Genomic DNA, 115,343 nt, shown 5'->3' with positions numbered 1-115,343 from the left:
CGCTTCCGATATACTAAAAAGAAGCTCGATGGGAGTATCGCCTATGATACGCTTGCTAAGAGGTATGATAGTGATATTCAATCCAAAAGATTAGAGACTGCGATATTCACTAAACTCGATAGAGGCAGTTGGGAGGCGAGGGCTTATGCTTATCAGTCCAACCGAGGGCTTCCCGCGCCGATTGTGAATGGCGGTTTTAAGGAAAGAGGGCAAAGGTTGAGGGACGAGAATTATTTTCTGCAAACCACATTGCGTAAAAAGCTGTTCCCCAGCATTGAAACACAGCTTAAAACCAAACTTGCTTACGACTATACCCATTATGCAGACACGGCGACCACCACCAAGCTCCACAAGATTCAAAATACTTATATTCAGAGGGAAGCCTACCTCTCCTCATCCAATATTTACTCCATCAATCCAAGTTGGGACATCAGCTTAAGCGCAGATTTCCAATTCAATAATCTTAGTGCCGACCTGCCACTCTTCTCTTTCCCCACCCGATACACAGAGCTCGTAGCCTTTGCTACAACTTACCAAAAGGGAGGCGTTAAGGTACTGGGCAGCCTCCTTGGCACCTTCGTTCAAGAGGAAGTGAAGCGCAATGCAGCCTCTCCCGACAAATCCGAATGGTCGCCCTCCCTCTTCCTAAGCTATCAATTGAAGAATCAAGGCGTTAGTTTCCGAGCATTTTATAAAAAGAGCTTCAGAATGCCTACATTTAACGACCTCTATTACACCATAATCGGCACCTCAAACCTTCAGCCCGAATACACTCATCAATATAACCTTGGGCTAAGCTTTCAGAAGGAGAATGAAGCTAAAATAGTGAGACAGCTTCAGCTAAAGGCAGATGTGTATTTCAACAAAGTAGAAAATAAAATCATCGCTGCACCTAACGGCAGTATGTTTAGATGGATGATGAAGAACCTTGGATATGTGGAAATTATCGGTACGGATATTCAACTGCAAACTACGCTTCAGATGGGGAATTTTAACCTTCGTCCGCTCTTAAATTATACTTATCAGTCAGCAAAAAATCTCACCGATAAGTCAGATTCATATTACAACCATCAAATTCCATATACCCCCCTACATAGCGGTAGTTTTTCGTTAATTTCAGACTATAAAGGCTGGGGGCTACATTACAGTTTCATTTATGCAGGCAAGCGGTATAATGCACTTCAAAACAACATCCGTTATTATGAAATCCAGCCTTGGTATACTCACGATATTGCATTGCAAAAAGAATTTAAAGTTGGAACTAATAAATTTAAAGTATCTTTGGAGGCGAATAATCTCCTCAATCAGTACTACGAAGTTGTAACAAACTATCCAATGCCTGGTAGAAACTTCAAACTGGTACTCAACTGGAACTTATAGGTTTTAAAACAATGAATAAGAACTCCTTTTTATTATTAGCTACCTCTTGGATTCTCCTCCTTTTTAGCTGCAGAGGAAATGAATACATTCCTCAGATAGAGGAAACCCCTCTTCCACCAGAGGCTTCTGGAAAGATACAGGGTTTTTATCTCTTGAATGAGGGAGCAATGGGAACCAACCAGGCTACACTGGATTATCTGGACTATACAAAGGGAATTTACCACAAAAACATCTACGCTACTGCCAACCCAAGTGTAGTGAAAGAACTCGGAGATGTGGGGAATGACCTTCAAGTCTATGGTTCTAAGCTCTATGCCGTAATTAATGTATCAGGAAAGATAGAAGTACTTGATACAAAAACAGCAAAGCGCATCAAATCCATCCCTTTGCAAAACTGCCGATATATTTGCTTTAGTAGTGGCAAAGCCTACGCCAGCAGTTATAATGGAAAGATCTCTCCAGACCCAAAAGCTCCACTTGGAAAGGTGGTGGAGATAGACACTGCCAGTCTTAGTATCCAGAGAGAAGTAATTGTAGGCTACCAACCTGAAGAACTCGTCGTGGGAGAAAATAGCAAGCTCTTCGTTGTTAATTCAGGTGGCTACCGTTTCCCAAATTATGATAAAACTCTTTCTATTATCGACCTTAAAACCTTTACTGAAGAGAAGAAGATAGATATAGATATTAATCTCCATAGAATTAAAAAAGACAGATTTGGAGATTTGTATATCAGTTCACGGGGAGACTATTATAACCACAAATCCAACCTCTTTGTAGTAGATGCCAGCACAGGTGAAGTCAAAAAATCCTTTGATATTCCTGTGAGCAATATGACAATAGTTAATGACAAACTCTACTATTATGCTAATGACTTTAACTATAATACTCACACAACTAAGAAGTCATTTGGAGTGATAGATGTAGAATCAGAGACCATTCTCAGTACGGATTTAATCCCTACCGAATATCAAAAAAAGATTCAGAACCCATACGGTATCGCTGTAAATCCAATAAGTGGAGATATTTATATCACCGATGCGAGGGACTATACCTCTATTGGTTATATCTATGCCTTTGACAAAAATGGTAACTTCAAATGGGAGCAATCAGCAGGCAATATTCCTGCTCATTTTGCATTTGTTTATAAAGATTAATCAATACTTTTATATTAATTTTCAATGATTTAATCTCTATTATTAACATTTTCAATTTCCTCAAAAATCTATTCTAAATAGACTAATAAGGTATTTTTTATTATTTTTCTACCTTTGTGGGACAATGAAACCGAAACACTTAATCTTTTTATTGGCTCTTGGAGCATGTACTGCGGATGACTTTCTGCAACCCGATATCCCTATTGGAATTTTAGAACCCTCCTATACGGTCAACAGGTTTAAAGTCCTGGAGATAAAGCCCAACATCCCGCTTTCTGCATCTTTCATTTGGAAAGTAGATGGTAAAGAATACTCTAAAGCTCCTGTCTTTGAATTTATTTCCACAGAAATAGCTCCTCATACCCTTAACCTTGAGGTTTCTTATAATGGCAAATCACTTACCTATACTTCAACCATTAATGTAACCGAGGAAGACAAGAAATTTAGCGAGTATATTGCCGATGTATTAGAGTATCGCCCTGCTGTGGGGCAGTTCATCAACAAACTCCCAGCCTACGAAGACCAAAATACCGAACAACATCTCCTCGCTAAGGCAAAAAAAGCTCTTGTGGGTGATACAAAAGACCTTATTAGTCTTGGGGGATATGGTGGTTTTGTTATCTTTTCGTTTGACCACACCATTCCTAACCTTACGGGGAGAGATTTTAAAGTTTTAGGCAATGCCTTTGCGGGCAGTAGTGAACCTGGAATCATAATGGTAGCCTATGACAGAAATAAAAACGGAAAGCCAGATGATAATGAATGGTACGAAATTGCAGGGAGTGAACACTCTTCTTCGGAGACGGTGAAGAATTACCAAATCACCTATTTTAAACCTGAAAATGAACCTTCTGGTGAAGAAAAAAACTATATAAAATGGGAAGATAATCAAGGAAATTCAGGTTTTAAATCAAAAAACAGATTTCATTCTCAGAGCTATTACCCTCTTTGGCTCCATCAGTCCACACTATCATTCTCTGGAACAAAGCTAAAGGATAATTACACCCAAAATGGCGGAGCGAATGCCCATTGGACAGGCAAGGCTTATGATTTTGGCTATGCTGATAACGCTCCCAACGAATCTGAGGCCTCTAATATAGACATATCTTGGGCAGTAGATAAAAATGGAAAACCTGTACATCTCATCGGGATTGATTTTATAAAAGTCTATACCGCTATTAACCAGGAGGCTGGCTGGCTGGGTGAGATATCAACCGAAATCAGAGGTGCTTATGACCTTTGGATAAAAAACTCAACCAAAAATAACAAATAAACTTATTATATACAGATGACTACAAGAATTTTCAAGAACCTTTACATTAGGATCTTTTTACTGACAATCAGTACTGTGGCACTTACATCCTGCCAAATGGACAATGAGCCTATCCAACTCGTAGAGCAGGGCATTACGACCTTAGACCTTTCCAAATTTGACCTCTCCGATGGTACTGCAGTTACAGGTGGAAAAATATGGAAAGACACCTATACCGAAGACAAAGCTTTAGAAATCGGTATTTTCAAGTTCAACCATACCGCTGTTCAAAGCTGGAACTACTGGAGTGGCTTCACAGTTTCTAACAGTAATGATAATACAAATCATCTCAACTCCCAAGGTGGTTGGGTAAAAAACCAATGGGGTACAATGCCCAAAGGAGGGGTAAATGGTGAAGGTACTCCTTTTCTTATCTCCTATGCTGATCATAAGCCTGCACAAGGTGTATTAAAAGCAGGAGAAGTAATAGATTTAAGCAAATTTTCCAGCAGTGTAGAGATTGCCGATAATTCCAAAACCTATACAGCAAAGTCTGTAAGTCTTGCAATAAGCCCTTGGTCATATTACGGTATCTTAAATGGTGATTCCTTTGCAAGAAAATTTGAAAAAGGTGACTATTTTGCAATTCATATCTATGGTTTAGATAAAGATAAAAAACTCACAAACAATGCAGAACCGATTATTCACTATTTTGTAGATTTTAGAAATAAAGTAAATAGTATAGACACCACTTGGAAAAAGGTAGATTTATCTCCTCTCGGACAGGTGAAGTATCTTCTCTTCTTCTTAGAGACTACCGATGTAGGACAATATGGTGCCAATACCGCTCTTTATTTCTCTATGGATAAACTTTCTGTAAAAGAGTAACTCAAACACACAAAAAACAAAAGAGGGAGTAGATACTATTCTATTCCCTCTTTTGTATATGAAATATTAGGTCTTTTATAATAAATTTCGTCTTGTTCAATATAAAATTAGATTGAGAAAAATTACAACAAGTTTCATATTTTCCCTCTTTCCTATGCATAATTTCTATATTTGCCGAGATAAATCCTAAAAATAAAGCGTAAATAAATGAAAATTTTAATAGTAGAAGACGAACAAGGGCTTCGAGAAACGATAACGACATTTTTAGAAAAGGAAAACCTCCGTGTAGAGGGAGCAAAAAACGCAAAAGAAGGACTGTATAAGGTTATAGACTATGAGTATGACTGTATTTTGCTAGACATTACCCTCCCAGACGGCAACGGTCTCGATATCCTCCGCTCATTAAAGGAAAATAAGAAGACAACACCCGTTATTATCCTCTCTGCAAAGGATTCTATCGACGACAAAGTCAGTGGTTTGGAGCTCGGAGCCGATGATTACCTCGCGAAACCCTTCCATCTCGCCGAGCTTTTCGCTCGGATAAAATCGGTTACCCGAAGAAAGCTACAGCACGGGAATTCTTGGATTAGCTATAAGAATATAAGGCTTAACTATGAGGATAGGCAGGTTACGGTGGGTGATGAACCCCTCCAGCTCAATAGAAAAGAGTTTGATATGCTTTACCGATTCATCAGTCGCCCCTCAAAAACCTTTGAGAAGACTTCTTTGGCAGAAATGGTCTGGGGAGATTATATTGACCAGTCCGAAAGTCTGGATTTTATCTATTCTCAAGTAAAAAACCTCCGCAAAAAACTGAAAACACACCGCTCCGAAGCAGACATTATTGCCGTCTATGGCATAGGATATAAATTTGAGTAGATGATTTCCCTAAAAAACTACACCCAGAAGCATCTTTCGCTCTTCATTTTCCTGCTTATCGCCTTGTGGGCGGCACTTTTCTATGCCTTTATCCTCGATGAGGTCTATGATAATGTAGATGACGGCTTGAAGGACAGGAAAATCGCTATCATTCGCGAGGCTTACGACAACCCAGAGATCTTAAAAACAGATGAATACGGCATTGGACAGTTTAAGATAACTCCAGTGCCAGACGAGGAGTTTAGCCAATGGAATAGACTCCGCAATGAGATGTTTTATATGCCTTATGACCAAGAAATGGAGCCTTACCGAGTGCTAACGACCCATTTTTTGGACAAAGAAGGGCGCTCTTACCAACTGGAGATCCGTACTTCTACTGTAGAAGAGGATGATTTGCTCATCAACCTCGCTGTAGCCCTCGCTGTACTCTATGCTGTGCTGGTGATATGCGTTTATTGGGTCAATAGAATCGTTCTGAACCGAGCTTTTAAGCCTTTTAGGGAGATTATTTCCCAGCTTTCCGCCTACCGATTCGGAAGTAAAAATACCTTTGTAGAACCTGAGACCTCCATCTCCGAATTTAAGGACTTATCTAAGGGAATTTTGACAATGCTTAACGATAATCAAGAGGTGTTTATGCAACAAAAGGCATTCATAGAAAATGCTTCCCACGAGCTAAAAACCCCGATCAGTATCATTCAAAATAAAATAGACCTCCTTATAGAACAAGGCAGTAAGGAAGAGGAAATTCAGCAACTCATCCAGATAAAAAGCACGGCTAAACGGATGTCTGACCTCATCTCATCGCTCCTTACCCTCTCCAAGATTGAAAATAACCAGTTTCAAGAAGAGGAAAGCATCAACGCTAATGAAATAATTGATGAAATGGCAGAAAATGCCGAATCCTTAGTCCAATATAAAGAAATTCAGCTCGATATTAAGGAAAAAGGAGTCTTTCAAGTAGAGTTTAATCGTAATCTTTTCCACATTATTTTGACGAATCTCTTCCAAAATGCCGTGAAATACAGCCCTCCAAATGGAGAAATCTGCATTGAAATCTCTCCTAATGAGATTGTTTTCTCAAATACCGCTACAGGAACCGCTTTGGACGGAGATAAAATCTTTAATAGGTTCTATAAACAGTCAAACGACAGCCTCTCTACAGGTCTGGGGCTTGCCATTCTCCAAACGATCATCAATAATGACCCTAGACTTAAAATAGACTACTCTTTTTCTAATAATAAGCACTTTTTTAGGCTTTTAAAAGCTAATATTGAGTATCATTTTCCCTTTTAAAGGATATAAAATCCTTCACTTACCACTTAAAGCCTACTACTTACCGCCTTAAGCCTGCTGCTTATTATAATTTTTATAGACTTAAGTATAAGAGAGATTAGATTTGATGATTTAACTTTGCAACTTAGAAAATCATTAAACCAAATAAGAGATGACAACTAAATACAAAGTCTTAGGAATGAGCTGTGGAAGCTGTATGCAGAAGATTTCTGGCGTGCTGAATGGCATTGAAGGGCTTTCAGCTAAGATTGACCTCGCAAAGTCCAGTGCAGAACTCATTTCTGAGCGAGAAATTGATATTAATTACCTTAATTCTGAGCTTCAGAAGGTGGGCGATTATGCTCTGCAAGCGTTTGAAGATGAACAGCCAGCGGAATATACGCCTCCACAAGAGAGAGTTTCGCCAAGCTCGGTATATTATTGCCCAATGGAGTGCGAAGGAGAGCGCGTCTATTTCCAAAAAGGGCTTAGATGCCCGATCTGTAATATGTACCTCGTGCCAATAGAGGAACAGGAGGCGAATAGAGCGAAAGGCGTGCATCTTCAGCATCATACGATGGGCAAAGAAGGGCATCATCATCAAAATATCAGCACAGAAAGGGAAAATGAGGGCAAATATTACTGCCCGATGTTCTGCGAAGGCGATAAAGTCTATAACGATAATGTAGGATGCCCAGTCTGTGGAATGGATCTCGTAATGATACCCTATAAAGACGGCAGAAAAACCGATACTACCTATCAGAAACTCAAAAAGAAGTTCCTCATCAGCTTAGGATTCACCTTGCCTGTTTTTATCCTCTCAATGGGAGGGATGTGGATAAGCTGGGGACTCCCAAAAGAGGTCATCGGATATGTAGAGCTCCTCTTCTCTCTCCCCGTTATCTTCTACTCAGGCTGGTTTCTCATCAAGAGAGGCTTTAATTCCTTCCAAACTTGGAACCTGAATATGTTCTCACTCATATTTTTGGGAACGGCAGCCGCATTTTTATTTAGCATTGTGGCATTATTCGCCCCTCAGCTCCTCCCCCACGAGCTAATGCACGATGGTGAGCTCTCGCTCTACTTTGAGTCCGTCTGCGTAATCCTTACCCTCGTAATTATGGGGCAAATGCTCGAGGCAAAAGCCCATCAGAAGACAGGGAAAGCCATTGAAGAATTAATGAACCTCTCGCCAGAGACTGCTAACCTCATCAGAGAAGGTAAGGAGGAGAAAATCCCCCTCTCGGAAGTGAAAACAGGAGATATCCTTAGGGTAAAAGTAGGAGAAAAGATTCCCGTAGATGGTAAGATTCTGGAAGGAAGCTCTTCGGTGGATGAATCGATGATTACAGGCGAGCCTATACCCGCTGAAAAAGGTCTAAACGATAAAGTAAGCTCTGGAACGCTCAACGGAAACGGTAGTTTTCTGATGCTTGCCGAAAAAGTAGGAAGCGATACCCTCCTGGCGCAGATCATAAACCTCGTAAATGAAGCCAGCAGAAGCAAAGCTCCCATACAAAAGCTCGCCGACCGAGTTTCAAAAATCTTTGTACCAACTGTAATCGGTATTTCAGTACTTACCTTCGCTTTATGGTACCTCTTCGGGGGAGAAAACAGGCTCATTTATGCCCTTGTAAATGCCGTAGCGGTTCTTATTGTGGCTTGTCCCTGTGCATTAGGGCTCGCTACCCCAATGAGCCTGACCGTAGGCATTGGAAAAGGCGCTAAAAACGGTATCTTAATAAAAAATGCCGAAGCATTAGAACAAATGAATAAAATAAATGTGCTCATCACCGATAAAACAGGAACCCTCACCGAAGGTAAGCCGAGTATAGATGGAATTTTTGCCATCAACTCCTCCCAAGAAGAGCTCCTAAGCATTGCTGGAGCACTTAGCCAAAACTCCGAGCACCCCCTTTCTCAAGCAATACTAAAAGCTACAAGAGAGAAAGGGCTAATGAACTTCAAACTTTCCTCTTTTGAGAATATTTCTGGGAAAGGTGTTTCGGGAATATCGGGAGACCATCGGCTTTTATTGGGTAATGAAGCCTTGTTAAAACATTTTTCTATCCCTGTTTCGGATGAGTTTTCTCAAAAAGCGTCTGAACTCCAGTCTCAAGCAAAAACAGTCTCCTTCGTAGCGAGAGGGAATGAGGTTTTAGGGCTTATCAGCTTCTCGGATAAGATAAAGGAGAGTTCTAAAAAGGCAGTTAAATTCCTTCAAAGCCACAATATAGAGGTTGTAATGCTCACAGGAGACCATCAGCAGACCGCAAGAGCCGTAGCGGAGGAGCTCGGTATTAAAAATTACAAAGCAAGCTGCCTCCCTGCCGATAAGATGAATGAAATTAAAAGGCTACAAGCTGAAGGGAAGGTGGTAGCAATGGCAGGGGACGGCATCAATGATGCACCAGCACTGGCACAGTCGGACATAGGGATTGCGATGGGCACAGGAAGCGGTGCCGCAATAGAATCAGCAGAAATCACCCTCTTGAAAGGAGATATTTGGGGCATAGCAAAAACAAAAATCCTCAGCGAAAAACTCCTGAGGAATATCAAAGAAAACCTGTTCTTTGCTTTTGTGTATAATACGCTGGGGATACCCATTGCAGCGGGTATTTTGTATCCTTTCTTTGGAATATTGCTCAGTCCGATGATTGCTGCTGCAGCGATGAGCTTTAGCTCGGTATCGGTTATACTCAATTCACTAAGGCTTAACAGCACGAAACTCTAAGAAGCCTATACTATACCTCTTCGGAGGTATATTTTTTTGGCAAAAAGTATTTCATTACGCCTTCAAATTGGAAATAAAATCTACCATAGACTTAATGCAGTAAAAGGAATTTTACTTTTTCTTTCGGCTCTTCCTAAAATCCCAAGGTGCTACCGGTGAAGGCTCTACCCAAAGCCCCACTTTATTCTTTCGGGCTTCATTTTCAAGATGGGCATAGCTCTTATCATTGGAATATCTCTTAAAATGCCACGCCAGCCCCAAGCGCACCAGCTCTTTATTCACACATAAATCATCTACATAGACTTCTGCCAATAGTCTTTTGTATCTGTCGGTCTTGCTACGCGCTACCAGCTTCACTTCCTTACCAAAGCACAGGTCAGATACCTTCTGCTTAGCCCTCTTCCCAAATGCTTGCTTCTTTTCTGGGCAATCAATATGCAACAAACGCACACTTACCTCCTTGCCTTTTATCAATACCTTAAAGGTATCTCCATCTTTCACCCCTACCACTTTTCCTGTGGCTACCACTGAGGTTTTGGAAGCCTGAGAACTCCCCAAAACCGCAAAAAGCATCAATAAAACAATGAAAACTCTCTTAAACATTTCTAAAAAATTAAAATAATTGCGGGCAAAGATACCTATCTCCTCAAAATTAGCCGTACTGATGAACTAGCTCCCCATATAAAAACCATAAGAAAACCCTATCTTTGCGCCCTTAAAAAGAAAAGATTTTGAAAGATATTCGTACGCTCAGCCTTGAAGACTTAAAGGAGTATTTTACACAAATTGGTGATAAGCCCTTCCGTGCAAAGCAGGTTTATGACTGGCTGTGGAGCAAGAATCTCCACTCATTTGAGGAGATGACGAATCTCTCAAAAAATCTCAGAGAAAACCTATCAAAAGACTTTGTGATTAATCCCATTGCCGTAGATACCCTACAAAAATCCAGCGATGGAACGATTAAAAACGGCGTAAAGCTACACGATGGGCTCCTTGTAGAATCAGTACTCATCCCTACCGAAACGCGAACTACAGCCTGCGTATCTTCTCAGGTAGGTTGCTCATTAAACTGTGAATTCTGTGCAACAGCAAAACTCAAAAGAATGCGAAATCTGGAAGTTGCCGAAATCATAGACCAAGTAGCATTGATAGACAAACAAAGCAGACTTTACTTTGGGCGACCGCTCTCTAACATTGTCTTTATGGGAATGGGCGAGCCGATGATGAACTACAAAAATGTAGTAGAATCCATACGAAAGATAACCTCACCTGAAGGCTTGGGTATGTCTCCAAGGAGGATTACAGTCTCCACATCGGGGATTCCTAAAATGATGAAAATGCTCGCCGATGAAAACCTAAAAGTAAAACTCGCACTCTCTCTACACTCCGCTATTGAGCACAAGAGAAATGATATTATGCCTTTCTCCTCAAAATTCCCGCTCACCGAGATTATGGATGCGCTTCAATATTGGTATAGACAGACAAGCTCTCCCATTACCTTTGAATATTGCGTTTGGGGAGGGATTAATGATACCGATGAAGACATCAAGGCATTGATTAAATACTGCCGACAAGTACCATCTAAAGTAAATCTTATTCAGTACAACCCCATTGGTGAAGGTAAGTATGACCACCGTAATATAGAAGCTGAGGAGCGGTATGTACACGAACTCGAAAAGGCAGGGATTACCATCGTTGTAAGGCGTAGCCGAGGTGGAGATATAGATGCTGCCTGCGGACAGCTCGCAAACACCCACTCGCGCAAAGAAGCCACTGGCGTGGCAGGCACTTAATACAAGCTAACAGCCAAAAGCTAGAAGCTAAAAACCAGCTACCGCCCGTAGCCTCCTAATCACGCTCACAAAACCATAAACCAATCCCCCACCTGCTAGCCCTGCTCCTGTTTCTATCAAGATTTCGGGGATGCGCCGGTATTCTTCTGTTATATGATGTATTTGTGGGATATAATGTGCAAAAATCCCCCCTGCTACTAATATTAGCGCTACTGTTCCTATGACTGCAAATGCTCGAATAATAATAGGTAAAGCACTTATCAATAAGCGCCCTATCTTCGCCAGCAGTCCTTTATTCTCAGATTTTTTTATAAGGCTAAAACCCAAATCATCCATCCTTACAATAAGGGCAACGAAGCCATAAACTCCAACTGTTGCCAGCACAGAAACCACACAAACCGTTATAATTTGCCTTATCAATGGCTCTCCGAGCACTGTTCCTAAGGCAATAATCACAATCTCCACCGAGAGTATAAAGTCGGTAGATATAGCTTCCTTTACCTTTATTTTTTCTGCGACCATAAGGTCGTTTTCTTCTGCTTTCGGGGCGTTTTTTTCACTTGCTGAGCCCTCTTTTTTATGGAAGAGATAATGGACAATCTTCTCCACTCCCTCAAATGCGAGATAGAGCCCTCCAAATACCAAAATCCACTTGATAGCAACGGGATAGATGATGTTTAACAGCAAGGCAATAGGCACTATAATCGCTTTATTTACAAGGGAGCCTTGGGTTATTTTCCAAAGTACGGGCAGCTCTCTGGAAGAGACAAATCCCGTCGCCTTATTTGCATTTACGGCTAAGTCATCGCCCAATATTCCCGCTGTTTTTTTGGTTGCGACTACCACATCGTCCATCAGGCTCGCTATATCGTCCAATACTGCAAAAATTCCTGTTGCCATCTCTTATTTTTTAAATTTTTCGGGCGCTAAAATAAACCTTATTCCTCAATTTTTCTCTATACAATGAGCTAATGTTTTTTTTCATTGAGAAAAATTCAATAAAACGAACGAAAAAATGCTAATACAGTAGGTAAAAACACCAATGTAACGAGTAAAAATACGAATGCAACACTCAAAAATGCGAATGCAATGGGTAAAAACGCTTCTGCAACTATCTAAATCAACAAATCAACGCTAAGATTAGTGTTACAACTAGTAAAAATGAAAAATACGCTACAAAAAATCAATTATCAACTATAAAAATTACAAAATCATCAATTTGTTTAATATCAATGATTTAAATTCCCACCCCTTTTTAATAAAAAAAGGGTCTCTAACCCAAGCCAACTCTTCCCTCCCCTACCCCTCCATTCTCCTAAAAAGTCTAAACAAAGAGGCTTGCAGCTGTTAAAAAAATATAAAGTTTTTGTACGCACTAATAAATTATTTAGTTTTGATGACGAAATAGAGCAAAAAACGCTCAAAATTCAAGTATCATTAACAAAAAACACAGATTATGGCAAAAATACTTTGGATAGATGACGAAGTAGATCTACTCAAACCCCACATCGTCTTCCTCGAAGGCAAAGGCTACTCCATCACCCCGATTAATAATGTAAATGAAGCCCTCGAGCTCATAGAAAAAGAAAAATTCCAGCTCACCCTCCTCGATGAGAATATGCCAGGAATCTCTGGGCTCGAAGCCATTCCCCTGCTCAAAAGCAAAGACTCTGCAATGAAGATCGTAATGGTTACCAAAAGCGAAGAAGAGCACATTATGGAGCAGGCAATAGGCTCACAAATCGCCGACTATATCCTAAAACCCGTCAACCCCAATCAAATTCTCCTCTCCTTAAAGAAAAATTTGCAGGAAGACAACCTCGTAGAGCAAAAAACCATCCTTGAATACCAGCAAGAATTCCGAAATCTCTCTATGGAACTCGCTTATCTGAAAACCTATCAAGACTGGGCAGATTATTACAAGAAAATAATGAATTGGGAGATCAAGTTTGATAAAGTGATGGATACCGAATTTGCCGAGCTCCTCCAATCTCAGAAAGAAGATGCCAATATTCAGTTCTCAAAGTTCATAGAACGCAACTACGAAGGCTGGCTGCACTCCTCCGATAAACCAATGATGAGCCACACCCTTTTTAAAGACCGCGTAAAACCCGAAATAGAGAAAGGAAAAGTCCTCCTCCTGATGATCGACAACCTGCGCTACGACCAATGGAAAGTCATAGAGCCCCTCTTTGCCAAATATTATAATAAGGTACAGGAGGACTACTACTACAGCATCCTGCCCACCGCTACACAATACGCGAGAAACGCCTTCTTTGCCGGGCTCCTCCCATCGGAGATAGAAAAACGCTTCCCTGATAAATGGTTTAATGACAATGAAGATGGAGGAAAAAACGAATACGAAAAAGATTTCCTCAACGATCAGATGAAAAGGCTCGGGCTGAGCGGAAAGACCTCAAAATACATCAAAATCCTCAATGCCGACTTTGAAAGAAAAATCTACGAGGACTTTAATCAATACAAAAACTACGAACTCCTCACCATCGTCTATAATTTCATCGATATCCTCTCCCACGCGAAGACCGATAATCATATTGTAGACCAGCTCATCCGAGATGATAAAACCTTCAGATCCCTTACCCTCAACTGGTTTGAAAACTCCTCCCTCATCAAAATAATTCGCCTCGCCGCCGAAGTGGGCTTTAGATTAGTCATTACCACCGATCACGGGACTATCTATGTTAAAAAGCCAAGCCAAGTCATCGGCGACCGAGAGACTTCTACCAACATCCGATACAAAACGGGGCGTAGCCTCACCTATGATGAGAAAGAAGTCTGGGCAATCACCCAACCCGAGAAGTTTTTCCTCCCAAAAGGCAACCTAAGCTCTAAATACATCTTCGCGAAGAATAATACCTTCCTCGCCTATCCGAAGAACTACAACCATTTCGTGAATTACTATCGCGATACTTATCAGCACGGAGGCATTTCATTGGAAGAGTGCATCATCCCCGTCAGTATAATGGAGCCAAAATAATTTTTTATATTTGTAGCTCATAATAAATATATTTTTAATGATAGGCTGGAAATTTGTCCAGTCTATTGCTTTTTAATACGCAAAACAAGCATCAGATGAAGATAATTTCCTATAATGTAAACGGTATAAGGGCTGCTTTCTCCAAAAATTTAGATGAGTGGCTGAAAATAACCAATCCAGACCTCGTCAGTTTTCAGGAATTAAAGGCTATGCAGGAACAGATTGATATTAAAACTTTTGAGAGTCTCGGCTATCAGAGTTTTTGGTTTCCTGCGGAACGAAAAGGCTATAGTGGCGTGGGCATAGCCTCAAAAGCCAAGCCCAAAGCCGTAGTCTACGGAATGGGAATCGATAAATACGACTCCGAAGGACGAGTAATCCGCACCGATTTCGCAGATTTCTCCACCATTTCCGTTTATGTGCCCAGCGCTTCCAATATTGAGAGGCTGGATTTCAAAATGGAGTTCTGCTACGACTTTATGAACCACATCAAAGAGCTTAGAAAGGAAATCCCCCGCCTAATTATCAGTGGAGACTTCAATATTTGCCACGAAGCGATAGATATTCACGACCCTATCCGTCTAAAGAATGTCTCAGGCTTTCTTCCGATAGAACGAGAGTGGATGAGCCTCTTTATGAGCGAGTGTAAGCTGCTCGATAGCTTCAGAATCTTCAATGACCAGCCGGAGAACTACACTTGGTGGAGCTACAGGCAAAATGCCCGCGCGAGGAACAAAGGCTGGCGCCTCGATTACCACTTCGTAGCCGATATACTCGAGGAGCGGCTCCAAAATTCCCTCATCTTAAAGGATGCCGTGCACTCCGATCATTGTCCTATCCTCTTAGAAATCTAATATTGCGAAAACCTTCTCTTTCTAAATATAAGAGAAGGTCTTTTTTAGTAAAATTATCTCCCTTTTTTCTTATCCGAAGGCGTTCCGAACGGGTCCGAAGGCGTTCTAAACGGGTTAAAACTTGTTTTTTAACAGAAAATTCTCATAAAAAACGATATTTCTTTACCGATTTATTAATTTCAATGGGTTAAGTTCGCCATAGAATTTGAAAAAATAGAGGAAATTCAGCGTTATTATATCATCTATTAAGTATTAAAAAAAGAAGTATTGCCATTTATTCTTAATATCATACAAAAAAAATGGCTTCTAGCCCAAAACTTAAGACTAAAAACCCGTTAATGATAATAAGTTTATAGATGAATTAATGAGACCAGGAGCGGTTATCGGTATTGGCATCTCTTTTTACACCATTGCTCAGGTTGTAGGCGAAACCTACGCCGAGGGTTTGTTTTAGCTGCGTCTTCTTAATCTGGTTGTGGTCGTAGAGAAGGTCAAGCGTGATGACGGAAGAGATGTATTTATTGATTTTCATATTAAGCACCCCACCATAGGAGAGAACCAATCGGTCGGGATGGTCTAGGTAGTTGGAAAATACGGATGCGGTATTGGCAAGGGTGATATTCTCCATCAATTTTAGCTTATACTGGGCGGTAGCGAGGAAACCGAGCTGGAAGAGAGAAGAATCTCCATCGTTTTTCAAGCCATACAGCCCCTCTTTTTGGAGCTCTTTATCCAATACGAAAGTCCACCGTGCGTTGGCAGGTCTTAGGGTAAGGGTAAAGTCGGCAGCGGGCTTGTAAGTAAAACCAGCCCCTACGCTAAGGTAGCCTGGCGCCATAAAATTAGAGGTCTTCACATCGTCTGCTGGCGGAGTGCCGTAGGTATAGCCCGGTGCGAACTGGGTAATAAGCCCTGCACCAGCGGATGCATACCAGCTTTTGGAGACTTTACGGCCATAATTGGTGGATAGATTAAGAACATCTTGGGTCTTTCGGGTTCCTATGCCCTTAGTATCGTTTTGACCGTAGCCAAGAACGATGATATTCTCCCAAAGGTCTTTATCCTTCTGGTAAGTAAGGTTATAATTAATGCCAGCTATCCAGCCGACATTGTTGGTACCGCCACCTACCCAGTTAGAGAACGCCGCTTGGTTGAGCATTAAGGAGTGTTGCCCCTCGATAGACCAGTTTTTAGTAGCAAGGGAATCGGTTTTAGCCTCTACAATCTGCTCCTCCTGTGCAAAAAACAGGGAGGAAGACATTGCTAAGAGGGCAAATGCAATTTTTTTCATTATTTGATTCTTAAAAATTAGGAGGCAAATGTAGGAAAATATTTTTCACGACCTGAGCAATGCGCTCCTTGTCCTCATTGGTGAGATTAGAGCCAGAAGGAAGGCAAAGTCCGTTATTAAATAGGTTTTCGGATATGCTTCCACCGTAATACGGACTGGTTTTAAACACTGGCTGAAGGTGCATAGGCTTCCACAATGGGCGAGATTCTATATTCTCTTCCAAGAAAGCAAGCCTGAGGTCTTCCCTCATCCTTCCTGTTTTCTCTGGATTGATAACGATTGCCGAAAGCCAATGGTTGGAATAATAATCTGCACTCGGCTCGGTAAAAACATCTACTCCATCAATGTCTTTAAATAAATCTTGATAGAAAGTGTGCATCTCCCTACGGGCTTTTATCCTCTCGGGAAGGACTTCCATCTGCCCCCTGCCGATACCTGCCGAGATGTTGCTCATTCTGTAATTATAACCAATCTCCGAATGCTGATAGTGGGGCGCATTATCCCGAGCCTGAGTGGAAAGGAAGACGGTTTTATCCTTCTCCTGCTGAGTGTGGCAAACCAATGCCCCCCCGCCAGAAGTGGTGATAATCTTATTTCCATTAAAAGAAAGCACACCAAACCTCCCGAAAGTACCGCAAGCCTTGCCCTTATAAGTGGAGCCCAAAGCCTCTGCAGCATCTTCTACAAGTGGGATATCGTACTTCTGCGCGATGGACAAAACTTCATCTACCTTGAAAGGCATACCGTAAAGCGATACCGCAACAATCGCTTTTGGCATCTTGCCCTTAGCAATGCGGTCGGTAATAGCTTCTTCTAAGGCTTTTGGGCAGATATTCCAAGTCTCTGGCTCGGAATCTACAAACACAGGAGTTGCCCCTAAATAGGCAATAGGATTTGCCGATGCAGAAAAAGTCATTGACTGGCAGATGACCTCATCACCCGCCTGCACACCACACTGAATAAGCGCCAAGTGAAGCGCCGCCGTACCCGCCGAAAGTGCAGAGACCTTTACCCCACTCCCAAGGAAGCGCTCCAAGTCTGCCTCGAAGCCATCTACATTTGCCCCGAGCGGTGCTACCCAGTTGTTTTCAAATGCCTCGTGAATATATTTGAGCTCATTGCCGCCCATATGCGGAGATGAAAGCCAGATTTTTGTGTTGCTCATTGTTTAATTAATTTTTATTACTGTACACTATATCCTCCATCCACTGGTAGCTCTACACCAGTAATCCATTTGGAATTATCTGATAATAGAAATGAAATAGCTTCTGCTACATCATTAGGTTCTCCTAAACCAAGAGGGTGCATAGATTCTATTTTAGAAACATTATCTTCACTGATGCTCTCCAATATTTTTATAGACATATCTGTCTTTACCATACCAGGAGAAACACAATTTACACGAATATTTTTAGGGGCTAATTCTAATGCTAAAGCTCTCATTATACCTACTATTGCATGCTTAGACATACAATAGGCGGTTTTAGCAGTTTGCCCTAAATGCCCCATTACAGAACTTATAAAAACCAAGCTACCTCCTACTGGGTCAAAATTGCCTTTCTTCAATAAAAACTTAGTAATTAGGACAGCAGGATAGGCATTTACATCCATTACTTTTTCAAGAGTTGCTTTTTTCAGCAATTTAGATGGGATTGTAGCTTCTATACCTGCAGAATACACAAAACCATTATAAGGAACCCCATCTGCTACGCTATCTGATAGTGCCTTATTTAGTACTTCTTCATTTGTAACATCAGCAGGGAAAATTTGATATTTTCCTACTTCAAGTTGAGAAGCAAGAGCATTTAATTTCTCTGTATCACGAGATATTAAAACCAAATCTGCCCCCTGCTTAGCAAGATTAAGAGCAGTCTCTCTTCCCAAACCAGAAGAAGCACCTACTATAAGGATTTTTTTACCTTTCATCTGTACTATTTTTGAAGCATTTCTATGATTTTGTCCAGAGTAATCATTTCTGATATTTCTTCTGGTTCAAAAGATTTATCAAAAGAGTCTTCTAACTCTACAATAAGGTTTAAGTGCCTTAGTGAATCCCAGTTCTCGATAGTTTTCTGGGAAATCTCTGCTGGGAAATCTGCAATAGGTAATTCAAATACCTCAGACATAATTGCAACTATTTGCTCTTTCATTGTTCTTTATTAATTATTTAAAATTTATGGTATAATAATCTTTAATTTCTATCTCTAAATCTGGGTTGAAGGAGTATTTCTTAATGCCTTCTGGGTCTTCGCTATCTATTGTAAAGCCTACTTTTTCCAAGAAATCTTTAGTCATTGCATTTTTCTTAGATGGGATGTATTCTGCTTTTACTTCTTTACCTGTTTGGGATTGCAGGTGTTTTATAATACTTAGTAGGGTGATTTTTTCTATCTCACGACCTAATATCCTACAACTTAAAAGGTAAGAATCGAGGAATAAAGTATTGTTTTGCTCTTCAACAATGCAGGCAATGGTAATACCATTATCGCCAAACTTATCCTTTACATTGGCACAGTAAATATGGCTTCCATTTTTGAGTTTAAGTTTGAGGTCTTCCTCTGTATAGCGCTGAGTTCTTAGATTAAATTGATTGGTTTTCTGAGTCATTTGAGCAATACGGGAGATATTAGCATCATTTGCAGAGATAATATCTACTACGATATCTAAACTTGCGAGATAATCATCCATATTATTAAAGACTTTTTTGCTCTCGTTTCGGAAGAAGTTTTCTTTATACTGCTCGGTTTTATTTAAGTCCTCCTGCGAGAGCTCAAAAGCAGTGAAGTACTCATTATAGACTTTCCAAAAGAAATCTACCAAATCATAAGGCTTGTCTGGAAAATCTGGAACTTCTACCTCTGGAAGAAATTCTTTTACAATGCCCCTCTCAATAGGGTTATCGTCTATAAAGACAAAGCTATCGGTACCGATATTAAGCTCTTCTGCTATTGATTTTATATTCTCTGCTTTATTCTGCCAATTGATTCGATAAGCGGAGAGTACTTGGTCATTAATGAGATGATTAGGGTTTTCTCTCCACAGCTCTTGTACATCTGCAAGGTTGTTTTTGCTACATACAGCCAAAATAACCCCTTTTTTGGAGAGCATTAAAAGTAATTCTTGAAAACTCTTAAAGGCATTACCTGGATAATCTTGTCCGAGTTTTACACCGTGAACACCATCTTCACCTACAACGCCTCCCCAGAGTGTATTATCACAATCTAAAACAATGCACTTCTTTCTTTTAAGACTGATGAAATCCAGTTGGCTATTGAACCAATTCTTAAAAGGTTTAGCCAGTTTTGGGTTAATAATCATTTGAGATGTAAAGAAAAATCGCCAGTCTACTTTATCGATTGTTTGGTTTTCAAAAAACTGATTAAGCTCTACTACCTTTATATTATTCTGCTCAAAGGAAAGGGATTTAAGGTATTGATTAAATCTGAGGATGGCTGAACTCAGCTCAGAATGTTTTATTTGCCAGTTCTGCTGATACTCCACAGGAAGGGTAAGGGCAATAATCCTCTTATCTGAAATCAGATGGGTAATAAGGGAGATTTTAGATTGTATTTCCTCTATTTCTTCTATCTGCTTTTCTGGAGTTTTGCTCGGGTCTAGCTGATAGAAAAGGATGATGTTATCATAATCTTCCTGAGGGAGGGATACATCTCCATAACCACTGAAATGAGTAGTATTATCAAAGAGATACTCAACCGTATAGTTTCTATAAACGATGTTTTTCATTATTTTTCTAATAGTTCTATTAATCCTACAGATGGGTTATACAAAAAGCATATCTTTCTATTGCTAAATGCAACGGCAGGTGTGGGAGGAAGGACTACAGCAAATCGTTGCTTTTTAAGTTCTTCTATTTTCTCATTAAAATTTGATATTTCATAACAGATATGGTATAATGAAGTGCCTGATTTAGCTAAAATTTTTGATACGGGATTCTCCTCTTGGGCAGGTTCTACAAGTTCTATCAGATGGTTGTTTTCATTTTTGAGAAACAATAAATTAACTCCTTGTATAGGGTCAAAAATGATATCGGAAGCTGTTTGATAGCCTAAATTAAGAAATGATTTAATGCTTTTCTCAATAGATTTGGTCGCTAAACCATAATGATGGACTTTCATATTATATTTCAATTAAATCACTGATATAAGTATCTGCTAAATCCAAAGATGCGGCAGCCCAAGAAAGCCCTGCTCCAAATCCACTCATAATAATCTTATTATTAATAGATTGCTTATCTTTCAATTCACTCACTATTGTTAAAGGGATAGTTGCTGAACTTGTATTTCCAAATTTATCTAAACTAATAGGCACTTTTTCCATATCATATTTTAGCTTTTTGCTAAAAAACTCAATCATAAATTTATTTGCCTGGTGAAATATGATAGAATCATAATCAGAAATATTAGTCTGAGTAGCTTCTAACAGTTCTTTTATACTTTTAGGAACTACTTTCAAAGTAAAATTAAATACATCTATTCCATTCATATAGATTTGTAACTCATTTCCTATGCTTCCATCTTCACGAATTTTCTCTTCTAAACTATTTTTTGTAAATGGATTTCTACAAGCTCCCCCAGGTACATTAACAGATGCCCATCCTTCTCCATCTGTATGTAAAATAGCATTAAAATTATTTCCTTCTTTTTTCTCCAAAAGAGTTGCTGTTCCTGCATCTCCATAGAGTAAAGCATTAGTTTTATCTTTTGAATTTACAATTTTAGAGAATGTTTCTCCATCAAGTAATAAAACTCTATTTATACTAGGCAGATTAAGGTATGTAAATGCTGTAGTTAATGCATAAATATATCCACTGCAAGCTAAAGAGACATCAAAGCAGATAGTATTTTTGCTAAGTCCTAAACGATTCTGAAGTATAGGAGCTGTAGCTGGTATCTTATAATCTGTAGTCTGAGACATAAATATGAGTACATCAATAGAATCTTTATCTATATTTAAATCGGAAAGTAATTTTTCTGCAGCATTATAGCATAAATCGGATGCACAAATATTTTCATTAGAAATTCTGCGCTCTTTAATTCCAACTGATTCTATTGTTTTTTTCAATTCCTCTTCTGGAAAAATATGATTAAGACTTTCGTTTTTAATCACTTGTTTAGGTACACAAGCAGAAATACCTTTAATTGTAACATTGGGAATGTGAATATAAGCCATTTACTTTTGATTTTGAACAATATTGTATATATCTTCCACAGTTACTGCATTTTTAATATCATTATGAGTTAGAGCTACATCATATTCCTCTTCTATTACAGCTAAAAGTCCTAATGCGGCTAAGGAACTCCATTCTTCAAAGTTCTTAAACTCTGTAGCCATTGTTACTTCTGATACTTCTACTTCATCAAATATTGATGTAAAGTCTTCTATAAATTTATTCTTGTCCATTATATTTTTTTTAGAATTTAACTTTTATTGCAGGGTTTCCTATATAGAGCCCTTCATCTTTTATACTTCTCAGCAGAATACTGCCTGCTCCTAATGTATTTTCATTACCCATTTTTTTATTCTGAATAATCCCACTATTAAAACCCAAAAGATTAAGGTTACCAATATGTACATTACCAGAAATTTGAACATTTGGGCTAAATACATTATAGTCTCCAACAAGATTATCATGACCAAGTGTAACTCGAGTATTAAAGACATTAAAATCACCTATTTTAGTATTACAACTGATTATAGTATTTAATGCAAAAATATTTCCATGCCCGATATTTATACTATCTTTCCCTAAAAACTGTACAGTAGGGTGAATAATATTAGGAAAAATAAGATAATTATTATTTATCAGCTGTTTTACAGTGAAAATATGCTTTGGAGTACCAATAGCAATAGCTACTTCCAATGGATAATCAATAATATTCAACTGCTCTACTGTACCTACAATCTTTCCAAAATTATTTTTGAGAAGCCCTGGTGCATCATCAAAAAAACCTATAAACTCATATTTTGTATTTTGAGCCCGTAACATATCTCTCCATATACAAAAGACCTCTTGTCCAAACCCTCCCGCACCTACGATTGCTATTTTTTTCATATATTAATTTATTAGTTTTTTCCATTAAAATTTTCTACAGTGGCGTGCCCTTCTTGGGAGATACCCTCGCGGATGAAAACCTTTTTTATCGTTAGCAATATGATTTTTAGATCTAATAAAAAGCTGATATGATCTACATACCAAACATCGAGTTCAAATTTTTTAGTCCAAGATATCGCATTTCTCCCATTAACCTGTGCCCAACCCGTAATACCAGGTTTTATTTCGTGGCGACGGCGCTGCGTTTCGCTATACAAAGATAAATATTCTGGCAGTAAAGGTCTTGGCCCTACGAGAGACATATCTCCTTTGATCACATTAAGGAGTTGAGGGATTTCATCAAGAGAGGTTTTTCTTACAAATGACCCAATTTTGGTGAGCCGTTTAGCATCTGGGAGGAGATTTCCATTGGAATCTCTCTTATCATTCATCGTTTTAAACTTGATAATCTTAAAAATCTTCCCATCTTTCCCTGGTCTTAGCTGATAAAAGAAAGGCTTGCCATCATTAACAAAAAATAGCCCCACCATTACCAAAAAAAATAGAGGGAATAAACAGATAAAACCTATGAATGACAGGCTAAAATCTAAAAATCTCTTGATAAAAAGGCGGTACATTCTTACTTAAACCTAAATAAATTTAGTAACAAAAATAAATAAAATTTCTTGGTATCTCTCATTAATTGGGTGTTATATTTCAATATCATCTTATTTCGTTGGAAGTAAGAGCCGAGAAAGGCTCGGTATATCTTATAATAATCTGAACCTGGTTCTATATACTTTATATAGTTCTCAATGTGTTTTTTATGATAACCTCTGAGGACTTTACCTATTTTATACTTAATCGTACTAAAAGATAATTGATTAAGATGCCCATGTACATTATTATTATGCAAACGATAATGAATATAAGAATTTCCATCTATACAGACCTTAAACCCTCTACTTCTGGCGAAGAAATATACCAACCAGTCATGCGAAAACTCTTCCCAACAAGAGGAATCTACCGTAGGTATAAAGGCTTTGAGTTGCTGAGCAAGATTTTTAGTAAAAACATAGGTGCAACCAGCACTCCCCCCCTCGAAGAGGAAATCATATTTCTTTTGTGGGTAATCTTTTTTTAGCAGAAAGAAACTATTGTTCTGCATATCCCACTTGGTAAGATTAGAGCAATAAAGCGCTGCATTCTCTGCTTCTAATTTTTCTACTGCAGCACTCAGTTTTTGAGGTAACCAAATATCATCTTGGTCTGCAAAGGCTACAAAATGAAAGTCTTCATTAAAATCTATCTCTGTTATCATTTTAAGGAAGTTATTTGCTGCAGAACCTGTAGCAGGAGTATTTATCTTAACCTTTAATTCTGGAAATTTTTCTTTAACGAGGGCTACAGTTCTATCTTTACTTGAATCATCATTAATAATAAGATCTACAAGAACCCCTTCCTGATTTAATATTGACTGAATCTGCTCCTCTATATACTTTTCTCCGTTGTAAGATGCGAGCAGGGTTTTTATTGTTTTCATAATGCTTAGCTTATTTCGTGCGTATCATAGAAAGTATAGATAAAATGGAAAAGAATCACTATAGAAGCATAATCCATTAAATTATTAAAGCGTTTGTATTTAGTATCATCTACCCTAATAAAAATAAGCCCCGTAAGTAAATAAGGTGAATACCTAAATGCTGCGATAGGACTAATAAAAAATACCAGTATATAAAGCGCAAGTGTAGTAATAATTACTGGATGGAAGAATCGCTTCCTTAGAAAAAGATAAGCAACAAAAGTAGCAGACATAAAGACAGCAAAAAATATATAATGTATAATACTAAATATCTGTTTCTCGCTATATGCATTAAACTTACTATTTATCAACTCAAGCTCTGGTCGGTTTAAAAGAGTACCTACAAATATTACTGATACTAAAAGGGAAAAAACAATAGTAAAATAATAAAAATACTTCTTACTCTTATGAAAAATAAGCACTATTGGAACAGTAGAACTAAAGTGCATAAACGGAGTAAGATATACTAATTTTGTAGTTTTCTTATCATTATAAATCTGATGGATAAAGTATGCAAATATAACATATGGAATCCCATTCCTAAGCAAAACATAGGAGAACAACAAGTAGTAGAGGGAGAAAAATATCATTTTTTTCCAAGTACGGACATTTTCTGCCCAAATAAGCCATATAAAAAAGCTATTAACAATGATGAAATTAAAGTAAAACATCAGTTGGAAAACTTCTTTTCTGGTATCTAAAAGGTTTGAACAGAAAGTATGAAGCAAATAGAGATAAGGCTCTTTGGTAAAATAATCAAGTAATTTCTCTGGTTTCTCCATTCTATACAGATGATAGTATGCCATATAATCTTTGCCCCAACTTACATCTATAGAGAAACGTAAAATAAAACTGAAAACGATAAAAGCAAATGTAAAAAATGCTTTATGAACAGGATTCTTGTGCAGACATCCTAAATAAAAAAAAAGGAAAGTAATTCCCAAATATAAATGTAACTCATTCATTTTATCTAATAAATAAAAGAATTAATATTAATACAAAATGAGCACATATTCTACTTGTGGTAATGATGTTAAGCTCTTTTAATCCTTTACCATTATCAATAGAAGCCATCATCCTTGGATCTATAAACAGGAGGAGACTCATAGCTCCTACTGAATTCAGTACCTGGCTATAAGAACTTAGCATAAGAACTTTCTGCGGAAAATAAAATGCAATGTAGTAAAGAAAAGTCATACTAAAACCATATACAGATGAAGCTAGAAAAGAAAAACCAAAAAACAAACTGTCTTTCTTAAAATTAATAGCCTCCTTTCTAAAAGTAGGATTCAAAATAATCGTGAAATCTTTTTTATACTCTACTTTTCCAAGGAAGAAATTAAGTTTTGATATAATAAATCTTGATATAGCTAAGGAATACCTTCTACTATAAAGCATTATAAGGAGAAGAATGACGAATATGTGTGCAAGGAGGGTCATTAGCCAGATTAAGTCCTTATCTTTTACAGACTCGGTATAGTAGGCCATAATAGGTGCGAAGATAAGAATAAACCCCCGAGCAGAATACTGAAAAACATTGATAAGGGAAAAAAGATATCTGAAATTTTTATTATCGTGAAGATTAAATTTTAAATGATAGGTAAATACATCTATATAAATAGATACAGCATACATTAGTGGAGCTATAAGAAATTTAATATCCATCTTTTTTTCCTTTCTTCAATTATTATAGTTTTTCTTTAGGCTTTTCAAGTATAATATTACTCTCTTCCTATATTCTATTCTAAGCAATTTTGTGATGGCTTACTAAATTATCCTTCCATCTTGCAGATTTTTTTAGAAAAATCTCTTATTAGTTTTTAAAAATTTATTACTGATGCCAAAGGTAATGATTATCAATAAATGTACATTGTCTTCATATAACTTTTTCAGCCTAAAGATCTCTTATTCTATAAGTTTATTAATTTAATAAAATAGCAGATAATTTTGGAATTAAAGTCTCTTATCCACATTCTCAAAAACACCTTTTACATCATAGACTACAGTACTTGAGGTCTTTAAAGTTTCTATATCTAAATTTTTAAAATCTTTATGAGCTACCCCAAAGATAATTGCATCATACTTCCCATTAGGGAGTTGCTGAGTACTCGTGATACCGTACTCATGCTGAACCTCAGAAGGATTTGCCCAAGGGTCAAAAGTACTTACCTTCACACCGAAATCCTCCAAAGCAGAAATGACATCTACGATTTTTGTATTTCGGACATCTGGGCAATTTTCTTTAAAAGTTACCCCAAGCATTAGGACTTTAGCACCATTGATTTGAATATTCTTCTTAATCATCGCCTTTATCACTTGCTCTGCAACATATTTGCCCATAGAATCGTTCATTCTTCTCCCCGCAAGGATAATCTCTGGATGATAGCCGTATTCTTGAGCCTTCTGTGCTAAATAATATGGATCTACACCGATGCAATGTCCCCCAACGAGACCTGGCTTAAATGGAAGAAAATTCCACTTAGTGCCTGCTGCCTTTAGTACATCGTGAGTATTGATATCCATTAGATTAAATATTTTAGCCAATTCATTTACGAAAGCAATATTAATATCTCTTTGAGAATTTTCAATCACTTTTGCTGCTTCAGCAACTTTAATAGTTGGCGCAAGGTGAGTTCCTGCCGTAATTACTGATGAATAAAGGTTATCCACCACTTTTCCGATTTCTGGTGTGGAGCCAGAAGTTACTTTTAGAATTTTCTCTACAGTATGCTCTTTATCACCTGGATTAATCCTTTCAGGGGAATATCCAGCAAAGAAATCTTGATTAAATTTCAATCCTGAAGCCTTCTCCACCACAGGGATACAATCTTCCTCCGTTGCCCCAGGATAAACAGTAGATTCGTAAATAACAATATCTCCTTTTTTGATGACTTTTCCTACGGTCTCACTTGCTTTTATAAGAGGTGTAAGGTCTGGGCGATTATTCCTATCCACAGGTGTAGGAACAGTGATAATGTAGATATTGGCATCTTTTATATCTTCCAGATTTGATGAGCAGAAAAGTCCGTTAGAACTTGTATTGAATGGGTTTTCTCCAACCAAAACTGACTTCAAAAGTTCATCAGAAACCTCCAAAGTTTCATCGTGTCCTGCATTGAGTTCTGTAATTCTTTTCTGGTTAATGTCAAATCCTACCACAGGGTATTTCATTGCGAATAATCTTGCCAATGGAAGACCGACATATCCTAAACCTATAACTGCTATTTTATGATCCATTTTTTATATTCTTACTTTTTACTTTAAATTTTTCCAATACCAATCTACAGCTTCTTTTAGTCCCTCTTCAAACTTATGAGTAGGATGGTATCCTAAATTCTTCTGAGCCTTTTCTATACTTGCCAATGAATGAGGAACATCCCCCTGACGATTAGGCCCGTGGAGGATTTCTACATTAGCGATTTCAGTATCGTATGCAGAGAGATATTCTTTTAATAATTCTGCCATTTGCTTGATAGTTGTTCTGTCTCCCACCGCTGTGTTATACACTTGATTAATAGCTCCCTCATCTTCTGAAATGAGTGCAAGGAGATTCATCTGAACGACATTATCTATATAGGTAAAATCTCTGGAATAAGTACCATCTCCATTGATTGTAGGAGACTGATGATTCATCAATTGAATAACAAACTTAGGAATAACCGCAGCATAAGCTCCATTAGGATCTTGCCTTCTCCCAAATACATTGAAATATCTTAATCCAACAGTATCAAAATTGTAAGTTCGTTTAAATACATCTGCATAAAGCTCATTTACATATTTTGTAATTGCATAAGGAGAAAGTGGTTTTCCAATAACATCCTCTACCTTTGGTAATGACTGGGAGTCTCCATAAGTAGACGAACTCGCGGCATAGACTAACCTTTTTACCGCTGCATCTCTCGCTGCAACGAGCATATTGAGAAAGCCTGATACATTCACATCATTGCTTGTAACAGGGTCATTGATGGAACGAGGAACAGAGCCCAAAGCAGCCTCATGAAGCACATAATCCTGACCTTTGCAAGCTTTTTGGCAAGTTTCTAAATCACGAATATCACCTTCTATAAGGGAAAATTTAGGATTAGAGAAAAATGGTTCAATATTATGCCTGTGTCCAGTAGCAAAATTATCTAAAACCGTAACTACAGCTCCGATTTCTAATAATTTTTCACAAAGATTAGAGCCGATAAAGCCTGCTCCACCCGTAACCAATACCTTTTTATCTTGTAATTTTGAGAAGTCCATATTAAACCTTATCCTAATAATCTTCTGAAAAATCCTTTTTTCTCTTTGCTATGGTAGCCGTAGCCGTATTTATTACCATAACCGAGATTCGTCTTACTTACATCATTAATAACAAAAGCAACATTGTTGAGCTTATGACTGTTGATATTATCATTTGCAAAATTGATAAGCTCTCGCTCAGTGTACTTAGAACGGGTAACATAAAGCGTGGCATCTGCAAGCTCCGCGAACAATAATGTATCCGTAACAAGAAGTAAAGGTGCTGTATCTACAATGATATAATCATACTGAGTGCTCAATGTATTGAGGAGCTGCTCAAATCTACCATTAGAGAGGAGCTCTGTAGGGTTTGGAGGTATCATTCCAGAATAAACTACATCACAATTTGGATTAAATAGCGACTGATGAATGATATCCTCTACCTGTATATCGTCAGAATGGAGATATTCGGTAAGACCTGCATAGGCACGGCTTTTAGGATCGTATCTCTGCAACTGAGGATTTCGGATATCAGAACCTATAATGAGCACTTTGGTTCTAGGATTAGCAAGAGTAAGCGCCAGATTGATAGAAGTAAAGGTTTTACCCTCGCCTTTTACAGAAGAGGTAACGAAAACCACTTTACCTTTGTGCTTTTTAGGAAGCATAAAGTTCAGATTCGTAATCAGTATTCTAAATGCCTCAGCAACTGGTGAAACATCATTTACTTTAATAATATCATCCTCTCCTTTCTTAATGCTTGGCAATTCTGCTATGACAGGAGTGGTGGATAGCTTTTGAATATCATGCTTAGACTTGATTTTATTATCTACAAGCTCATAAATATAAATGATAGCTAAAGGAATGAGGAGACCGATAACCAAACCTACAAGCAGGATAATCATATTCTTTGGAGCGACGGGCTTATCAGAGGGGTATGCGGTGTCTACCACCCTTGCTTTATCGGCAATAATGGATTGAGTAATGGCAGACTCTTCCCTCTTCTGCAAAAGCAATAGATAGAGGCTTTCTTTTATCTGCTGCTGTCTTTCTATCCCTCTGAAAAGTTTCTCCATAGAGGGAAGTTGAGAGATTCTGCCAGAGATTTTATTCTGCTCGCTAAGGAATTCATTCCTTGTGATTTCTAAAGCGATTTTATTCTTTTGTAAAGACTGCAATACAGAGGAACGCATCGCATTAATCTGCTTTGTGAGGTCTATTACGGTAGGATTTTCCTCAGTAGCGGATTCCAAGAGACGATTTCTCTCAAGGACGAGCTTATTATAGGTAGAAATTACAGTAGAAGCATCTGCATTTTGAAGCCCGACATTAGTTGGGAGGACTTGGTAAGCTCCTTGTTTGGAGACATAGGATATCAGCGAGTTGGTAAGCTCAAGCTGGGCATCTGCTTCGAGTTGTTTTGCTCTGTTTTCAACGGTAGTTTCGAGACTGAGCTTAGCTTCGGTAGGGATATCAGTAATTTTATAATCTACTTTGAACTGCTCTTTTTTATTTTCTACATCACCGAGTTCTATGGAGAGTTTTTTTATTCTTTCATCGATGAAATCGAGGGTTTTTTTAGACTCCGAACTCTTGTCGTCTATCGCATCAATATTATAAGCAATAATGAGGTCATTGATAAGATCCTCTGCTTTTTTGATATTAGGGTAATTCATAGAGAGCGCGATAACCGTAGCATCTTTATTGACCAAATCTACTTTTAGAATCTCTTGATAATAATTCACTGCCTTTTCAAGCGAAGAAATATGAAGCTCTAATGCAGATACATCTATGTCTTTATTGAGTTTTGGATTGTAGGTCTCGTTTTTAGTGATAATCATTTTGGCATAAGGCAGGGAGATGGTCTTCCCAAGCTCAGAGGTGATTTCTTTTTTGAGTTCATCAGAATTGAGGCTCAGTTTATTGCCTTTAACGATAAGCTCTAAAGGTTTTTTAGGGAAGTCTACATTAGGAGTTTCACTGATAATCTTCACACTAACAGGAGAAGTCTCTTTGTAAAGCTCTACCTTTCTAAAACCTTTCTTAGCAAAGAGGCTTGCTTGAAAATTATTATTCTGTACAACTTCACGCATTAGTTTTTTGGAGCTGAAAATCTGGATTTCATTATCTATGCTATTGGTTTTTAATCCACCAAAACCAGACAAATCAGCAAGGAGCCCGAGTTCTGGACTACCAGAGGAATTATCTGCATCTTTTATAAGAACGGTAGACTCCACTTTATAAACAGGAGTCATAAACTTCAATGCAAAATAAGTAAGAAATAAAGTAAGGAATATACTTATGATAAACCATTTCCAGCGCTGTAAGTAAGGCTTTATGATTTCCGCTAAATTAAATTCTTCTGAAGTGTTTGTATCTATCGTTTTTTCTGATGACATTCTTTTTTATATTAATCGTTGATGATTTTATCTAATGAAAAGGAAACAGGCTAAACCCGTGTAATGGCAAGGGATTATTTCCTGATAAACAATGCTAAAAGACCAATAATCACACTGGCTACTGAGATGTATATACCTGCATTAGGGTCAAGGCGAGAGGCTTTCTGTCTTGTTTTATTTGCAGGCACATAGATGACATCTCCTTGTTTTAAGATATAGTAGGGAGAATTAATAAAATCTGCTTTTGAGAGGTCTATCTTAGTTTGCTCTACTCTACCTTCGGTAGTTCGTATGAGGAGGACTTCATCTCTAAGTCCGTAAATGGTAAGGTCTCCTGCTAAGCTCAGTGCCTGCATTAGGGTACCTTTCCCATCTGATAATATATACTCACCAGGGCGAGTAACCTCTCCCATTACGGAGACTTTAAAATTATTAAGCCGAACACTTACGGAAGGCTCTTTTATGTATCTTCTGAGTTTATTATAGAGAGTAGATTTTAATCCATCTATCGTCAGTCCCTTTACATTGATTTTACCTAAGATCGGCATATCAATAGCTCCCTCATCATCTACTATATAAGTAGGTCCAGAAGCTGTTTGAGAGATGTTCTGAACATTACCTGTAATATTTAAATTCTGTAATGCTTTACCCGAAGAATAGCTTTGATTAAAGGGAGCAGCTACATCAGCATCTTTTGCCATCACCATAATAACAAGCTCATCACCTGGTTGCAGAGTAGTCTGCTGTAATTTATGTGCATTTTCAAGAACTATTTTCTCTATATCTTGCATATAGTTGAGGTTTTTCCTCGGCTCACAAGAGAATAAAAATATTAACCCAAATAAAGGTAAAATCTGCTTAATAATGTTCATTTATATTATTATAAAAAGTGGTGCAAATATACAATTAAAAAACCGAAGACTCATTGTGTTTATCAAGTCTCTCGTATATGGAGTTATTGCTTTTAAATTCTCTTACTATTTTCTTTATTAGCCTTACTACTTCCATTTTATCATTTTCTTTTGCTAATAATATAAGTTCATCTGTAAGACTATCTATATCAGCAAACGGCATAGATGGGTCTTTGGAAATCATTATCTTCTCGTGAGTAGTAGGCAGGTTTTTGGTATCATCGCTCAGGAGTTCTTCATAGAGTTTTTCCCCTGGTCTAAGCCCTGTAAATATAATTTTAATATCTATATCAGGTTCAAAACCTGAGAGCTTTATCATTCTTTTTGCGAGGTCTACAATTTTTACGGGTTCTCCCATATCAAAAACATAGATTTCACCACCATTACCCATAACCCCTGCGGTAAGAACAAGCTCACACGCCTCTGGAATAGTCATAAAATATCGTACAATATCAGGGTGGGTTATGGTTACGGGGCCGCCAGCTTCTATTTGCTTCTTAAAGTAAGGGATTACCGAGCCATTAGAACCTAAAACATTACCAAATCGAGTGGTAATAAACTTGGTTTTATTCCCCTCCATACCCTGCAATGCCTGCACAAAGAGCTCTGCCGTTCGTTTGGTTGCCCCCATTACATTGGTAGGGTTCACCGCTTTATCTGTGGAGACCATTACAAAGCGATTGACATTATATTCACTTGATAACAGTGCCAGATTCTTAGTTCCCAATACATTTGCAAGGGTGCCTTCATTAGGATTATTCTCCACAAGAGGCACATGCTTATATGCTGCAGCGTGATAGACCATAGAGAATCTATACTCTTGGAAAAGCGCCTCTACCCTATCCTTATGGGTAATATCTGCAAGGATAAATTTAATATCCACCTCTGGGAAATTCTGCCTCATTTCGAGTTCTATATCGTATAGAGGAGTCTCTGCTTGATCAAGTACGACCAATACACTCGGTTTGTACTGTGCTACCTGCCTCACAATTTCACTACCGATAGAGCCTGCACCTCCCGTTACCAGCACTGCTTTCCCAAGATGTCTCTGCTCTACTTCTTTATTCTCAATTTTTATCTGCTTTCTGTTGAGCAAATCTTCTATCTGTAATTTTTGTATACCGAGCTTATTCTCCTTACTACCGAACTTTTCTATATCTCCAGCCTTCAATACTTGGAGTTTTTTTTCCAAGAAAAGAGCTACCCATTCATCAAGTTCCTTTTTGGAAATAATTTCTTTCAGTACAATGATTCCATCTATATCAAGGCTCTCTTTTGTACTTTTTTCAAGATCAGTCTTATGGTAAATTCTCTTTCCGAGTAATTTTGCACTTTTAGAATCTTTTCTATTGGTAATAAAACCTGTAACTACATATGGTGATTGTGAATTATCTTTTATTGCCTTTGCTATAGCTACAGACTTCTCTCCCACTCCAAGAACCAACACTTTCTTACCAAAAGTAAGATGCCCATAATCTTTTACTATATAAAACATCTCCTTTACTACCAAACGAAGAGAGAAAAGGAGCATACAGGCTATAATACTAAATATAAATAAAAATACTACTGAATGCTGTATAAGCCGAACACCCGTAAACTGTATAATACCATAATTAATAAAACCTACACTAATGGTAGAACATAAAATAACAAGTATAAGTTTTAATAAGTCAATGAAGGTAGAATGTCGAATAATCCCCGCAAAAGTTTTGAAGATATACATAAAGAAGATATTTACCATCAGAATAAAACCACCAACCCCAACACGATGAGAAAAAACTTCTATATTTCCAAAACGTTTAAAAAACCAACAAGCAGTGATTATAGCAATAAAAATCAGGAAAATATCTATCAACAAAATAGCCCACCTCGGCAGATATCTCATATCTGAAAGGCTTACAACATTATCTCCACTATAAATTCTCTTCTTTAATTCTTCAATAGCATTCATCTTATACAATCTATTTCCTGTATAGGATTTACAAAAATATAAAAAAGCACTTCTAAAATACAATATCGCTCTAGATTAATTATCTTTTGCCTAATATTTCTCTTTTTCATAATACTCAAAAGAAAGTTTTACAAAACATACAGACAATTTGTCAGCTCCCAAGCATTGGCAAAAAATTTGACTAATGGGAGCAAAAAATATTCATTATGTCTGAAAATAACGATATTCAAAACGAAGAACTCAACAAAAACGAGGAAATACAACCAGAAGAAGCCGTAGAAAAAACGGAAAATCTGGCAGAAGAAAAATCCATAGAGGAAATTTTGGCAGAGGAAAAGGACAAATACATCCGCCTCTATGCCGAGTTTGAAAACTTCAAACGAAGAACCATAAAAGAAAAGCAAGATTTCTTCCTCTATGCCAACCAAGATATTATGACCTCCCTTTTAGGGGTGTTAGACGACTTCCAAAGAGCACTAAAAGACATCTCCCAAAACGGAAACGAGGCCGACCTGAAAGGCGTAGAGCTCATCTATCAGAAGTTTAAAAGCAAATTAGTAGAAAAAGGTCTTAAACCTATCGAAGTAAAGGCTGGAGATGATTTCAATGTAGATTTCCACGAGGCTATTACCCAAATCCCTGCTCCTTCCGACGAGCTAAAAGGCAAAATCATTGATGTAATAGAGGAAGGCTATATACTCCACGACAAGGTCATTCGCTTTGCAAAAGTAGTTACAGGGCAGGTCTAAGAGCGTATAACAAACAATAGAATTAAACGATGTCTAAAAGAGATTATTATGAAGTACTGGGCGTATCAAAATCCGCCTCAGCAGATGAAATAAAGAAAGCATACAGAAAATTAGCGATAAAATATCACCCAGATAAAAACCCAGGTGATAAAGAAGCCGAAGAAAAATTTAAAGAAGCCGCAGAGGCCTATGAAGTTCTCAGCGACCCAGATAAAAAAGCCAGATACGATCAGTTCGGGCACGCAGGTATGGGCGGCAATGGTGGCTTTGGAGGCGGTGGCTTCGGTGGTGGGATGAGTATGGAAGACATCTTCGAGCAGTTCGGGGATATCTTCGGTGGAGGTGCTTTCGGTGGCTTTGGAGGCTTCGGTGGTGGAGGCAGCAGAACCCAACAAGTGAGAGGTTCAAACCTTAGGGTGAGAATAAAAGTCAACCTCGAAGAAATGCTCAATGGCACCACAAAGACCATCAAAGTAAAAAAAATGAAAGCCGCTGCTGGTGCTACATCTAAGACCTGCCCTACTTGCCACGGTACAGGAGCTCAAATAAAGGTGATGAACACAATGTTCGGGCAAATGCAAACCCAAACCACCTGTAGCACTTGCCAAGGACTAGGAAAGGTGGCCGACCACATCCCTGCAGGAGCCAATGCACAAGGGCTTATAAAGGACGAGGAAGAAGTATCCATCAATATTCCCGCAGGAGCGAGAGAGGGCATACAGTTTAGCGTAAGAGGCAAGGGTAATGATGCCCCTTTTGGTGGTGCAGCAGGAGACCTCATCGTCGTTATAGAAGAGGAGCAGGACGCTACTATCAAACGAGAAGGAGATAATCTCCACCAAGAGCTCTACATTTCCTTCGCGGAAGCAGCCCTCGGAACCAAAAAAGAAGTGCCTACCGTAGGAGGTAAGGTAAAAATCACGATAGATGCAGGTACTCAGTCGGGCAAAATCCTCAGGCTCTCAGGTAAGGGGCTCCCAAGTATAGACCACTACGGCAAAGGAGATATGTTTATCCATATCAATGTTTGGACGCCACAAAAACTCACCCCCGAGCAGAAATCCTTCTTTGAAAAACAGCTCGAATCAGGAGAAATGAAAGCTGAACCTTCAGGAAAGGAGAAATCTTTCTTTGATAAGGTTCGGGACTTGTTTTCTTAGTCTGTTATCGTATCTACAGCATACTTGGGTATGCTTTTACTGTATAACGAAACGCATAAAAATCTCTCTTTTTTAAAAAAGGGAGATTTTTTTTAATAGCCCACTATTTATTATGGCTTAAAAAGTTTATATTCATAGCTAATAAGTTGGAATTATAGAAAGAGATAAAGTATTTTTACGCGATTTATTGAGATAACCGATGGAGAAGAAATCTTATACCTTTGAGGAAATCAAACAAAAAATGGCAAATTACTGTACTTACCAGGACAGATGTCATTACGAAGTAGAACAGAAAATGCGCGAATTTATCCTTATTCCTGAAGCAAAAGATGAGATTCTGCTGTACCTCATTAAGGAAAATTACTTAAATGAAGAACGATTTGTAAGAAGCTATATACGAGGAAAATTCTACATCAAAGACTGGGGGAAAAATAAGATTCGTATTCATCTAAAACAAAAACAAATCAATGATAAACTTATTAGTTCGTGCTTTGATGAGATAGATGATGACGATTATAGAAATACAATACAGAAACTCTATACCGCCTATTTCTCTAAACAGAAAGGTATGAAAGACTATCAGAAGAGGATGAAGTGCATTCGCCATCTACTCTCCAAAGGCTTTGAATATAATGAAATTCAAAACAGTATAACCGAGCAATAGTCTTGGACTATTTCAAAGTAAAAACGGTAATCTCAGGATTTACGCCTACCCTGCCTGGGAAGCCTAAGACCCCAAAACCACGATTGACATAAAGATACTTTCCAAGACTCTCGTAGAGGTCTATCCACTTAGGGTATTTATACTGCACGGGAGACCATTTTATGTTTTTCAGGTCTAAGCCAAACTGCATCCCGTGGGTATGACCAGAAAGGGTAAGCGCAATATCCGAAGGGTGGGTTTTCACAACTTCATCAAAGTGGGTAGGGTCGTGGCTCATCAGTATTTTAGCAGCATTCTGAGGTATTCCCTCTGTGGCTTTATCCAAATCTCCATATTGAGGGAAAGGGGGAAGTCCCCAGTTTTCAACACCGATAATATAGAGCCTCTCCCCTGCTTTTTCTATGACTGTATGCTCATTTCTCAGCATTTGGAACCCTGCTTTTTCTTCCAATTCTATAAGTTTGGCAACATTGGCTTTCTGCTCCTTATCGGTTGTATAGTAATAGTAGCCGTAATCGTGATTGCCAAGTACAGCGAGCTTTGCATCTTTTGCCTTTATCTCTGAGAAAAGGGGAACAAAAGGCTCAAACTCCTCCGCTACCATATTGACCATATCCCCAGTAAAGAGCACGAGGTCTGCCTGCTGCTCATTGATAAGATTAATTGCATTTCTAAGCTTTTCGGGATGAGAAAAACTCCCACTATGCACATCGGAAATCTGAACTATTGTATAGCCCTTAAATGCTTTTGGCAGGTTTTTGATTTTAAGCTTTACGAGCCTTGCCCTATGCCTGTATTTCCCAAAAATAATCCCATCTACTACGATTCCAGAGAATAGCCCAGCCAACCCCAACCCGAGCAAACTAAGAAAATTTCTACGATGAGGATAATGCTTCTCTTCACTCCTGTTCAAATGCTGAATACCATAGTCTAAGAGTCTAAAAACATCATCTATAAGGAGGAAAAAGGCAATAAACACCTTCGGAAGAAGGAAAATGAGTGCAATCGAAATAATATACGACATCTTATGGGCATCATACTTATTAATACCAATAGAAAAGATGAAATACAGCTCTACAATATAGATAAGCGCAGTAACTGAAATATAAATTATCCTGAATTGAGGGCTTTTTAGAAGGACTCCTACTGCTTTATAAACATAAAATTCTAATAAAAAGAACAGCCCAAGGACGATAAGAATATTCTTAACCATAAAAGAATGTAGTGATTTTAAAAATTAATTGATTTGAATGAGAAATTAAGCACTGCCCACCCTCTCCTGCTTGGCAAAAACAAAGAGGCTAAGCCTTGCAAAGAACCACCCGATAAGGCTCCCCACTACGGCACCCGTAAGGACATCCAAAGGGAAATGTACCCCAAGATAAATCCTGCTATAAGACACAAAAGCTGCCCAAAAGAACAAAATATACGGGAGAGATTTTAGTTTATTTTTGAATAAAATACTGAGAAATGTCGCTATAAAAAAAGTATTAGAAGCGTGAGCCGAATAAAACCCAAACTGCCCACCGCATTTCACCTTTCTTATAATATCGGAGATAGATGGGTCGTGGCAAGGGCGAAGGCGCTCTACTCCATATTTAAAGACATTTGCCAACTGGTCCGATACCGTAACACCCAAAGCGATAAAGACCAAAGCGAAAAGGAAACTATTGAGTCTGTAATTCTTAAAAAGGAAGTAGCAGAGAATAAAATAAAACGGAAGCCAAACCCAGACCTCCGAAACGGTAAGCCAAAAAGCATCAAAGGACTCTGTACCGAGCCCATTTAGATATACTAATAATTCTTTATCTTCTGCTATAATCTCTTGCATTATGATCTGCTTACTGGTCCTTCATAGGTTTCATCTTCCAGCGGATTTACTTTTGGAGTGTCTGGCTCAGGAGTTTCTGCTACAGCGTTTTCTATATCTTTCATCGGATTGAAATCCTTAGCAGCATCTTTTACCTTTTCTATCTCCTTTTTAATTTCTGCAACGGGATTATCTGCTTCTTTCATTATTTCAGTTTTAATATCCTCTACAGCACCACGCATCTTGCGCACCCCCTGCCCTAAATCCCGAGCGATAGAAGGCAACTTGTCTGGACCAAACAGAACGATAATAACCAGTGCTATCATTAGCATTTCACCTATACTCAATTCCATTGCGCAAATTTATAATTTTTTATTAGAAGTTAGTCAAATCTTATCTCCACTAGGAAAGCCGAGCAGCACACCTTCTATTTCCAGAAGTTTCTGTTTCCTCAGTAAGCCACCACCATAGCCCGTAAGAGTTCCGTTAGAACCAATAACCCTGTGACAAGGAATAAGGATGGAGATTTTATTCTGTCCATTGGCATTGGCTACGGCTCGTACAGCTTTTGGTCGCCCCAAGAGATTTGCCTGCTTCTGATAGCTGGTTGTAGTGCCATAAGGGATTTTAAGCAAAGACTCCCATACCTGCTTTTGAAAGTCTGTGCCCACCGTATTTAGTGGAACGCTGAAGCTCTTCCTCTTCCCTTGAAAATACTCATTTAATTCTCTTTCTAAAAGTTTTAAATGCTCATTCTCCCCTTTTACAATCTCCCCTTGAAGTACCTTTGAAATCTCTTTAAGCTCCTTATCCAAACCTTTACTGTCTGGGAATTCCAAAAGGCAAACTCCCTTGTTATCGGCACAAGCGAAGAGCTCACCAAGAGGCGTTTTAATCTCTTTTAAATAAATCGTATTCATATTATATACTAAATATCTTGCTTTCGTTATTGATTTTTTTCACTACGCTTTCTGTGCGATCCCTGTGGGTATCGGTAATAAAAATTTGCCCAAAAGATTCGCTATTCACAAGCTCTATAAGTTGAGAAACGCGGCTATCATCAAGTTTATCAAATATATCATCAAGGAGGAGGATGGGCGACTTACCCGTAAGCTCCTTTATCCGATTAATCTGTGCCAGTTTCAAGGCGATAAGAAATGATTTCTGCTGCCCCTGAGAGCCTGTCTTCTTTATCAAATTGCTGTTCATTTCAAAGATAAGGTCATCTTTATGCACTCCTTTGGAAGTGTAGGTAAGTACTCTATCCTTTTCCAGATTTTTCCTGAGCAAGTCTTCAAAATTTCCTTCCGAAAGATGGGACTCATACGATACATTAATCTCTTCCTTAGCTCCCGAAATTACTTCATAGAAATACTGAATAACGGGCTTAAGGCTTTGTACAAAAGACTTTCTCTTTTCAAAAATCTCACTGCCATACTGAGTGATAGGCTCATTATAAATCTCCAAAGAATCAGCATCAAAGGTTCGGTTTTTTGCAAAGAACTTCAGCAGGGCATTCCTCTGTTGAACCGCTTTCTGGTATTGTATCAAGTCAAAGAGGTACTGAGAATCGGTTTGAGAAATCATCGCATCGAGGAACTTCCTCCTGCTCTCCCCAGAGTCTGAAATGAGATTGGAATCATACGGAGAGATGATAACACTCGGCAGATAACCAATATGGTCAGCAATACGGTTATAGGTTTTATCATTCTTTTTAATCACTTTCTTAGCTTCTTTGTGGAGCATTATTTTTATAGTCTCATCTCGGTCTTCATTCTGTACTTCTGCGGTAATGGAAAAGAAATCTTCCCCGTCCTTAATATTATTTAAGTCCGAATTCCCAAGAAAGCTCTTACCTACGGAGAGGTAGTGTAGGGCATCGAGAATATTGGTTTTTCCCACACCATTATTCCCCACAAAACAGTTGATTTGTGGCGATAGCTGAAAGGTTCTTTCGGGGTGATTTTTAAAATTCGCCAAGAAAAGTGTTCGTAAAATCATCGCAACAAAAGTAAAAAAAAGAAGTTGCCCATAAAAACAACTCCTTTATAATATAGTCTAAGATTTATACTCAGATTTTTATTTTGCCTCGGCAGGTTGCTCTGTTTCCTCCGGCTTTGCAAAACTTTCAGCCGTAATATACCCTGCTTTTTGAAGGATGTTATACCACTGAGCAAGTTTCTTAATATCGGATACATAGACTCTCTCTGTATCATAATCAGGAAGAGCAGAGAGCATAAAGTCTTTCAGCTCTGCATCTGTAGCCTTATGAGAAATCGTTTCTTTGTAATCATTTCCCTTTGCAATATTTTCAAATACTTGAAAAAGTGGAACTTCCTTATCAAAAGTATACATAGAAATATTATCTAACAAACTTACCTGAGAAGAATTACCAATACTTACTTTCTTTTTTGTGATAACATCTTCAATGATAAATCCGTTTCTAAGTTGAGAAACTAATTTGTAAAGTCCCGGTTTTCCAGAGATGGAAATTATTTTTTCTAACAACATCTTAAATTTATTTTATTTAATACTTAACTAATTCAATTATTTAGGAAATCTCATTTTATAGCCTACACTAATATCTCCCTGAGATATTTTATTGAGCTTCCCTTTCACTAATTTCTTTTTTAATGCACTGAGATGGTCGGTAAAGAGTATGCCCTCAATATGGTCATACTCGTGCTGAATGATTCTCGCCCTGATATCAGAATAGCTCTCCGTATGCTTCACGAAGTTCTCATCATAATATTCTATCAATATGGTTTCCTTTCGCTTTACATCTTCCCGCACATCGGGTATAGAGAGACAACCTTCATTAAACTTCCACTCCTCACCGCTTTCTTCAAGGATTTTAGCATTGATGAAGACTTTCTTAAAGGTTTTAAGCTCATCAGCAATCTCTGCATAATCCTCATCCTCTGCAAGAGGCGAAGCATCTACTATAAACAGGCGGATGTCCAGACCTATCTGCGGTGCTGCCAAACCAATACCATTAGCTTCATTCATTGTTTCAAACATATTCACAATGAGTGTCTGAAGCTCTGGATAGTCTTTATCTATATCTCTCCCCGTCTTTCTCAGTACAGGGTCGCCAAAGGCTCTGATGGGTAATATCATTTCTTTTCTAAATAATTTTGTAAAATAATTGTGGCACTTACCTTATCAATCAATTCTTTCTGCTCCCGTTGCTTCTTATTTTTACCGCTTTGGCTGATGAAATAAGAAGCTATTTTGGAAGTAAACCGCTCATCAAATCGCTCTACTTTTATCCGTGGAAACTCCCTCTCAAAAACCTCAATAAATCTGAGGATATCGATTTCTACTTCAGACATATTCCCCTTTAAATCCACTGGCAGACCTATAACTACAGTCTCAACAGCATTAGAGCTAAAATAACCTCTGAGGTAATCTACCAGCTTGGCTGTGGGCACGGCATCCAAAGTACTTGCGATAATCTGCATATCATCGGTTACCGCCAGTCCGCAACGGGCTCTTCCATAATCTATCGCTAAGATTTGCGCCATAAGGCTGCAAATTTAAAAAATTTTCTCAACTCCTTAACATAAGACAAAAGGGGCATTGTCCCTTTTTTTAGGGATAATGTGCTTTTTAGAGTTAAAATTCATTTTTTTATTTAATTAATATTTAGCTAATTAAAATTTTCTACTGTGGAAAATATTTTTCATCACTATGAAATTATAATTTTATAACTACGAAATTTCTATTTCATCATTACAAAATGAAATTTTCATCACTATGAAATATTTTTTCATCACTACGAAATAAAAATCGCCTGCTTTTGTATTTTTAATTCTGTAGGGCATCATTATTTTTTTCAATCAATATAATATATTAAGGTGTATTTGTTATATAAATAAAAGTTTTATATTTGCCGCCTAATAATTAACAGCGTTCTTTTAATGAATTTATTTACGGAATCCAACCTCAGCCCTGAAATCATCAAGGCGGTTGGCGAACTCGGCTACGAACAGCCGACAGAAATCCAGAAACTGACTATTCCTTTTATTCTCTCTGATATTCGCGATTTAATCGCTCTTGCGGCTACGGGAACAGGCAAAACAGCAGCATTTTCGCTTCCGATTCTGGATATGATAGACGACGCGAGTCGTAAAATCCAGCTTTTGGTGCTCTGCCCTACTCGTGAGCTTTGCCTCCAGATTACCAAAGACATTAAAAACTATACGAAATACCTCCCAAATCTAAAAACTGTTGCAGTTTATGGGGGGAGCAGTATTGTAGATCAGATGCGCTCCTTAAAGGAGAAACCTCAGATTATCGTAGGTACCCCTGGGCGAGTTATAGACCTTATTAAGAGAAAATCTCTTGATTTCTCTGCGATACATTGGCTCGTTCTCGACGAAGCCGATGAGATGCTCTCTATGGGCTTTAAGGATGACCTTGAAACCATACTCAGCGAAACACCAGACGAGAAACAAACCCTGCTCTTCTCTGCTACGATGAATAAGGAAGTAGAAAAAATCTCTAAAAACTACCTTACAAATCCGCACAAGATTTCCGTAGGTTCTATTAATGCAGTGAAGAAGAATATCTCCCACGAGTATTATGTAGTAACCTACCGACAGAAGAAAGAAGCCCTCAAAAGGCTGATAGATGCTAACCCCAACCAGTACTCTATTATCTTCTGCCGAACGAGAGCAGAAACTCAGGATGTGGCTGACTTCCTTATGCAAAACGGCTATGCTGCCGATGCATTGCACGGAGACCTCTCCCAAGCACAAAGGGATATTGTGATGAAGAAATTCAGGCTTAAAAACCTTGAAATCCTTGTAGCTACTGATGTTGCTGCCAGAGGGCTGGATGTAGATTCCCTCACTCATGTAATCCACTACTCTCTACCCGATGACCCAGAAGTATTCGTACACCGAAGTGGTAGAACGGGGCGTGCAGGTAAAGACGGTATCTCTATGGCACTCATAAAACCAGACGAGACTCGAAAACTGAAACAAATAAAATCTCAAACCAAGATAGAAATCGTAGAGAAGCAAATCCCGAAAGGAGATATCATCATCAAAGCACAAGTGGCAGGCGTATTTGATAAACTCCTCACCAAACACGAGGATTATTTTGACTTTGATAACAGCCTCATTCCCGACCTCTCTCAGTTCACAAAAGAGGAATTGGTTCATCAGCTCCTTCAATTCCAACTGAAAGATATGGCACTCTACTATCAGAATAGAAACGACCTTTCTTCTCAGCAACTCTCTGATGAAGCCGAACCATCTGGCAGAAGAGACAGAAAACGCGGACGAGACCAAAAGAAAAGAAACAGCGCAGATATGGTACGCTTCTTCTTCAATCTCGGGAAAAGAGACAGACTGAGAAAAGTAGATATGCTGGACATCATCAATAAAGCAACGGCTAAGTCTAAAAAACGGGCAGACATTGGCGATATTGAAATCCTTGATAAATTTACCTTCTTTGAAGTAGAAAAAGATTTCAAAAACGAAGTTCTAAGCAATATCTCCTTTATGAAATTCAAAGGAAAAGAAATGCGCGCCGAAGTGGCAAATTAAAATTCTCTTGTAGAAATCAGAAATAATTAAGACAAAACCCAAAGCAGCCCCATTAGAGGTTGCTTTTTCTTTAATAAAAGTAGCTATTGAACACCTCTTTGTCTTGTTTTATCGGCAAATTATCTCTCTAAAAAATATATATAAACAATTAAAATAACGGCTCAGCTAACAAATCAAAAATTATGTTTCATCAATTCATTGGGAATTATTAACTTTGCTGGCATTAAAATAAAAAAACAATAATGAGCACTTTTGATAACACAGAGATTGCTTTTGCTGATAAAACCACAAAACAGCTGGAAAAAGCAAAATGGATGTTCACAATGATTCAGCACCCTACACTTACGAATATAGGGATTGATTTACTCAACTTCACCATCCGAAACAACTTCCCTCTCGTAGAAGGAATCGTAAGAGATACACTCTTTGAGCAGTTCTGCGGTGGAGAAACCCGTGAGGTAAGTATGAAAGTGGTAAATAAAATGCACACCCACCATATCGGAAGCATTTTTGACTATGCCATTGAGGGGAAGGAAGAAGAAGCTGCTTTTGACCAAACTCTAAAAGAAACAAAGGAGAACATTACTTTTGCAAAAGGTAATCCAGCTATCCCTTTCGTAGTATTTAAGCCAACAGGCTTCGGTAGATTAAACCTCTACGCAGATGTACAAAGCGGAAAAACCCTTAGCGATGCCGAGCAAGAAGAATGGCAAAAAGTAAGAAACAGATACGAAGAAATCTGCAAATTCGCCTACGAAAATGATGTAATCCTAATGGTAGATGCTGAGGAATCTTGGGCTCAAACAGCGGTAGATGATATTGTAAATGAAATGATGGCAAAATACAATAAAGAAAAAGCAATTGTATGGAATACCATCCAAATGTACAGAACAGGGAGAATAGAATACCTTGAAGAAGACCTCAAACGCGCCAATGAAGGCAACTACTTCCTCGGTTACAAATTCGTTCGTGGGGCATATATGGAGAAAGAGAGAGAAAGAGCTGCAAAAATGGGCTACCCATCTCCTATCCAGCCCAATAAAGAGGCATCTGATAAAAACTATGATGATGCTATCCACTTCGTAATGGAACACCTTGATAAAATCTCTGCCTTCTTCGGCTCTCATAACGAAGTTTCTATGAAGCTCCTTATGGACAAAATGAAAGAAAAAGGACTTGAAAACAACGACCCAAGAATCCACTTCGGACAGTTATACGGTATGAGTGATAACATCACCTATATGCTCGGGCACCTGAAATACAACGCCAGCAAATACCTCCCTTACGGTCCAGTAAAAGATGTGGTTCCTTACCTTACACGAAGAGCACAGGAAAATACTTCCGTAGCAGGGCAAACGGGACGCGAACTCTCCCTCCTGAGAAAGGAAATCCAAAGAAGAAAGAATTAAATTATCTCAACCATTCTTAAATAGGAAATCGTAAAGCCAATTGGCTTTACGATTTTTTTTGCCATAGCGCCCCCTAGCACGGCAGCCACACCGTAGCAGGGGAGGCACCCACTAGCGTGGGGAGCACCCCTTAGCAGGGGAGGCACTTAGTACAAACTAACCGCACACCGCCAACTGCCAGAAGCTAGAAGCCATCAGCCAGTTGCCATTAGCCAAAAAAGAGTACGGCACCCCGAGTGGGGTGCCGTACAAATAACAAAATACTAACAACCATAAAAACGCATTATGCACACAAGTGATAAAGTGCAAGGTTTCTATTTCTTTTTTATCATTTGAAGAACTTTATCCATCATTGATTTTTTTTGTCTATTCTTGAGCTTACTCGTTATTTAGGTTTAATAGGCTGGCTTAGCTAATGGCTATCGCCCGAGAGAGCGAGACACCCTCGCCCGAGAGGGCGAGTCACCTTCGCCCGAGAGGGCGAGGTCATCTCGCTTTTCTAATTGCCCAAGAAGGATAGCAATATATAACTTTAACAACTCTATCATAGCGAGTTAGGCAATTATCACAGGAACATTAAACACTTCTGTTCTTGGTGACTTTAGAAATACTTTGGATGTATTGCTAAACTGCGTTGTGATGCTCAGTTCATAATTGCCTGCGGGGAGCGAGGCGGGGATAAGCACCAAAAGACGAGATGGCTCATTCAGAACAGCCACAGCGTGGCAGGCACTTACTACATACCATAGCCAGTGAGGCAATTGAATAAGTGCTCCCCACGCCAGTGGGCGCCGAGGAATTCTACTTTGGTTTGAGAGATGGCTTTTCTTAGCTCTGCACCTTGATTTACATTTACATAGACGCTGTGCTTGTCCTTATCCCAAGTCTTATCGCGGAAGGCTCCCTTGATGGCTGGGCGCATTATCACGAGGCCTGTATTCACTACATAGCCTTGGAGCACGAGCTCTGTGCTCTTGCGATTAAAGCGGAAGATGATGTCTATTGCCGTCTCCTCTTTTATCTCCATACCTTCTTTTTTGAGCTCTGCTACAATCTCTGCGATGCTTACGCTCCCTACGCTTGCGGGAACGCCTACAAAATCTGATGGGTCGCTGGTAAGAGGATTGTCTCTTAGCCACGCTTTTAAAGTATTTTTCATTGTAATATGGTTTTTTGTTTATTGATTATTTAGTGTTTAGTTATTGAGCTGTTTCCAGCCAGAAGGGGTACAGCCGTGGAAATTCGTTCCGTCAAACTTTATAGTACCTCTAGTATTAGCGTTGCAGTCACCTAAGGCATTGGCTTTCATTTTTAGATCCTTCTCTAAATAAAGAAGATTACCAATAGCTACTTTACTATAAGAAGGTCCTGTTCCGGCATATATATTAGCTCCTCCTATAGCTATTATATGGGGTTCTGTTACAAAAGCACCTATAGCTATGGAGCCAGTTGCTGTAGAGGCGGTATAAGCATTAAATACAGCATAAGAACTCGACCCCTCAGCTGTACCAGATATAGCCATAGAGTTTTTCCCTTTTGCTATACCACCAAACAAAGCTTTGGAGAAGGGCCCAACTGCATAAGTATTTCTACCTATAGCTTCTGAAGATTTATCCTGTGCCTGTGCATTATCCCCTATGGCAATAGATTGCTTCCCAGTAGCCTTTGCATCAGTACCAAAAGCAAAAGACTTTTCTCCCGTAGCACCATTTTCATTACTAGGAGAAGTACTATGGCTAAAATCTATTGCGTCTTCTCCTATATCTCCATAGTTGTTTGGGTTGCGTCCTATAAGCCTCCAGCCTGAGTTGCCATTCTCGGTTAGCCTCTCTAAGCCTGTAGGTGCAATAGAAGAGCTCACAAGATCATTAAGTTTTATCCATTTGCTCTTTGAGCTATCATAGTAATAAAAACCCGGAGAAATAATTCCACTTACCCTTGGATCTGTGCCTGTGTAGATTAAATTCTCTACATAGACCATAGTAGCATTTTCTGGAGTGGTTATATTCGCTACTCTGGCTTTGGAGAGTTTAGGGATTAATAGCCCCTCATTCGTCGTAGCCGTTGCTAAGGCATTGTCTGGGTTTGGTCGGAGATCCAGAGTAGCCTTCGGCGTATCTGTGTTTATCCCTACTCTACCATCATACTGCGCACTTGCGAGAGCACTTATACTTATCAGCCCAAGTGCTTTCAATCTAAATAATAAATTCTGATGTGTCATAATTTATGTTCTACTTTATTTAATTATATCTTCTAAAAATTAGCGGTGCGTTTGGGGCATTTTGCCCGAATGGGCAAAATGCCCCAAACGCAAAAAAGCACTGAGAGGTGCGCGGGCTTTGCCCGCGCACCTCTCAGTGCTTAATAAAGATAAAGTATTTTATCTATACCTATTTAAAGAAAGATAAAAATTTACCGCATATACGCAAGTCTATGCAGCTAATTCTTATCATATTTTGTGTTTCTCTTTCCATCTTTTTCATCTAATTGCTTCGCAAAGATGAGAGTATTTATTTATTATGCAAGAGATAGATTATAAATTTTAGCCTCCAGCCAAAATCTATTGGTGAGCAATGGAAAAAGAATTCATCAGCTAGTAATAGTACTCATTACTCCAGTAAGAAATTATTTGTACATTTGGGGGCTATTTGAAAATAACCTTTATGGAAAAGAATGCAAACGATAAAATTGAGCATATAGATCTCATCTTAAAGCAGACTTGGCTTGCGGTTTCTAAAATGTATTCAGATTTGGCACAGGAGCATCATTCTACCCCTGTGCAGGCACTCACGCTCTTGAAAATAGACCCCAAATCTGGTACAAGGAGTACAAACTTGGGCCCAAAGATGGCGATAGGCCCTACATCACTTACAAGAATTATAAAATATTTAGAAGATAACGGCTATATATATAAGGAAAAGACTTCGTTTGATAAGCGGGAAGTCATCATCAAACTCACAAAAAAAGGACTCATATACAGAGATATGGCAAAGGAAATGGTAATTTCATTTAACAAAATCCTGTTAGAGAGAGTAAGCCCACACAAATTAGAAATCTTTAAAGAAGTAATGGATGAAATCTTTCACACCGCAGTAGAGCTCAACGCAAAACACGCCCAAATGAAATGAAAACCCTCAAGCGATTATTGATTGCTTCAGCCGTTATTATAGGGCTATTAGCTGCTCTTATTGTTTTCTGTAATTGGAAAATAGAAGCAGATGCTCGGGATTTTATCTCTGATGATGTCAATACGCTTCCAAAGGAGAAAGTTGCATTGGTTCTCGGGACTTCTAAAATCTTACAGAATGGATATCAAAATGCCTACTTCTACCACAGGATAGATGCAGCAGAACAGCTTTACAAAAGCGGTAAGGCAAGCTACATCATCGTAAGTGGAGATAATTCTGTAAAAGGCTACAATGAACCCGAAGATATGAAACTGGAACTCATAGCACGAGGTATCCCAGAGGAGAAAATCTATGAAGATTTCGCAGGCTTCCGCACTTTGGATTCGATTATTCGGGCAAAAGAGATATTCGGGCAGGAAGGCTTCATCATTATTTCTCAGAAATTTCATAATGAAAGAGCCGTATTTCTCGCTCGCCACTATGGAATAAACGCCTACGGATATAATGCCACCGATGTAGCTCGCTATTCAGGGCTCAAAATACAAATCCGAGAACGATTTGCCAGAGTAAAAGTCTTCATTGACCTTATCTTCGGTGTAAAACCTAAATTCGGAGGAGAGAAAATTAATATAGAACAAGAAATAAATTAAATATAATTATACGAAAGTTAAAACTATGAAAAAACTAATTTTAGCATTAGGGCTAATCTTTGCGGGGCATCAATTTAACGCTCAGGAAAAGCCAGCGGTAGATTCTACCTTCTTAAAAAACTGGATGCACTCGGATTTTGAGGCTACAGGAGTCTATGGTGTGAATACATTAAAGGCGAAGGAATTCCTGAAACAGAATAATAGAAAGCCTGTAGATATCGTGGTTGGTGTGCTAGACAGCGGCGTGGAGTATTTCCACGAGGATTTAAAGAATAATATCTGGACGAATCCGAAAGAAAAGGAGGGCAACCAAAAAGATGATGATAAAAATGGTTTCGTAGATGATATCCACGGCTGGAACTTCGTAACTGATAAAAACGGAAACAGCTATGATGACGACTCCTACGAACTCACCCGCCAGTATGCAAAACTTGAGAAACTATTCAGAGAGCAGGGGCTTCACATTAAAAATCAGAAGCTCTATAATGAATATTTAAGGCTGAAAAAAGATTATTATACCTCTATATACAGGTTTGAGCAGGTGAAGCATTTGGCACAGTCAAGGCTTGATTTCTACCAGCCGAGGTTGAAAGCATTAGCAGAGGCTCTCGGTGAGCAACCGCTCTCCAAATCTGTGGTGGATAATTTCTCCTCAGAGAATAACCTCGCTCTTGAGGGGCTGTTTATCTTCAAAGAAGTGCCACAAAAGGACTGGGAAGGCAAGACTATCTCCAATGTTATCTCCTCTTATCTCAAAAGATATCAAAGCCAGCTGGACTATGCAGAGAAGCAACTCACAAAGAGCTATGGCTTAGATTTTAATCCCAAAGCAGGCGTCATGGGCAATCACTATGGAAATAACGATGTAAAAGGGCTCTCTGATGATCACGGAACCCATGTAGCAGGGATTATCGCTGCTGAGTGGGATAATGGCAAGGGTATGCACGGAACTGGCGGTGGCAACTATGTAAAGATTATGGGCGTTCGTGTAGTTCCCGATGGTGATGAGCGAGATGAAGATATCGCTAATGGAATTAGATATGCCGTAGATAACGGAGCAAAAATCCTCAATATGTCTTTCGGAAAAAGCTATGACGATAACCATAAACTCGTAGTAGATGCCTTTAAATATGCCGAGAAAAAGAATGTACTCATCGTAAAAGCAGCAGGGAACAGTAACGAAGATATAGATGTACGAATCCACTATCCAATGACGCTGATTAATGATAAGCAGTTCAGCCCTACAACCATTACAGTAGGTGCCAGCACTCGCCACGCAGATAAATTAAAGGCAAGATTCTCCAACTATGGTAAAAAATCGGTAGATGTCTTTGCTCCCGGTATGGAAATCTACTCCTCCGTACCTGGCGTGAGCAAGTATGCTTTCTTCAATGGTACTTCTATGGCATCTCCTGCTGTGGCTGGTGTAGCAGCTTTGGTGTGGTCTCACTATCCTAAGCTATCGGCAGCAGAGATTAAGACCATTCTCGTCTCTTCTGTTAATAAAAACGACCAGCTAAAAGACCTCTCCGTCTATGGCGGTGTAGTAGATGCGTACAAAGCGGTACAAAAAGCTGAAGAACTCTACAAGAAAAAGAAACTTAAATAAGTTTTTTTGATAGAAATACAAAGCACGCTTACCTCAGATAGAGAAAGCGTGCTTTTTTTATTGGAGGAGAGACTAAAAAACAGCCTTAGCATAAGAATACTATCCTATTAATATAAACTATATTCAATCTATGGCTCTATGCCCCACCTCAAGAGGCTTGCTCCCCACGAGAAGCCAGCACCAAACGCTGTAAGAAGTATAATCTCTCCTTTCTTCATATCAGAGGCATTTTCCCACAGGCAAAGGGGAATGGTAGCAGCTATGGTATTCCCGTATTTCTCAATATTGACTACCGTTTTTTCTTCATCTATACCGATTTCCCTACCTACGGCATCTATAATCCTTTTATTTGCCTGATGAGGTACTAACCAATGTACATTTTCTACCAATAGATTATTCTTCTCTAAAACTTCAAGGCAGGCTTTGCTCATCGCTTCTATTGCGTGTTTGAAGACCACCTTACCGTCCTGTTTTATATAAGATTTCTCAGCTTCATACCCATCCGCACTGTAAGGGTATTGCGTACCTCCACCTTCTATATTCAGGTATTCTCGTCCTGTACCATTGCTGTAAAGAAGTGAGTCTATTAGTCCGAGTTCAGGCGAAGGCTCCAGCCATACTACGCCTGCACCATCACCAAAGAGAATATTGGTACTCCTGTCGTATAGATTTACATAGGTGCTGATATTGTCCGCTCCTATAACGACTACATTTTTGAACCTCCCACTCTCCACAAGGCTACTCCCCGTACTAAGTGCATAGAGAAAGCCCGAACAAGCGGCATTCATATCAAATGCAAGATGGGTTTGTATCCCAAGTTTTTCACAGATAATATTCGCTGTGGAGGGCATTGGCATATCTGGGGTAGAAGTTGCTACGATAAGGGCATCAATGCTGTGAATATCCTTTTTATACTTCTCTACAAGGGCTTCTATCGCCTTTATCGCCATATCTGATGTTGCAGAATTTTCGCTGAGTATTCTGCGTTCTTTTATCCCCGTTCTCTTAGTTATCCATTCATCGGAGGTTTCAGTTACCTGCTCCAAATCTTGGTTTGTCCTTTTATTAGGTGGCAGATAACCGCCTACCGCCGTGATTACTGCATACATTTTTTCAAGTTCTTTCGGCATGTTTAAATAAAAAAAGTCTGCAAATTTAATAGCTTTAAATGAAAAATAACAATCTATCGTAAAAATTAAGATGTTATAAATAGCTATAGGCTTTAGGCAGTAGGCTTGCCTATTAAAACTATTGGCTAACTGCCATTAGCAAAAAGCTAGCTGCCGCTTACTGCTCATAGAGTTTATTATAGAGGGCAATATATTTTTCTTTTATGTTCTTTCGTTTGAGTTTGAGGGTTGGGGTAAGCTCGCCCCCCTCTATTGACCAGATTTCTGGGGAGAGTTCTATTTTCTTTATCTGTTCCCAGTTGCCAAGGCTTGTATTTATTTTGGCTATTTCTTTTTCTATTCGGGCTTTGAGCTTAGGGTCTTGGGACATCTGCTCTGGTGTTTCACCAATGTTATAGTGCTTTATTATCGCCCAGTTTTTTGCAAAGCTAAAGTCGGGCTGTACAATGGCACAAGGCATTTTCTCGCCATCGCCCACTACCATTATTCGCTCGATAAATTTGGAAGATTTCGCAAGGTTTTCAATAATCTGAGGAGCGATGTACTTACCTCCTGAGGTTTTAAACATTTCTTTTTTACGGTCGGTAATTTTCAGGAAACCCTCTTCATCTATAAAGCCGATATCCCCTGTTTTGAAGTAACCGTCTTCTGTAAAGGCTTCTTGGGTAAGCTCTTCATTATTATAATAGCTCTTGAATATGGACTCTCCTTTTACACTGATTTCTCCATCGGGTTGAATCTTTACATCAAGGTTTTTTACTATGGGACCAACGGTACCTATTTTCATCCTGTCAAATGAATTTACGGCAACTACGGGAGAGGTTTCCGTGAGCCCATAGCCCTCCAAGATAGGTATCCCTGCATTCTGATAGATTTTATTAAGCCTTTCGGAAAGAGATGCCGAGCCAGATACGAGGGTAATAATTTCTCCGCCCAAGCCTTCTCTCCATTTTTTGAAGACTAATTTATCTGCCAATTTCTCTTTTATTCCTTTTGGTTTTCCTATGCCTTTTTTATTTTCAGCAACACGGATTGCCCAGTGGAATATTTTAGATTTCAGCCCACCATTTGCCGTTCCTTTTTGGTAGATTTTGTCATACACTTTCTCCAAAACTCGTGGTACAACGGTCATATAATGCGGTTTTACTTCCTTGATATTCTCTCCGAGTTTATCAAAGCTCTCAGCAAAGTAAAAGGAGAAGCCCCTGCACTGGAAGAAGTAGAAGAGCATTCGCTCGAAGATATGGCATATAGGCAGGAAGCTGAGCACTCTTGTGTTTTTGTAGGAGAGCCCTTTTCGTATCGGGGTGATGTTATAGCAGCCCTCTATATTGGCAATAATATTTCTGTGGGTGAGCATTACCCCTTTTGGGCGCCCCGTAGTTCCTGAGGTATAGATGAGCGTTGCCAAATCCTCAGCTCTGATAGCATTAGAGAGGTCCTCCACTTCATTCTGGGTAGCCTCGCTTTCGCCGAGGTCTATTATCTCTATCCAGTTGGCCGCACCTTCTACCTCCTCAAAAGTAAAAATTCCCTGCAAGCTGGGTACTTTTGCTTTAATTTCTTCTACTTTTTGGAGGAGTTTTTTATCGGATACGAAGCAGTATTTTATCTCTGCATCGTTGAAAATAAATTCGTAATCTGCTGGTGAAATGGTAGGATACACGGGCACTGTGATTACACCGATTTGCAATGCTCCGAAATCTACCGCCGCCCATTCTGTACAGGTTGCAGAGGTAATGAGGGAGATTTTATCCCCAGGGCTAATGCCCAGTTTCAGCAGACCTCTTGAGAACTTATTGCCAAGGCTTATAAACTCTGCTGTGGAGGTTTTCTCCCATTTGCCGTTTCTTTTTGTGGCAAACATATCCGCTTTCGGGAAGTTTTCAGCGTAGTTTCTGGCGATGTCAAACAGTCTTTCTATCTTCATTATACAGTTATCTTGATTTTAAGCGCCCAAAAGTACTGAAATATTTTTTTCCACTGGCGTGGGGAGCATCCACTGCGTGGAGAGCACTTAGAAATAATTGCCTCACCGGCTACGGTGCCGGTGAGGCAATTATTAAAAGAAAAAAGCAATTAGCCATTAACCCAATATGATAAAAATCTTGTTTTATCTATAAAATAAAAATATTTACATTTGACGCCTGAAAAAAGAAGCTAAACTCACTTGAAAACGAAACATAGAATTAACAGGTATGATTAAGAGATATAAGGCGTCTACCCCCCCCCCATTAATTCATTAATAAACAGCGCAAAAACCGGCCATCACCAACATAATGGACGAATTTCATCTATGGATGAAGTTCGTCCATTTTTGCGTGGTTTCTGTTCGTTTAATATTCATACCCTATTTGAAAATAACATTAAAATTATATAAATGAAAAAAGCAATTTTATTGGGGCTATTAGCCCTATCGGTAAGTGCAGGAGCGTATGTAGTATCCTCACGCATAGAAACAGAAGGAAGAAGGTGCAACCCAAATGGCATTTGCAAAGCCTGCAAAAATTGTAGTGCTTGTAAGCATTGCCACGAAAGAGGGGGAAAATGTAGCGTATGTAGATAAATTAAATAACTAAATAAATAGTATATGGATTTAAAATTAAAAAATCATTTAGTGAATTTGTATTTCCTTGCATTAAGCGATGGGAACTTTGCTCCTGAGGAAATGAATGTAATTTTAGAAATAGCCAATGAAAAAGGCATTTCTAAAGAAGAATTTGAGAGTATTATTACCAATCCAATGATGGAGATTACTTTTCCTGAAAATTTTATAGAAAAGGTAAAACTCCTCTATGATTTTGTAAGAGTAGTCTTAGCCGATGGTATTATTGAGGCTGATGAAAAGCAATCTTTCCTTAAATTCTGTGAGAGATTCCAAATAGAGCAAGATGCGGGGGAAGAGCTCTTTGAATGGTTAGTAGAATTAGCCAAACAGAACCTCCCATCTACAAAAATAAATGAAGAAATAGAAAAATTAATACAATAATTATGGCACTAGAAAAATTAAAGGATTTATTGAAGAAAAATGTACCACAAACAGAAGCTCCCAAAGTAGTTTCTGAACGGGCACCTGAAATAAAAAGAGAGGAAGAAGACACCTCTTTTGGTAAAACAGAGACGCAAAGCTATGAAGACTGGGGCTTTGAATCTGCAAAAAAGCAAAACGGAAATAAACTGGCTTTTACAGGATTTTGGAGCTTAGTAAAAGAATACTACCGTAAAATTGAAATCTTAAAACAGTATGGAGATAACAAAGATGCCCAAAAAGCGGAAGTAGAGCTAAGCAAAAAAGAAAGAGAAATAGAGCAAAAGCAATCTATAATATCAGGAATTAAAGATAAAATACAAGTACTGAAAGAGAAGATTGATAATCTTAAAAAAGATATTATAAGAATTAAGGAAAACCCAGAGACCATACTCCCTGACAAAGCCAGCAAATTAGGATTTATTATTGGCTGTACCATCTTGGCTTTCCTTACAATATATCTGTTTGTGTTCTATAGTTCTGCTGCTTACTCAGCAATGTTTAAGGAATTTACTATTGATGAGTTAGGAGTGGCAAGTTCTATTTTTGACCCTAAAGCTGTAGAGATGGCTTTCAAAGAGGGAGCTGAAGCACCAGTTTATATCCTTACTCTTCCATTTGTATTTTTAGGTTTAGGATATCTTATCCATAAATTCCAAGAAGCAGAAGGCAATGCAAAATATTTTAAGATTGCTTTCCTTATTGCTATTACCTTTGCTTTTGATGCTCTCCTTGCATACCATATTACCAAAAAAATATATGATATACTTAAGGAAAATAAATTCCAAGATATGCCAGAATATAGTATACCAATGGCTATTAGTGATGGCAATTTTTGGCTTATCATTTTTGCAGGGTTTGTGGTATATATTATCTGGGGATTTGTGTTTGACCTTACTATGGAAGCTTATGATAAACTTAATATAGTAGCATTAGCTATAAAAGCAAAAGAAAGTGAAATAAGAATAATAGAAGATGATGTAGATAAACACAATAAAGAAATAGATACTATTAATGAACATATACATAAAGTAGAACTGGAAGTTATAGACCTCAAAAAGATTGTAAATGGAGAAGTCTTCAAAATCAATTGGAATAGATTCTACCAGTGCGTTGGCGAATTTACAACGGGATGGACGCACTGGATGACTGCCAATAAAAAAGAAACTGCTCTTATAGATGATATCCACAAACAAAATGAAAATCTAGTAGAAGAACATAAAAAATCAATATTAGCTATAGAACAAGAAAAAAAATAAAGACAAATGAAAAGAATAATACACATCTTATTAGCAACGGCTCTATTAGCCGTTACCTCTTGTAGTAAAGACGAAAAAAAAGAATCAGGAGCATCTACCGCTATTTCTGAGCAGGACAAGCAGCTTAATATCACCGTGCTTTTAGACCTATCCGACAGAATAGACCCAGAAGTAGTACCAGAAAAACCCGAGCATTACCAAAGAGATATAGCGGTTATTAATGAGCTTATTTCCATCTTCAAAAAAGATATGGATGCAAAAGGAGGACATAGGTCAAAAGGAAAATTTAAAGTAATCTCCAGCCCTAATCCACAAGACCCCAACATCAATAAAATAGCTTCCGAACTCAATGTTGATTTATCTCAAATGGAGATTAAAGAAAAGAAAAAAGTCTTTGATGAAATCAGTGATAAGTTTAGAAAAAACTTAGAGAGCATCTATACCACTACAATCAAAAATAAGCAGTATATAGGCTCAGATATCTGGCGATTTTTCAAAAATGATGTGAAAGACTATTGCGTATCCGATGATAAAAACTATAAAAATATCTTAGTAATCCTTACCGATGGCTATATCTACCACGAAGACTCAAAAGAAATAAGTGGCAATAGAAGTAGCTATTTATTACCATCCATCATACAACAGCACAATTTAAGAGCACCCGATTGGAAAGACAAAATGCAAAAAGGAGATATAGGGTTTATAACTCCTCGTAATGATTTAGAAGATTTGCAGATATTGGTATTAGAGGTAACGCCGTCTAAAGCCAACTTAGCCGATGAAGATATCATTAAAGAATACTTCAATAAGTGGTTTAAAGAAATGAAAGTAAAAAAATATGAAATCTATAACACCGACTTACCCGAACATACCAAAATACGAATAGAAAAGTTCTTCAAATAACACTCCCCAGCAGCCATCCTAACAGATGGCTGCTCCCTTATCCCCCCCCCACACCTTGCAGGTAATGCTCTTACCCACACCTTGCAGGTGATGCTCTTACCCACTGCGTGGGGATTATACCATAGCCAGTGGGTATTTTAGCTAAAAGCTAGGAGCTAATTAAACTAAAAAAAGAGGCAATGCCTCCTAAAATTGACCCCACAGGGTCTGAAATTGACCCCCACAGAGGGGGGGCCTTCCAATTAGGGATAATAAAAGAAGCAATGCCTCCCCCTTCCAATTAGGGATAATAAAAGAGGCAATGCCTCCCCCATAGGGTAACAGGCAGTAAGCCTAACCATACACTACTTACTGCCTACTGCTTACTGCCTACTGCCAAAAGCTAATCGCCAGTAGTCAATTTATTTTCTATTTTTGCCTTCAAAATAGAGGGTTTTGACAAAGATTTTATTACTTTCAGATACGCATTCTTATATGGACAGCAGGATTTTGTCCTATGCCAAAGAAGCCGATGAGGTTTGGCATTGTGGGGACTTTGGTTCTATGCAGGTGGTAGAGGCTATAGAGGAGCTAAAACCCCTGAGAGGCGTCTATGGGAATATTGATGGCGCACAGATTCGGGCAGTTTTCCCAGAAGTCAGCCGCTTCACCTGCGAGGGCGTAGAAGTTCTAATGATACACATCGGGGGCTATCCTGATAAATACTCGCCATTGGCAAAGGAAGAAATCACTAAAAAGCCCCCTCGCCTCTTCATCTCTGGGCATTCTCACATCTTAAAAGCGATGTATGATAAGAAATTTGGCTTACTTCACCTCAACCCTGGTGCTGCAGGAAAATCGGGCTGGCACAAAGTACGCACAATGATGAGATTTACCATAGACGGTACAGAGATAAAAGATTTGGAAGTAATAGAACTCGGAACTAAATAAACAACAATGAATATAGGCGATAAAATTTCGGTGGTAGATGAAGATTTAAAAGGCATAATAACCTCCATAAACGGCGATAGTGTAGCTTTTGAGGATGAATTTGGCTTTAGCCATCAGTATCCAAAGTCCAAACTCGTGCTCCATCAGTCGGAAATCTATGAGAACATCAAGATGCAGGACAAGTACGAATACACAAGACCCAAATCTAAAAAGCACTCGACAAATCACCTCATCTTAGACCTTCATTTTAATAAACTAGTGAGCCATCCGAATGACTACAACAGCTTTGAAAGGCTCTTTCTACAAAAGGAAAAACTTATGGATTCGCTGGACTTCTGCCGAGAGAACAGAATAAAACGCTTAGAAATCATCCACGGGATAGGCGACGGCACGCTACAAAAAATGGTACATAACACCCTGCAATCTCAGGTGGGAATTGATTTCTATAATAAAGACATCCTCCATCATCAGACAGGAGCGGTTATCGTCGAGTTTCATCATTCAATCTAAACTAATGCCTATGGAAATGCTTCGGAAAGGCATCTTCTGGTTTCATCCGCAGAAGATTCAGCTTTAGCCAAGATTCTAAAAAGCCCCAACCGTAGGAAAACATCTGTATATAAGACGAAACTACCGACAGCCCTGCAATGCTAAGATTCCTGCTCACCACCAGCGAGTGGAAGAAAATCACAAAAGTATAAAGCCCATAGACCGCGAGGAACAGTCCCCGGCCCAGTAGAAAATACTCCCACACCCCCAGCACATAACCGATAAGGAAGAAGCTCGGGAAAGCAAACGATAGCTTCACATACTTCGGATGCCTTTGGTTGAGGATGGGTCTCGCACATCCGAACTGATACACTTGCCGTGAGAATTTTCCAAAATCCGTCCGCCTCTTGTGATAAACCGCAATATCATCAAAGAATGCCGTCTTAAACCCCTGCTCCCAAAGCCTCATAGAGAGGTCAGGGTCCTCACCTATCCGCATCTCGGAGAAGCCTCCTACTGTGCAAAACACCTCCTTCTTCACTCCCATATTAAAACTTCGAGGTTGGAATTTAGACACCGACTTCCTACTCCCACGAATACCCCCAGTGGTAAAAACCGAAGTCATAGAATATGAAATCGCTTTCTGCATCAGATTAAACCCTCGATGTGCCTTATCTGCCCCTCCAAAAGCATCGCAATCGGTATTCTGTATGTTCTTTTTTATGTTGGCAATATAGTCCTTCTCGGTGATTACATCTGAATCCACAAAGACTAACCACTCATTCTTCGCCTTATTTGCGCCGTAGTTTCTGGACAGTCCTGGTCCCGAATTCTCCTTTCGGTAGAAGTGGATATCCAGCTGCTCACGAAACAGCTCTACTGTGGGTTGCAGGCTTATCTGCGAGCCATCATCTACTACAATAACCTCAAAATCTTTATCCGTTTGGAAAGACAAGGACTGAAGCAGCTCAAAAAGCTCATTCTTCCTATTATATATAGCAATGATGATGGATATACTCGGGCTCATTCTCTGATTTTTTTGAATGGCGCAAAGATAGCAATTTGGCTTCTAGCTTTTGGCTTTTAGCAGTGGGTGGATAGAAAAGCGAGATGGTCTCGCTCTCTCGGACGAGCGCCGTAGCCGGCAAGGCACTTAACCTCATAAAAAAATACAGACTTTAAAGGGCTGTATTTTTTTTTTGCTTTTAGCTAATTGCCAGAAGCCAAAAGCTATTAGCTACTAATTATATCTTGATAGACGAAATTCTCACCGAGGTAGGCTTCGCGCACTTGCGGGTCATCTGCCAAATCCTGAGGCAGACCTTCTTTTAGAATTCTCCCTTCAAACATTATATAGGTCTTGTGGGTAATGGCAAGGGTTTGCTGTACATTATGGTCGGTGATGAGGATTCCGATATTCTTTTTGGTAAGGCTACGCACGATTTTCTGTATATCTTCCACAGCAATGGGGTCTACCCCTGCAAAAGGCTCATCGAGGAGGATGAAGCTCGGGTCGGTAGCGAGGCAACGGGCAATTTCGGTTCTACGCCTTTCGCCACCAGAGAGGAGGTCTCCCCTGTTTCTTCGGACATGGTTGAGGGAAAACTCTTCTATCAGCTCATCGCACTTCTCTCGTTGCTGTTTTTTGGAGAGCTTGGTAAGCTGTAAAACGCCCATTAAATTTTCCTCTACGGTGAGCTTTCTAAATACGGAGGCTTCCTGAGCAAGGTAGCCTATGCCTTTCTGTGCTCTGCGGTACATTGCATCTGTGGTGATGTTTTGCTCATCTAGAAAGATATTCCCCGATGTGGGTTTTACCAGCCCTACAATCATATAAAAAGTAGTGGTTTTGCCTGCTCCATTAGGCCCGAGCAATCCTACGATTTGCCCTTGTTCTACCTCTATGGATACGCCTTTCACTACTTTCTTTGGTCCGTATTCTTTTATTAAATTCTCTCCTCTCAAAATCATAGAGGCAAATATAAATTATTTTTTTACATACTAAAAGTTAGCCCAAAAACTGTATTTTTGCCCAATGTTTAAAAAATTAGCATTAATACCTTTATCTATGGCGGTGGCCGGCTGTACCCAAGATACAATGCCCAAGCCGTACGGAGAGCTAAGACTGGAGTATCCAAAGGCAGAATACAAGACATTTGATTCGCCGTGTGGATATCGCTTTGAGTACTCCAATTTTGCAAAGGTAGAACAGGCTAAGCAGGACTGCTGGTATCATATCAATTACCCAAAAATGAAGGCAAAGATTTTCATTACCTATTTCCCTATAAAGAATGATTTTGACCTTCATATAAAAGAAGCCGAGAAAATGGTTTATGAGCATACCATTAAAGCCTCTGCCATAGAGACTAAATCTTTTGAGTATCCAGAGAAAAGAGTCTTTGGAAATTTTTATGAGCTCAAGGGGCATTCAGCATCTAATATTCAGTTTTATGTAACCGATAGTACCAGACACTTCGTAACTGCAAATCTTTACTTTAATACCCGACCAAAGCCCGACTCCTTAGCTCCTGCAATAGATTATATAAAAAAGGATATGCTGAGGATGCTCGATACTTTTGAATGGAAAAAATAAGATGATTATTAACCGTAAATAAATATTATTCAAGAATAAATGAAACTTTTAGTAGTAGGCTCAATGGCTTTCGATGCAATAGAAACGCCTTTCGGAAAAACAGATAAAACCTTAGGGGGTGCTGCCACTTATATCGGCTTGGCATCTTCCGTTTTAGGAGCAGAAACAGCGCTGGTATCAGTCGTAGGAGGAGATTTCAACCAAGAATACTTTGATATGCTCACCAGCAGAGGTGTGAATATAGATGGTGTAGAGATAAAAAAAGAGGGGAAATCCTTCTTTTGGAGTGGGAAATATCATAATGACCTCAATACAAGAGATACGCTCGCTACTGAAGTTAATGTTTTGGCGGACTTCACTCCTCAAATCCCTGAGCACTCTCAAGAAGCGGAAATCCTCCTGCTCGGGAACCTTGACCCTACGGTTCAGCTCTCGGTATTGAAACAGATGAAGAAAAGACCACAGATGGTGATATTAGACACAATGAATTTCTGGATGAATACCGCTTGGGATAAGCTAATGGAAATGATAGCCCAAACCGATGTAATTACCATAAATGATGAAGAGGCACGCCAGCTTTCCAATGAATACTCTCTCGTAAGAGCAGCAGAGAAAATCCACGCTATGGGTCCTGAATTTGTGATTATAAAAAAAGGAGAGCACGGTGCTCTGCTCTTCCACAACCATAATGTTTTTGCGCTCCCAGCACTCCCTTTGGAAGATGTTTTTGACCCAACAGGTGCAGGAGATAGCTTTGCAGGAGGCTTTGCCGCTTACCTTGCAAAAACCGAAGACCTCAGCTATGAGAATATAAAATCGGCAATTATTATAGGCTCTGCCGTAGCCTCTTTTACCGTAGAAAAGTTCGGCACCGAAAGACTTCAAGAGATAAGCAAAGAGGAATTGAAAGGGCGAATATCAGACTTTAAAAAGCTCACCTCCTTTGAAGTAAATATCTAACGCCTCAAAAGAATCAGGGCTTAATTTTAAGAAAGAATTATAATAAAAGATTTAGAGCTTTTCTCTAAGAATTATATTTTTGCACATCTTTTAAACTAAAAAAATGATAAAGAAATCTGGAGTATTCTCTCTGTTTTTAATTGTATTTGCATTATTTTCTTCGGCAGTTTCTGCACAGGTAAAACAAGGTCAACTAGTCGATGGTATCGCAGCCGTTATCGGGAATGAAATCATACTGGAATCCGATATTGATGAGCAAATGGCTTATGCAAAACAGCAGGGGATTAATGTATCCAACAAATGCGAATTTCTCAGTAGTTTAATCAACAATAAACTCCTCATCTACGAAGCGAAAAGAGATACCTTGATAGAAAACCGAAGCACTGCCATAAAAGAAATGGCAGATCAGAAGTACAATCAAATCCTCGCACAATTCCCAGATGAAAAGGAAATGCTAAGAGTATACGGCTTCCGTACGGGGTATGAAATGAAAAATGCTATCCAGAAAATAGATTCTGATAACTACTACCAAGGTGAGAAATACAAGAGAATAACAGCGGGTACAGACATTACGCCTAATGAGGTTACAGACTTCTACAATACCTATAAATATCAGCTCCCAGAAGTAAAAGATGAAGTTTCTTTGGCGCAAATCGTCCTCCATCCAAAACTCACCGAGAGCCACAAACAGGAACTTATTGACAAACTTAAAAGGATAAAAAAAGATATACAAAACGGCGAGAGCTTCGAGAATATGGCAAGAATCTACTCCGAAGACCCTGGCTCTGCTTCCAACGGAGGTTTATATACTAAGATTGCCAAAGGAAAAATGGTAAAGTCCTTTGAAGCTGCTGCACTGAACCTTCAGGAAGGTGAGATTTCCGAGCCTGTGGAGTCCGAGTATGGCTATCACCTTATCCAACTCATAAAAAAATCAGGTAAGCTCTACGATGCAAGGCATATCCTCATCAGTGCAGTGCCAAATAAGGAGGAAATTTCTACCGCTAAAAAGGAACTCGACAGTATTAGAAGCCTTATTAAAGATGGAAAAATGTCGTTTAAAGAAGCTGCTTATAAATTCTCAAACGATAAGAACACCAAATTTAATGGAGGTATCATCACCGCTAATGATGGTAGCGAAAAAATAGAGAAAACCGACCTCTCTTCTACCGAAGCCTATCAAATTGCAGGGCTTAATAAAGGAGACATTACCGATGTTTTTGAAGGTGGAGATGAGAAGAAAAAGACGGTAAACATCCTTCTTATTAATGATATTATCCCTGCTCATCAGCTGGATATTAATACCGATTACGAGAGGATTAAAAACCTTGCTCTAAATAAAAAGCGGCAAGAAGTAGTAGAAAAATGGGTAAAAGAACAGCTCCCGAATATCTTCCTCTCAATTAATAAAAGATATTCCGACTGCAACCTCTCCGACTGGCAACAAAAAGCCATTGCAAAATAAAACAACAAAGCTACTCAATAAAGAGTGGCTTTTTTAAAGGCTAAAAAACAAAAAAAGGCTCTAATAAATCAGAGCCTTTTTATTTTCCTATCTTTTTTAGAGATACTATTTTATAGATTAATCACCTTTCCGCTTCCACGCATTTATCATTTCTCGTTTCCCTGGTGGGCCATCTTTTTTCTCAACTTCCAAGCCGAGCTCTTTAAGTGCTCGCCTTACGCTGCCTTTGGAGGAATAAGTTGTGAGCAATGCCCCCTCTCCCATCCGTTCGGTTACAAGCTCAAACAGGGGCTTTTCCCAGAGGTCTGGTTGCACTCTTGCTCCAAAGCAGTCATAATACACCAAATCAATTTTCGGAATACTGAGCTCGGGTATATCAAAGAAATCTGTATTGAATTTCGTAAAGTAAAAATTTGGGAAGAGTTCTATTTCTTCTCCCCAATCAGCTTGATGAGCTTTATTATAAATTTCTTTCACATTTTCAAAGCCAAAGAGATGAGGATAATCCAATTTTTCAATTTCGGAGACTAAAACGGGATATTTCTCAATGGTAAAATACCTAATCGTATTTTGGGATTGATTTTTTATATAATTATCAATCGTTACTAAAAGATTAAGTCCTGTCCCAAAACCCATTTCTAAAATATGAATTTCTTCTTTTTTTACGAGATTTATTCCATTTTTAATAAAAACATATACCGCTTCCTGTAATGCACCGTGTGTGGAATGGTAACTTTCATTCATTTCACTGATGAATAGCGTTTTACTTCCATCTCCTGTGATTTTTATTTCTCTTTTCATAGAAAAAATTTGCCCAAAATTAGTTTATTTTTCGGTCTAAGAAAATTATTATATATTTGTTTCAACCAAAAAAAATAAAAGAAATGATAATTCAAAAAACCTCTTCACCAAGGTTACCGAACTTTGACCCTAATAACTTTTCATTCGGTAACACCTTCACAGACCATATGGTTATTTGCGAATACGAAAATGGCAAATGGGGAGAAGTAAAAGTCGTTCCCTACGGTCCATTATCCTTCACTCCCGCTATGATGACGCTCAACTATGGGCAGGCGTGCTTTGAAGGAATGAAGGCTTACAAAGATAAAGACGACAATGTTTTCCTCTTCAGAGTAGATAAAAACTTCAGCAGAATCAATAAATCTGCACAAAGGCTCGCAATGCCTCAGCTTACCGAAGAAATCTTCGTAGAAGGGCTAAAAGCATTTGTAGATGTAGATAGGGGCTGGGTACCTCACGGAGAGGGAATGTCTCTCTACCTGCGACCATTAATTTTTGCTACTGAGGAAGCACTGAAAGCAAGAATTTCTGAAAAATATATGTTTGCCATCGTAGCAAGCCCTGCTAAGAGTTATTATTCCGAGCCTGTAGCTGTGAAAATATCCGACTACTATTCCAGAGCAGCGAGTGGCGGTGTAGGTTTCTCCAAAGCAGCGGGCAATTACGGAGCTTCCTTCTACCCTACCCAACTGGCAAAGGAAGAGGGCTACGACCAGATTATCTGGACAGATGATGCTACGCATACCAAGTTTGAAGAAAGCGGTACGATGAATGTTTTCGTACGAATAAATGATACCATCTACACTCCTGCAACTTCGGATAAGATTTTAGATGGAGTTACCCGAGACAGCTTCATTCAATTAGCAAAGAGAAGGGGTATAGAGGTCGTAATAGGTGATATTCTCGTAGATGATGTACTGAAAGCTCACGCAGATGGCAGCCTGAAAGAAGTTTGGGGCGTAGGTACAGCTGTGGTTACAAACACCTTTAAAGCAATAGGCTACAAAGGGCAAAGATTTGAGCTCCCTCTGCTCTCTGAGGAAGAAAGCTATGCACTCACCCTCAAGAGAGATTTGCTAAACATCCAAACCAATCTGGCAGAAGACCCATTCGGTTGGAGATGGCCTGTGGAGCGAAAGTATTAATCCATTCTTTATCATAATAAAATCCATAGCTGAATATCGGCTATGGATTTTTATTTGTCTCAGTTCTGGAGCTTATACATTAAATCTAAAATGCATTATATCCCCGTCCTGCACTATATATTCTTTGCCTTCTACCGAGAGTTTCCCCGCTTCTTTTACTTTCGCTTCTGAGCCGTAGGATACGAAATCATCAAACTTAATAACCTCTGCGCGGATGAAGCCTTTCTCAAAATCGGTATGGATAACGCCCGCTGCCTGCGGAGCCGTCCAGCCCTGTTCTATCGTCCAAGCTCTTACTTCCTTTACGCCCGCCGTGAAATAGGTTTGAAGTTTCAGCAGTGCATAGGCTTTTCGGATGAGGCGATTTACGCCTGGCTCTTCCAGACCGAGCTCTTCAAGGAACATCTGCCTTTCCTCAAAAGTTTCAAGCTCATTGATATCGGCTTCTATCTGTGCAGCGAGGACAACTACTTCCGCACCCTCATTTTTTGCCATTTCCTCTACTTTTTGTATCCACTCATTACCGTTTTTTATCGAGTTTTCATCTACATTACAAACATAGAGAATCGGTTTTTTCGTCAGCAGCTGTACGCTATCTACAATCGGTTTTGTGAGGTCATCTGTGGCAAATTCCCTTGCATTTTTCCCATCTTCTATAAATTTTTGAAGGCTTTGAAGGGTTTCATAAGTCAAAATATCCTCTTTTTTTCCTGATTTAATGAATTTCTTTGCCTTTTCTACCGCCTTGCCCAGCGTCTCAAGGTCTTTCAGCTGAAGCTCTATATCGATAATCTCTTTATCTCGAATGGGGTCTACCGAGCCTTCCACATGCACGATATTTCCATTCTCAAAGCATCTCAGCACATGGATTATCGCCTCGCATTCTCGGATATTTGCCAAAAACTGATTGCCGAGCCCCTCGCCTTTGCTCGCTCCTTTTACCAGCCCTGCGATGTCTACAATTTCTACTACAGCGGGCTGTACGCGCTCTGGTTTTACCAGCTCTTCCAGCTTCACCAGCCTTGGGTCGGGTACAGATACGGTGCCTAAATTCGGTTCTATGGTGCAAAATGGATAGTTTGCCGACTGTGCTTTTGCGTTGCTTAAACAGTTAAAAAGGGTGGATTTACCTACATTCGGTAATCCTACGATTCCGCATTTCATTGAATGATATTGATATTAAAAATTATTATTTCCGAAAAACAAAAGTAAATAATTATCGTAGAATCGGCAAATCAAGGCATATTCAGTCCATTTTTATCATTTTAGAGGCTGTTTTTTTATGATTATTTTTATGTCTTTATTACCAACTTGCATGTAATACTTGGAATTAAAATAAAAGAAAGATATTAGTTATAAAAAACTCCTGCTGTAAAAACAACAGGAGCCAAAAAAGAACAATTAAAAAGATTATTGAATGATGAGCTTTGCTGAGTGCCGTGAGCCATCATTTTGGATAATTCTAACAAGATATGCCCCTTTGGGATAGCCTGTGAGGTTAATTTCAGCAGTATTTGTCCTAAATTCTTTCCTCAAGAGGAGGTTTGCTGTAAGGTCATAGACCTCAGCCGTAAATCGGGATACACTCGTAGGCAGCGAGAGAGAGAATTTGCCAGACGATGGGTTTGGAGAGATGCTAATCGCTGTACTATGCTCCACATCAGTGGTTGCAAGACGAGGTACCTCTATAGTTAGGGACTTTTTGTTGGATTTCACCCCATCCGAATACAAGGCGTAGACATCGTAGGTATAAGTACCCGTGCTGGTAATCCCCACATCTGAGAAACTAAGCGCTTCCACACTGGATGTTTCCCCAATTTTACTACCGTTTTTATGGATTTCATAGCCCGTAACGAAAGGCAAATTCGTCATACCAAACTCTTTATTGAAAATCTCCCCCTGAGGTGCGAGCACAGGAGACTCAATGCGAGGGATACGAAGCCCTGTTCGCTATCTGTAATCTATCTCTTGGTAAGCTAATCTTTCAGGTATCTGTTTGCTCTCGGCTTTTATCGAGTTATCGTAGCCAACAGCGATATTATCAATCACGAGGTCTTGGGAATTATCGGTATCCTTCGTCCTGTGGTGGAAGGCGATGAAGAAATCATTTTTTGCTTCATTTTTAATATTAAAGCTCTCGGTAAAGAAGTTGTGAGCGCTTTTGCCTCCGTCATAGGTATAGACCTTTGCTCCTGCTCTTAGCTGATTGAGATTAGGTACGGAGCCATCGGCAGGAGCAGGGATAATATAGACATCATAGCGCTCTTTGTACTGCATACGAACGCTGTATTTTAGGGTCTCGGCACCTCCTCTTAGCTTAGGGGTGATGAGCCAGTTATCCATAGTATATGCCTTACCCTTTCGGTAGCTGTAGGAATAGGCAGCAAAGTTGTCTTCAGTCGCCATAAAATCATCTACCTTTCTCACCTCCCAGTTGTTTCCATCGCTGTTGGCATTAATGCTGGTCATCCCCGCTGGCATTATCAGCGCAGGGAAGTCTTCATTATACTGGGTTTTGAGGTTAGGCCTGTCCCACCTAAGGTTAATCGCACGAGTAGCGGCATCGTAATTTCCTTTGAGGTTTTTAACCCCCTCGTATTCGCCATTAACTCTGATGAGGAATTTCTTCTCCTCAGTATGGCTGTTTAAAACCGATGAAGCCTTTAATGAAACCGAATAATCGCCATACTTGCTGAACTTCGCCATCATATTGATAGAATTCGGAGATGATGAACCCACGAAAGACACGCCTTCGCTTGGGTGGATTGACCATTCGTACTGCTGAGGCGAAGGATTACCCGTGGAAGTGTTTGTAAATGCCACCGTTTGCCCTTCAGAAATCTCGGTAGTTGATGCCCTGAAATCAGCTTTGGCTGGAGTATTTTTCACTGTAATGAAATCCTCTTTTTGGAGGATACTCTCGCCCTCAGTGTTCGTAGCTTTTAGGCTTACAGAATACTTTCCTTCAGCAAGGAATCTCAGTTTAGGGTGGGCAGAGATTTTTGTAGTACCGTCCTTATACTCCACTGTAGCAGGGCTAAACGACCACTCATAAGCAGCAGGCTGAGTAGAAGCAGTAGTGGTTTCATTGGTAAAAGCTATGGTCTCGAAAGAGTTGATATTTTGCTTAGTGGTAGAGAAATTTACCGCAGGTTTGCCTTCAGCATATTTCACACTGAAATCATCTATCCCAACCCAAACATTATTTAGAGAAACTTTGTTTTGAATACCGATGTAGGCAATACCATTATCTTGAGCAATAAACTCAAATGAAAACTTTTGATAGGCTTCTTTATTTACTACAAAACTGCCTACTTTTTGTGCCATAGAAGCTATTACAGGATTTTTTCCAACAAAAATCTCGAGGGGTTCATTCTTGCCATCGTCCATTGTACGGGCATAGAATTCTATTTTATATGGTTTTCCCTTGCTGAGTTTTAGCGGATTGGAGAAAAGCCAATCATCGGACTGAGAAGCGGTAAAATTGAGTGCAAAGCCAAGTCCCGAATGTGCTGCCTCTGCCGAGCCATTGAAGATTTGCCAAGTGGTACCGTCTGGGGCATTGTCTGCAGTAGACCAACCATTCTTTTCAAACTCACTCTCGAAGCCGTATTGGTAAGCGGATTCCTTTTGGGTAAGGTCGGCAATAACGCCATAGGCACTCACTTGTTTTTTATTGTTATTCTTTACTCTATCGCCTTCGGCCACTACCTCTGCTACGATTTCATAATGAATAAAGGACTTTGATAAATCGAGATTGAATGATTTGCTAAGCATCTCACCTTTATTTATAGTTTCAAGGCTGATTTCCCCTGATGCTACTATCTTTTGAGTATCATCCTTTTCATCGGAATTGATGAGCTGATATTTAAGTTTAGCACCTGCTATTGGCTCTTCAGCAATATTCTCTACCTCTACCGTTACAGGTGTAGCAGCTGAAAATTCTATCGGCTTAGGTAGATTGATAGATTTGAGAGCTAAGTCCTTAGTAACAGCATTATTAATCCCTGTAACAACCATTGAGAAGTTTTGGCTCTGAGCATCTACAAGGCTGATACGCTCCCCTGCTTTAAATTTTTCCTTAAATCCCTTTTGGAACTCACCATAATGGTATATTCCTTACCTTCCACAGGATGGTCTATAATAATTTGCTCTACATTATCCCTTGCATTATCCTCTCTCGTAGCTGGTTCTGTGGGTTTATCAGGATTGAGCACCCAAGGGTAGAAGGTCTCGACGCCATCGGTAATGCGTAAATCTAAATCATTAACCAAAACCGATTGCCTGTTATTAAGAGTATAAGCAGGCATATTCTCGGTGGCAGGCACTGGGTCATCCCAAACGATAGTTACCTTTAATGGTTCGGTATCAGACTTTGCCTTTACCTTGATTTCATACTTAGACCTGTTTTGCAAAGTATTTTCATTGACGAAAGAGAAATTATCTTTCACTGAAAGCACCTCTACTGCTCTAAGGACATTGAGCAAGCCCCATCCGAATTTATAATTAGGACCGGCATGCTCACCTGCTTCATTGGCGGTGTGTATTGTCAGGGCTTTTAATGTATTTGCCCTCATAAAAGGCTGTGCGGTAGTGCTGTAATTCTTATTGTAATACTCTTGAACCAATGCCAGAGAGCCTGTAACATTGGGTGATGCCATAGAAGTTCCACTCATCTCTTCGTAGGAAGAATCTCTATCGGAATTTGCAGAGAATACATTAACGCCAATGCCGACTAAATCGGGTTTTATACGACCTTCATTGGTAGGACCAAATGCAGAGAAGCTGGCTGCCTTTACATCTGAAGGGGTTTTATAACCGCCCACAATCTTATGAACCGCTCCTACGGTAATGATGTTTTTCCATTAGCACCTTGGTTGATGCAGTCGTAGCCCAAATCTCCTCCATTTTTTTGTCTGACTTTTCGGGAAGTCGTCCATCCACTTTGGAGATCATCAGGATCTATCAGCACGAAATGAGAGCCACCAGGCTGCGGGCCATCTCCTCTCGGATTACCCGCCGCCCGTACAGGTAAATAATAAGGGGCATTGTAAGCATATAATCCCAAGAGGAATCTATACTGCCATAATGCCCATATCCTATATATTCGGTATCATCTTTACCTCCAAACCAGTACCATCCAAAAATACCATTGAAGAAATTTCCTTGTACAAAGCCTCCATTTACCCCATAGGAGTGGTTGGAAAGGAGCACACCGCCTAAGGCTGCCGTTGTCATCTCTTCGAGGTCGCTATTCCAGTCATAGGCATTGAGCTTAGCCTTTGGCGCCATACCCTTAGCCCTCGCATTGATACCCGCACCGATGAGAGTAGCCCCTACATGGGTAGCGTGGTCTATCTCCTTCTGAGGGTTGTCTTTCTGGGTAGCTCTGCCTTCAAATTCTCTATGCGAAGTGCGCACTGCACCGCCATCCCACTCGTGCAGGGTTATGTTTTCACCCTCGAGGTTGTAGATTTTTAAATCCTGAAGCTGAGCGGCACCGGTGCCGATAGCAGCATCTCGGTTATAAGTAGTATAATAAATAGGCTTGCCCAAAGTATCAAAACCCATTAGCTGGAAATAAGTACCATTTACCTTTCCAGAAAAAGTGAGGTTCTTCTGCATAGCTTTCTGCTGGAGTTGCTTTGCAGAAAGTGTATTCTTTTTTAATTGCCTACTGAACTTATTGAGGGAGTGCCTATCGGTACTCTTTTGTAGCAGTTTGATTTCGTCTGCGGTCTGTGCCCATAACGAAGTTGCAAATAAATAGCAAAGCGCTATCGGGAGCTTTGCCATCCGTACTGAGGTATAAGGAGTATTTTTAGTATTCATTTATCTTTATTTATTCAAATTAGTCGGCAAATTTAAAGTAATCTGCCCCAACAGGAAAATAATAAGGAGCTAAAAAGCCCCTTTAAAATGATACTAAAAGATGATTTTTTCAGCAAATCTAGTTGAGCAGCTTGTCGATCGTCTGCTGAATTTCTGGATCATCAGGAGTGATGGCATAGTACTTCGCGATTTTTCCTTTTTGATCAACGATGATAAATCTCGGAATCCAGTTGAGGTCTATATAATGATTAAAATCATTCTTCCAGCCGTCTTGGAACCAATAATTCTCCTTGTCATTAAGCTTGTATTTCTCCAAGCCTTTTTTCCATTGCTCCTCATTCCTGTCCAACGAGAAATAGACTACAGCAATATTTGGATTCTCAGAGAGGAGTGTATTGGTCTTCGGCAATGCAGCGATACAATCCTTGCACCAGCTTGCCCAAAAGTCGATCAACAGGACTCTTCCCTTATGTTTTTCAAGAATTTTCTTTACCGTTTCTTTATTGCCCTTCTGGTTTAAAAGCTGCTGCTGAAGAGCCTTTGGAGAAAATTCTGTCTTTAAAACCTTGGGCACCTCCTGAGAAAAAGCCCAACTATAAATACCCAAAACCGCCGTTATAAATATCTTTTTCATCTGATGAATTTTAAAAACTGGGCAAAGATACAAAATAGCAATTGGCTTCTAACTTTTGGCTTTTAGCGGTGGGTGGTTAGTTTATGATAATTGCTTCACCTGCAAGGTGCGGCAGGCAATTATTTCATTTTTACTTCCGATGCGGAGAGAAACGAAAAACCCCTTACAATACGAGTAAGGGATTTTTCATCTATAATTATAAATAACTTTGGGAACTATCCTAATAAGAGCGTGAGAGGCTGCTCTAAGTAGGTTTTCAGCGTTTGAAGGAAAGCCGCCCCCGTAGCACCATCGATTACCCTGTGGTCGCAAGCAAGGGAGAGCTTCATCGTGTTTCCTACTACAATTTGCCCCCCTTTCACAACAGGCTTCTCTATAATCGCACCTACGGAAAGGATTGCAGCATTCGGCTGATTGATGATAGAAGTAAAAGTCTCGATACCAAACATACCCAAGTTTGAGATGGAGAATGTAGAGCCTTCCATTTCATTAGCCTTAAGACCTTTGTTTTTAGCCCGAGAAGCCATATCTTTTACCCCAGCAGAAATCTGGTTGTAGTTCATAAAATCTGTATTTTTCAGCACAGGAACCACCAAGCCGTCTGGCACTGCCACCGCAACACCGATATTGATGCTTCCGTGGTGGATAATCTTATCGCCCGCCCAAGTAGAATTTACTTGCGGATGCTTGCGAAGTGCCATTGCCGTAGCCTTAATCACCATATCATTGAAGGAAATCTTGGTATCTGGAAGGGCATTGATTTCTTTTCTCGCTTTAATGGCATTATCCATATTGATTTCTACCATTAGGTAATAGTGAGGTGCGGAGTATTTAGACTCTGAAAGCCTCTTAGCGATGACATTTCTCATCTGAGAGTTTGGCGTTTCAGTAGTTTCTCCCGCTACGAAATTCACCGCAACCTGTGCTGCTGGAGCTGCTTTAGCAGGTGCTTCGGAAGGAGTATAGTTCTCGATATCCCTTCTTACAATTCTACCATTTTCGCCTGTACCTTTTAGAGTGCTGATGTCTATTCCTTTATCGGCAGCCATTTTTCTAGCTAATGGAGAGATGGCAATTCGCCCTCCTGAAACGCTTGCTTGCGCTGCTACCTCCTGCACAGCCGGCTGAGAAGGAGCAGAAACAACCTCTTTCTTAGGTGCTGAAGCCTTGCCTCCACCAGAAATAATAGCAGAAACATCTGTACCCGCAGGGCCTATGATGGCTAATACCGTATCTACTGCTGCTGCACCGCCTTCTTCTACTCCTGTGTAGAGGAGGGTACCGTTAAATTCAGTTTCAAAATCCTGAACGGCTTTATCGGTTTCAATCTCTGCTAAAATATCGCCTTCTTTTACGGTATCACCTACTTTGAAGTGCCATTTAGCCACTTTACCTTCGGTCATTGTATCTGAAAGGCGTGGCATATTGATCACCTCTACTCCTGCTGGAACTTCCACAGATACTTCTACGAACTCTTCAGTAGCTACAGGAGCTTCAGCTTTTGCCTCTGCAGGTGTAGAAACTCCTCCACCGATAAGAGATGAGATATCCTCACCCTGCTTACCGATAATCGCCAAGATGGAATCTACTGCTGCTGCACTCCCCTCTTCTACTCCTGTATAAAGGAGCACACCATTGATTTCGGATTCAAAATCCTGAACGGCTTTATCGGTTTCAATCTCTGCTAAAATATCGCCTTCGCTTACAGAATCTCCGACTTTTTTGTGCCATTTAGCCACTTTACCTTCGGTCATCGTATCCGAAAGGCGTGGCATTGTAATTACTTCTGCCATAATTTTTTTATTTCTTTTTTAAACATAGAAAAACCAAGAGTAAAAGTTTCTTGTACCTTGGTTTTTATTTGTAAATATTAGTTATTTTCTACTTTATCAAGGAAAGGATAATCTTCCTGAGCATAGACATACTCGTAGATTTTTTCTTTGTCTGGGAATGGGGAGTTCTCCATAAACTCTACGCATTCTTCTACGAAATTTTTTGATTTTTCATCGATAGCTTCTAATTCTGTTTCGCTTGCCCAGCCATTGGCTAAAATCCTTGACTTCACGAGTTCGATAGGGTCTTGCTCTTTATACAAACCAACTTCTTCTTTGGTTCTGTAAGGCTCTGCATCAGACATAGAGTGCCCCCTGTATCTATAAGTTCGTGCTTCTATAAAGGTAGGACCATCACCTCTTCTTGCTCTTTCAATAGCCTCGTAAGCGCCTTCGGCTACTTTCTCTGGATCCATAGCATCTATAGCGTAGCAAGGCATTTCATAGCCGAGACCGAGCTTATAGATATCCTCGTGGTTAGCGGTTCTTTTCACGGAAGTACCCATTGCATACTGGTTGTTCTCTACTACAAAAACCACTGGGAGTTTCCAGTTCATCGCCATATTGAAAGTCTCGTGCAAAGAGCCCTGACGAGCGGCACCATCTCCAAAGAAACAGATATTTACTGCCTTTCTATCAAAGTATTTATCTGCAAAGGCAATACCTGCTCCCAAAGGAATCTGCCCCCCTACGATACCGTGCCCACCATAGAACCTGTGCTCTTTACTAAAAATGTGCATAGAACCACCCATACCGCCAGAAGTACCCGTAGCCTTACCGCAAAGCTCTGCCATAATCCTCCTCGGATCTACGCCCATAGCCATAGGGTGTATGTGGCATCTGTAAGCGGTAATCATACTGTCTTTGGTCATATCCATAGCGTGGGCAAAGCCTGCTGGGATAGCTTCCTGACCATTATACAAGTGTAAAAAACCTCTGATTTTTTGTTTTAGATAGAGAGAACGACATTTATCTTCAAATCGTCTCCACATTGTCATATCAGCATACCATTTCAGATATACTTCCTTAGAAAATTCCTTCATAGTTTTTAGAAATTATGGCGCAAAAATAAAAAAAGTATTTCGGTTATTAAAGATTATTTCATTTTTATTATCAATCTTATTTTTTCTACTCTTTTAATTTTTTATTAACCTATACCACAATTTAAGGCTCAGAGTTTTTTGGAGATAAAGATGATAGTATAATTAACAAAGAAAAAATAATCACAAATCTAAAGATAAAGAAATGCCTCAAGGAGAGATATAATAAGTTTTAAGTAATAATCAACAAAAGCAATTCTACTTTTTATAGAGTTGCTTTTTAATTGTCTCTATTTTCACCCTCTCCCCCATTCTGCAATCGTTTCATAGAGAAGATAAAGGTTGAGGAGGATAATAATGATAGAAATCACCCAAGCGAGGATTTTTATAGGAATTTTATTGACGAAAACACCCATTTTCAACTTATCATTAGTAAAAAGTACAAGTGGGACAACCGCAAAACTCAGCTGCATAGAGAGTATAACTTGGCTAAATACTAACAAATCAGCTGTTCCTTTTTCGCCATAAGCTATGGTGATAATCAGTGCGGGGATTACGGCTATCAGGCGTGTGATAAGCCTCCTGAGCCAAGGTTTCAGGCGTATGTTGAGAAAGCCTTCCATCACGATTTGCCCCGCAAGGGTACCCGTAAGCGTAGAATTTTGCCCCGATGCCAGTAGCGCCACTGCAAAAACTACACTCGCAAGGCTGGTACCGAGTATAGGTGCCATTAGCTCGTGGGCATCGTAGATTTCTGCTACTTCGCGGTGACCAGAAGTATGAAAAATTGCTGCAGAAACAATCAATATCGCTGCATTAATAAAAAATGCGATAAATAATGAGAGAGAGCTGTCCCAAGTTGCAAATTTTATCGCCTCTCGCTTGCCTTCCTCCGTTCTCTCGTAGTCTCTTGTCTGCACGATGCTGCTGTGTAGATACAGATTGTGGGGCATCACTGTAGCACCTAAAATCCCAATGGCAATATACAGCATTGATGGATTGGTTACCACCTCTGCCCTTGGTAAAAGTCCGCTCAAAATAGGAAATACATCAGGTTTGCTAATGATAATTTCATAGACAAAGCAGCTGAGGATAATGAGCATTAAAGCCCCTACGACGCTTTCCAGAAGTCGGAAGCCTCTCGCTTGCAGGAGGAGTATCAGGAGTACATCTGCCACTGTAATTACAATGCCCCAGCTTAGCGGAATGCCAAAAAGCAGGTTTAGGGCAATCGCCGAGCCCAGAACTTCAGCGAGGTCACAGGCAGCAATCGCAATTTCACAGAGCACCCACAGAAAAAAATTTACACTCGGGCTATAATGGTCTCTACACGCCTGTGCCAAGTCTCTCTCCGCCACTATTCCCAGCTTGAGAGACAAATGCTGGAGCAACATTGCAAAGAGATTAGAAATAAGCACTACCGAGAGCAGTGTATAACCAAACTGGGAGCCCGCGGCAATGTCTGTAGCCCAATTTCCAGGATCCATATAGCCTACAGCAATCATCAATCCTGGACCTGCATAGGCAAGGAATTTGCGCCAAGTTTTCGTATTCTTTGGAATTCTCACAGAGGCGTGTACCTCAGGTAGCGAATGTTCGTTTTTCTCTCGTCTCCAAGCTCTTTTCATAGGTGCAAATATACAAAAAACATTAGAGAGTTAGCTTAAACTAACAATGAGATATTATCTCTTTTTTAATTAGAATGATGAATGGATATTTAATCCTAAGAAAAAAGAGACAATAAAAATATTGCCTCTTTTCAGTGTATAAGGGAGGAATGCCTTAAAACTTCCAACCTAAAGTAAAGGTTAGGATGTTTCTAATGTTTTTAACCTCAGATACAGCATAGTCTCCTGAGAAATTATTTGTAGTTTTTGTGGAGTAGTAGCCACTCTCTGCTGCATCATCGCCATAGAGAAAGAGGTTAGAGTACTTAGCATTGATGTGCTGGAAAGCAGCATCTATGTAGAAGGACTTAAAGTCATATCCTAAACCCGCAGCAAGAGTAGTTCGCTCTCCACTGATAGGATTATTATATCGGTTATCAGAAGTGCTTCCATTGGCATTAAAAGAAGTTACGAGCACATCCTTATGCTGTTTTGTAGCATAAGCATAGCCTCCTCTAAGCCTAAACTGATGATATCTGTACTCTGCACCTACACGAAATTCCGATTGATTTTTATTAAAATCTTTGTAATAATTCTCAAACTCGGTATCTACCCCCTTGCTTTGGGTATCATATTTTGGACGGGTGAGACCTAAGGAGTAGTCTACATTCAGAGCAAAGTTTTTGCTTGGAACATAGGCAGCGCTTATCGTAGTTTTTAGTGGAGAGATAAAGTTTCTGCTCTCGGAGTACTGTCTATCACTCTTTCCATCTTTTGAGTAGTATTGATATGTTCTATCTATCTTCCACCAAGTAGGAGACTCTACTGCAAGACCAAGACGAAACTCCTGAGAAATCTTTCCGATAATACCCAGATTCAGAGATGCACCAGAAGCCTCCTCAGCATAAGGAGTATATTGTTTGTTAAAGTACTCTATTGTACCGTCAGAGACCTTTTTCCACGCAGAAGTATCATCTTGTTTAATGTCGGCAGAGTATAGATTTGCCGATACCCCTAAGTAGATTTTGTTTTCATAATTAGCTCCACCAGCGATGCTGATCTTGGAGAGATTTCCCGTCCTGTTATAAGCGTGCCCATTAAAACGATAAATAGGAGTGTTCGTATTATCTAACAATGCTATATTGGGATTAGCAGGGGTTTCTACATAGTTTTCAATAGACTTCGCTGAGTAATTAACCGCTAAATTGAAAAACTTAAAGCCCGACTGCTCATTTGTCTGAAATACAGAAACAGCACCTACCTGACCGAGATTGACCTTACTAAGACTGTATCCAAGAGCTGCACCGTGCATTCTGCTGGTGTTTTTACTATTATCAATATTCAGAGATAGACTCAAATCATTGGTAATATAGACTCCGATACCTGCGGGGTTAGAATTCACACTGGAAATATCTCCTCCCAGAGCTCCTAATGCACCCGCCATAGCATTAGATTTAGATGTACCTGCTACCTGTATATCAGAATATACATCTGCTGCATTTTTTAGTACCGATATATCCTGAGCCTGCACAAAATAGGAAGCTGCAACGCCCAGTACTGTTAAATACTTTCTTATCATTTCTATTAATTTTTTAAGTTTAATGTTTAATTATCGTCTCATTCCACCTGTACCACCAGTTCTAAGGCTACTTCCACTGCCGGAGTTCATATGAATCCCTCCTCCACTGGAGCCACTGCTGTTCATATTCGTATTTCTAAAGCCTCCATTATCAAAGGAAGAGTTTCTCCTCATAGAATTGGTATTTGAATTATTCCTCATACCACCATTATACTGAGGTTCCTGTCTGTAATAGCCATTAGAAGATCGGTTATTGTTATAGTAACTACCCGTTCTGTATGAATCATCGGAATAATTTCTGTTAGAACCAGAATCCATTCGTATACCAGGATACTGTCTATTTGCAGGCTCAAAAACTCTGCTGTTAGAATAGCCACTTGTATTTACTCCGCTTGCTCGCCTTGGGTAATAATTATACCCTCTACCATAATAGTACGGATAATAATAACCACCATAATAAAATGGGTCATAGTAGCCATAATAGCCTCCATAATATCTCCAAGGATAGTAGTATGGGCTGTAGTATCTATTATAACCATACCACGGGCTTCCCCAGCCCCAGCTGAAACCAAAATTCCAACCACCCCAAGAGTCCCACCCCATATTCCAGCCCCAAGGATAAGAATATCCATAATCCCAATAATAAGGAGAATAGCTTCCCCAGCCCCAATATGGATTATAACTGTTGTAATTATAATAGTTGATTTGAGTACCCGTATAATCTCCCCAGTCGGAGCTCGGTTTTTTATGAGAATATTTGGTTCTGTATCTGGATTTTGCTTCCTCTACATTTTCTTTATTCTTTTCTATAACTCCTTTCCCTGCATTGAAATCATAAGGCTCTCCTACTTTATTCCCAGAATCAGGATAATAATCTTTTGGCAGTGTATCCTTATTTGGGTCGTAGTACACTCCATCGGTTTCGGTATATCCTCCTGTATAGACTATACAAGATGTCATTAGAAGCGATGCAGAAAATGCCATTGTAGCCATTTTAAGCGCTCTAAACCCGAAAAAATTGTTGTAGATACCAGTTTTCATAACAAAAAATTTTTAAATTTTAATATATTTGCAATCGTTTTGAAACCAAAACTATACCAATAGATTTTGAGAATCATAGTGTAAAAGTACGGTTTTTATTTTAGATTAATGTTTAAAAAAAAGTTAAAACTATAAATGGCAAAATTAACATCAAGAAATGAGGATTACAGTAAATGGTACAATGAGCTTGTAACCAAAGCAGATTTAGCAGAAAGCTCCGGCGTAAGGGGCTGTATGGTCATCAAACCCTACGGATATGCAATCTGGGAAAAAATGAGAGACGAAATGGATAGAAAGTTTAAGGAAACAGGGCATCAGAACGCTTACTTCCCGATTTTTGTACCCAAAAGCCTCTTTGAAGCTGAAGAAAAAAATGCTGAAGGCTTCGCAAAAGAATGCGCCGTAGTTACCCACTATCGATTGAAAACCGACCCCGAGAATCCTCAAAAGCTCATCGTAGATCCAGAAGCTAAGTTAGAAGAAGAGCTTATCGTAAGACCCACTTCTGAAGCCATTATATGGAATACCTACAAGAGCTGGATACAATCCTACCGAGACCTCCCTATTCTCATCAACCAATGGGCAAATGTCGTTCGCTGGGAAATGCGTACCCGACTCTTCCTCCGCACCGCTGAATTCCTCTGGCAGGAGGGGCACACTGCACACTCTACAAGAGAAGAAGCCGTAGAAGAAACCGAAAAAATGCTGGAAGTATATGCTGATTTCGCAGAAAACTTTATGGCAATTCCCGTAGTAAGAGGCGTTAAAACCCCAAGCGAAACTTTCGCGGGAGCAGAAAAAACCTATTGTATAGAAGCCCTGATGCAAGATGGTAAGGCACTACAAGCAGGGACTTCCCACTTCCTCGCACAGAATTTCTCTAAAGCCTTTGATGTGAAATTTACCAATAAAGAAGGTAAGTTAGATTATGCTTGGGCAACCTCCTGGGGCACTTCCACAAGGCTAATGGGCGCACTTATTATGACCCACTCTGATGACCTCGGGCTGGTACTCCCTCCCAACCTCGCACCGATACAGGTAGTCATCGTACCTATATTCAAAGGTGAAGAGCAGCTCGCACAAATCAGCGAACAAGCATTAAACATCGTGAGCAAACTCAAACAAAAAGGTATCTCTGTAAAGTTCGATGATGATACCCAAAACAAACCAGGATGGAAGTTCGCCGAATACGAACTCAAAGGAGTACCCATACGCATCGCAATGGGAGCTCGAGACCTTGAAAATAAAACTGTAGAAATCGCCCGTAGAGATACCCTCACCAAAGAAACTCAACCCATAGACGGTATAGAAAACTATATAGAAAACCTCCTTAAAACCATTCAGCAGGATATCTACAACAAAGCCCTCAACTACCGAGATGAGCATATAACAAAAGTAGATACCTACGAAGAATTTAAACGAATACTCGAAGAGAAAGGCGGCTTCATCTCCGCTCATTGGGACGGCACCGAAGAAGAAGAACAGCGAATAAAAGACGAAACAAAAGCAACCATCCGCTGCATTCCTCTTGATAGCCAACCCGAAGAAGGCGTCTCCCTCATCACAGGAAAACCTTCCAAACAGAGAGTCCTCTTCGCCAAAGCCTACTAATACAGCATAGCCGGTGAGGCACAGCTACCAGCCGACGGACTTACAGCTACTAGCTGACGGACTTAGCTACAGCGTAGTAGGCACAGCTACCAGCTGACGGACTTAGCCACAGTGTGGTAGGCAATTATTCTGTCGTCATATGACGACGGTATAGTTTTGTGCCAAAAAGTCCTGTCGGCACGCCCCGACGGTATAATCTTCTGCCAAAAAATCCTATCGTCATATGACGACGGCATAGTTTTGTGCCAAAAAGTCCTGTCGGCACGCCCCGACGGCATAGTTTACTACCTAAATTGCCCCGTCGGGGTACTTATCAGCTTCTGGCTAATAGCTGATAGCTTCTGGCTAATAGCTATTAGCCATCAGCCAAAAGCCTGCTTGCCTATCGTGTACTGCTGGGTATGGCTATCGTACTGGGCAGAGATATGGTGGAGACCATTGCTGAGGATAATCTGCTCGGCACCGATAGTGGAATTATACCTTGCGACTTGCTCAAAGGTTTTTTCGCTCAGCTTGATGTGGGGAGCTTTGCATTCTATCAGGATTTTGGGGAGGGTTTTCTCGGTAATCAGCAGGTCGATTCGCTTGGGAGTACCATTGACTTCCACCTTTTTTTCGGTGATAAGAGCAGAGGGGCTGTATTTTTTCTCAGTGATGAAGAAATGTACCCAGTGCTGGCGCACCCATTCCTCTGGGGTAAGCAGGAGCCACGCCTTGCGGACTACATCATAAATAAAAAACTTATCTTTGTCTCGTTTAATCTGGAAATCAAATTTCGTTTTGAAATTAAGCACAGGAAGCTCCATACGATTATGAAAGAATTAGAATCACTCGTCAAAAATATCAAAAATAAAGAAATACTGCCGATTTATTTCCTCCACGGTGCAGAGCCTTATTTTATAGACCAGCTGGTAAAGGTGATAGAGGATGAAGTGCTCTCGGAAGATGAGCGGGACTTCAACCAAACGGTAGTTTATGGAAAAGATACCTCGTATCCAGAGGTGCTTTCGCTGGCTCGGCAGTTCCCAATGATGGGCGAAAGGCAAGTTATTATCGTAAAAGAAGCCCAAGACCTACGCCTCACTGAAACTGAAACCGAAGCGCTGATACAGTACGCTCAGAACCCCATCCCCAGTACGGTGCTGGTATTTGCACACAAAAATAAAAAGCTCGATGGCAAGAAAAAAAAGCTCAACGCCGCACTGAAACCCTACCTCTTCCTCTCTGAAGAGGTGAGAGATTATGAGCTCCCAAAACTCATCCAACAAGAATTACAAAAGATGGGCATCAAGACCGCGCCTAATATCTCCAATCTACTGGCAGAATATATGGGGAACGACCTTTCGCGTATCTTCAATGAGCTGAATAAAGTAAAAATTATCCTGAAAGATGGGGAGGTACTCGATGAAAAATTAGTGGAGCGGTATATCGGTATTAGCAAAGAGTATAATGTCTTTGAACTGCAAAATGCCATTGCCCTGAAAGATGTAACGAAAGCCTTTAAAATCGCCTACTTTATGGGTAAGAATGAGAAAGAAAATCCTATCATCAGTATTGTTTCCGTACTTTTTTCGTTCTTTTCAAAGGTGATTATCTATCATACCCTTGCCGATAAATCCAAAGCCTCTGTGGCAACAGCACTGGGGATTAATCCATTTTTTGTAAAAGATTATCAGGCTTCGGCTGGGCTTTATCCACTCAAATATGCTACGAGAATCATCACCCTCCTACGGGAAATCGATATGAAGTCTAAGGGCTTGGGAGCTAACCAAACTTCAGACGGAGAACTGCTAAAAGAGCTGGTGTATAAAATCATTAACATCGATAAAATAAAAGTGAAAGTTTAAAAAGATAGAATTATGAAAAGACTGATAAGAATAAACCTCATCTCCATTCTCGCTTTAATGCTGGTGGGGTGTGATGCTAACTCAGATGAAGTGCTGCAACAGCAAGCAGAGCAAATCATCTCTGCCTATCCCAATGCTTCGGTGGAAGTAAAAGATGGCGTACTTACCCTAAAAGGGAATTTTGACACTTCAAAAGACAAAGCAGAAGCCCTACAAAAGCTGAATAAAATTAAAGATACACAGACTGTGAAAGACGAAGCTGCATCATTAGAGGATTTAATAAAGGATACCAGTATCTCCCCAGAAGATTTACAAAAGGTGATAGACCTCGCAAAGGACTTCCCCTCTATACAAGTAGAGGTAGTAGATGGGAAACTCACGCTAACGGGTAAAGCATCTTCTACTCAGGATAAAATCATCAGGCGCTCGCTCCCAACACTTGATATAGACTATAATTATACCGTACAATAGAAGGATGCAGGTACATCCTTTCTTTGTAACTTGGTTTGAAAAGCGATATATTTGCCCTCATTCAAATAAATGAATTAAAGAATGAAACACCTTAAAATATTCAGGCTTATTGCTCTTCTCTCGGTAATTACAGCATCTATTGCACACGGTATTCATTTCCTTTCTCCTATATCTGATGAAATTCTAAAAGCAGCACATTTATTTCTCGGTATAGGAGCTATTCTTTATGGAATTAGCAGGAAGCACCTCACAACTTGGATTATGGTATCCATCATCCTCGGAGTACTGGTGGGGAGCGATGCACCCAGTATAGCAATAGCCCTTCAGCCACTAAGCCAAGGCTTTATTAAGGTAATTAAAACCATCGTAGGGCCTATCTTAATCGCTACTTTGGTCTATGGAATAGCTGGGCACTCCGACCTGAAGCAGGTAGGGCGTATGGCGTGGAAGTCATTAGTCTATTTCTACAGCCTTACTACCATTGCTCTATTCATAGGTTTGGCAGCGATTAATATTTCCCAAGCAGGTGCGGGGGTAGATGCTTCCAAAATCCCACAGTACGAGCTACCATCGGCTTCGTCTGCAAAGGAAAAAGACCTTAAAGCATTAGAGCATATCCCTGAAAATGACCAGTGGATTTATAAAACTACATCCTTTTTCAGAGATATATTCCCTGAAAATATCATTAAATCGGTGTACGAAAACCAAGTGCTTCAAATCGTAGTATTCTCCGTAATCTTCGGGATAGGATTGGCAAAACTCCCTGAGGAAAAGAAGAGACCAATTGTAGATTTTATGGACAGCCTTGCGGAGACGATGTTTAAATATACCCACATTGTGATGTATTTCGCACCTATGGGCGTAGGCGCAGCAATGGCTTATACCGTAGGGCATATGGGTGTGGATATATTGAAATACCTTTTTATGCTTCTCTTCACGCTCTATGCAGCGCTGATTGCCTTTATCCTGCTCATCTTATTGCCCATTGCACTCTATTTTAAAATTCCGATCAGGAAATTTATCCAAGCGATAAAGGAACCCGTGTCTATTGCCTTTGCAACCACCAGTTCAGATGCTGCTCTGCCTACTGTAATGCAGAATATGGAGAACTTCGGAGTACCGAGAAAGATTGTTTCCTTCGTAGTACCTACGGGGTATAGCTTTAACCTTGATGGCACTACGCTCTACCTCTCCCTCGCCTCTATTTTTGTAGCTCAAGCGGCAGGCATAGACCTCTCTTTTGGGCAGCAGTTGCTCATCTGCCTTACCCTCATCGTTACCAGCAAAGGCGTAGCCGCCATTCCACGAGCATCGCTGATTATCCTGATAAGCACCGCAGACCAGTTTGGGCTCCCCACCTTTATTATCGCAGCGATATTAGGAATAGATGAGCTTATGGATATGGGGCGTACCTCTGTAAATGTTATCGGGAATTGCCTCGCCTCTGTGGTTATTGCTAAATGGGAAGGCGAGTTTGATGATGCCAAAGCCTTAGCCTTTGAAGAAGAATAATATTAATTACCATTGAAACCTACTAAAGCTAACCCAACTATGCTTTTCCTTATCCCAGCCTATCTATCTGATGAATCTCCACAAGCATATTTCGCACCGATAATTAAGGAATATATCCTGAAAACCGATTATTTTTTTGTGGAAAATGAGAAAACAGCACGCAAAGTCATCAAATTCTTTGCTCCAGAGAAGAAACAGGCAGATTTAAAACTCTTCCTCCTCGATAAATATTCTGAAACGGAAGACTTAAAAGAGGCTCAACAACTGATGAAACAAGGACAAGACTTTGGGCTACTCTCCGAAGCTGGACTCCCCTGCATAGCCGACCCAGGTAATATTATGGTAAGCTGGGCACACCGAAATGGGATAAAAGTTATCCCCGTCAATGGACCTTCATCCATCATCTTAGCACTGATAGGGAGTGGGTTTAATGGGCAGGAATTTACCTTCCACGGTTATCTACCGATAGATAAATCTCAGAAGAAAGCTAAAATCCAACAACTGGAACAGCAAGTACAGCGTACAGGCTATACCCAAATCTTTATGGAGACCCCATACCGCAACAATCAACTTTTTGATGACCTTACGAAATACCTCTCTCCAAGCTCAAAACTCTGCATAGCGGCGAACATCAACCACCCTGCGGAGGAGTTCATTAAAACCCTAAGCATCAGAGACTGGAAAAACCATAAACCCGAGCTCCACAAAATCCCCACTGTGTTCGTTCTCGGGAGATAAGTGCTCTATTTTCATTCATTTCAACCCTAATTTAATCTACAAACTATGCAGGCAGGCAAGACCCAAACCCTCACCATTACCGAAAAAACAAATCAAGGCTTCTATCTTTCAGATGTGAATAACGAAACTGTATTTATCGCCAACATCTTCTCAGAAAATCATTGGAAAAAAGGCGATGAAGTAGAGGTATTCATCTACCAAGAAGATGGAATTCTAAAAGCCACCAACGAGAAACCCTATGCCGAAGTAGGCGAATTTGCCGTAATGAAATGCGTGCAAACCCTGCCCTCAGGGGCATTCTTGGACTGGGGCATTATCAAAGATATTTTTGTGCCTTATAAAGAGCAAAAAGGAAAAATGGTAGAAGGCAAACGCTACCTGGTTTTTGTCTATGAAGATGAAGCAACTGGACTTATCACCGCCACTGCCAAGTTTAAACGGAACCCTTCCTACTCTCATCTCCCGCTCAAAAAGGGAGAAAAGGTCTCTCTCATCGTGATGAACGAATCTGAATTGGGGTGGAATGTGATCATCAATCAAAAATACATCGGGCTCGTCTATGCCTCAGAAGTCTATACCCCGCTCTACCCCCTTTCCGAGATTATAGGCTACATAAAAACCCTGCGCGAAGACGGCAAAATAGATGTGAGCCTGCAGCCCCAAGGCTTTGAAAACATAGAAATCTACAAAGAATACATCCTCCAAAAGCTCGAAGAGAACTATGGACTGCTCCACCTCTCTGATAAATCTTCCCCCGAGGAAATAAAATCTGTAGTCCAAATGAGCAAAAAGAATTTCAAAAAAGCCATCGGTAGCCTCTACAAAGAACAAAAAATACAAATCTTTGAGGATAAAATTACCATTGTGAATGATAAGAGATAGGGTAGCTTTTGGCTACTGGCTTTTGGCTAATTATCATTTTAATAAAAAAATCCTGTATTTTTTATCAACTTTTAGGTTCTTAACCGCGTTTTCCTGGTTCCTAACCAGGTCGACGGCCTTTTTAACCGCAACGACGGGGTCTTTAACCCTATCATTTGGGTCTCTGACCCTTTCTCTATTTTTAATGTAAGCTCCCCTCGTGCTAACGAGCTCCCCTACTAAGTGCCTCACTGGCTACAGTGTGACGGCTTCGGGGACGAGGAGGGAGTAGTCTCCATTATGAGCGATAATCTCACGGACGATGCTACTGCTGATAAACGACTTCCCAGAGGAAGTAAGGAGGAAAACCGTCTCCAGCTTTTTATGGGAAATGGTTCGGTTGGTATGGGTAATTGCCTTTTCAAACTCGAAATCGGCAGGGTTTCGGAGCCCACGAAGGATATACTGAGCATTTTTTTTAGCACAGTAATCTACGGTAAGCCCTTCATAATAATCTACCTCCACATTGGGGAAGTGCTCTACGGATTTTTGTATAAATTCTATCCTCTTTTCGAGAGGGAACATATAGTTCTTCTTGGAATTTTGCCCAATAGCGATGATGAGCTTGTCGAAAAGGGGTACAGCGCGTTCTATAATATCATAATGTCCTAAGGTAATCGGATCAAAAGACCCTGGAAAGACTGCGATTTTCATTTTGTTTTTTTATTTGTTGAGTGCTTTTTCTACTTCGTTTCCACAGAGGTCGGTGATGGACATACCATAATGCCTTGCCTGCTGTGGGAGAATGCTCGCTGGAGAAAAGCCAGGATTGGTATTCATCTCCAAAAGATAAGGTGTCCCGTTCATAATGATGTATTCACTACGAGAGAAGCCCGACATTCCTAAGGACTCATAAGCCCTTTTAGCGATATCCTCTACCTTCTGGCGAGTCTCATCATCCAAGCGAGCTGGGGTAATCTCTTCAGAAGCACCTTCGTATTTGGCTTCGTAATCAAAAAACTCATTTTTAGGGACAATTTCGGTAATGCCCAATACTGTGGTTTTACCTTTATAGTCTATCACACCTACGGAAACCTCCGTTCCATCGAGGAAACTCTCAATGAGCACCTCATCATCTTCTGCAAAGGCAAAGTCAAGGGCTTTATCAAAGTCTGAAATATCTTTCACTTTTGATATCCCAAGCGATGAACCACTCTGGTTGGGCTTCACAAAAAGTGGAAGACTGAGCTCGGAGATTATTTTTTCAGCATCTACCTTCTCCCCTTTTCTGATGTATATGCTCTTTGCTGAGGGTATTCCGTATTTAGAAAGTACAGCAAGGGTATCTTTTTTATTAAAGGTAAGAGCGCTCTGGTAAAAATTGCAACCCGTATATCTCTGCCCAATGGTATCCCAATAGGCTTGAAGCTCACCATTCTCACCAGGTTTCCCGTGTATGGTATTAAAGCAGACATCAAATTTGAGGATTTTCTCTCCTCTGCTCACGCTAAAATCTGCTTTATTAATAGGTAATTTACTACCATCATCATCAAGGAAATACCATTCATCTTTCAAGATAACTACTTTAAAGACATTGTAGAGATTTCTATCAAGAGATTCAAAGATAAGCTCGCCACTTCTTAGCGAGACTTTATACTCATCAGAATAGCCGCCCATCACTACGGCAACATTTTTTTTAGCCATTTCTATTAAGGTTTAAGGCAAAGTTAATGAAATAATAAATAACTAAGCGATGAACTTCATTTTCATCAAAAGCGAAAAACATTTTCTATATTTGCCCTCATTATAATTGAGAAGAATATGCTGAAATCATTTTTCAATTGGAAGGTATTGCTAAACATCGTTATTGCAATGGTAGTTTTCATCGGACTTATATTCTTTACTTTCCGTTGGCTCGAGCATCATACCAACCACGGACAGGAAATCCCAGTACCCAACATTATCAATATGCAGATTACAGATGCAATTAAAACATTGGAAGATGCTGGGCTACAATATAAGGTAGATAGCGGTGAGTTTCAGCCACAGTATAAACCTCTACAAGTACTCCAAATATGGCCTGCACCAGGCTCTCGTGTGAAAAGCAATAGAGAGATTGAAATAAGAATCAACCCAAAAACTTGGGCAAAAGTTACCATACCTGATATTTTAGACAGATACAAAGGGCTTGCCTTTCGCCAATTGGAACAGGTAGGACTAAAAATAGGAGATACCATTTATGAACCCAGCATACAAAGAGATGCCGTTATCCGTATGCAGCTCGATGGTAAAGTATTAAAACCTGGCGACCAAGTAGCGAGATTTACACCAATAGATTTAGTCATCGGTACAGGTCCTAAAAGGAATGTGCCTATCCCTAACCTTATTGGCTTAACCGTAGAAGAAGCAGAAATGATTATCGGCAGACACCTCTTTGAAATAGGGCTAGTAGAATACGAGGATGGAAAAGGTGATAAAACAGATATCATCTACTTCCAAGACCCAGCGGGAGGCGCTCTTCGTGACCAGGGAATGCAAATAGACCTCTGGGCAAGCAAGAAAGTACCAAGTGAAATGGGAGATAAAATATCTCAACTAAACAGTATATACAGGACGAGGGTAGAAAACATCCCATCAGATGATGGTTATTATATTAACGACAATGCTTTCGGCACGGAACATCTCAGCTCACCTAAGCCCATAGACAGTCCGAAGATAAAACCTCAGCCTGAAAAACCAAAAGCTGAAACTCCTAAACCTAAAAAAGAGGACAACCCTCAGCCGAAAAAAGAAAATAAACCCGAAACCTCCAAACCAAAGGATAATCAACCAAAAAAAACAGAGGAAAAACCTAAACCAAAAGACGAAAAACCTAAGGTAAAAAAGGTAGTTGTAGAGTAAAAAACAAATTCATTGCACATTCAATCTCCCATAGATTTCAATAAAGAAGAACAGCTAAATTTCTACAAAATTGATGAAGTCTGCGGGAGAATCTATTTAATAATACCTATGGAACACCCAAACGAAGACCTATTTGAAGAGGATTTTAGCACTACCGATACCTCATCAGACGATGAGAACTCAGGGCTTTTCGAGCACCTCAGTATCACGGTGGACAAGAAGCAAGAGCCCCTTCGTATAGATAAATTCCTCCTCATCTACAGGCAAAACTCCTCACGAAATAAAATCTCACAAACCTGCCGAGCAGGGAATGTCCTCGTAAATGGGCAACCCGTAAAGCAGAATTACAGAGTAAAACCAGGCGATGAAATCTCAGTACTGCTGGCTCACCCTCCGCGGGAGAATGTCATCATCCCTCAAAATATCCCCATCAATATCGTCTATGAAGATGATGATGTTTTGGTAATAGACAAAGAAGCGGGAATGGTAGTACACCCAGGCTTTGGGAACTGGGACGGCACGCTCGTAAATGCCGTAGCCTACCACTTTGAGCAGAATGGGCTGAAGACCGACTTAGACCGCATCGGGCTGGTACATCGTATCGATAAAGATACATCGGGACTGCTCGTCATCGCCAAGAATGAATATGCCCTCTCCCACCTCGCCAAGCAGTTCTTCGACAGGAAGACCAAGCGCCTCTACTGGGCATTCGTCTGGGGAAATCTAGAGGATGACCAAGGTACCATCCGTGGGAACATCGGCAGGCACCTGAAAAACCGTATGCAAATGGCAGTCTACGAAGACGGCAGCCACGGCAAGCACGCCGTAACCCACTACAAAGTCCTCGAACGCTTTCGGTATATGACCTGGGTAGAGTGCAAACTAGAAACGGGGCGCACCCACCAAATCAGAGCACACTTCAGGCACATCGGGCATACCCTCTTCAATGACGAGCGATACGAAGGCAATGTCATTCTGCGCGGCATCAACCTCCCGAAGTACAAACAGTTTGTACAAAATGTTTTTGAGATCCTCCCAAGGCACGCTCTCCACGCGCATACTCTCGGCTTCATCCACCCCACTACGAAAGAGGAAATGTATTTTGAAAGCCCTATGCCCCACGATATGCAGTCCGCCATCGATAAATGGAGAAACTATCTCTCCGCTCAGCAATAGGTTTTCAGCGGTAGGCTTTAAGCCCTAAGCAGTAGGCTTTTTATATGCTGAGAGTGCCTCATTTTATAGCGAAAGTCCATCAGCATAATAGTTAAGAGAAGGATTTTTCAGGAAACCCACAGTGTGGGGAACACAGTTTCCAGCTGAGGGACTTACTCACTAGCATGGGGAGCACTTAAAAACAATTGCCTGCCACGCTGTGGCTAAGTGCCTCTCGTGCTAACGAGTGCTCTCCACGCGAGTGGATGCCTCACCGGCTACGGTCTAATTGCCTGCCACGCTGTGGCTAAGTGCTCCCCACGCAGTGGGTGGAAGTTTTGGGTGAGGGAGAGGTATTGCGGGGAGTATTGTCGGGGAGAGGATTCTATTGTAAAGTTGGTGGATTGAGTGGGGAGGTTGAGTTTGGAGAGCTCGAGGAGGTTTCGTTTGAGGGCTCCGCCTTGAATCCCGTAGATATTAACGATTTGTTTCAGGAAAAAACCTTGCTGGAGGGCGGTATGTATAAAACCTTCTGCCTCTGTGGAGGGGATGATGACGATGAGGGCACCTTTGGGAGAGAGGAGCGCGTAGGATTTGGATATGAGGGTAGGGAAATCAAGCTCGAGTTTTTGTCTGGCGAGTATATCTTTTTGTGAGGCGTTGGTCTCGAAATAGGGTGGATTGGAGACGATATAATCAAAGGGATAGGGAGGGTTTAGGGCTTTAAAATCGATATTCAATACGCCAAGCCTGTCGTTAAAGGGCGAGTTTTGGAAATTGGTTTGAGCGAGCTGGGCAGCATTGGGGTCTATATCTATGGCTGTGATGAGGCTTTTGGGGAACCTTTGGGCAAGCATCAGGGAGATGAGCCCCGTGCCTGTGCCTACTTCTAAAACCCGACCAGAGACATTTGCCATAGCACCGAGGAGCACGCCATCGGTACCCACTCGGAAGACTTGTTTGGACTGCTGAATCTCAAACTGCTGAAATCTGAAAGGCTTCATAGGGAGGGGGATTAAACGCTTGCTGGGAGGGTGATGATGAAACTCGTCCCCACCCCGATTTCGGATCGGAGGGAGATCTCGCCTTGGTAGTCGGTGACCATTTTTTTGACCATACTTAGCCCCAGACCTTTCCCAGAGCTTTTGGAGGTAAAGTTCGGCTCAAAGATTCGCTCGTACATATCCTCTGCTATACCGATACCATTGTCCTGCACAGAGATTTTCACCTTTCGGTTAATCTGCTCTATCTTGATATGAATGCGGAGGGCTCTGTCGTCCGACTTCGCTTGTTTGGCATTGGTAATAAGATTCACGATAATCCTGTTCAGGTATATCTTATCCATATTGATAAGGATATCGCTACGGTTGGAGGAGATTTTAATATCATCTTCGTGGAAAATCTGCACGATATTCATCACCTCATCTTTTAGGTTGAAGACTTCATTATTCTTCTCTGGCAAGGTTTCAAACTGAGAGAAAGCATCTGCTACGGCGGTGATAAGGTCTATCTGTGAGATGAGCGTAGTGCAGAGGTTCTTTACCCTGTCATAAATCTTCGGGTCTTCGGGATTAAACTTTCGCTCAAAATTCTGAATGCTGAGCTTCATTGGGGTGAGGGGGTTTTTCACCTCGTGGGCTACCTGCTTTGCCATTTCTCGCCACGCACCTTCCTTCGCGGTGTGGGAGAGCCTGTCTTTCTGATACTGTATCTGCAAAAGCATCTTGTTGTATGAATTAACGAGGGAGCTTAGCTCATCATTAGGATAATAGCGTATGGGGTTCATATTCTCACCAAAGAGGGTAATCTTGGCAATCATATCCGAGAACTTCCTTATGGTCTGCGATACATTATTAGAAATAACCCAGCTCACCGCTATACTGATGAGGATAACGATAAAGTTGAGAAAGATGATATATTTGGTATACCGCTCCAAAACACTGAGATAAACCGAATCTGAATGATAATACGGTAGATAAACGATGGCAATTGGCTTCAGCACATTATTTTTTAAGAGGATGTAGGAGGAGAAAAGATTGGCTTCAAGCGCCTCATCATAAGACTGCTCATCTACTCTGTATTGATTTTGGAGCAGCCGATGAATAATCTTCTGATCTACCTTCTTCTGTGGTACTAAATCTTTCTCCTTATTTGAGAGGAGGTAATTGCCCTGCAAGTCGTAGATAATAAGGTCGTGTTTATTGATATCTGCTATCTCATAGATGGCATTTTCCAGAACTTTGGGCAGGTCTCGGGTATCCACTTCGGAGTGGCTGATGGAGTAATCTAATGCTGCCATCATTGCATCTGCCTTATTCTGCTGGTCGGTCTGGCTAAGCTGAATAGAATTATTCCTTAATATATAATAAGAAATAAGAGTAGTCCCCGCCATACTGAGAAAGCAGATAAAGATAAAGCCCCAGAAGACTTTATTTCTCAAGCTCAGGTTTAGGCCTTTGTAGGTATACATAAAGAGAGGTTATTTATTGATTAGTTTAGCGACATACTTCCCGATGATGTCAAACTCCAAATTGACGCTATCACCGATTTTCAAAAGATGAAGATTGGTATGCTCCCAAGTGTAAGGGATAAGCGCTACCGAGAAAGAATGGCTCCCACTCTGCGCTACGGTGAGGCTAACGCCATTCACAGTAATAGAACCTTGGGCTACGGTGGTGTATTCCCTACTCTCATCATAGCTGATGCTAACGAAATAGCTGCCGTCTTTATTCTCTATCCCTGCCACTACTCCTGTGCGGTCTATATGCCCCTGCACGATATGCCCGTCTAGCCTGCCTCCCATCTGCATACACCTTTCTAGATTGATGAGGCTCCCTACCTGCCAGCTTCCAAGATTGGTTTTCTCAAGGGTTTCATCTATGGCATTTACGGTATATCTATCGCCTGCGATATCTACTATGGTGAGGCAGCAGCCATTATGTGCCACGCTTTGGTCTATTTTCAATTCACTCGTAAAAGGGCTACTGAGCACAAAGTTGATATTCGTACCTTTTTTCTCTATCTGCTCTACCCTTCCCATCGCTTCTATAATTCCTGTAAACATATTTTTAGCATTAAATTAATCTACCGAGAGCGGTCTCTATACTCTCTTTCTCAATTTTGAGATTACAAATATAACAAAACCTACTTGGCTATTGGCAGTATCCACTCGCGTAGGAATACTTATTAGTATGAAGAGCACCTTAACAGGCGTAATGATTAGAGATTAGTATTCCAAAGCACCTACAGCTTAGAGCCTACTGCAAAATTCCCTATCTTTGTGCGGTTTTATTTTTAAATTTAACGATATCAAAAATGTCTAAAACACAAAAAATAAGAGTAGGAATTTCTATTGGCGACTTTAATGGCATAGGTCCAGAAGTGATAATGAAATGCCTAAAAGATAAAAGTATTACAGAATTTTTCACTCCTGTTATTTTCGGTTCTGGGAAGCTCTTTACCTCTCAAAAAAATATCTTTAAGATTAATATTAATTTCAATTACATCTTAAAAGCCAATCAGGCACAAGACGGGAAGCTCAATATGGTCAACCTATGGAAAGATGAGGTAAGCGTACAGCTGGGTACTCCTACGGAGGAATCCACAAAGATGGCAATAGACTCCCTCGAAGCAGCTACGGAAGCATTGAAACAAGGTGAAATAGATGTACTGGTAACCGCACCAATTAATAAAGATGAAATGATAAAATACGGCTTCAAGCACGCGGGGCATACGGGATTCCTCGAAGAAAAACTCGGAGCAAAAGGACTGATGTTCTTGGTAACCGACTCACTAAAAGTAGCCGTATCTACCCACCATATCCCCATTACGGAAGTAGCACAAAACATCTCCAAAGAGAAAATTGTAGAGCAGGTAAGACTTCTCAACAAAACAATGATAGAAGATTTCTGCATTCAGAAACCTAAAATCGCCATACTGGGGCTAAACCCACATGCTGGCGATGGTGGAGCAATAGGCAAAGAGGAGATAGACATCATTAACCCTGCTATAAAACAGCTTTGGAATGAGGGAATTCTCGCCTTTGGAGCTTTCCCTGCCGACAGTTTCTTCCAGCCAGAGAAATATCAAAAGTTTGATGCCGTACTCGCAATGTATCACGATCAAGGACTGGCACCTTTCAAAACCCTCGCCTACGAGGAGGGAGTGAACTATACGGCTGGGCTTCCATTTGTACGCACCTCGCCCGACCACGGCACGGCATACGACATCGCAGGGCAAAACAAAGCTGATGAACACAGCTTTATGGAAGCCATATTTACCGCAATAAAGATTTATAAAAACAGAATGGAATATCAGGAATTGATAGCTAACCAATTAAAAAAATCCAACATAAAAGATAATGGCGTAGATGAAGACCTGCCAGAAGCATAAAAGAATGAGAGAGAAAGCAGCCTCTCTCTTTTCTTTTTTTAAGGTAATTTAGACATCATCTATTTTATTCAGTCATTCTATAAAGGTGATTTTTATCATTAGCTCCCACTTCATTTCTTATTATACTTGCAGGGTGAAAACATTGGTCACATTTACTTTCTCTATCATCATACTGCTTGTGAGTACTCCAAGTGGTTTTCTTATGGTAGATTACCATTGCAACAAGAACTTCTACGAGACTCATTGTATCAACAAGAAAACACCAAAGTCTGACTGCCACGGGAAATGTGAGCTGAGGAAAAATTCAAAAATCAAGGAGCTAAGTACCAATTCCACCATTTCATTTCCAGAATTTAATATCATCTCCCCAGAATATATTTCATTATCCATACAAAGGGAAATCCCTCTGGGAGATAAAAAGATTGCAGACGCTCAAGAACACAATTCTATCACTTCTCTATTTTATGATATCCCCTACCCTCCTCCTGAGGTTTAGGCTTTTTCTATTTAATGCTGGCTGAAATTCTTCTCAGCCACAGACTTCATTATATTATTATATCATTTAAATTTATCATTAACTTCAATGGTAAGCAAAGTGCATATATTACCATTGGTAAAACGACTTATTATGAACAAAGTATTTTTATTATTCAGTATATTATTATCGTCTTTGTATTTCTCTCAAGGAGGCGATGTACCTGCATCTGAAAGAGCAGAATTAGAGAGAATCTATAACGAAAACAACGGAGAAAAATGGCCAAAAAAAGAAAAATGGAACTCCGTATCCCCAGTGGAAGAATGGGAAGGCATTAGTGTGGTAACAAATGAGAAAGGAGAAAAACATATAGAAACCATTAACCTGACCTCAAATCAGCTTACAGGAGTCTTTAGCCTTGCCAACCTCCCAGAACTGAAGAAAATCTTCCTCTCATCTAACCAAATATCTGGGATTAGCTTGGATAAAACATTGGAAAAGCTGTCTTACCTGATGATAGACGACAATAATTTGGAAGAATTACACCTTGAAAACTTCCAGCTATTGGAGCAGATTAATGTATACAGCAACGCTAATCTGGCTACGCTTTCTCTCAATAACCTCCCTAAGCTAAAAAACATACAGGCGTACTCTTGTAAATTAAACAATGTATCGCTGAGCAGCCTCGGGGCTTTGGAAACCTTAAGCCTGCATGGCAACCAGATCAGCAGTATAGACCTCAGCCCTTTCACTACGCTTACCCATTTATATTTAGCAAAAAATACATTCACTACACTTAATATTAGAGGTCTTTCCCAACTAAAATTTTTAGACATACAGGAGAATCTAAAGCTTACAACATTAGAAACTGGCGAGCATCCTGAGCTCATTAACTTCTACGCAAGCAAGTCTAATGAGCTCAAAGGTTATATAGACCTCGGCAAATCTGCAAAGCTGAAAATCTTCCACGCTTTGCATACGAAGGTGGAAGCAGTAAACCTGAAAAATGGGAATAATAAATGGATGGCGAGCAAAAACAGCGTACTCATCAGTGATAAGGTAAAATGTATCGCGGTAGATGATCCAAAAGCCGCAAGAAACCCTTCCACGCCGAGAAATAATCCTTACAAATCCAAAAACTGGGATATAATCTGGGCTACTGGATACACCCGAGAAAACGGCTTCCAAGAAGATTGTAAAGACGCCCTCAATGCCGATGAAGTACAAGTACAAAAGAGAGATTTCAAACTCACCAACCCCGTAAAAGAAGTACTCTGGGTACAGGGCTTGGAAGATATTAAGACCATTGAAATCTACTCTCCAAATGCGCAGCTGATAAAAACGATATCCGGCAACAAAGCCAATGTCTCCTCACTCGCAAAAGGGCTTTATTTCATCAAAATATATACAACCAAAGGTGTATTAACTTCTAAAATCATCAAAGAATAAGCTATGAACAAGTTATTTTTTATCCTCAGCCTCGTTTTCTGTCTATCGCTAAGCGCGCAAGATGTCCCCGAAAATGAAAGAAACATACTCATCAGCTTCTACAACCAAACCAATGGCAATGATTGGGCAGACCATACCAACTGGGCAACCAACGAGCCCGTAGAGTCCTGGCACGGCATCACAGTAGAAGAGATAGAGGGCAAGAAGCACATTACCAAAGTGCATTTGCCTGCCAATAACCTCACGGGAGAGCTCGCTTTGGGAGACCTCCCCCATCTGAAAATCCTCCACCTGAGAAAAAATAAGCTCACCAAAGTAGCCATCAATAACTTTCCAAAATTGGAAATACTGCAGATAGACTATAATGCAACGCTTACAGAAGCTACATTCAACAGCTTGCCAGAGCTCTTGGAGCTATCGCTCAACGAGGACAGGCTTACCCAAATCAGCGTTCATCCAAAGGAACTCCCCAAAATACAGGAGCTCCACCTGAGGGGCAACCATTTCAAGACCGCTTTCTTTGAGAACCTCGAGCATCTCAAATGGCTGTTCATCAACAAATGCCCATACCTCGAAAGCCTCAGCATAAGCAATCTCCCCGCTTTGGAGCGCCTCTATGTCAATCAGGACTTCAAGCTCGCAGGCTATTTAGACCTCAGCTCTTTCAGCAAGCTCAAAGCATTTATCGCGGCCTACACTTCCCTCTCGGTAGTGAATCTCAAAAACGGGAATAATATCAATGCCGAGACCTATGAAGATGCAATAAGCATCTATCACGACAGCAAGAACCTCGTAAAATGCGTAGCCGTAGACAACCCCGATGCGGCAATGAAAAACGAGCTGCCATACAAAAACTGGAAGATAAGATGGGTAGACCTGAAACCAAACTACCGTGCCGATTGCTCCGACTATATGGCGTCCGATGAAGTGAAGACCAAAAGCAGCTTCAAAATCTCCAACCCGGTAAAAGATACCCTCTGGATACAAGGCGTAGACGGACTAAAATCCATCGAAATCTACTCCTCTACGGGGCAATTAGTCAAAACCATTCTCGGCAACCAAGGCGATGTATCCTCCCTTCCAAAAGGGGTTTATTTCCTCAAAATAAACACCCCATCCGAGAGCCTCACAGCAAAAATCATCAAACAATAATGAGCTGATGGCCTCTGGCTAATGGCTTTTAGCCTAAAAATCCCTCTCTCAGCAGAGGGATTTTTTCTTTTATCTATCCATTTTTACTTTTTAGATACCTCGCACCATATGCCTGTAGCATAATAAATCACCCATCACTTAAAGCCTACTTTATTGCTTGCAGCTTTTATTATCTTTGCACCTGAAAATTTTATTAGAATGAGTGCATTGAGAGTTGTATTTTTTGGAACGCCAGACTTTGCAGCGGAATCGCTGAGGGCAATACACCAGTCGGCACACGAAGTAGTGGGCGTGGTAACGGTAGCAGATAAGGCAAGCGGACGCGGACAGAAAGTGAACCAATCCCCAGTAAAGAGATTTGCGGTGGAGCATCATCTGCCCCTATTTCAGCCCGAAAAACTTAGAGACAATGAGTTTTTGGAGAGTATCAGAGCGCTGAATGCCGATATTTTTGTGGTGGTAGCCTTCCGAATGATGCCTAAAATCCTCTGGGAGATGCCAAAGCTCGGTACTTTTAACCTCCACGCGTCATTATTGCCGGATTACAGGGGTGCGGCACCTATTAATTATGCCATTATCAATGGGGAAAGTGAGACGGGGGTAACGACTTTTTTCATCAACGAGAAGATAGACGAGGGGAATCTATTGCTCCAAGCAAAAACAGCGATTGGGGACGATGAAAATGCGGGGAGCTTGCACGACAGGCTGATGGAAATCGGGAGCAAGCTGGTAGTAGAAACCCTTGATAGGCTCTCTGAGGGGTGCATCACTGAGCGACCTCAGCCGCAGGTGGAGCATCCGAAAAATGCCTTCAAGATATTTAAGGAAGATACGAGAATCTACTGGCAGCAGCCCTCTCAAGCGGTTCACAACTTTATACGAGGGATGTCTCCCTACCCTTGCGCCTTTACGACGCTTTCTATAAATGGCGAGAGCAAGGGGCTTAAAATATTCTCTGGGAAGTATGAGCTCCTCCCTCACAAGCGCGAGGCAGGAAAAATAGAGCTGAGCAAAAGCGAGCTCAGGATTTTTACTCAGGACGGCATTTATAGCCCAGAGGAAGTGCAGCTCGAGGGGAAGAAAAGGATGAGCATAAAGGATTTTCTCAATGGTTTCCAGTCATTGGAGGGCATCCAGCTCGGCTAAATATTAAACACTATCTTTGCGAAAATTTTTGGGCTCGGAGAGACCGAGTAACTCATTAATCGCCATAGAGAGGAGGGTTCTTCTCTGGCACATTAAACAAAATTTTTATGTCTAATATCGTTGCAATCGTTGGCCGACCGAATGTAGGTAAGTCAACTCTTTTTAACAGGCTTCTCGAGAGACGGGAAGCCATTGTAGATTCCACAGCGGGCGTTACTCGCGACAGGCACTATGGGAAATCCGAATGGTGTGGAGTAGAATTTACCGTGATAGATACTGGCGGCTATGATGTAGGCTCGGATGATATCTTCGAAGAGGAAATCCGCAAACAAGTGCAGCTCGCCATAGATGAGGCAACCTCCGTTATCTTTATACTCAATGTAGAGGAAGGGCTCACGGATACCGACCACGAGATATATCACCTCCTGAGAAAAGCAAACAAGAAAGTCTATATCGTAGTAAATAAAGTAGACTCGAGCAAGGAAGAGCTCCCCGCTACCGAGTTTTATCAATTAGGGATAGATGGCTACTATACCATCTCCTCTGCTACGGGTTCTGGTACTGGCGACCTCCTCGATGATATTATAAAGGACTTCCCCACTAAGGAATACAAAGACCCCTTTGAGGGATTGCCGAAAATAACCATTGCGGGGCGACCGAATGTAGGGAAATCTACCCTTACCAATGCCTTACTCGATAATGAGAGGAATATCGTAACCCATATTGCGGGGACTACTCGCGACAGCATCCAAAGCCTGTACAACAAATTCGGGCACGAGTTTGTATTAGTAGATACAGCAGGTATGCGGAGGAAAAACCGAGTGTCTGAGGATTTGGAATTCTACTCTGTAATGCGCTCGGTGCGTGCTATAGAAAACTCGGATGTAGTCATCATTATGGTAGATGCTTCTCTCGGCTGGGAATCTCAGGATATGAATATTTTCAGCATTGCGCAGCGCAACAGAAAGGGCATTGTAATCCTCGTTAATAAATGGGATTTGGTAGAAGACAAAAAAGCCAATACGATGAAGGAATTTGAGGCAGGTATAAGGCATAAAATAGGTCAGTTCTCCGATGTACCTATCCTCTTCATCTCTGCACTTACCAAGCAAAGAATTCTGAAAGCCGTAGATACCGCAATGGAAGTCTATGAAAACCGAAAGAAGAAAATAAAAACTTCAAAGCTCAACGAAATAATGCTCCCTATCTTTGAAAACACCCCTCCACCAGCTATAAAAGGGAAATACATCAAGATAAAGTATTGCGTGCAACTGCCTACGCCATCGCCACAGTTTGTATTCTTCTGCAACCTTCCGCAGTACATAAAAGAGCCTTACAAACGCTTTACGGAAAACCAGCTCCGAAAAGAATTCGGCTTTACAGGCGTACCGATAGAAGTATATTTCAGACAAAAGTAGGGGGAGATTGCTCCCCTTTTTATTAATCAAATCCTGTCTTTGTCTGTAAGTTTCATACATTTGCTAAAAATTAATATATGACCACTATTTTATCCGAAAATTTCTCATTAGTAAACTCCTGGATTAATGAACTCCGAAATGTAGAGGTGCAACAAGACCGAATGAAATTCCGCAGAAACCTCGAAAGAATAGGTGAAATTGCAGCTTTTGAAATAAGCAAACACCTTGAGCAAAAGGAAATAGAAATCACAACTCCTCTCGACAAAATAAAAGTGAGAGAAATCGCTGTACAGCCCGTTATTACCACAATTTTGCGTGCTGGTGTACCACTCTTCCAAGGCGTGCTAAACTACTTTGATAAGGCAGACTGTGGTTTCGTAGCCGCTTACCGAAAACACGATGCCAACGACTACTTCTCCATAAAACAAGACTACCTCACCTGTCCAAATATAGAAGGGCGACCACTCATCGTAGCCGATCCAATGCTCGCAACAGGTGCCAGTCTTATAGAAGCATTGAAAGACCTGCTGACAAACGGCAAACCGTCTCAAATCCACATCGTAGCGGCAATTGCATCAAAAATAGGCGTTGAAACCGTACAGAAAGCCTATCCCGAAGCCCACATCTGGGTAGGTGCATTAGACGAAAACCTCACACCGAAAGGATACATCACCCCAGGACTGGGAGATGCGGGAGACCTTTCTTATGGAGAGAAGCTGCAGCGGTAATGTTATAACAAAGGAAAGGTGTGAAAATAATTCACACCTTTGTTATTTCAATACATAACTGGAAAGCTTATCGGCTATCTTTCTATCATTCGCAAGTCGTGGGATTTTGTTCTGACCGCCCAATTTGCCCTCTGCCTTTGCATAATCATTAAAAGCATTCTTTTTCAGTCGGGTAATTACCAGCGGTTGGAGCACGCTTCCTGAAATTAAGTCATCATAATAAGGATTTCGCTTGCGCATCTCCCTATCGAGCTGAGCCTTAAACGCATCTAAGCTCTCAGGTTCCTTTTCAAACTCAATGAACCACTCGTGATACGGAAGGCTACTCGCAGGATTGACCTGCGGAGCCAGATGAAACTCAGTAATTTGCGCAGGGAATGCCATTACAGTGGCTTTCAGCGCCTCCTCTGCCTCAAAAGCGATGATATGCTCCCCAAATGCCGAAGTATAATGCTTTGTGCGCCCAGAAACAAGGATTTTATACGGATTTTTTGAGATAAAACGCACCACATCTCCAATAGAATACGCCCATAGACCCGAATTGGTGGAGATGATAAGCGCATAATCTTTATCAAGCTCGATTTCTGCGAGTGTGAGGCGCTTTGCATCAGGTTTTCCGTAGTCTTCAAGGGCAATGAACTCGTAAAAAATCCCGTGATTGGTGAGCAGGAGCAGTCCGTCCTTCGTATAATCATCTTGAAATGCAAAGAAACCTTCAGAAGCGGGGAAAGTTTGGATAATATCGACCTTTCCACCGAGGAGCTCCTCCATTTTTTCGCGATAAGGCTCGTAATTTACACCTCCTGTAACGATGATTTGCAGGTTGGGGAAGAGTTCTTTTATTTTCTTTCCGTTCTTTGCGATAAGTTTCTCAAAATACATTATAAGCCAAGGGGGTATACCCGAAATGAGAGTCATATTTTCAGTTTCGGTCTCCTTCACAATTTGATCTACTTTGGTCTCCCAGTCTTCTATGCAGTTGGTTTCGTATTTTGGGAGCCTATTTTTTTGTAAGTATTTCGGGATATGGTGTGCCACGATGCCCGAAAGCCGCCCTGTTTTGATACCACCGACTTCGCTCAGCTGCGGACTCCCTTGTAAAAAGATCATTTTGCCTGTGATGAAGTTTGCATTACCTTTCTGCGCGATATAATGGAGTAGGGCGAGCCTTGCAGCGTTTATTTGGTCGTTAATTCCTTCTTTGGAGATGGGGATATACTTTGAGCCAGAGGTAGTTCCCGAAGTTTTTGCGAAATATTCAGGTACATCTGTCCAGAGAATGTTTCTGTCGCCGTGTTTTAGCTTTTTTATAAAGGGTAAAAGGGCTTCGTAATTGGTTATAGGCACTCGCTTTTGGAAATCTTCCACAGAATGAATCTCACTAAAGCCATAGGCTCTGCCAAAGAGGGTTTTCTCGGCGTTTCTTACGAGTGAGAGCAGGAGTTTTTGCTGATCAGATGCAGCATTATGCTTAAAGTGCTCGGATTTTGCAACTTCTCTTTTGGCAAAAATGAGAGCGAGCTTCTTTTTTAGGAAATTAATCATAAGCAAAAATAAATAAAACCTGCATTATAGAAATGCAGGTTTAATAAAAATAAAGTATTATGAAGAATTATTTATTTGTCCGTTTTCTTCATTGAAACAAATACCGTGCAAGAAGAAATAAATTTTGTGTATTTTAACTAAACTTTAACAAAAATCAGGTTTCCCTTAGAAAAAAGAGAAACCTGAAATGATAAATTAAAACAATGTGCTACTGAAAATACTCCACACCGTTTTTGAAGATATTGTGATAGTTTGCGGTAGGGATATTTTTGAGCAATCCTTCCGCAAAACGCTCTGGATGCCCCATTCTACCGAAAATTTTACCGCTCTGGCTGGTAATTCCTTCTATTCCAAAGGCTGAATTATTAGGATTATATGGCATTCCGTGAGCTATATTGCCTTCAAAGTCGATGTATTGGGTAGCGATTTGACCATTTTTGTACAATTCCTCCAAAACTTCCGTACTTGCCATAAAACGACCTTCACCGTGGGAAATCGGAATGGTGTAAGTCTGCCCTTTCATCCCTTTAAGCCAAGGAGAATCGTCATTAACCACCTGTATATTTACCATTTGGGAGATATGCCTGCCGATAGCGTTGTGTGCAAGCGTAGGCGAGTGCTCATCCAAGTCTCTAATCTCTCCATAAGGCAATAAACCTGATTTTACAAGCGCTTGAAAGCCATTGCAAATCCCCAATATCATCCCGTCTCTCTCCAAAAGCTGATGCACAGCCTGCTTCATCTTGTCGTTTTTAAGAACATTTACAATGAATTTTGCGGAGCCGTCAGGCTCATCCCCCGCAGAGAATCCCCCTGAAAATACAAGGATTTGAGCATTATTAATTTCCCTCACCCAAGCCGCTATACTCTCTTCCAAAAGCTGATGATTGAGGTTTAATAATGGTAAAGACGAAACTTCTGCACCCTCTTTTCGGAAGGCATTTTGGGTTTCGTATTCACAATTGGTACCTGGGAAAACAGGAGCAAAAACCCTCGGTTTCGCGATATTATGCTTTTTAATGATGATATTTTTCTCGTTGATAGAATTGAGTTTTTTGTCAATATTAATCTCAATTTTCTCAGGCTCTACGGTTGGGAACAAGCCTTCAAAAGTAGAAGTGTACGCCTTTTTCAATTCTTCCAATGAGAAGCTTTGGGCATTAATGATGAGCTCTGGATTTTCACTTACTTTTCCGATAAGTGTGAGTAGCGAATTGCTTTCCAGCTCTTCAATGGATTCTATGAGTAATCCACCGATATTCTTTTTGAGGACGAGGTTTTCATCAAGGCTTACTTCTGCGCCGAGGTGGTTTCCGAAGCACATTTTAGAGAGTGCAACTGCCATACCTCCATCTTTAATGGTCTTAACAGAAACGATTTTCCCCGCTTTGATTTGCTTATAAACGAAATCAAATACCGCCTTTAAGTCTGCATAATTTGGTAAGCCATTTTCTGCATTTTCGTGGTGGAAATGATAGATATAATTACCCGCTTTCTTCAGCTCTGGGGAGATGATATTCTTCTTCTCACCATTGGCGCAGGCAAAGGAAATCAGCGTAGGCGGTACATTTAGGTTCTGGTAAGTCCCGCTCATTGAGTCTTTCCCTCCGATGGCTGCAAGCTCAAGATTCATCTGCGCATCATAAGCTCCAAGGAGAGATGCCAAAGGCTTGCCCCACTTCTCAGGAGCTTGCCCCAGCTTTTCAAAATATTCTTGGAAACTAAGACGGATATCCTTGTAATTCCCTCCCATTGCTACGATTTTCGCAACCGATTCTACCACTGCATTTGCTGCTCCCACGAGAGAATTTTGGGTAGAAATCTCGGCATCAAAGCCCCAAGAGGCAAGGGATACGGTTTCCACGCTTTTAGCTCCTAATACAGGCAAGGTTTGTACGCTTCCCTCCATTCCGGTGAGCTGGTACTTCCCTCCGAGGGGCATTGCCACCGTAGTAGCGCCCACTGAGGAGTCGAACATCTCTAATAGTCCTTTTTGAGAAGCTACATTCTTATCAGAAAGTATTTTTAAGAGGCTTTCTTTATTAAATTCCTTCGTAGGAAGAGAAACTTTATTAAGATGAGAAACTTCAACAGATTGTTTTTTAGGGTAGCCGTTGGAATTGAGAAAATCTCGACTTAAATCAACGATTTTATCGCCTTTCCAGAACATTTGCATCCTACCAGAATCGGTTACTTTGGCAACTTCCACCGCTTTAATATTTTCCCTCTCGCAGAGGTGGATGAACTTATCTCTATCCTTTGCATCTACCACCACAGCCATTCGCTCCTGAGATTCGGAGATGGCAAGCTCGGTACCGTTAAGCCCCTCATATTTAAGAGGGAGGATATCGAGATTGATTTCTAATGAATCGGCAATTTCGCCAATGGCCACCGATACTCCACCCGCCCCAAAGTCATTAGACTTCTTGATGAGAGTCGTTACCTCAGGATTTCTAAACAGCCGTTGAATTTTTCTTTCTTCTACGGCATTGCCCTTTTGAACTTCGGTGGAGAGGCTGTGTATTGAGGTTTCGTCCTGCTCTTTTGATGAACCAGTGGCACCGCCTACACCATCGCGCCCCGTAGCTCCACCAAGGAGAATGACTACATTGCTCGCCTGCGGTTGCTCACGCTTTACCCAAGATTTTGGTACGGCACCCACCACAAATCCTACTTCCATTCTCTTCGCCTTGTAGCCTTCGTTATAGATTTCGCTGACCATCGTGGTTGCCAGACCAATTTGATTTCCGTAAGATGAGTAGCCATTCGCTGCTTGCTTGGTGATGGTTCTCTGCGGCAATTTTCCTTCAATGGTTGATGAAATAGGCTCTAAAACATCGGCAGCACCCGTAAGCCGCATTGCTTGGTAGACAAATGCTCGCCCAGAGAGTGGATCTCTGATAGCTCCACCAAGACAAGTTGATGCCCCACCGAAAGGCTCTATCTCAGTGGGGTGATTGTGGGTTTCATTCTTGAAGAGGAGATACCAAGGCTCTTTCTTGCCGTCGTACTCCGCTTCTATTTCTATGGTGCAGGCATTGATTTCGTCTGAAACTACGAGGTTTTGTAGCTTTCCCGTTTTATGAAAATATCGTGCGCAGACGGTCGCCAAATCCATCAGTGAGATAGGTTTTGCCTCTCTTCCGAGAAATTTCCTCTTTTCTAAATAATCAGCGAAAATCTTCTCAAGTGTCTCTTTAAAATCTCCTTTAAAAACGATGTCCATAAGCTCGGTTTCAAAGGTCGTATGGCGACAATGGTCACTCCAATAGGTATCCAAAACCTTAAGTTCGGTTTCGGTAGGCTGTCTTTGTTCGGTTTTAAAATAGTTTTGAATAAACTGCAAATCATCAAAGCCAAAAGCAAAGCCGTGCTGATGGTAGAACGCTTGTAGCTCCTCCGTACTGAGCTCGGTAAAGCCCTCAAAGACTGCTACAGCAGAAGGTTTTTCCTGAGTGGGGATTTCCAAAACGGAGAGTTCCTTTTCTCGGCTTTCTACTTTATTGATGAGGAGATTTTTAATGCTCAAAAACTCAACATTGCTGATGCCCGCAAGTGAGATGAGCTTGCCGCTCCTTACGGTAACGCCCTCTACTCCTGTGAGGAGGGAGATGCACTGCTGCGCGGAGTCTGCCCTTTGGTCGTACTGCCCAGGTAGAAATTCTGTAGCGAAATAAAGCCCCGTAGCGGGGTTAGTCGTATGTAAAATATCGGTAACAGGGTCTGCGAAAGTGCTCCCTGCTATCTTCTGAAAATCCACCTCGGGCAATCCAAAAACATCATAGACATTATAGACCTTTACGCCTTCTATGTGGGGGACTATGGCTTTTATTTCATTGAAAACTTTTGGACTTTCTACATCAAAAATCGGTTTTTTCTCTACGAAAATTCGTTTATTCATTTTTAATTTTTATTTAGCTTTTTAATCTTTTAAGAAGTTATTCTGTATAATATTCATTATCCTTTCTTATTTTGGTGGCATTCCTTTACCTTTTTGGCTACTTCTGCTCGGTTAGTTTCCAAATAATCCAGCAGTCCGTAGGGTATTCTACTTTTGTCAAGGATATCAAACTGGATTTTTAGACATTTATAAAGTTGAATTTCACCTGTTTCATTCAAATATAAAAAGGCAATATCGCCTTTTTTTAAAGTATTGGTCTTGGTATCGGTTTTTATTTTTAAATCGGTAGTATCAGTAATGCTATTGAATAGTTTTTTTATTAATTCACGATTATTTTTGATATTTTCATAGTAAGAATCTTTCACAAATCTGCTCTTTGCGATATCCCATTTCAACTTAATATCCTTAGAAAATACGATTTGTATTTCCTCTTTTAAATATTCTTTTGGGGAGTTATTGAGTGACATTTGTACAGGGTTTGCCTTGCAGAACCCCAGTATCAACACCAATAGTAGAAAGGTGATTTTTTTCATTTTTACTTTGCTTATCCAGAAATTCTGAATTTTTCTGCACAAATATACAATAAATATGGATTTTAACCTCTCATAATAGTGATTGCTTTAAAGGAACTTTCGGATAATTTTACAGGGAAGTGGTTACTCAACCTTGAATGCTGATTATCTTATACTTGATAAGATGAGAAAGAAATAGCCCTCTTACTGATATAAGAGGGCTATTGATAAGCATTTTATATTTACTCTACTAAAAGTTTTTCTAATCTCTCCAATCGAGATTTTAGTTCAGCGATTTCTGCATCTTTCTCTTTTAGCTTCTTATCTTGCTCAATAGTGTGTAGATAAAGTTCTTCTATTTTCTCCACATTTTTAAGCTGAGTATCCATCAGGTCTATATAGCCTTGCTTTTTAATAGCCTCAGCAGATTTATAGCCTGGCAAATGCCCATTCTGTTTTACAAAATTCTCTACTTGAGAAAGACTTGCAAAAGTATAGTCTGGTTTAATGGTAGAATCCCCCGTATAATACTTCTGAAATACATAGTCTGGGAAAATACTTGCACCATTTTTACCTACAAATGAACTAGCTAATAGACTACCTGTATTGTCTATACTCACATCATCTCTTCCTACTAATTTTATATTACCATTATTAGAATCTTTTTCCCAAAGTTGAGCTAATGTCTGGCTAGCATTAGTTCCTGCTTTTAACACTCCATCTTTATCTACATATACTTGGCGATAGCCTGTACTTGTGCTTTTTAATGAGCCAAAACGAATATCTCCGCTTTCAGTATGAATCGCTCTATTAATTTCAGAACCCGCTTCTACATTACCTATATGAAGTCCATACATTTTCTTAATCGTCCCTCCTGTAACAGCTTGAGGATAAAAATTAAATGCCTTATAAGTATCTATATTAGCTCCTGCTTCTACAGTAGAATAAGTAGAATAATCTTCATAGCTTGTAATTGTACTGCCCGATTTTATATTTGATACTGATTGATGCCCAATAAGAGTAGTAGCTTTAGCACCTGACTCTGTTGCGATAAACTGAATAGTTCCCCTTACTCTTTCACTGGTTGAATTTTCATTTAGAGTAATATTATTTTTCTGATTATAAGAATAACTAGCTGTTGCTTGAGGTGCTATATTAACATAGTTATCAATTCCTATAATACCCTCTACATTATGCGGAGTATTACTTCCCCCCCTAGGAACGGTTTGAGTTGCAACTTCTGATGCTACCCCTCTGATAGTTTTAGCCTGTCCAAAATTATGTACTATAGCTCTCATACCATAAAGCCTTTCAACTCCACTAGCATAGTTTCTTGCACTAAATCTACCTCCTATTGCATTTTCAAGTGCAGGTCTGTAAGTACTATCAGGTGTGCCTACGGTTACTACTCCTGCTGCACCTATTACATTATCTACCTTATTGTTTGAAAATAAATCTACACTTGAGTTTGCTCCATATATGCTTCCCAATGTAGATGTAATATCTTTTGCTACCACTCTATTTTCAGAAAGCTGATAAATAGAATTAGGCTTTACTTTACTCACATGACCTTCCTTTATAATTGCATTATTCTGGAAGAATGAATAATATTCTTTATTGGTTCCAAAACCTTCCTTAGGAAGCGTATCTGAGCTTGAAAGAAAGGCAAAAGGAATCGTATTTTCTACATAACCTTTTACACCTGAACCTCTATGCCATAGTAAATCATTTTCCGTAACTCCACCCAAATTAAAGGTAATTTTTCTATTAGAACCATAAGACACTACATCATTATTACCTTCTGCTGGTTTTAGATAAGTTTTGATAACCCCATTATCTGTTCTCTGAGCCCAGAGATTACTATCTGTACTTACCCATTTAGTACCATTATAGTAGTAGAAACCCTCACTTTTCACTTCGGATACCTTAGTATCTGTACCTGTATAGGTAATGTTATTTACATACACAAGGGTAGATTTCTCTGGACTTTCAATATTTGCAAGTCTCTTTTTACTTAATCTTGGGATAAGCAATCCCTCTTTGGTTGTTGAAGTTTCTTTTGCATTCTCAGAACTAGGCTGAATATCCATTGTAGCCTTTGGAGTATCAGTGTTTAATCCTAACTTTCCATCGTACTTTTCTTGTGCACTTAGCATTACGCCAAATCCTAAAAAAGCCATTGCACCAGCTTTTAGAAATAGTTTTTTCTCCATTTATAGTATATTTAGTATTTGCGCTCCCTCCCCTTTTCCGAGAGCTTTGTTATTTAATAATTTCTTTTCACTTTAAACAAGGGGATATTTTAAAGCTTATTACTTTCTTAAAAATAGTATTTATTAAATTTTTAATTAAACTACAATTTATAATATCTTTTTTAATACTTACTATTTAATTAAAAAAATAAATGCGCGCAAATATACAGTTTTTTCTTGCAGAAATCTCAATTTTCACTATCAAAAAAAAAGAGTTTCCTTTCTTCTTATTTTCAATTTTATGCTGTCATAATTTTTTATGTAATTAATAAAAATTCTTTCTCAAAAAAAGTTTCTATATAATATATAAAGACTTCCACTAAAAAAAGTAGAAGTCTTCTATTTTCTATCAAATTTGGCAAAGCCTTTCAATTATCTTTAAGTTACTGATATTAGGCTTTATAATTAAAAATAACCTCAAACCTTCAAATCTGCTTCTAAGCCTATCAAGTATTTGTATTTATCAAGTATAGGCTGCACTTCATTATTTACAAACTCTTCGGTTTGGATTGGAGCAAAACCAATGAAGTTTTTCGGTTCGAGGACTTCAGCGATTTTTGATTTATCCATTTTGAGGGAAGAGTCGCTCATTATTCGTTCTATAAGGTCGTTGTCTTTACCTTCAATTTTTACTTTTTTACTCGCTTCCATCGAGTGCTGGCGAATGGTTTCGTGGATTTCTTGGCGGTCACCACCCGCTTTTACTTCCTCCATTATGATGTATTCGGTCGCCATAAACGGTAGCTCCTCCATTATATGCTTATGGATTCGGTTTTCATAAACCACCAGACCGCTCATTATATTATTCCAGATAAGGAGGATGGCATCTACGGCAAGGAACGCCTGCGGAATGGTAAGTCGCTTGTTTGCCGAGTCATCTAGCGTACGCTCAAACCACTGTGTGGAGGCTACCATAGCCGAACCAGAGGATACTGACATTACGAATTTTGCCAAAGCACCGATTCTCTCCGAGCGCATCGGATTTCTCTTGTATGCCATAGCCGATGAACCGATTTGATTCTTCTCAAAAGGCTCTTCCACCTCTTTAAGGTTCTGAAGAAGGCGAAGGTCATTCGTGAATTTGTGGGCTGACTGAGCGATGTTTGATAATAACGCAACCACCTTAGCATCTATCTTGCGATCATAGGTTTGCCCCGATACACCGAAGACTTTCTCAAAGCCAAACCTTTTGGAAAGCTCCCTGTCCAAGTGTTTTACTTTGGAATAATCTCCATTAAACAGCTCGAGGAAGCTCGCTGCCGTACCCGTAGTACCTTTCACCCCGCGGAATCTGAGTGTTTCGAGGAAAAATTCTAATTCCTCAAAATCTAAAATCAGAGACTGCAGCCAAAGCGTAGCCCTCTTGCCCACTGTGGTGAGCTGCGCGGGCTGAAAATGCGTAAAGCCCAGCGTTGGGAGGTCTTTATATTTTAGGGCAAAATCCGATAATTTCTTCATCACATTGATGAGCTGCTTGCGGATAATCTTAAGCCCGTCGCGAATCTGGATAAGGTCGGTATTATCCCCTACGAATGCGGAAGTTGCCCCCAAATGGATAATGCCCTTTGCAAGCGGCGCCACATCTCCATAAGTATGCACATGCGCCATTACATCGTGGCGGAATTTCTTTTCATATTCGGCTGCTTTAGCAAAATCAATGTTCTCCGCTTGCTCCTTCAGCTGGCGGATTTGCTCCTCAGAAATATCCAATCCTAAATCTCTTTCAATCTCTGCAAGTGCAATCCAGAGTTTTCTCCAAGTTCTAAACTTATTATTCGGTGAAAAATTATAGAGCATCTCCTCACTGGAATATCGCTCCTCCAAAGGGTTTTTGTAAGTATTCATTCTTATTTTTTTAGATTTTTTAATACAGGCAAATATAGAAAAACTTTAAGGGATATCACTGCTATAAAAGCTAATTAAGGATAACTTATAATTAATATTCTAAAAAGATAATGAAAAATATAATATATTCACAATAAGAAAGAAGACGTTTATATTAAAAATGAAAGAGAATAATCTCCTAAATAAAGCAAAAATACTACTCTTACTATTTCAGAGCATATTATATGGATTTATATATCATTTTGCCTTTGTTTTTTCAAGTTCTATTCGAGCTGTGAGCTCTTCTTGGTATATAGTCATAAACTTGTTTAAGTCCATAAAAGCATACCCAACTAAGCGATAGATTAAATTCTTGTATTCGATCTTCTCTGTTGCAGTAAATAGAGTTTTACCACCTTCCTCTGGTTCGAATGTTGCCTGCCACTCTCCTGTGAACATTTTACTATCCATCTTAAAGCTGTAGAAAGAGTGTGGTATCTTCTCAAGTGTTTTAAAACGAATTGTTACACCATTAGCAGTCTCTTCCCATTCTTCAATATCCCCTTGGGTACGGATGATCTCCAAATCATCCAAAGAACTTCTGTAATGCCAATCTTGATTGTTGGTCACGATAGCAAAAACGACATCAATAGGGGCATTCAAAATACATTGTTTTGTCTCCATTCTGGTTCTCGGAAGAAGTACTCCTATGAGAACAACAACCAATACAAGCAATAAAAGCCCGCTCAATATTATGTACAACATATTCTTCATATTCTATTTGATTATTATCTACTTTTCAGCCTTTGTAGAACCTTCGTGCTTGATGAGTCCTTGCTTAGTCATATTCTTAATATGATATTTAATGCCATCAAGAGTAATGCCGATGGATTGAGCCAACTCCTTTTGCTCACTTTCAGTCAGTACACGCTCTTTTCGTTTAATCCGATAATAGGCCGTGCGGCCAAAGGTGTAGATAAGATTTTGGCGGATATCACTTAAATCAGCCACCCGTACGTTATCATAGATTCGTGATATTCCCCATGCAAAACGTTCCTTGCGGTTAGGGTCGAAGAACGGACAAGGCTGCTTGTCCGCAATCACTTTCGAGTTCACTATCATATACTGCTTCCGTCCACCCATTTCGAGCATCGTGTAGGCGGTATGGTGTAAACACTGGCTGGCTTTCTTACAGTGAGTGCCAGCACAGTGTGCGTAGTCGTAGGGTAGTTGGTTGTATTGTTCAAGGGTCATAGAGTATAATTTTTTTATATTAATGTAGCAGGTGAAATCCTACGACCATTCTTCAATCGTAGTCTTTACCAAATCTAAAATCATAATTTTATCCTTAGACTCTATAATATTTTGGACATTCTTACCCTTAAATGTTTGATAAATGGATAAACGAATAACAGGTATTCCTTTTATAAGTCCAGTTACATCTCTTAGGAAATCGTAAAAAGCACGTTGCTTCCATCTTGAACTTCCAGCTCCATTTAAGCATCCATTATCATTACTTTTCATAAATAAATTCTCTGAAGAATCGGATTTCCAATATCCTCCGAATTTACGGCAACAAGACTCATACTGTACACAAAATTGTTTATATGCATCCAAAGGAAATCCCTTTATGCTCTGATAAATATTAGAGTTTAAGGTCTGTAATCTATATCTATTGAAATGATTCTCTTCATCTAATTCCATGATAAATTTAGGAGTTGAAATATCCCATGCCCCAAACTTCAATGGAGGTTCTTCCTGTGTTCCCCCTAATTCTTTGTACATTCTTTCTACTTCAAAATACAGTTCAGATGAAAGTGAGAACTGATTCTTAGTTAGTTTTGGGTGCTTCTTTTCCCCATATTCTTGCAATACTATTTGCTTTAAGATATTCTCTTTTTTCATTGTTTAGATTGAATAAAACAAAAGAGGAGAATATTAGAATCCCCTCTTTTATTGTAATATACTTATTATGTTCTTTACTTCACTTCTTCAAAGTCTGCGTCTTGAACATCATCGGTAGCTCCTGTGTTAGTTTTAGCACCATCGGTTGGGTTTGCACCCTGCTGTTCTGCTTGAGCTTTGTAAAGTTCTTCAGAAGCGGCCATCCAAGCGGCATCAAGAGCTTCAGATTTAGTTTTAATAGCTTCTAAATCTTTTGCTTCAAAGGCTGTTTTCAGCTCGGCTGCTGCAGTTTCTATAGCAGCTTTCTTATCTGCTGGAATTTTATCTCCAAATTCTTTCAACTGCTTTTCTGTCTGGAATACTTGTCCATCAGCTTTATTGAGAAGGTCTGCCTCTTCTTTTCTCTTAGCATCGGCAGCAGAGTTTTCCTGAGCTTCTTTCTTCATTCTCTCTATTTCCTCATCAGACAATCCAGAAGATGCTTGAATCTTGATAGACTGCTCCTTACCTGTACCTTTATCTTTCGCAGAAACGCTTAATATACCGTTTGCATCGATATCAAATGTTACTTCAATCTGAGGAACACCTCTTGGAGCTGGTGGGATATCTGTTAATTCAAATCTTCCGATTTCTTTATTATCATTAAACATCGGTCTTTCTCCCTGACCTACTCTGATGGTTACTGCTGGCTGGTTATCTGCTGCGGTAGAGAATACCTCAGATTTTCTTGTAGGTATCGTAGTATTTGCCTCAATAAGTTTAGTAAATACGCTACCCATTGTTTCTATACCGAGAGAAAGCGGAGTTACATCAAGGAGTAACACATCTTTCACATCTCCTGTAAGCACACCTCCCTGAATAGCAGCTCCTATGGCAACTACTTCATCTGGGTTTACCCCTTTGGAAGGCTTCTTACCGAAGAATTTTTCTACTTCTTCTTGAATAATTGGGATACGGGTAGAGCCTCCTACAAGGATAACTTCATCTATATCAGATGTAGATAGTCCTGCATCTTGAAGTGCTTTTTTGCAAGGCTCCATAGAGCGTCTCACAAGGTCGGCAGAAAGCTGCTCAAATTTAGCTCTTGTAAGGGTTTTCACAAGGTGCTTAGGTCCAGATGCCGTAGCTGTGATGTACGGAAGATTGATTTCGGTTTGTGAAGAGGCAGAAAGTTCAATTTTAGCTTTCTCAGCTGCTTCTTTCAATCTTTGAAGAGCAATGGCATCAGCCTTTAAATCTACACCTTCCTCTGCTTTAAACTCATCTGCAAGCCAGTTGATAATCACTTCATCAAAGTCATCACCTCCAAGGTGAGTATCTCCATTGGTAGAGAGCACTTCAAATACACCATCACCAAGGTCAAGGATTGAGATATCAAAAGTACCCCCACCGAGGTCATATACTGCTATTTTCTGATCTTTATGGCTCTTATCAAGACCATAAGCCAATGCTGCAGCCGTTGGCTCATTAATAATTCTTTCTACTTTAAGACCGGCGATTTCACCAGCTTCTTTGGTTGCCTGTCTCTGTGCATCATTAAAGTAAGCAGGCACGGTAATTACGGCTCTGGTTACTTCCTGACCGAGATAATCCTCTGCGGTTTTCTTCATCTTTTGAAGTGTCATTGCAGAAATTTCCTGTGGCGTATATTCTCTATCATCAATCTTTACTTTTACGGTATCATTTGCTCCTTTCACCACTTCATACGGCACTTTTGAAATCTCATTTGCATCGTCTGAATAGTGAGTACCCATAAATCTCTTTATAGAGTATACGGTTTTCTTAGGGTTGGTAACCGCTTGTCTTTTCGCTGGGTCTCCCACTTTTCTCTCACCGTCTTCGGTAAAGGCTACGATAGAAGGCGTTGTTCTTTTGCCCTCCGCATTTGGGATAACCACAGGGTCTTTCCCTTCCATAACTGAAACACAAGAGTTGGTTGTTCCAAGGTCAATTCCAATAATTTTACTCATAATATTTTCTTATTTTTTAATTAAAATTTAAATGATTGTCGTGAGGTTTCTCCTCTAAAACGACATCGCCGTATTGGCTAATTCCATACCAGAGATTTTTCTTTTCGTTTTTATGACAAAATGACATAAAATAATTTTTATTAATGACAAATGTAATAGGAAAACCTCTGCCAGCTCCCGATTAAAATGACAAAAAGTAGCCTGAAAATTTTCCACGCGTGACAATTTCAATTTCATAGTGATGAAATTGGAGTTTCGTAGTGATAAAATTGGAATTTCATAGTGATGAAAAAAAATTTGCACAGCAGGAAATCAAGAATTCCTGCTTTCATATTTTAAAATTCATAGTTATGAAAAACATAGTATTTTGCTTATTAATCCTATTAACTTTATTTAACTCTTACATTTTGAATAGCATGAGTCATCAAAATCATAAAAAAAATAGAGATGCTGACAAAATTGTCAACATCTCTAAACCTGTATTTTATACTCTAAAACCTCTATATATGTAGCGGTCTTTTAGCTGTAGCATCAAGTGCCGCTTCTTTTACGGCCTCTGCATAGGTAGGGTGCGCGTGAGACATTCTGGTGAGATCCTCTGCAGAAGCACGGAATTCCATTGCCGTAACGCCCTCTGCAATAAGGTCTGCCGCCCTTGCTCCTATCATATGGAAACCGAGGATTTCATCTGTTTTAGCATCTGCCAGAATCTTTACAAAGCCGTCAGTATCTCCAGAAGCACGGCTTCTACCCAAAGCTCTCATAGGGAAATTACCCACTTTATACTCTACCCCTGCTTCTTTTAGCTGTTCTTCAGTTTTGCCTACTCCTGCAACTTCTGGCCAAGTATAAACAACCCCAGGTATAAGGTCATAGTTAATGTGAGGTTTCTGACCAGCAAGGCTTTCTACCACGAATACACCTTCTTCCTCAGCTTTGTGAGCAAGCATTGCTCC

Annotated in this window: 105 protein-coding genes and 1 pseudogene (2 of these 106 running past the window's edge); 43 read left to right on the top strand and 63 right to left on the bottom strand. The window is 40.0% G+C overall.

What is annotated here, in order from left to right:
• From DBX24_RS08260 to DBX24_RS08230, 7 genes are all read left to right on the top strand, one after another.
• Positions 1-1,380, top strand: partial view of a TonB-dependent receptor plug domain-containing protein gene (locus tag DBX24_RS08260; RefSeq protein ID WP_260392815.1) — the 3' portion only. Its footprint begins 594 nt before the window's first position; only the last 1,380 of its 1,974 coding nucleotides appear in the window; its start codon lies off the left edge, out of view; its stop codon occupies positions 1,378-1,380.
• An 11-nt stretch (positions 1,381-1,391) separates the two neighbouring features.
• Positions 1,392-2,534 carry a YncE family protein gene (locus DBX24_RS08255; RefSeq protein WP_160224553.1) on the top strand — a complete coding sequence of 381 codons (1,143 nt, stop codon included), beginning with the start codon at positions 1,392-1,394 and terminating at the stop codon, positions 2,532-2,534.
• 124 nt (positions 2,535-2,658) lie between these two features.
• Positions 2,659-3,807 carry a cell surface protein gene (locus DBX24_RS08250; protein WP_185150748.1) on the top strand — a complete coding sequence of 383 codons (1,149 nt, stop codon included), beginning with the start codon at positions 2,659-2,661 and terminating at the stop codon, positions 3,805-3,807.
• A 75-nt stretch (positions 3,808-3,882) separates the two neighbouring features.
• Entirely contained in the window at positions 3,883-4,674 is a 792-nt protein-coding gene (locus tag DBX24_RS08245) for a DUF4465 domain-containing protein (RefSeq protein WP_260392813.1), read from the top strand.
• Between the two features lie 207 nt (positions 4,675-4,881).
• Positions 4,882-5,553: a response regulator transcription factor gene (locus DBX24_RS08240; RefSeq protein ID WP_120489102.1), complete on the top strand. Its 672-nt coding sequence runs from the start codon at positions 4,882-4,884 to the stop codon at positions 5,551-5,553.
• Complete coding sequence (locus DBX24_RS08235; protein WP_160224551.1) at positions 5,554-6,849, top strand: sensor histidine kinase; 1,296 nt, start codon at positions 5,554-5,556, stop codon at positions 6,847-6,849.
• 151 nt (positions 6,850-7,000) lie between these two features.
• A complete protein-coding gene (locus DBX24_RS08230; RefSeq protein WP_160224550.1) occupies positions 7,001-9,562 on the top strand; it encodes a heavy metal translocating P-type ATPase in 2,562 nt (853 codons plus the stop codon).
• A gap of 111 nt (positions 9,563-9,673) precedes the next feature.
• On the opposite strand, the gene DBX24_RS08225 is transcribed toward DBX24_RS08230, so the two are convergent.
• On the bottom strand, positions 9,674-10,165 hold the full coding sequence (locus tag DBX24_RS08225; protein ID WP_160224549.1) for a thermonuclease family protein: 492 nt from the start codon (positions 10,163-10,165) through the stop codon (positions 9,674-9,676).
• 128 nt (positions 10,166-10,293) lie between these two features.
• Between DBX24_RS08225 and rlmN the strand changes: the two genes are divergently transcribed.
• Positions 10,294-11,355, top strand: a complete 1,062-nt coding sequence (gene rlmN / locus DBX24_RS08220; protein WP_160224548.1) for a dual-specificity RNA methyltransferase RlmN — start codon at positions 10,294-10,296, stop codon at positions 11,353-11,355.
• Between the two features lie 27 nt (positions 11,356-11,382).
• Here rlmN and DBX24_RS08215 read toward each other — a convergent pair whose 3' ends face one another.
• Positions 11,383-12,255 carry a DUF808 family protein gene (locus DBX24_RS08215; protein ID WP_160224547.1) on the bottom strand — a complete coding sequence of 291 codons (873 nt, stop codon included), beginning with the start codon at positions 12,253-12,255 and terminating at the stop codon, positions 11,383-11,385.
• Between the two features lie 553 nt (positions 12,256-12,808).
• On the opposite strand from DBX24_RS08215, the gene porX reads away from it, so the two are divergent.
• Together porX and DBX24_RS08205 are read left to right on the top strand one after the other, a co-directional pair.
• Entirely contained in the window at positions 12,809-14,353 is a 1,545-nt protein-coding gene (gene porX / locus DBX24_RS08210) for a T9SS response regulator signal transducer PorX (protein WP_120489108.1), read from the top strand.
• 95 nt (positions 14,354-14,448) lie between these two features.
• Entirely contained in the window at positions 14,449-15,207 is a 759-nt protein-coding gene (locus DBX24_RS08205) for an exodeoxyribonuclease III (RefSeq protein ID WP_160224546.1), read from the top strand.
• 361 nt (positions 15,208-15,568) lie between these two features.
• On the opposite strand, the gene DBX24_RS08200 is transcribed toward DBX24_RS08205, so the two are convergent.
• The 18 genes from DBX24_RS08200 to DBX24_RS08115 form a co-directional block, all read right to left on the bottom strand.
• Complete coding sequence (locus tag DBX24_RS08200; protein WP_374210806.1) at positions 15,569-16,498, bottom strand: DUF3078 domain-containing protein; 930 nt, start codon at positions 16,496-16,498, stop codon at positions 15,569-15,571.
• 10 nt (positions 16,499-16,508) lie between these two features.
• Positions 16,509-17,663, bottom strand: a complete 1,155-nt coding sequence (locus tag DBX24_RS08195) for a DegT/DnrJ/EryC1/StrS family aminotransferase (RefSeq protein ID WP_160224545.1) — start codon at positions 17,661-17,663, stop codon at positions 16,509-16,511.
• 17 nt (positions 17,664-17,680) lie between these two features.
• Complete coding sequence (locus tag DBX24_RS08190) at positions 17,681-18,424, bottom strand: SDR family NAD(P)-dependent oxidoreductase (RefSeq protein WP_120489111.1); 744 nt, start codon at positions 18,422-18,424, stop codon at positions 17,681-17,683.
• A 5-nt stretch (positions 18,425-18,429) separates the two neighbouring features.
• Positions 18,430-18,648 (bottom strand): acyl carrier protein, encoded by a 219-nt coding sequence (locus tag DBX24_RS08185; RefSeq protein WP_120489112.1) that lies wholly within the window; start codon positions 18,646-18,648, stop codon positions 18,430-18,432.
• 13 nt (positions 18,649-18,661) lie between these two features.
• Entirely contained in the window at positions 18,662-20,242 is a 1,581-nt protein-coding gene (locus DBX24_RS08180; RefSeq protein ID WP_160224544.1) for an HAD-IIIC family phosphatase, read from the bottom strand.
• Positions 20,242-20,634 (bottom strand): VOC family protein, encoded by a 393-nt coding sequence (locus tag DBX24_RS08175; protein WP_120489114.1) that lies wholly within the window; start codon positions 20,632-20,634, stop codon positions 20,242-20,244. Before DBX24_RS08175 ends, DBX24_RS08180 begins: the two co-directional genes overlap by 1 nt.
• 1 nt (position 20,635) lies before the next feature.
• Positions 20,636-21,688 carry a 3-oxoacyl-ACP synthase III family protein gene (locus tag DBX24_RS08170; RefSeq protein ID WP_160224543.1) on the bottom strand — a complete coding sequence of 351 codons (1,053 nt, stop codon included), beginning with the start codon at positions 21,686-21,688 and terminating at the stop codon, positions 20,636-20,638.
• Positions 21,689-21,919 carry an acyl carrier protein gene (locus DBX24_RS08165; protein ID WP_120489116.1) on the bottom strand — a complete coding sequence of 77 codons (231 nt, stop codon included), beginning with the start codon at positions 21,917-21,919 and terminating at the stop codon, positions 21,689-21,691.
• Between the two features lie 10 nt (positions 21,920-21,929).
• A complete protein-coding gene (locus tag DBX24_RS08160; RefSeq protein WP_120489117.1) occupies positions 21,930-22,571 on the bottom strand; it encodes a PglD-related sugar-binding protein in 642 nt (213 codons plus the stop codon).
• 11 nt (positions 22,572-22,582) lie between these two features.
• Positions 22,583-23,188 carry a sugar transferase gene (locus tag DBX24_RS08155; RefSeq protein WP_160224542.1) on the bottom strand — a complete coding sequence of 202 codons (606 nt, stop codon included), beginning with the start codon at positions 23,186-23,188 and terminating at the stop codon, positions 22,583-22,585.
• A gap of 2 nt (positions 23,189-23,190) precedes the next feature.
• A complete protein-coding gene (locus DBX24_RS08150) occupies positions 23,191-24,093 on the bottom strand; it encodes a glycosyltransferase (protein ID WP_160224541.1) in 903 nt (300 codons plus the stop codon).
• Positions 24,094-24,098: 5 nt separating this feature from the next.
• On the bottom strand, positions 24,099-25,097 hold the full coding sequence (locus DBX24_RS08145) for an EpsG family protein (RefSeq protein ID WP_120489120.1): 999 nt from the start codon (positions 25,095-25,097) through the stop codon (positions 24,099-24,101).
• Between the two features lies 1 nt (position 25,098).
• On the bottom strand, positions 25,099-25,797 hold the full coding sequence (locus tag DBX24_RS08140) for an alkanesulfonate monooxygenase (protein ID WP_120489121.1): 699 nt from the start codon (positions 25,795-25,797) through the stop codon (positions 25,099-25,101).
• A gap of 288 nt (positions 25,798-26,085) precedes the next feature.
• Complete coding sequence (locus tag DBX24_RS08135; protein ID WP_160224540.1) at positions 26,086-27,369, bottom strand: nucleotide sugar dehydrogenase; 1,284 nt, start codon at positions 27,367-27,369, stop codon at positions 26,086-26,088.
• A gap of 18 nt (positions 27,370-27,387) precedes the next feature.
• Positions 27,388-28,377, bottom strand: a complete 990-nt coding sequence (locus DBX24_RS08130) for an SDR family oxidoreductase (protein WP_160224539.1) — start codon at positions 28,375-28,377, stop codon at positions 27,388-27,390.
• 8 nt (positions 28,378-28,385) lie between these two features.
• Entirely contained in the window at positions 28,386-30,755 is a 2,370-nt protein-coding gene (locus DBX24_RS08125) for a GumC family protein (protein WP_120489124.1), read from the bottom strand.
• A 74-nt stretch (positions 30,756-30,829) separates the two neighbouring features.
• On the bottom strand, positions 30,830-31,627 hold the full coding sequence (locus DBX24_RS08120) for a polysaccharide biosynthesis/export family protein (RefSeq protein WP_120489125.1): 798 nt from the start codon (positions 31,625-31,627) through the stop codon (positions 30,830-30,832).
• A gap of 34 nt (positions 31,628-31,661) precedes the next feature.
• Positions 31,662-33,617, bottom strand: a complete 1,956-nt coding sequence (locus tag DBX24_RS08115; RefSeq protein ID WP_120489126.1) for a polysaccharide biosynthesis protein — start codon at positions 33,615-33,617, stop codon at positions 31,662-31,664.
• A 206-nt stretch (positions 33,618-33,823) separates the two neighbouring features.
• On the opposite strand from DBX24_RS08115, the gene DBX24_RS08110 reads away from it, so the two are divergent.
• The 3 genes from DBX24_RS08110 (at position 33,824) to DBX24_RS08100 (ending at position 36,190) form a co-directional block, all read left to right on the top strand.
• Positions 33,824-34,366 carry a nucleotide exchange factor GrpE gene (locus tag DBX24_RS08110; protein ID WP_160224538.1) on the top strand — a complete coding sequence of 181 codons (543 nt, stop codon included), beginning with the start codon at positions 33,824-33,826 and terminating at the stop codon, positions 34,364-34,366.
• A 29-nt stretch (positions 34,367-34,395) separates the two neighbouring features.
• A complete protein-coding gene (gene dnaJ / locus DBX24_RS08105; RefSeq protein ID WP_120489128.1) occupies positions 34,396-35,526 on the top strand; it encodes a molecular chaperone DnaJ in 1,131 nt (376 codons plus the stop codon).
• A gap of 199 nt (positions 35,527-35,725) precedes the next feature.
• On the top strand, positions 35,726-36,190 hold the full coding sequence (locus DBX24_RS08100) for a regulatory protein RecX (RefSeq protein WP_185123859.1): 465 nt from the start codon (positions 35,726-35,728) through the stop codon (positions 36,188-36,190).
• 7 nt (positions 36,191-36,197) lie between these two features.
• On the opposite strand, the gene DBX24_RS08095 is transcribed toward DBX24_RS08100, so the two are convergent.
• The 8 genes from DBX24_RS08095 to ruvX all read right to left on the bottom strand — a co-directional run bounded on the left by DBX24_RS08095 (position 36,198) and on the right by ruvX (position 41,527).
• Positions 36,198-37,403, bottom strand: a complete 1,206-nt coding sequence (locus tag DBX24_RS08095) for a metallophosphoesterase (protein ID WP_160224537.1) — start codon at positions 37,401-37,403, stop codon at positions 36,198-36,200.
• 45 nt (positions 37,404-37,448) lie between these two features.
• Positions 37,449-38,021: a phosphatase PAP2 family protein gene (locus DBX24_RS08090; protein ID WP_160224536.1), complete on the bottom strand. Its 573-nt coding sequence runs from the start codon at positions 38,019-38,021 to the stop codon at positions 37,449-37,451.
• Complete coding sequence (locus tag DBX24_RS08085) at positions 38,021-38,353, bottom strand: Sec-independent protein translocase subunit TatA/TatB (protein ID WP_160224535.1); 333 nt, start codon at positions 38,351-38,353, stop codon at positions 38,021-38,023. The genes DBX24_RS08090 and DBX24_RS08085 overlap by 1 nt, the downstream gene beginning before the upstream one ends.
• A 33-nt stretch (positions 38,354-38,386) precedes the next feature.
• A complete protein-coding gene (locus DBX24_RS08080; protein WP_160224534.1) occupies positions 38,387-38,920 on the bottom strand; it encodes a methylated-DNA--[protein]-cysteine S-methyltransferase in 534 nt (177 codons plus the stop codon).
• A gap of 1 nt (position 38,921) precedes the next feature.
• On the bottom strand, positions 38,922-40,001 hold the full coding sequence (gene recF / locus DBX24_RS08075) for a DNA replication/repair protein RecF (protein WP_160224533.1): 1,080 nt from the start codon (positions 39,999-40,001) through the stop codon (positions 38,922-38,924).
• Between the two features lie 78 nt (positions 40,002-40,079).
• Positions 40,080-40,511, bottom strand: a complete 432-nt coding sequence (locus tag DBX24_RS08070; RefSeq protein WP_120489134.1) for a DUF5606 family protein — start codon at positions 40,509-40,511, stop codon at positions 40,080-40,082.
• A 36-nt stretch (positions 40,512-40,547) separates the two neighbouring features.
• Positions 40,548-41,120 carry a peptide deformylase gene (gene def, locus DBX24_RS08065; protein WP_160224532.1) on the bottom strand — a complete coding sequence of 191 codons (573 nt, stop codon included), beginning with the start codon at positions 41,118-41,120 and terminating at the stop codon, positions 40,548-40,550.
• On the bottom strand, positions 41,117-41,527 hold the full coding sequence (ruvX, locus tag DBX24_RS08060; protein WP_160224531.1) for a Holliday junction resolvase RuvX: 411 nt from the start codon (positions 41,525-41,527) through the stop codon (positions 41,117-41,119). Before ruvX ends, def begins: the two co-directional genes overlap by 4 nt.
• 396 nt (positions 41,528-41,923) lie before the next feature.
• On the opposite strand from ruvX, the gene DBX24_RS08055 reads away from it, so the two are divergent.
• Both DBX24_RS08055 and DBX24_RS08050 read left to right on the top strand, forming a co-directional pair.
• Positions 41,924-43,558 carry a DEAD/DEAH box helicase gene (locus DBX24_RS08055; protein WP_160224530.1) on the top strand — a complete coding sequence of 545 codons (1,635 nt, stop codon included), beginning with the start codon at positions 41,924-41,926 and terminating at the stop codon, positions 43,556-43,558.
• A gap of 242 nt (positions 43,559-43,800) precedes the next feature.
• Positions 43,801-44,967, top strand: coding sequence for a proline dehydrogenase family protein (locus tag DBX24_RS08050; RefSeq protein ID WP_120489138.1), 1,167 nt, complete (start codon positions 43,801-43,803; stop codon positions 44,965-44,967).
• 419 nt (positions 44,968-45,386) lie between these two features.
• Here DBX24_RS08050 and DBX24_RS09465 read toward each other — a convergent pair whose 3' ends face one another.
• From DBX24_RS09465 to DBX24_RS08035, 3 genes and pseudogenes are all read right to left on the bottom strand, one after another.
• Complete coding sequence (locus DBX24_RS09465; RefSeq protein ID WP_260392812.1) at positions 45,387-45,515, bottom strand: hypothetical protein; 129 nt, start codon at positions 45,513-45,515, stop codon at positions 45,387-45,389.
• Positions 45,516-45,521: 6 nt separating this feature from the next.
• Positions 45,522-46,126: pseudogene (locus DBX24_RS08040) on the bottom strand (DNA-binding domain-containing protein).
• Positions 46,127-46,162: 36 nt separating this feature from the next.
• On the bottom strand, positions 46,163-47,188 hold the full coding sequence (locus tag DBX24_RS08035; protein ID WP_160224528.1) for a phage tail-like protein: 1,026 nt from the start codon (positions 47,186-47,188) through the stop codon (positions 46,163-46,165).
• 442 nt (positions 47,189-47,630) lie between these two features.
• Between DBX24_RS08035 and DBX24_RS08030 the strand changes: the two genes are divergently transcribed.
• From DBX24_RS08030 to DBX24_RS08020, 3 genes are read left to right on the top strand one after another with little or no spacing between them, the layout of a single operon-like run.
• Entirely contained in the window at positions 47,631-48,095 is a 465-nt protein-coding gene (locus tag DBX24_RS08030; protein ID WP_160224527.1) for a MarR family winged helix-turn-helix transcriptional regulator, read from the top strand.
• Entirely contained in the window at positions 48,092-48,745 is a 654-nt protein-coding gene (locus DBX24_RS08025; RefSeq protein WP_160224526.1) for a SanA/YdcF family protein, read from the top strand. The genes DBX24_RS08030 and DBX24_RS08025 overlap by 4 nt, the downstream gene beginning before the upstream one ends.
• Before the next feature lie 25 nt (positions 48,746-48,770).
• Positions 48,771-50,354 carry a S8 family serine peptidase gene (locus DBX24_RS08020; RefSeq protein ID WP_160224525.1) on the top strand — a complete coding sequence of 528 codons (1,584 nt, stop codon included), beginning with the start codon at positions 48,771-48,773 and terminating at the stop codon, positions 50,352-50,354.
• 128 nt (positions 50,355-50,482) lie between these two features.
• Here DBX24_RS08020 and DBX24_RS08015 read toward each other — a convergent pair whose 3' ends face one another.
• Positions 50,483-51,463, bottom strand: coding sequence for a beta-ketoacyl-ACP synthase III (locus tag DBX24_RS08015; protein WP_260392810.1), 981 nt, complete (start codon positions 51,461-51,463; stop codon positions 50,483-50,485).
• Positions 51,464-51,641: 178 nt separating this feature from the next.
• On the bottom strand, positions 51,642-53,414 hold the full coding sequence (locus DBX24_RS08010) for an AMP-dependent synthetase/ligase (RefSeq protein WP_160224523.1): 1,773 nt from the start codon (positions 53,412-53,414) through the stop codon (positions 51,642-51,644).
• Positions 53,415-53,864: 450 nt separating this feature from the next.
• Here DBX24_RS08010 and DBX24_RS08005 point away from each other — a divergent pair, with 450 nt between their 5' ends.
• From DBX24_RS08005 to DBX24_RS07980, 6 genes are all read left to right on the top strand, one after another.
• Positions 53,865-54,050 carry a hypothetical protein gene (locus tag DBX24_RS08005; protein ID WP_160224522.1) on the top strand — a complete coding sequence of 62 codons (186 nt, stop codon included), beginning with the start codon at positions 53,865-53,867 and terminating at the stop codon, positions 54,048-54,050.
• Positions 54,051-54,074: 24 nt separating this feature from the next.
• Positions 54,075-54,473 (top strand): co-chaperone DjlA, encoded by a 399-nt coding sequence (locus tag DBX24_RS08000; RefSeq protein ID WP_160224521.1) that lies wholly within the window; start codon positions 54,075-54,077, stop codon positions 54,471-54,473.
• A 2-nt stretch (positions 54,474-54,475) separates the two neighbouring features.
• On the top strand, positions 54,476-55,771 hold the full coding sequence (locus tag DBX24_RS07995) for a hypothetical protein (RefSeq protein ID WP_120489148.1): 1,296 nt from the start codon (positions 54,476-54,478) through the stop codon (positions 55,769-55,771).
• Positions 55,772-55,777: 6 nt separating this feature from the next.
• The gene (locus DBX24_RS07990; protein ID WP_160224520.1) at positions 55,778-56,674 is read left to right on the top strand and encodes a hypothetical protein; all 897 of its coding nucleotides are present in this window, start codon (positions 55,778-55,780) and stop codon (positions 56,672-56,674) included.
• A 435-nt stretch (positions 56,675-57,109) separates the two neighbouring features.
• Positions 57,110-57,604 (top strand): metallophosphoesterase family protein, encoded by a 495-nt coding sequence (locus DBX24_RS07985; protein ID WP_160224519.1) that lies wholly within the window; start codon positions 57,110-57,112, stop codon positions 57,602-57,604.
• Between the two features lie 6 nt (positions 57,605-57,610).
• On the top strand, positions 57,611-58,114 hold the full coding sequence (locus tag DBX24_RS07980) for a Smr/MutS family protein (protein WP_120489151.1): 504 nt from the start codon (positions 57,611-57,613) through the stop codon (positions 58,112-58,114).
• A gap of 1 nt (position 58,115) precedes the next feature.
• Here DBX24_RS07980 and DBX24_RS07975 read toward each other — a convergent pair whose 3' ends face one another.
• A complete protein-coding gene (locus DBX24_RS07975) occupies positions 58,116-59,120 on the bottom strand; it encodes a glycosyltransferase family 2 protein (RefSeq protein WP_160224518.1) in 1,005 nt (334 codons plus the stop codon).
• Positions 59,121-59,326: 206 nt separating this feature from the next.
• Positions 59,327-60,064 (bottom strand): LPS export ABC transporter ATP-binding protein, encoded by a 738-nt coding sequence (gene lptB / locus DBX24_RS07970; protein ID WP_120489153.1) that lies wholly within the window; start codon positions 60,062-60,064, stop codon positions 59,327-59,329.
• 64 nt (positions 60,065-60,128) lie between these two features.
• On the opposite strand from lptB, the gene gldD reads away from it, so the two are divergent.
• From gldD to DBX24_RS07955, 3 genes are all read left to right on the top strand, one after another.
• Positions 60,129-60,686, top strand: coding sequence for a gliding motility lipoprotein GldD (gene gldD, locus DBX24_RS07965; protein WP_160224517.1), 558 nt, complete (start codon positions 60,129-60,131; stop codon positions 60,684-60,686).
• Between the two features lie 39 nt (positions 60,687-60,725).
• The gene (locus DBX24_RS07960; RefSeq protein WP_160224516.1) at positions 60,726-61,646 is read left to right on the top strand and encodes a PfkB family carbohydrate kinase; all 921 of its coding nucleotides are present in this window, start codon (positions 60,726-60,728) and stop codon (positions 61,644-61,646) included.
• Positions 61,647-61,749: 103 nt separating this feature from the next.
• Positions 61,750-63,111 (top strand): peptidylprolyl isomerase, encoded by a 1,362-nt coding sequence (locus DBX24_RS07955; RefSeq protein ID WP_120489156.1) that lies wholly within the window; start codon positions 61,750-61,752, stop codon positions 63,109-63,111.
• Positions 63,112-63,228: 117 nt separating this feature from the next.
• Here the strand turns inward: DBX24_RS07955 and mnmC2 are convergent, their stop codons facing one another.
• Positions 63,229-63,912, bottom strand: a complete 684-nt coding sequence (gene mnmC2, locus DBX24_RS07950; RefSeq protein WP_160224515.1) for a tRNA (5-methylaminomethyl-2-thiouridine)(34)-methyltransferase MnmC2 — start codon at positions 63,910-63,912, stop codon at positions 63,229-63,231.
• 83 nt (positions 63,913-63,995) lie between these two features.
• Here mnmC2 and DBX24_RS07945 point away from each other — a divergent pair, with 83 nt between their 5' ends.
• Positions 63,996-65,057: a branched-chain amino acid aminotransferase gene (locus DBX24_RS07945; RefSeq protein ID WP_160224514.1), complete on the top strand. Its 1,062-nt coding sequence runs from the start codon at positions 63,996-63,998 to the stop codon at positions 65,055-65,057.
• 72 nt (positions 65,058-65,129) lie between these two features.
• Here the strand turns inward: DBX24_RS07945 and ychF are convergent, their stop codons facing one another.
• The 11 genes from ychF to DBX24_RS07895 form a co-directional block, all read right to left on the bottom strand.
• Positions 65,130-66,221, bottom strand: a complete 1,092-nt coding sequence (gene ychF, locus DBX24_RS07940) for a redox-regulated ATPase YchF (protein ID WP_120489158.1) — start codon at positions 66,219-66,221, stop codon at positions 65,130-65,132.
• Between the two features lie 246 nt (positions 66,222-66,467).
• Positions 66,468-66,929, bottom strand: a complete 462-nt coding sequence (locus DBX24_RS07935; protein WP_221411193.1) for a T9SS type A sorting domain-containing protein — start codon at positions 66,927-66,929, stop codon at positions 66,468-66,470.
• A gap of 78 nt (positions 66,930-67,007) precedes the next feature.
• Positions 67,008-69,077 (bottom strand): PKD domain-containing protein, encoded by a 2,070-nt coding sequence (locus tag DBX24_RS07930; protein ID WP_160224512.1) that lies wholly within the window; start codon positions 69,075-69,077, stop codon positions 67,008-67,010.
• Between the two features lie 23 nt (positions 69,078-69,100).
• Positions 69,101-69,883, bottom strand: a complete 783-nt coding sequence (locus DBX24_RS09460) for a S8 family serine peptidase (RefSeq protein WP_260392809.1) — start codon at positions 69,881-69,883, stop codon at positions 69,101-69,103.
• 139 nt (positions 69,884-70,022) lie between these two features.
• Positions 70,023-70,889, bottom strand: coding sequence for a S8/S53 family peptidase (locus DBX24_RS09455; RefSeq protein WP_260392808.1), 867 nt, complete (start codon positions 70,887-70,889; stop codon positions 70,023-70,025).
• 118 nt (positions 70,890-71,007) lie between these two features.
• Positions 71,008-71,523: a TlpA family protein disulfide reductase gene (locus DBX24_RS07920; RefSeq protein WP_120489160.1), complete on the bottom strand. Its 516-nt coding sequence runs from the start codon at positions 71,521-71,523 to the stop codon at positions 71,008-71,010.
• A 215-nt stretch (positions 71,524-71,738) separates the two neighbouring features.
• Positions 71,739-73,316, bottom strand: a complete 1,578-nt coding sequence (locus DBX24_RS07915) for a dihydrolipoyl dehydrogenase family protein (protein ID WP_160224511.1) — start codon at positions 73,314-73,316, stop codon at positions 71,739-71,741.
• 77 nt (positions 73,317-73,393) lie between these two features.
• Positions 73,394-74,398: a pyruvate dehydrogenase (acetyl-transferring) E1 component subunit alpha gene (gene pdhA, locus DBX24_RS07910; protein ID WP_160224510.1), complete on the bottom strand. Its 1,005-nt coding sequence runs from the start codon at positions 74,396-74,398 to the stop codon at positions 73,394-73,396.
• A 293-nt stretch (positions 74,399-74,691) separates the two neighbouring features.
• Complete coding sequence (locus tag DBX24_RS07905) at positions 74,692-76,023, bottom strand: Nramp family divalent metal transporter (RefSeq protein ID WP_160224509.1); 1,332 nt, start codon at positions 76,021-76,023, stop codon at positions 74,692-74,694.
• A 154-nt stretch (positions 76,024-76,177) separates the two neighbouring features.
• The gene (locus DBX24_RS07900) at positions 76,178-77,581 is read right to left on the bottom strand and encodes an OmpP1/FadL family transporter (RefSeq protein ID WP_120489164.1); all 1,404 of its coding nucleotides are present in this window, start codon (positions 77,579-77,581) and stop codon (positions 76,178-76,180) included.
• Between the two features lie 30 nt (positions 77,582-77,611).
• Positions 77,612-78,622 (bottom strand): DUF3300 domain-containing protein, encoded by a 1,011-nt coding sequence (locus DBX24_RS07895; protein WP_160224508.1) that lies wholly within the window; start codon positions 78,620-78,622, stop codon positions 77,612-77,614.
• 135 nt (positions 78,623-78,757) lie between these two features.
• Here DBX24_RS07895 and proS point away from each other — a divergent pair, with 135 nt between their 5' ends.
• Positions 78,758-80,233 (top strand): proline--tRNA ligase, encoded by a 1,476-nt coding sequence (gene proS / locus DBX24_RS07890; protein ID WP_160224507.1) that lies wholly within the window; start codon positions 78,758-78,760, stop codon positions 80,231-80,233.
• Positions 80,234-80,595: 362 nt separating this feature from the next.
• Here the strand turns inward: proS and DBX24_RS07885 are convergent, their stop codons facing one another.
• On the bottom strand, positions 80,596-81,039 hold the full coding sequence (locus tag DBX24_RS07885) for a type I restriction enzyme HsdR N-terminal domain-containing protein (protein ID WP_120489167.1): 444 nt from the start codon (positions 81,037-81,039) through the stop codon (positions 80,596-80,598).
• A gap of 6 nt (positions 81,040-81,045) precedes the next feature.
• Between DBX24_RS07885 and holA the strand changes: the two genes are divergently transcribed.
• From holA to DBX24_RS07860, 5 genes are all read left to right on the top strand, one after another.
• The gene (gene holA / locus DBX24_RS07880) at positions 81,046-82,080 is read left to right on the top strand and encodes a DNA polymerase III subunit delta (RefSeq protein WP_120489168.1); all 1,035 of its coding nucleotides are present in this window, start codon (positions 81,046-81,048) and stop codon (positions 82,078-82,080) included.
• Between the two features lie 12 nt (positions 82,081-82,092).
• Positions 82,093-82,551 carry a BON domain-containing protein gene (locus DBX24_RS07875; RefSeq protein ID WP_160224506.1) on the top strand — a complete coding sequence of 153 codons (459 nt, stop codon included), beginning with the start codon at positions 82,093-82,095 and terminating at the stop codon, positions 82,549-82,551.
• 81 nt (positions 82,552-82,632) lie between these two features.
• Positions 82,633-84,063 (top strand): dicarboxylate/amino acid:cation symporter, encoded by a 1,431-nt coding sequence (locus tag DBX24_RS07870; RefSeq protein WP_160224505.1) that lies wholly within the window; start codon positions 82,633-82,635, stop codon positions 84,061-84,063.
• Between the two features lie 39 nt (positions 84,064-84,102).
• Positions 84,103-84,801: an SAM-dependent methyltransferase gene (locus DBX24_RS07865; RefSeq protein WP_160224729.1), complete on the top strand. Its 699-nt coding sequence runs from the start codon at positions 84,103-84,105 to the stop codon at positions 84,799-84,801.
• Between the two features lie 45 nt (positions 84,802-84,846).
• Positions 84,847-85,683 carry a CvfB family protein gene (locus DBX24_RS07860; protein WP_160224504.1) on the top strand — a complete coding sequence of 279 codons (837 nt, stop codon included), beginning with the start codon at positions 84,847-84,849 and terminating at the stop codon, positions 85,681-85,683.
• Between the two features lie 234 nt (positions 85,684-85,917).
• On the opposite strand, the gene coaD is transcribed toward DBX24_RS07860, so the two are convergent.
• Entirely contained in the window at positions 85,918-86,376 is a 459-nt protein-coding gene (gene coaD / locus DBX24_RS07855; RefSeq protein ID WP_120489173.1) for a pantetheine-phosphate adenylyltransferase, read from the bottom strand.
• A gap of 9 nt (positions 86,377-86,385) precedes the next feature.
• Positions 86,386-87,366 (bottom strand): D-alanine--D-alanine ligase, encoded by a 981-nt coding sequence (locus DBX24_RS07850; protein ID WP_120489174.1) that lies wholly within the window; start codon positions 87,364-87,366, stop codon positions 86,386-86,388.
• A 117-nt stretch (positions 87,367-87,483) separates the two neighbouring features.
• Between DBX24_RS07850 and DBX24_RS07845 the strand changes: the two genes are divergently transcribed.
• Positions 87,484-88,563 (top strand): PASTA domain-containing protein, encoded by a 1,080-nt coding sequence (locus DBX24_RS07845; protein ID WP_120489175.1) that lies wholly within the window; start codon positions 87,484-87,486, stop codon positions 88,561-88,563.
• A gap of 108 nt (positions 88,564-88,671) precedes the next feature.
• Positions 88,672-89,739, top strand: a complete 1,068-nt coding sequence (locus DBX24_RS07840; protein WP_160224728.1) for an RluA family pseudouridine synthase — start codon at positions 88,672-88,674, stop codon at positions 89,737-89,739.
• Between the two features lie 257 nt (positions 89,740-89,996).
• Here the strand turns inward: DBX24_RS07840 and DBX24_RS07835 are convergent, their stop codons facing one another.
• From DBX24_RS07835 to DBX24_RS07825, 3 genes are read right to left on the bottom strand one after another with little or no spacing between them, the layout of a single operon-like run.
• Positions 89,997-90,722, bottom strand: coding sequence for a tRNA1(Val) (adenine(37)-N6)-methyltransferase (locus DBX24_RS07835; RefSeq protein WP_185150747.1), 726 nt, complete (start codon positions 90,720-90,722; stop codon positions 89,997-89,999).
• Between the two features lie 11 nt (positions 90,723-90,733).
• The gene (locus tag DBX24_RS07830) at positions 90,734-92,188 is read right to left on the bottom strand and encodes a sensor histidine kinase (protein WP_160224503.1); all 1,455 of its coding nucleotides are present in this window, start codon (positions 92,186-92,188) and stop codon (positions 90,734-90,736) included.
• 9 nt (positions 92,189-92,197) lie between these two features.
• Positions 92,198-92,782 (bottom strand): riboflavin synthase, encoded by a 585-nt coding sequence (locus DBX24_RS07825; protein ID WP_120489180.1) that lies wholly within the window; start codon positions 92,780-92,782, stop codon positions 92,198-92,200.
• Positions 92,783-93,033: 251 nt separating this feature from the next.
• Here DBX24_RS07825 and pdxA point away from each other — a divergent pair, with 251 nt between their 5' ends.
• The 7 genes from pdxA (at position 93,034) to upp (ending at position 100,478) form a co-directional block, all read left to right on the top strand.
• On the top strand, positions 93,034-94,110 hold the full coding sequence (pdxA, locus tag DBX24_RS07820) for a 4-hydroxythreonine-4-phosphate dehydrogenase PdxA (protein ID WP_120489181.1): 1,077 nt from the start codon (positions 93,034-93,036) through the stop codon (positions 94,108-94,110).
• 133 nt (positions 94,111-94,243) lie between these two features.
• On the top strand, positions 94,244-94,606 hold the full coding sequence (locus DBX24_RS07815) for a hypothetical protein (protein ID WP_160224502.1): 363 nt from the start codon (positions 94,244-94,246) through the stop codon (positions 94,604-94,606).
• A 132-nt stretch (positions 94,607-94,738) separates the two neighbouring features.
• Positions 94,739-96,034 carry a T9SS type A sorting domain-containing protein gene (locus tag DBX24_RS07810; RefSeq protein WP_160224501.1) on the top strand — a complete coding sequence of 432 codons (1,296 nt, stop codon included), beginning with the start codon at positions 94,739-94,741 and terminating at the stop codon, positions 96,032-96,034.
• 3 nt (positions 96,035-96,037) lie between these two features.
• Positions 96,038-97,186 carry a T9SS type A sorting domain-containing protein gene (locus DBX24_RS07805; RefSeq protein ID WP_160224500.1) on the top strand — a complete coding sequence of 383 codons (1,149 nt, stop codon included), beginning with the start codon at positions 96,038-96,040 and terminating at the stop codon, positions 97,184-97,186.
• A gap of 198 nt (positions 97,187-97,384) precedes the next feature.
• Entirely contained in the window at positions 97,385-98,332 is a 948-nt protein-coding gene (fmt, locus tag DBX24_RS07800; RefSeq protein WP_160224499.1) for a methionyl-tRNA formyltransferase, read from the top strand.
• Between the two features lie 107 nt (positions 98,333-98,439).
• Positions 98,440-99,750, top strand: coding sequence for a ribosome biogenesis GTPase Der (gene der, locus DBX24_RS07795; protein ID WP_160224498.1), 1,311 nt, complete (start codon positions 98,440-98,442; stop codon positions 99,748-99,750).
• Between the two features lie 77 nt (positions 99,751-99,827).
• Positions 99,828-100,478: a uracil phosphoribosyltransferase gene (upp, locus tag DBX24_RS07790; protein ID WP_120489187.1), complete on the top strand. Its 651-nt coding sequence runs from the start codon at positions 99,828-99,830 to the stop codon at positions 100,476-100,478.
• A gap of 42 nt (positions 100,479-100,520) precedes the next feature.
• Here the strand turns inward: upp and DBX24_RS07785 are convergent, their stop codons facing one another.
• From DBX24_RS07785 to lpdA, 10 genes are all read right to left on the bottom strand, one after another.
• Positions 100,521-102,023, bottom strand: a complete 1,503-nt coding sequence (locus DBX24_RS07785) for a GH3 auxin-responsive promoter family protein (protein ID WP_160224497.1) — start codon at positions 102,021-102,023, stop codon at positions 100,521-100,523.
• A gap of 208 nt (positions 102,024-102,231) precedes the next feature.
• Complete coding sequence (locus DBX24_RS07780) at positions 102,232-105,924, bottom strand: phosphoribosylformylglycinamidine synthase (protein ID WP_160224496.1); 3,693 nt, start codon at positions 105,922-105,924, stop codon at positions 102,232-102,234.
• A gap of 56 nt (positions 105,925-105,980) precedes the next feature.
• Positions 105,981-106,391, bottom strand: a complete 411-nt coding sequence (locus DBX24_RS07775; protein ID WP_160224495.1) for a hypothetical protein — start codon at positions 106,389-106,391, stop codon at positions 105,981-105,983.
• Positions 106,392-106,678: 287 nt separating this feature from the next.
• Positions 106,679-108,649: a phage tail-like protein gene (locus DBX24_RS07770; protein WP_160224494.1), complete on the bottom strand. Its 1,971-nt coding sequence runs from the start codon at positions 108,647-108,649 to the stop codon at positions 106,679-106,681.
• 456 nt (positions 108,650-109,105) lie between these two features.
• Positions 109,106-110,533, bottom strand: a complete 1,428-nt coding sequence (purB, locus tag DBX24_RS07765) for an adenylosuccinate lyase (RefSeq protein ID WP_160224493.1) — start codon at positions 110,531-110,533, stop codon at positions 109,106-109,108.
• A 237-nt stretch (positions 110,534-110,770) separates the two neighbouring features.
• Complete coding sequence (locus DBX24_RS07760; RefSeq protein ID WP_221411192.1) at positions 110,771-111,196, bottom strand: SRPBCC family protein; 426 nt, start codon at positions 111,194-111,196, stop codon at positions 110,771-110,773.
• 108 nt (positions 111,197-111,304) lie between these two features.
• Complete coding sequence (locus DBX24_RS09450; protein WP_160224492.1) at positions 111,305-111,766, bottom strand: DUF6078 family protein; 462 nt, start codon at positions 111,764-111,766, stop codon at positions 111,305-111,307.
• Positions 111,767-111,805: 39 nt separating this feature from the next.
• Complete coding sequence (locus tag DBX24_RS07750) at positions 111,806-112,417, bottom strand: DUF7255 family protein (protein ID WP_160224491.1); 612 nt, start codon at positions 112,415-112,417, stop codon at positions 111,806-111,808.
• A 74-nt stretch (positions 112,418-112,491) separates the two neighbouring features.
• On the bottom strand, positions 112,492-114,387 hold the full coding sequence (gene dnaK, locus DBX24_RS07745) for a molecular chaperone DnaK (RefSeq protein ID WP_120489203.1): 1,896 nt from the start codon (positions 114,385-114,387) through the stop codon (positions 112,492-112,494).
• Positions 114,388-114,887: 500 nt separating this feature from the next.
• Positions 114,888-115,343, bottom strand: partial view of a dihydrolipoyl dehydrogenase gene (lpdA, locus tag DBX24_RS07740; RefSeq protein ID WP_160224490.1) — the end only. It continues 945 nt past the right edge of the window; the window shows 456 of its 1,401 coding nt (coding positions 946-1,401); its start codon lies beyond the right edge, outside the window — the gene reads right to left on this strand; the stop codon is at positions 114,888-114,890.

This window comes from Bergeyella cardium, assembly GCF_009914665.1.
In the GTDB taxonomy this organism is placed as follows: domain Bacteria; phylum Bacteroidota; class Bacteroidia; order Flavobacteriales; family Weeksellaceae; genus Bergeyella_A; species Bergeyella_A cardium.
The sequence above is the reverse complement of the archived record's forward strand: the minus strand, read 5'-3'. Positions and strand labels throughout refer to the sequence as shown.

Coding starts and splice junctions, on each gene's coding strand:
- DBX24_RS08255 (WP_160224553.1), top strand. CDS start 1,392: ATGAATAAGAACTCCTTTTTATTATTAGCTACCTCTTGGATTCTCCTC.
- DBX24_RS08250 (WP_185150748.1), top strand. CDS start 2,659: ATGAAACCGAAACACTTAATCTTTTTATTGGCTCTTGGAGCATGTACT.
- DBX24_RS08240 (WP_120489102.1), top strand. CDS start 4,882: ATGAAAATTTTAATAGTAGAAGACGAACAAGGGCTTCGAGAAACGATA.
- DBX24_RS08235 (WP_160224551.1), top strand. CDS start 5,554: ATGATTTCCCTAAAAAACTACACCCAGAAGCATCTTTCGCTCTTCATT.
- DBX24_RS08230 (WP_160224550.1), top strand. CDS start 7,001: ATGACAACTAAATACAAAGTCTTAGGAATGAGCTGTGGAAGCTGTATG.
- DBX24_RS08225 (WP_160224549.1), bottom strand. CDS start 10,165: ATGTTTAAGAGAGTTTTCATTGTTTTATTGATGCTTTTTGCGGTTTTG.
- DBX24_RS08215 (WP_160224547.1), bottom strand. CDS start 12,255: ATGGCAACAGGAATTTTTGCAGTATTGGACGATATAGCGAGCCTGATG.
- DBX24_RS08205 (WP_160224546.1), top strand. CDS start 14,449: ATGAAGATAATTTCCTATAATGTAAACGGTATAAGGGCTGCTTTCTCC.
- DBX24_RS08200 (WP_374210806.1), bottom strand. CDS start 16,498: ATGAAAAAAATTGCATTTGCCCTCTTAGCAATGTCTTCCTCCCTGTTT.
- DBX24_RS08195 (WP_160224545.1), bottom strand. CDS start 17,663: ATGAGCAACACAAAAATCTGGCTTTCATCTCCGCATATGGGCGGCAAT.
- DBX24_RS08190 (WP_120489111.1), bottom strand. CDS start 18,424: ATGAAAGGTAAAAAAATCCTTATAGTAGGTGCTTCTTCTGGTTTGGGA.
- DBX24_RS08185 (WP_120489112.1), bottom strand. CDS start 18,648: ATGAAAGAGCAAATAGTTGCAATTATGTCTGAGGTATTTGAATTACCT.
- DBX24_RS08180 (WP_160224544.1), bottom strand. CDS start 20,242: ATGAAAAACATCGTTTATAGAAACTATACGGTTGAGTATCTCTTTGAT.
- DBX24_RS08175 (WP_120489114.1), bottom strand. CDS start 20,634: ATGAAAGTCCATCATTATGGTTTAGCGACCAAATCTATTGAGAAAAGC.
- DBX24_RS08170 (WP_160224543.1), bottom strand. CDS start 21,688: ATGGCTTATATTCACATTCCCAATGTTACAATTAAAGGTATTTCTGCT.
- DBX24_RS08165 (WP_120489116.1), bottom strand. CDS start 21,919: ATGGACAAGAATAAATTTATAGAAGACTTTACATCAATATTTGATGAA.
- DBX24_RS08160 (WP_120489117.1), bottom strand. CDS start 22,571: ATGAAAAAAATAGCAATCGTAGGTGCGGGAGGGTTTGGACAAGAGGTC.
- DBX24_RS08155 (WP_160224542.1), bottom strand. CDS start 23,188: ATGTACCGCCTTTTTATCAAGAGATTTTTAGATTTTAGCCTGTCATTC.
- DBX24_RS08150 (WP_160224541.1), bottom strand. CDS start 24,093: ATGAAAACAATAAAAACCCTGCTCGCATCTTACAACGGAGAAAAGTAT.
- DBX24_RS08145 (WP_120489120.1), bottom strand. CDS start 25,097: ATGAATGAGTTACATTTATATTTGGGAATTACTTTCCTTTTTTTTTAT.
- DBX24_RS08140 (WP_120489121.1), bottom strand. CDS start 25,797: ATGGATATTAAATTTCTTATAGCTCCACTAATGTATGCTGTATCTATT.
- DBX24_RS08135 (WP_160224540.1), bottom strand. CDS start 27,369: ATGGATCATAAAATAGCAGTTATAGGTTTAGGATATGTCGGTCTTCCA.
- DBX24_RS08130 (WP_160224539.1), bottom strand. CDS start 28,377: ATGGACTTCTCAAAATTACAAGATAAAAAGGTATTGGTTACGGGTGGA.
- DBX24_RS08125 (WP_120489124.1), bottom strand. CDS start 30,755: ATGTCATCAGAAAAAACGATAGATACAAACACTTCAGAAGAATTTAAT.
- DBX24_RS08120 (WP_120489125.1), bottom strand. CDS start 31,627: ATGAACATTATTAAGCAGATTTTACCTTTATTTGGGTTAATATTTTTA.
- DBX24_RS08115 (WP_120489126.1), bottom strand. CDS start 33,617: ATGAATGCTATTGAAGAATTAAAGAAGAGAATTTATAGTGGAGATAAT.
- DBX24_RS08110 (WP_160224538.1), top strand. CDS start 33,824: ATGTCTGAAAATAACGATATTCAAAACGAAGAACTCAACAAAAACGAG.
- dnaJ (WP_120489128.1), top strand. CDS start 34,396: ATGTCTAAAAGAGATTATTATGAAGTACTGGGCGTATCAAAATCCGCC.
- DBX24_RS08100 (WP_185123859.1), top strand. CDS start 35,726: ATGGAGAAGAAATCTTATACCTTTGAGGAAATCAAACAAAAAATGGCA.
- DBX24_RS08095 (WP_160224537.1), bottom strand. CDS start 37,403: ATGGTTAAGAATATTCTTATCGTCCTTGGGCTGTTCTTTTTATTAGAA.
- DBX24_RS08090 (WP_160224536.1), bottom strand. CDS start 38,021: ATGCAAGAGATTATAGCAGAAGATAAAGAATTATTAGTATATCTAAAT.
- DBX24_RS08085 (WP_160224535.1), bottom strand. CDS start 38,353: ATGGAATTGAGTATAGGTGAAATGCTAATGATAGCACTGGTTATTATC.
- DBX24_RS08080 (WP_160224534.1), bottom strand. CDS start 38,920: ATGAATACGATTTATTTAAAAGAGATTAAAACGCCTCTTGGTGAGCTC.
- recF (WP_160224533.1), bottom strand. CDS start 40,001: ATGATTTTACGAACACTTTTCTTGGCGAATTTTAAAAATCACCCCGAA.
- DBX24_RS08070 (WP_120489134.1), bottom strand. CDS start 40,511: ATGTTGTTAGAAAAAATAATTTCCATCTCTGGAAAACCGGGACTTTAC.
- def (WP_160224532.1), bottom strand. CDS start 41,120: ATGATATTACCCATCAGAGCCTTTGGCGACCCTGTACTGAGAAAGACG.
- ruvX (WP_160224531.1), bottom strand. CDS start 41,527: ATGGCGCAAATCTTAGCGATAGATTATGGAAGAGCCCGTTGCGGACTG.
- DBX24_RS08055 (WP_160224530.1), top strand. CDS start 41,924: ATGAATTTATTTACGGAATCCAACCTCAGCCCTGAAATCATCAAGGCG.
- DBX24_RS08050 (WP_120489138.1), top strand. CDS start 43,801: ATGAGCACTTTTGATAACACAGAGATTGCTTTTGCTGATAAAACCACA.
- DBX24_RS09465 (WP_260392812.1), bottom strand. CDS start 45,515: ATGATAGAGTTGTTAAAGTTATATATTGCTATCCTTCTTGGGCAATTA.
- DBX24_RS08035 (WP_160224528.1), bottom strand. CDS start 47,188: ATGACACATCAGAATTTATTATTTAGATTGAAAGCACTTGGGCTGATA.
- DBX24_RS08030 (WP_160224527.1), top strand. CDS start 47,631: ATGGAAAAGAATGCAAACGATAAAATTGAGCATATAGATCTCATCTTA.
- DBX24_RS08025 (WP_160224526.1), top strand. CDS start 48,092: ATGAAAACCCTCAAGCGATTATTGATTGCTTCAGCCGTTATTATAGGG.
- DBX24_RS08020 (WP_160224525.1), top strand. CDS start 48,771: ATGAAAAAACTAATTTTAGCATTAGGGCTAATCTTTGCGGGGCATCAA.
- DBX24_RS08015 (WP_260392810.1), bottom strand. CDS start 51,463: ATGTATGCAGTAATCACGGCGGTAGGCGGTTATCTGCCACCTAATAAA.
- DBX24_RS08010 (WP_160224523.1), bottom strand. CDS start 53,414: ATGAAGATAGAAAGACTGTTTGACATCGCCAGAAACTACGCTGAAAAC.
- DBX24_RS08005 (WP_160224522.1), top strand. CDS start 53,865: ATGAAAAAAGCAATTTTATTGGGGCTATTAGCCCTATCGGTAAGTGCA.
- DBX24_RS08000 (WP_160224521.1), top strand. CDS start 54,075: ATGGATTTAAAATTAAAAAATCATTTAGTGAATTTGTATTTCCTTGCA.
- DBX24_RS07995 (WP_120489148.1), top strand. CDS start 54,476: ATGGCACTAGAAAAATTAAAGGATTTATTGAAGAAAAATGTACCACAA.
- DBX24_RS07990 (WP_160224520.1), top strand. CDS start 55,778: ATGAAAAGAATAATACACATCTTATTAGCAACGGCTCTATTAGCCGTT.
- DBX24_RS07980 (WP_120489151.1), top strand. CDS start 57,611: ATGAATATAGGCGATAAAATTTCGGTGGTAGATGAAGATTTAAAAGGC.
- DBX24_RS07975 (WP_160224518.1), bottom strand. CDS start 59,120: ATGAGCCCGAGTATATCCATCATCATTGCTATATATAATAGGAAGAAT.
- lptB (WP_120489153.1), bottom strand. CDS start 60,064: ATGATTTTGAGAGGAGAGAATTTAATAAAAGAATACGGACCAAAGAAA.
- gldD (WP_160224517.1), top strand. CDS start 60,129: ATGTTTAAAAAATTAGCATTAATACCTTTATCTATGGCGGTGGCCGGC.
- DBX24_RS07960 (WP_160224516.1), top strand. CDS start 60,726: ATGAAACTTTTAGTAGTAGGCTCAATGGCTTTCGATGCAATAGAAACG.
- DBX24_RS07955 (WP_120489156.1), top strand. CDS start 61,750: ATGATAAAGAAATCTGGAGTATTCTCTCTGTTTTTAATTGTATTTGCA.
- mnmC2 (WP_160224515.1), bottom strand. CDS start 63,912: ATGAAAAGAGAAATAAAAATCACAGGAGATGGAAGTAAAACGCTATTC.
- DBX24_RS07945 (WP_160224514.1), top strand. CDS start 63,996: ATGATAATTCAAAAAACCTCTTCACCAAGGTTACCGAACTTTGACCCT.
- ychF (WP_120489158.1), bottom strand. CDS start 66,221: ATGAAATGCGGAATCGTAGGATTACCGAATGTAGGTAAATCCACCCTT.
- DBX24_RS07935 (WP_221411193.1), bottom strand. CDS start 66,929: ATGACGAATTTGCCTTTCGTTACGGGCTATGAAATCCATAAAAACGGT.
- DBX24_RS07930 (WP_160224512.1), bottom strand. CDS start 69,077: ATGGTTGTTACAGGGATTAATAATGCTGTTACTAAGGACTTAGCTCTC.
- DBX24_RS09455 (WP_260392808.1), bottom strand. CDS start 70,889: ATGAATACTAAAAATACTCCTTATACCTCAGTACGGATGGCAAAGCTC.
- DBX24_RS07920 (WP_120489160.1), bottom strand. CDS start 71,523: ATGAAAAAGATATTTATAACGGCGGTTTTGGGTATTTATAGTTGGGCT.
- DBX24_RS07915 (WP_160224511.1), bottom strand. CDS start 73,316: ATGGCAGAAGTAATTACAATGCCACGCCTTTCGGATACGATGACCGAA.
- pdhA (WP_160224510.1), bottom strand. CDS start 74,398: ATGAAGGAATTTTCTAAGGAAGTATATCTGAAATGGTATGCTGATATG.
- DBX24_RS07905 (WP_160224509.1), bottom strand. CDS start 76,023: ATGAAAAGAGCTTGGAGACGAGAGAAAAACGAACATTCGCTACCTGAG.
- DBX24_RS07900 (WP_120489164.1), bottom strand. CDS start 77,581: ATGATAAGAAAGTATTTAACAGTACTGGGCGTTGCAGCTTCCTATTTT.
- DBX24_RS07895 (WP_160224508.1), bottom strand. CDS start 78,622: ATGAAAACTGGTATCTACAACAATTTTTTCGGGTTTAGAGCGCTTAAA.
- proS (WP_160224507.1), top strand. CDS start 78,758: ATGGCAAAATTAACATCAAGAAATGAGGATTACAGTAAATGGTACAAT.
- DBX24_RS07885 (WP_120489167.1), bottom strand. CDS start 81,039: ATGGAGCTTCCTGTGCTTAATTTCAAAACGAAATTTGATTTCCAGATT.
- holA (WP_120489168.1), top strand. CDS start 81,046: ATGAAAGAATTAGAATCACTCGTCAAAAATATCAAAAATAAAGAAATA.
- DBX24_RS07875 (WP_160224506.1), top strand. CDS start 82,093: ATGAAAAGACTGATAAGAATAAACCTCATCTCCATTCTCGCTTTAATG.
- DBX24_RS07870 (WP_160224505.1), top strand. CDS start 82,633: ATGAAACACCTTAAAATATTCAGGCTTATTGCTCTTCTCTCGGTAATT.
- DBX24_RS07865 (WP_160224729.1), top strand. CDS start 84,103: ATGCTTTTCCTTATCCCAGCCTATCTATCTGATGAATCTCCACAAGCA.
- DBX24_RS07860 (WP_160224504.1), top strand. CDS start 84,847: ATGCAGGCAGGCAAGACCCAAACCCTCACCATTACCGAAAAAACAAAT.
- coaD (WP_120489173.1), bottom strand. CDS start 86,376: ATGAAAATCGCAGTCTTTCCAGGGTCTTTTGATCCGATTACCTTAGGA.
- DBX24_RS07850 (WP_120489174.1), bottom strand. CDS start 87,366: ATGGCTAAAAAAAATGTTGCCGTAGTGATGGGCGGCTATTCTGATGAG.
- DBX24_RS07845 (WP_120489175.1), top strand. CDS start 87,484: ATGCTGAAATCATTTTTCAATTGGAAGGTATTGCTAAACATCGTTATT.
- DBX24_RS07840 (WP_160224728.1), top strand. CDS start 88,672: ATGGAACACCCAAACGAAGACCTATTTGAAGAGGATTTTAGCACTACC.
- DBX24_RS07835 (WP_185150747.1), bottom strand. CDS start 90,722: ATGAAGCCTTTCAGATTTCAGCAGTTTGAGATTCAGCAGTCCAAACAA.
- DBX24_RS07830 (WP_160224503.1), bottom strand. CDS start 92,188: ATGTATACCTACAAAGGCCTAAACCTGAGCTTGAGAAATAAAGTCTTC.
- DBX24_RS07825 (WP_120489180.1), bottom strand. CDS start 92,782: ATGTTTACAGGAATTATAGAAGCGATGGGAAGGGTAGAGCAGATAGAG.
- pdxA (WP_120489181.1), top strand. CDS start 93,034: ATGTCTAAAACACAAAAAATAAGAGTAGGAATTTCTATTGGCGACTTT.
- DBX24_RS07810 (WP_160224501.1), top strand. CDS start 94,739: ATGAACAAAGTATTTTTATTATTCAGTATATTATTATCGTCTTTGTAT.
- DBX24_RS07805 (WP_160224500.1), top strand. CDS start 96,038: ATGAACAAGTTATTTTTTATCCTCAGCCTCGTTTTCTGTCTATCGCTA.
- fmt (WP_160224499.1), top strand. CDS start 97,385: ATGAGTGCATTGAGAGTTGTATTTTTTGGAACGCCAGACTTTGCAGCG.
- der (WP_160224498.1), top strand. CDS start 98,440: ATGTCTAATATCGTTGCAATCGTTGGCCGACCGAATGTAGGTAAGTCA.
- upp (WP_120489187.1), top strand. CDS start 99,828: ATGACCACTATTTTATCCGAAAATTTCTCATTAGTAAACTCCTGGATT.
- DBX24_RS07785 (WP_160224497.1), bottom strand. CDS start 102,023: ATGATTAATTTCCTAAAAAAGAAGCTCGCTCTCATTTTTGCCAAAAGA.
- DBX24_RS07780 (WP_160224496.1), bottom strand. CDS start 105,924: ATGAATAAACGAATTTTCGTAGAGAAAAAACCGATTTTTGATGTAGAA.
- DBX24_RS07775 (WP_160224495.1), bottom strand. CDS start 106,391: ATGTCACTCAATAACTCCCCAAAAGAATATTTAAAAGAGGAAATACAA.
- DBX24_RS07770 (WP_160224494.1), bottom strand. CDS start 108,649: ATGGAGAAAAAACTATTTCTAAAAGCTGGTGCAATGGCTTTTTTAGGA.
- purB (WP_160224493.1), bottom strand. CDS start 110,533: ATGAATACTTACAAAAACCCTTTGGAGGAGCGATATTCCAGTGAGGAG.
- DBX24_RS07760 (WP_221411192.1), bottom strand. CDS start 111,196: ATGGAGACAAAACAATGTATTTTGAATGCCCCTATTGATGTCGTTTTT.
- DBX24_RS09450 (WP_160224492.1), bottom strand. CDS start 111,766: ATGACCCTTGAACAATACAACCAACTACCCTACGACTACGCACACTGT.
- DBX24_RS07750 (WP_160224491.1), bottom strand. CDS start 112,417: ATGAAAAAAGAGAATATCTTAAAGCAAATAGTATTGCAAGAATATGGG.
- dnaK (WP_120489203.1), bottom strand. CDS start 114,387: ATGAGTAAAATTATTGGAATTGACCTTGGAACAACCAACTCTTGTGTT.